The organism is Schlegelella aquatica (genome assembly GCF_026013905.1).
Taxonomy (GTDB): Bacteria; Pseudomonadota; Gammaproteobacteria; order Burkholderiales; family Burkholderiaceae_C; genus Caldimonas; species Caldimonas aquatica.
Genome location: NZ_CP110257.1, coordinates 1973625 through 2086143, shown reverse-complemented (window position 1 = coordinate 2086143; position 112519 = coordinate 1973625). Strand labels below are relative to the sequence as shown.

Below are 112519 nucleotides of genomic sequence, written 5' to 3'. Positions count from 1 at the left end.
AGGAAAAGCCGGACCTGGTGATCCTGGGCAAGCAGGCGATCGACGACGATTGCAACCAGACGGGCCAGATGCTCGCGGCACTGCTCGACTGGCCGCAGGCGACGTTCGCCTCCAAAGTCGAGGTGGCCGACGGCCACGCCACCGTTACCCGTGAGGTCGACGGCGGCCTGGAGACCGTCAAGCTCAAGCTGCCGGCCGTCATCACGACCGATCTGCGCCTGAACGAGCCGCGCTACGTGACGCTGCCCAACATCATGAAGGCCAAGAAGAAGCCGCTGGACACCGTCAAGCCGGCCGATCTCGGCGTGGACGTCACGCCGCGTATCAAGACGCTCAAGGTCAGCGAGCCGCCCAAGCGCAGCGCCGGCATCAAGGTGGCGGACGTGGCCACGCTGGTCGACAAGCTGAAGAACGAAGCCAAGGTGATCTGAGCCCGCAGCCACCCGGAGAATCGAGATGCCCATTCTTGTCATTGCTGAACACGACAACGCCTCCATCAAGGGCGCCACGCTCAACACCGTGACTGCGGCCGCGAAGTGCGGCGGCGACGTGCACGTGCTGGTGGCCGGTCACAACGCCCAGGGCGCGGCCCAGCAGGCCGCGCAAATCGCGGGCGTTGCCAAGGTGCTGCTGGCCGACGCGCCCCACCTGGCCGAGGCTCTGGCCGAGAACGTCGCTGCGCAGGTGCTGGCGGTGGCGGGCGGCTACAGCCACATCCTCTTTCCCGCCACGGCGGCCGGCAAGAACGTCGCCCCGCGCGTGGCGGCCAAGCTGGACGTGGCGCAGATCTCCGACATCACCAAGGTCGAAAGCGCCGACACCTTCGAGCGCCCGATCTACGCCGGCAATGCCATCGCGACGGTGCAAAGCGCCGACGCGGTGAAGGTCATCACGGTGCGCACGACGGCCTTCGACGCGGCCCCGGCCACCGGCGGCTCGGCGGCGGTCGAGACGGTGAGCCCGGTGGGCGATGCCGGCACGTCGAGCTTCGTCGGCCGCGAGACGACCAAGAGCGACCGCCCGGAGCTGACGGCTGCCAAGATCATCGTCTCGGGCGGCCGCGCGCTCGGCTCGGCCGAGAAGTTCACCGAGCTGCTCACGCCGCTGGCCGACAAGCTCGGTGCCGCGCTCGGCGCGAGCCGTGCGGCGGTGGATGCCGGCTATGCGCCCAACGACTGGCAGGTGGGGCAGACGGGCAAGATCGTCGCGCCGCAGCTCTACATCGCCTGCGGCATCTCGGGGGCCATTCAGCACCTGGCGGGCATGAAGGATTCGAAGGTGATCGTCGCGATCAACAAGGACCCGGAAGCCCCGATCTTCAGCGTGGCGGACTACGGCCTCGAGGCCGACATCTTCACCGCCGTGCCGGAGCTCGTGAAGGCGCTGTGATGCCGTCGGCGGGCGCCGCCCGTTCCGGCGCCCGCCGCCCACCCGTCGCACACGACCCGGCGCCCGAACGAGGTCCCGGGTCTTTTTTCTGCCCCGAAAGAGGGATGTGACAACCGAGGAGTCGCCGTGAGTTACCAAGCCCCCGTCAAGGACATGCTGTTTTGCATGAAGGAGCTGGCCGCGCTGGAGCAAGTCGCCCAGATGCCCGGCTTCGAGGAAGCCGGTCTGGAGACCGCCCAGGCCGTGCTGGAGGAGTGCGCGCGCTTCAACGAAGGCGTGCTGGCGCCGCTGAACTGGGAGGGCGACAAGAACCCCGGCAGCTGGGAGCGCGGCGAGGTCAAGACGGCCCCGGGCTTCAAGGAAGCCTTCCGGCAGTTCGCCGAAGGGGGCTGGCAGGGGCTGCAGCATCCGGCGGAGTTCGGGGGGCAGGGGCTGCCGAAGACGATCGGCGCCGCGTGCGGCGAGATCCTCAACAGCGCGAACCTCAGCTTCGCGCTGTGCCCGCTGCTGACGGACGGGGCCATCGAGGCGCTGCTGACCGCCGGCACGCCGGAGCAGCAGCAGACCTACATCCCGCGCATGATCACCGGCGAGTGGACCGGCACGATGAACCTGACCGAGCCCCAGGCCGGCTCGGACCTGGCGCTCGTGCGCACCAAGGCCGTGCCGCAGGGTGACGGCACCTATCGCATCAGCGGGCAGAAGATCTTCATCACCTACGGCGAGCACGACATGGCGAAGAACATCGTCCATCTCGTGCTGGCGCGCACGCCCGACGCTCCGGAGGGCGTCAAGGGCATTTCGCTGTTCATCGTGCCCAAGTTCCTGGTGAACCCGGACGGCTCGCTGGGCAAGCGCAACGATGTCTACTGCGCCTCGATCGAGCACAAGCTCGGCATCAAGGCCAGCCCCACGGCCGTGCTGGTGTACGGCGACGACAAGGGCGAGGTCGGACCGGGGGCGATCGGCTATCTCGTGGGCCAGGAGAACCGCGGCCTCGAGTACATGTTCATCATGATGAACGCCGCCCGCTTCGCCGTGGGCGTGCAGGGCATCGCGGTGTCCGAGCGCGCCTACCAGAAGGCGGTGCAGTACGCCAAGGAGCGCATCCAGTCGCGCCCGGTGGATGGTTCCGCGAACAAGGCCGTGCCGATCATTCACCACCCCGACGTGCGCCGCATGCTGATGACGATGCGCGCGACGACCGAGGGCTGCCGGGCGATGGCGCTGGTGGCCGCGGCCGCGTACGACGCCGCTCACCACCACCCGGACGAGCAGGTGCGCAAGCAGAACCAGGCCTTCTACGAGTTCATGGTGCCGCTGGTCAAGGGCTACAGCACCGAGATGAGCCTGGAGGTGACGAGCCTGGGCGTGCAGGTGCACGGCGGCATGGGCTTCATCGAGGAGACGGGCGCGGCCCAGTACTACCGCGACGCGAAGATCCTCACGATCTACGAAGGCACGACCGCCATCCAGGCCAACGATCTGGTGGGTCGCAAGACGGCACGCGATGGCGGTCAGACGGCCCGTGCGATCGCCGCGCAGATCGAGGCGACCGAGGCCGAGCTTGCGCGCCGCGACAGCCCGGCCGCACGCGCCATGCTGACGCGCCTGAAAGCCGCGCGCGAGGCCTTCCTGCAGGTCGTGGGTTTCGTCTGCGAGCAGGTCAAGGGCCATCCGAACGCCGTGTTCGCCGGGAGCGTCCCGTACCTGATGCTTGCCGGCAACCTGATGGCCGGCTGGCAGATGGCGCGCGGGCTGATCGCTGCCGAGGAGCGGCTCGCGCAAGGGCAGGACGAGGCCTTCATGCGCGCCAAGATCGCCACCGCCCGCTTCTACGCCGAGCACCTGCTGGCCCGGGTGCCTGGCCTGCGTGATGCGATCGTCGAAGGCGGCGAGAGCGTCACGGCCTTGCCGGTCGAGGCTTTCTGAGGCGAGCACCGCACATCAACGAAGGAGACAAGCACGTGTCCGTACCCGCGATCCTCAAGCAACTGTCGATGCCGGTGATCGGCTCGCCACTGTTCATCATCAGCAACCCCAAGCTGGTGATCGAGCAGTGCAAAGCCGGCATCGTCGGATCGATGCCGGCGCTCAATGCCCGCCCGGCCTCGCAACTCGACGAGTGGCTGGCCGAGATCACCGAAACGCTCGCGGCGTACAACCGCGCGCACCCCGAGCGGCCGGCCGCGCCGTTCGCGATCAACCAGATCGTGCACAAGTCCAACGACCGGCTGGAGCACGACCTGGAGCTGTGCGTCAAGTACAAGGTGCCTGTCATCATCACGTCGTTGGGTGCGCGCCCGGAGGTGAATCAGGCCGTCCACTCCTACGGTGGGGTCGTGCTGCACGACGTGATCAACAACACGTTCGCACGCAAGGCGATCGAGAAGGGCGCCGACGGCCTCATCGCCGTGGCGGCCGGCGCGGGCGGCCACGCCGGCACGACCAGCCCCTTTGCGCTGGTGCAGGAGATCCGCGAGTGGTTCGACGGTCCGCTGGCCTTGTCCGGCGCCATCGCCACCGGCCGCGCGATCCTGGCAGCGCGCGCGATGGGAGCCGACTTCGCCTACATCGGCTCGGCCTTCATCGCGACCGAGGAGGCGCGGGCAGTGGAGGGGTACAAGCAGATGATCGTCGAGAGTACGAGCCAGGACATCGTGTACTCGAACCTCTTCACCGGCGTGCACGGCAACTACCTGCGGGGCTCCATCGTCAACGCCGGCCTGGACCCGGACAACCTCCCGCAAAGCGATCCGAGCAAGATGGACTTCGGCGGTGGCGAAGGGGCCAAGAAGGCCTGGAAGGACATCTGGGGCTGCGGCCAGGGCATCGCTGCGGTCAAGGAAGTCGTGCCCGCCCGGGTGCTGATCGAGCGGCTGCGCAGCGAGTACGAGGCGGCCCGGCAGGAGTTGTGCGCGCCCTGACCGGCGTCGCGCGCTGACGCGACCGGGGCAGGCGGACGCCGGCCGGGAGGCGGCGCTGCGGCTTTCGCGGCGCCCGCCGAGTGCGTATACTGTATGGGTATACAGCACTGATGGCCCGTGACTGCTCGCTTGCCGCCCTGTCTGCCGTCGCCGCCCGGCCTCAAGGGCCGCGGCACGCCGGTGCGCATCGCTCACCGCTTCGAGCGCGAGAGCCGGGAGCCTTTCGATGACGGGTGGGGCACGCTGGACCAGCAGGCGGCGCTCGAAACCCTGCCGGCGGCCACGCAGGTGATCGAGGAGCGGGCCAAGTCCCTCCTCGCGCGCAACGACTCCCCCGACGTCCCCTTCGAGCTGTCGATCAACCCGTACCGCGGCTGCGAGCACGGTTGCATCTACTGCTACGCGCGGCCGACGCACAGCTACCTCAACCTTTCTCCGGGCCTGGACTTCGAGACGCGGATCGTCGCCAAGGTCAATGCGGCCGAGCGGCTGGAGGAGGAGCTGGCGAAGCCCTCGTACCGGCCCTCGCCGGTCAACATCGGCTCCGCAACCGACGCCTACCAGCCGGTGGAGCGGCGGCTGGGGATCACCCGCCAGGTGCTCGAGGTGCTCGAGCGTTGCCGGCACCCCTACACCATCGTGACCAAGTCCTCGGGGATCGAGCGGGACCTCGATCTGCTGGCCTCGGCGGCCGCGCGGCAGCAGGCCTGGGTGTCGGTGAGCATCACGACGCTCGACCCCGCGCTCGCCCGCAAGCTCGAACCGCGTGCGGCAGCGCCCCATCGGCGGCTGCAAACGGTGCGGCGGCTGCGGGAGGCCGGTGTGCCGGTGGGCGTGAACGTCGCACCCATCATCCCGTTCATCAACGAGCCGGAGATCGAGCGCATCATCGAGGCGGCGGCCGACGCCGGCGCCGCCTCGATCCACTACACGGTGCTGCGACTGCCTTGGGAGGTGGACCCGCTGTTTCAGGACTGGCTGGCGCGTCACTTCCCCGAGCGCGCCGCACGGGTGATGGCTCATGTGCGCGAGATGCACGGGGGGCGTGACTATCGCGCGGAGTTCGGCAAGCGCATGAAGGGCGACGGCTTGTGGGCGCAACTGGTGCGACAGCGCGTGCGCCAGGCCGCGAAGCGCTGCGGCATCGAGGGCGCGGCGCCGGCCCTGGACACCTCGGCCTTCGTGCCTCCCCGTCGGGGAAGGCAGCAGGAGCTCTTCTGAGCCACGAGCGGGAGACGCGGCAGGGGAAGCGCCCGTGGACGAGGGGGACGAGGGGGACGAGGGGGACGAGGGGGACGAGGGGGACGAGGGGGACGAGGGGGACGAGGGGGACGAGGGGGACGAGGGGGACGAGGGGGGCGAGGGGGGCGAGGGGGGCGAGGGGGAGCGAGGGGGAGCGAGGCTTTCGGGGGCGCAGCGTTCCCGCGCTCGCGTTCAGAGCCGGGAGGCGTCAGCGCGGCGGATGAGATGGTGGGCCAGATGGAAGGTGGAGGCGCACAGGCTCCAGCAGATCCAGGCCGTATAGAGCGTGTGGCTGGGGTAGTGGGCGCCGCGCAGCGTCTGCGCCGCACCGAACAGCAGCCCCGAGGAGACCACTCCCGCGAGCCAGGCCCGCGCTCGGCGCCCGTCCGCCTCGCGCAGGGCGAAGTAGCCCGCCAGGAACGCGAAGGCCCCCGAGGCGTGCCCCGAAGGAAAGCAGTGCCCCGGGCCTCCATCGGTTTGTCCCAGTGCCCAGTGGCTGAGGTACGCCGCCCGGCCGCCGAACTCGGCCAAGTCCCAGGGGCAACTGGTCAGGCTCGCCTTCTTCAGCAGTGGAATGGCCAGGAGGCACAGCACGACGGCTGCGAGCTGCCAGCGTCTGGTCGCGGCCGGCACGCGGCTCCACCATCCCATGGGCCGCCAGGCCAGAAGCGCAAACCCCGAGAGCGCCAGGCCGCTCAACCACCGTCCGCCTTCGTGCAGGAGGGTGGAGGTGAGCGGATGGTCGCGCCACGGAAAGCCGCCGGGGCCCCCGATCCAGCGCATCACCGCGAGATCGCGGGCCGCGGCATCCCACAGGACGAGGGTGACGAGCCCGAAGGCCGCGACGGCGAGGTCGAAGCGCCAGAAGGCGAGGGTGGGCCGGGCCGGGTGCGGCCCACCCGCGTTCACTTGAAGAGGTCCTTCACGCGGTCGGCCCAGCTGCGGGCATTGGGCGAGTGGCGATCGCCGCCTTTCTTGAGCGACTCGTCCAGTTCTCGCATCAGCTTGCGCTGGTGTTCGGTGAGCTTGACCGGGATCTCGACGGCGATGTGGCAATACAGATCGCCCGGGTAGGCGGAGCGCACGCCCTTGATCCCTTTGCCGCGCAGGCGGAAGGTCTTGCCGTGCTGGGTGCCTTCGGGCAGCTCGATCTCGGCCCGTCCGCCCAGGGTGGGCACTTCGATGGTGCCGCCCAACGCGGCGGTCGTGATGCTCACCGGCACGGTGCAGTGCAGGTCGTCGCCATCGCGCTCGAAGATGTCGTGCTTCTTCAGGCGGATCTCGATGTACAGATCGCCCGGCGGACCGCCGTTGAGGCCGGGTTCGCCGTTGCCGGCGGAGCGGATGCGCATGCCGTCGTCGATGCCGGCCGGAATCTTGACCTCGAGCGTCTTGGTGCGCTTGACGCGCCCCTGACCCTCGCAGGTGGGGCAGGGGTGGGGGATGATGCGGCCCGCGCCGTGACAGTGCGGACACGTTTGCTGGATGCTGAAGAAGCCCTGTCGCAGGTGCACCGTGCCGGAGCCCGCGCAGGTGGGGCAGGTCTTGGGCGAGGTGCCGGGTTTGGCGCCGGTGCCGTGGCAGGTTTCGCAGTCGTCCCAGGTCGGCACGCGGATCTGTGCCTCCTTGCCGGCGGCAGCCTCCTCGAGGGTGATTTCCATCGCGTACGACAGGTCGTTGCCGCGATAGACCTGGGGGCCGCCGCGGCGACCGCCGCCCGCCCCGAAGATGTCGCCGAAGATGTCGCCGAAGGCTTCGGCGAATCCGCCGAAGCCTTCCGGGCCCCCGCGAAAGCCGCCCGCGCCCAGAGACGGGTCGACCCCGGCGTGACCGTACTGGTCGTAGGCCGCACGCTTCTTGGGGTCGGAGAGGATCTCGTAGGCCTCTTTGGCCTCCTTGAACTTCTCTTCCGCCTCCTTGGCCTTGTCACCCTGGTTGCGGTCCGGGTGGTACTTCATGGCCAGCTTGCGGTAGGCCTTCTTGATCTCGTCGTCGTCGGCGTTCTTGGCCACGCCGAGGACTTCGTAATAGTCACGCTTTGCCATGGTGTCGTAGTGGGGCGGTCAAACGCAAAGCCCCCGTGAGCGGGACGGCCCACGGGGGTGTGCACGCGGGTCGGCCCGCCGCCCGGGTTACTTCTTGTCCTTGACCTCGGTGAATTCGGCGTCGACCACATTGTCGTCGGCCGGTTTGCCGCCCGCAGACTGACCGGCGCTGGCCTGCGCGGCCTCGGCCCCCGCCGGGGTGGCTTCGGCCTGCGCGTTGGCGTACATCTTCTCGCCGAGCTTCTGCGACGCGGCCACCAGGGCTTCGGTCTTGGCGTCGATGGTCGCCTTGTCGTCGCCCTTGAGCGCTTCCTCGACGTCCTTGATCGCGGCCTCGATTTTCTCCTTCTCGCCGGCCTCGAGTTTGTCGCCGTATTCCGAGAGCGACTTGCGCACGCTGTGAACCAGGGCGTCGGCCTGGTTCTTGGCCTGCACGAGTTCGAGCTTCTTCTTGTCCTCGGCGGCGTTGAGCTCGGCGTCCTTCACCATCTTCTGGATTTCCTCCTCGGTCAGGCCCGAGTTGGCCTTGATGGTGATCTTGTTCTCCTTGCCGGTGCCTTTGTCCTTGGCCGAGACGTGCAGGATGCCGTTGGCGTCGATGTCGAAGGTGACTTCGATCTGCGGCACGCCGCGGGGCGCCGGCGGGATGCCCTCGAGGTTGAACTCGCCCAGCAGCTTGTTGCCGGCGGCCATCTCGCGCTCGCCCTGATAGACCTTGATCGTCACGGCCGGTTGGTTGTCGTCGGCGGTGGAGAACACCTGCGAGAACTTGGTCGGGATGGTGGTGTTCTTCTTGATCATCTTGGTCATCACGCCGCCCAGGGTCTCGATGCCCAGCGACAGCGGGGTGACGTCGAGCAGCAGCACGTCGGTGCGCTCACCCGACAGCACGGCACCCTGGATCGCGGCGCCGATCGCCACCGCTTCGTCGGGGTTGACGTCCTTGCGCGGGTCCTTGCCGAAGAACTCCTTGACCTTCTCCTGCACCTTGGGCATGCGCGTCATGCCGCCCACCAGGATCACGTCGTCGATCTCGCTGACCTTGACGCCAGCGTCCTTGATCGCGATGCGGCACGGCTCGATGGTGCGCTCGATCAGGTCCTCGACCAGGGCCTCGAGCTTGGCCCGGGTGAGCTTGATGTTCAGGTGCTTCGGGCCCGAGGCGTCGGCCGTGATGTAGGGCAGGTTGATCTCGGTCTGCTGGCTGGACGACAGTTCGATCTTGGCTTTCTCGGCGGCTTCCTTCAGGCGCTGCAGGGCGAGCACGTCCTTGGTCAGGTCCACGCCCTGTTCCTTCTTGAACTCGCCGATGATGTAGTCGATGATGCGCTGGTCGAAGTCCTCGCCGCCCAGGAACGTGTCGCCGTTGGTGGACAGCACCTCGAACTGCTTCTCGCCATCGACGTCGGCGATCTCGATGATCGAGATGTCGAACGTGCCGCCGCCCAGGTCATAGACGGCGATCTTGCGGTCGCCCTTGCCGGCCTTGTCCAGACCGAACGCGAGCGCCGCGGCGGTCGGCTCGTTGATGATGCGCTTGACCTCCAGCCCCGCGATGCGGCCGGCGTCCTTGGTGGCTTGGCGCTGCGCGTCGTTGAAGTAGGCCGGCACCGTGATGACGGCTTCGGTGACCGGCTCGCCGAGGTAGTCCTCGGCGGTCTTCTTCATCTTGCGCAGCACTTCGGCACTGACCTGCGGGGGCGCGAGCTTCTTGCCGCGCACCTCGACCCACGCGTCGCCGTTGTCGGCCGGCACGATGGTGTAGGGCATCAGGTCGATGTCCTTCTGGACTTCCTTCTCGGTGAACTTGCGGCCGATCAGTCGCTTGACCGCGTACAGGGTGTTCTTCGGGTTGGTGACGGCCTGGCGCTTGGCCGGCGCGCCGACCAGGATTTCGCCGTCTTCCATGTAGGCGACGATCGAGGGCGTCGTACGGGCGCCTTCGCTGTTTTCGATCACCTTCGGCGTTTGGCCTTCCATGATGGCCACGCACGAGTTCGTGGTGCCCAGGTCGATGCCGATGATCTTTGCCATGATGCGGTTCTCCTTGGTATTCCGGGATTCGGTTGTCGCTTCAGTTGTGGTTTCGCAGCGGCTTTTCAAGCGCCGCTGCGCCGGAAATGCGCTTTGGCCGGGCCATGCGGGGTGCATGCCGCCGGGCGGGCCTGCCGCTGGGCGGGGCCGAGGCCGAGGCGGCAGGGCGCCGGCTCACTTCGGGCCTGCGACGGTGACCAGCGCGGGCCGCAGGACGCGCTCGGCGATGACGTAGCCCTTTTGCAGCACGGCGACGATGGTGTTGGGCTCTTGGTCCGACGGCACCATGCTGATGGCCTGGTGCTGGTGGGGGTCGAAACGGCTGCCCGCGCCGGGGTTGATCTCCTGGACCTTGTTGCGCTCCAGCGCTTGGCTGAGTTGCCGCAGGGTGGCGTGCACGCCTTCGCGCAGCTGCTCGAGGCTGGCGTTCTCCACCGCAAGGGCGGCCTCGAGGCTGTCTTTGACGGGCAGCAGGCTCTCGGCGAAGGACTCGATGGCGAACTTGCGGGCCTTGGCCATTTCCTCTTCTGCCCGGCGCCGGGTGTTTTCCGCCTCCGCCTTGGCACGGAGGTAGGCGTCGGCCATCTCGGCATGCTTGGCCTGCAGCTCTGCCAGTTGCTGCTCGAGCGTCTGGCGGGGCGTTGCGGTCTCGTTCTGCGCGGCGGCGCCGTTCGGTTGGCTTTCGGTCTCGGCGTTCGCCGGGTTCGGTGTCTCGAGGTTCGATTGCTGTGGTTCTGTCATGGCGGGTTCCCGATGAAGCCGTGGATATGGGGGCGTGATGGGATGATTCAAGAGCGGCGGGCACCGGGCCCCCCCGAACGGCCTGGCCGGCGGCGTGCAGCAAGGATTTACAGCCCCGGCAGGCGCGCCGGTTGCTGCGCCGCCGCATCGTTCATTCCAAGAGTAACAACACTCGCGTTCGCACCAGGCGTGTGGCTACCATCCCGTCTACGTGGGAAAACTTCGCCGTTCGGCCACTCCAGGGCCCCGTCCGGCGCCCGCGAGTCGGCGGCTCGCCGCCCGTTCACGACAATCCCGCGATTGTCCCGCGTTTGCGCTCACGGTCGATGCACACACCCTCCGGCACCGGCACCGACAAAGCCGAACCCCAGCCGCTGCGTTCTCCGATGGCCGTCGCGCCCAGCGACGAGCACGCCGATGTGGCCTTGCGGGCCAGTCTGATCGTCATGGCGCCGATCGCACGGTGGCTGATCCGCAGCGGCGTGCAGTACGGCGCCTTCGCCTCGGCGCTCAAGTCCGTCTTCGTCCAGGTCGCGCGGGAGGAGATCCAGTCCTCCGGGCGCAAGGCCACGGATTCGGCGCTGAGCGTGCTGTCCGGTGTGCACCGCAAGGACATCCGGCAGCTCTCCCAGCACAAGGGCCGGGACTTCAAGCCGAAGTCGGTGTCGCTCGTCTCGCAGGTGTTCACCCGCTGGGTGACCGACCCCCGGTATCGCGACGAGCAGGGCAGGCCACGCAAGCTGCCCCGGCTCGGCGCCCAGGATTCGTTCGAGGCTTTGTCGCGGGAGCTGTCCACGGACGTGCATCCGCGCACCGTGCTGGAGGAACTGGTGCGGCTGAGGCTCGTCAGGCTGGACGGCGACGAAGTGGAGCTGCTGACCGAGGCGTTCGTCCCGGCAGAAGACCACGCCGAGCTGGCTGCACTGCTGTCGGCCAATGGCGCCGATCACCTGGCGGCCGCCGTGCACAACCTGACGACCAATCATCCCCGCTTCCTGGAACAAGCCGTCTTTGCCGACGGGCTGAGCGAGCGCTCGGCCCTGGAGCTCTCGAGGCTGGCGCGGGAACTGTGGGCAGAGGTGTTCCAGAAGATGGTGACCCAGGCGTCCGCTCGGTGTGCGGCGGACCGCGACGAGCCCCGGCCGCACCGGATGCGCTTCGGCGTGTACTACTACAGCGAGCCCGAGCGGCGCGAGGACGGCCCGTCGGCGCGGGCTGCCGACCAGGCGTGAGTTCCATGCGAGTTCGTTGGCCATCCGCGGTCCTGGCTGCCGCTCTCGTCGTCGGCCTCCTGCTGACGTCGTGCGGCGGCAGCGTGGGCTCGGGAGGCACGGGGGCTCCCCTTGCTTCGGCGCAGGGCACCGTCACGGGCTTTGGCAGCGTGGTGGTGGACGGGGTCGTCTACGACGACGACGGGGTGGCGGGCCGCGAGGAGATCGCGCCGGGGCAGTTCCGCACCCGCAGCGTCGCGCTGGGCCAGCAGGTCGAACTCGCCTACGAGCAGCAGGTCGATCGGGCCGTGCTGCGATCGATCAGCGTGGCGGCCTCGCTCGTCGGCCCGGTGCAACGGGTGGGCGAGGCCCGGCAGGTGATGGGTCAGACGATCGAGGCCATCGACGATCCGGTGCAAGGGCCGTTGACCGTGCTGGAGGGGATGGGCTCCCTCGATGACCTGGCCGAAGGAGACTGGGTGGAGGTGCATGCCGCGCCGTGGCGCTCGGGGGGCGGGTACCGCTGGCGTGCGACGCGCGTCGAGAAGCTGGCCGGGCCGGCGCAGGCGAGGGTGGCGGGCACCGTCACCCAGGTGGGCCCGGGCCGCCAGGCGAGGGTCGGCACGCTGACGATCGACTACGGCCAGGCGAGCGTGGTGCCGGCCGACCACGTGCTGCGGCCTGGAGACCGCCTCATTGCCTGGGGAGCGGCACAGCTCGACGGGTTGCGAGCCTCCGCGGTGCGGGTGCTGGCGCGGGAGTCGGCGAACGCTGCGCGGCCCGCCCGCCTGTCCGGCGTCGTGGGGGCGCTGGATGCCACCTCCGCTCGCTTCGAGTTGGCAGGGGTGACGGTGGACTATGGCGGCGCGCGCATCCTGCCTCCCGGCGAGGCGCTGATCGAAGGCCGTTACGCGCAGGTCGAAGGGCACCAGCGTGCGGACGGCGTCTTCGTGGCCCGTGAAGTGAAGCTGCGCAAGCCGGAGGCCGGCGGCAAGAGGGAACGGGTCCATCTGCGTGGCCGCATCGAGCGTTACGCGTCCGATGCCTCGTTCGAGGTGCGTGGTACGGCTGTGGATGCGTCGGGCGCGCAGCTTCGCCAGTGCGAAGCCGGCCTGAGCGAAGGTCTGGAGGTGAGGGTGCAGGGCTGGCGCGAAGCGGGCACGCCGGTGCGGGCCGAATGGGTCGACTGCCGGGACTGAAGGCTTGAAGCGGCCCGGTGGACGGGCCGCGTATGTTTGCCCCCGGGGCGTGCGCCCCACCCCCCACGGGGGTGTCGGCCCGGCTTCGGGCGGCCGAGCGCCGGGCCGTGTATGTTTGCCCCCGGGGCGTGCGCCCCACCCCCCAGGGGGGTGTCGGCCCGGCTTCGGGCGGCCGAGCGCCGGGCCTTAGTCGTCCTCCAGGCTCGCGCTCCAGCGCTGCCACTCGGCCAGCTGACGGCGGTCCCGCTTGGTGGGACGGCCGTGCTCGATCGCGACGGAGGGATCGGCCCAGTAGCGCCGTTGCCGGGCGTGTTCTTCCCGGGCGCGCAGGCTCTCGGCCGTTTCCTCGTAGAGTTGCTGGGCGACGGGGGCGGGGCCGCGCACCTGCGACAGGCCCTTCACGACGACCGTACGCACGACAGCCCCTTGGCGCAGTTCCACCCGATCGCCCGCGCGCACTTCGCGCGAGGGCTTGGCCGCCTGGTCGTTGACTTTCACGCGGCCCTTGTCGATTTCGTCCGTGGCAAGGGTGCGGGTCTTGTAGAACCGGGCGGCCCACAGCCATTTGTCGAGTCGAACACTGTCCATGCAGGGATTGTCCGGCGAAACACGCGAGGTTTCCGCCCCGCGGACCCGGGGGCCGGACCCGTACGCGTTCACGACCGGCCGTCGGGGTGCTCGCCCGCCCCCGTGGCCGCCCCGGGGCCCTGCGCCGGCGGCGGGAAGCGCACCGCCGCTTCGACCCCGGCCACGCGCCCGTCTTCCATGCGATCGGCCAGCCGGAGTTCGGCCCCCAGCGAGGCGCAGATTTCCTTGCAAATGGTGAGCCCGAGGCCGCTGCCCGTGTTGGGGTGAGTGGTGTGAAACGGCTCGAACAGGTGGGCGCGAACGGCCGCAGAGATGCCGGGGCCGCTGTCGCGCACGATGAACCGCGGCCCTTCCTCGGCCGGCTCCACGATCACTCGCAGCGAGCCGCCCATGGGGCTTTCCCGGACTGCATTGTGGAGAAGGTTGCGGGCCAGTTCGCGCAGCATCCAGGGGTGGGCCAGCACCGTCGCGCGGCGCGCGTCGAGTTCGAAATCGAGGTTCTTCTCGGCGATCAGCGGCGCGAGTTCCAGGGCCACCTCGCGCACGCTCTCGGCCAAGTCCAGGTGCTCCATGGGCCCCTCGCCTTGCACCTGTTCCACCTTGGCCAGCGCGAGCATCTGGTTGGCCAGGGCCACGGCCCGATCGACGGTCCGCTCCATCTCGACCAGGGGCTCCCTCGCGCTTGGCGATCCGCGCAAGGCGTTTTGCACCTGCGTCTTCAGCACGGCCAGAGGCGTGCGCAGTTGATGGGACGCGTCGCGCACGAAGCGCCGCTGATGCTCGACCGAGCGGCGCACCCGCCGCATCAGCTCATTGAGCGCCTGCACCAGGGGCTGCAACTCCTGGGGCAGACCGGGCACGGCCACCGGTTCCAGCCCGTGCGGGCCGCGTTCGAGCAGGGCGCCCCGCAGAGACTCGAGGGGCCGCAACGCTCGCGTGACGACCGTCCAGGTGACCAGCGTCACCACCAGAAGGAGCAGGGCCTGGCGCACGAGCGTGTCGACGAGGATCTCGCGCGCGAGACGCTCGCGCACCTCCAGCGTTTCCGCCACCTGGACGCGCGCCACACCCCGGGCTTCGGCGCTGGCGACCGGCTGGTACAGCGCGGCCATCCGAACCCGCTCACCGCGGAACTCCGCGTCGTAGAAGTCCACCAGAGCGGCGTAGACCGGGAGCTGGGGGATCCGGCCGCGGTAAGGGGGCAGGTCCTCGTAGCCCGAGACGAACTCGCCGCCGAAGCCGTCGATGCGGTAGTACATCCGCGAGGCGGTCGAGGCCTCGAAGATCTCGAGCGCCGCGTAGGGGACATCCGCCTGCAGGCGACCTTGGCGCACTTGCAGCAGTTCCCCGATGGAGCGCGCGGAAGCGAGCAGCGAGCGGTCGTAAGCGAGGTGGATGGACTTCAACGCGCTGCGGTACAAGCTCACCGTGTCGACCACGACGAAGAGGGCGATCGGCGCGATGATCCATGCGAGCAGGTAGCGGCGCAGCGAATGCGCCCGGACCACGGCGGGGCTCACGGCTGCTCGCCTGTTTCGGCCCGCAAGAGGTAGCCCAGGCCGCGCAAGGTCACCAGCGACACGCCCGAGCCGGCCAGCTTTTTGCGCAGCCGGTAGGCGACCACCTCGATGGCCTCGAACTGGACGTTGGCCTCCATCGGGAACACCAGACGGAAGAGCCGCTCCTTCGCCACCGCGTGGCCCGGCCGCGCGATGAGGGCCTTGAGCAGGGCATGTTCGCGGGGGGTGAGTTCCAGCACCTCGTCGCCGAGATAGAACGCGCCCGAGTCGCGCTCCAAGCGCAGCCTGCCGCACTGGTGTGTGACCTCGCCGTCCCCTTTGGCGCGCCGAAGGAGGGCGCGGATGCGCGCCTCGAGTTCGTCGAGGTCGAAGGGCTTGGCCAGGTAATCATCGGCTCCGGCGTTCAACCCCTGGATGCGGTCGCCGACCGCACCGCGTGCGGTGAGCACCAGGATGGGCGTGGACACCCCCTGCGTGCGGGCCTTCTGCAGGACCGCCAGGCCGTCGATGCCGGGAATGGTGAGGTCGAGCAGCGCCAGATCGGGCGGGGTGTGCTTGAGCGCGCGTAGCGCGTCGAGGCCGTTGCTGCAACACGTGACTTCGAAGCCCCGGCGCTCCAGGGCCAGTTGCAGCGCTCGGCGCATGGAGTCGTCGTCTTCCACGAGCAGCAGTCGGGCGTGCAAGGCGGTCATCGGGCAAGGGCGGGGGCTATCACGACAACCTCGAGTGTGCACCGTCCCCGTTCAGCGGCCGGGAGGGGCTTTCCACCGGGGACGGGGCCCTGACAGGCATTTGACAGCCTGCACGCGCAAGGGTGACAGGCGGCTGACAGCGGGGGAGGAGGTCTTGAGGAGTAACCCTCGTGCCGGGCCGCCGGGACGCAGTGCACCATCGGCTTGCAGCATGCAGCCGGCTCCCGGCCGGCGATACAGCCTGACCGAAAGGAGACATCCCATGCGTCGCATTTTCCTTCGCCATCTGATGGGGGCCGCCGTGGCCTTGACGGGGGCGTTCGCGCTGACCGTGCCTGCCGCACAGGCCCAGGAGAACTTCAAGATCATGATCGGTGCCAACCCCGGTGGCGGCTACGATCAAACGGGCCGGGGCATCGGTCGCGCGCTGCAGGAGGCCGGCGTGGCGGGCTCGATCACGTACGAGAACAAGGGTGGGGCCGGGGGCACCATCGGCCTGGCCCAGTTCGTCAATGCCAGCAAAGGCGACCCCAATGCTCTGGTGGTCGTGGGCGCCGTGATGGTGGGCGCCATCGTGCAGAACAAGCCCCCGATCACGCTCGCGCAAGCCACGCCCATCGCCCGCTTGCTGGCGGAATACAACGTCTTCGTCGTGCCGGCCAGTTCCCCCTTCAAGACGATGAAGGACGTGGTCGAGCAGATGAAGAAGGACCCGGCGAGCGTGAAATGGGGCGGCGGCTCCAAGGGCTCGGTGGACCATGTGAGCGTGGCCATGATCGCGCGCGAGGTGGGTGTGGACGTCGCCAAGATCAACTACGTGCCCTTCAAGGGAGGTGGTGAGGCGACGGCGGCCATCCTCGGCGGCCACGTGACGGTGGGCACGAGCGGCTATGCCGAGATGGAGGAATTCATCAAGACGGGCAAGCTGCGCGCGTTGGCGGTGACCGCACCGAACCGGCTGCGCGGCAGTCAGGTGCCCACGCTCATCGAGCAGGGCCTCAACGTCTCGATCGGCAATTGGCGGGGCGTGTACGGTGCCCCCGGCATCACGCCGGAACAGCAACGCAAGCTCACCGACGCGGTGGTAAAGGCGACGAAGACCAAGGCCTGGAGCGAGACCCTGGTGGCCAACAACTGGACGCCGGCGCTGCTGACGGGTGACGAGTTCGCCAAGTTCGTCGACGAAGAGCACGCGCGCCTGCGCGCCCTGATGGTCAAGCTCGGAATGCTGTGACCGCGTGCCGCCCCGCACCGACGCGGGGCGCTGCCTGCCCCTGGCCGCGTGGCTGAGGGGGCCTGCAATCGACAAGAGATTCGCAATGAAGGATCGCCGCCAGTGGGGTGTGGGCGCCGGGGTGCTGGTGCTTGCCGCCGTGCTTGCGCTCGGAGCCCTCGACATCCCCTCGGCCGCCGGCTATGCCGGGGTGGGGCCGAACTTTCTGCCCTGGGTGGTCGCGGGCGGCCTCGCCGTGTGCGGGGTCCTCCTTCTGCGGGAGGCCTTCGCCGCCGCACGTGCAGGAGCGCAGGCCCCGACCCCGCCCGGGCCCGTGTGCTGGCGCGGACTGGGCTGGGTGTCAGCCGGGCTGCTGCTCAACGCCTTGCTGGTGACGCGGCTGGGCTTCGTGCTGGGCTGCACGGTGCTGTTCGTGTGCGCCGCGCGGGGCTTTCGGTTGGCCCGAGGCGGCGGGGCCCCCGCACGCACCGTGGCGCTCGACACCCTCGTGGGCGTGTCGCTTTCGGCTCCCGCTTATTGGATCTTCACGAAGGCCCTGGGCCTCACCCTGCCGGGGCTCACCGCCACCGGCTGGATCTGAAAGCTCCCATGGAACTCTGGCAACAACTGCTGCATGGCTTCGCCACGGCGGCCACGCCGATCAATCTGGTCTGGGCCTTCGTGGGCTGCCTGATCGGCACCGCCGTGGGGGTGCTGCCTGGCATCGGACCGGCCTTGGCGGTGGCGATGCTGCTGCCCATCACGACCCATGTGGAGGCCACCGCCTCCATGATCATGTTCGCCGGCATCTACTACGGTGCCATGTACGGGGGCTCGACCACCTCGATCCTGCTCAACACCCCCGGAGAGACCGGCACGATGGTGACCGCGATGGAGGGCAACCTGATGGCCAAGCACGGTCGCGCAGGGGCCGCATTGGCCACCGCGGCCCTGGGCTCCTTCGTCGCGGGTACCGTCGCCACCGCCCTGGTGACGCTGTTTGCGCCAGGTATCGCCGAGTACGCGCTGCGGTTCGGCCCTCCCGAGTACTTCGCGCTGATGATGTTGGCTTTCGTGACCGTCTCTGCGGTGCTGGGGCAAAGCACGCTCCGGGGTTTGACGAGCCTCTTTCTCGGGCTGGCCCTCGGGCTCGTGGGCATCGACCAGATCACGGGCAGTGCGCGCTATACGCTGGGTGTGCCGGAACTGGTGGACGGCATCGAGGTCGTGCTCGTGGCCGTCGGCCTGTTCGCCGTGGGCGAGGCCATGTACGGCGTGCTCTACGAGGGGCGCCCGAGCGAGACGCGCAACCGCATGTCCAGCATCTGGATGACCCGCAGCGACTGGCGCCGTTCGATCCCGGCGTGGTTGCGCGGTACCGGGCTCGGGTTTCCCTTCGGGACCATCCCCGCGGGCGGCACGGAGATCCCCACCTTCCTGTCCTACGCCTTGGAGAAGCGGCTGTCGCGCCACAAGGAGGAGTTCGGCACGGTGGGGGCGATCGAGGGCGTGGCGGGCCCCGAGGCGGCGAACAACGCGACCGTCACGGCGGCGATGGTGCCTCTGCTCACGCTCGGCATTCCGACGTCCACGACCGCTGCGATCATCCTGTCGGCCTTCCAGAATTACGGCATCCAGCCCGGGCCGACGCTGTTCCAGACGTCCGCCACGCTCGTGTGGGCGCTGATCGCCTCGCTCTACATCGGCAATGTCATGCTGCTCGTGCTCAACCTGCCGTTGGTCGGCCTGTGGGTGAAGCTGCTGAACATTCCGCGGCCCCAGTTGTACGCGGGCATCCTGGTCTTTGCCGCGCTCGGGGTGTACGGGATGCGGCAGTCGGCGTTCGATCTGTTCTTGCTCTTCGCCATAGGGCTCCTGGGCCTGGCCATGCGGCGCTTCGACTTTCCCACGGCGCCCGTGATCGTGGGGATGATCCTGGGCCCCATGGCGGAAGCGCAGATGCGCAACGCGCTGTCCATCGGCGAAGGGCGCTGGTCCGTGTTCTTCGAGCGTCCGCTGGCGGCGACCATCCTCGTCGTGTGCCTCGTGGTGCTGGTGCTGCCGCGCGTGCTGCGCGGACGCGCCCGCTCCGCGCTGCAGGCGGCGGGCTGAGGGCGGCGAGGGCGCCTTTGGATGCTGCGGCCCCGGGGGCTCGCGCCCTGCATGGCCGACGCTCCGCGGTTCCTAGTCGGTCGCTCCCAGCGCCCGTGCGCGTTCGCGCCGGCGCGCGCATTGCTCGTCGTCATCGGTCTGGCGCGTGGGCCATCCCGCCAGGTGCTGCTCCACGATGGCGGTGAGAGCGACGAGCCATTCGTGCTGGTCGTTCAGGCAGGGGATGTAATGGAACTCCCGGCCGCCGGACTCGAGGAAGGCGTCGCGCGCCTCGATGGCGATCTCCTCGAGGGTCTCGATGCAGTCGCTGACGAAGCCCGGACACATGACGTCGACCCGCGCCACGCCCCGGCGGGCCAGCTCGCGCAGCGTGGGCTCGGTGTAGGGTTGCAGCCATTCGGCTCGGCCGAACCGGCTTTGGAAGGTGACGATGCAGCGGTCCGGCCCGATGCCGAGCCGCTCGGCGAGCAAGCGGGCCGTCTTGTGGCACTCGCAGTGGTAGGGGTCGCCCAGGGTCAGCGTCCGCTTGGGCACGCCGTGGAAGCTGAGCAGCAGCTTGTCCGGGCGTCCGCGCGTCGCCCAGTGTGCCAGGACGCGCCGGGCGAGGGCTTCGATGTAGAGCGGGTGGTCGTGGAATCGCATCACGAAGCGCAGCTCGGGCAGACGGCGCACGCCACGGCTCCAGGCGGCGACCGCGTCGACGACGCTGGCGGTGGTGGTGCCGGAGTACTGCGGGTAGAGCGGCAGCACGAGCACACGCGTCGCGCCTTGCGCTTTGAGTGCATCGAGCCCCTGCGCGAGCGATGGCTGGCCATAGCGCATCGCATGGTGCACCAGCACCTGGTGACCGCGCTCGCCGAGATAGCCTTGCAGCATCTTGGCCTGCTTCTGCGTCCAGACGCGAAGGGGTGAACCTTCGGGGGTCCAGATGCTGGCGTACTTCGCGGCCGAGCGGGCCGGCCGCGTGCGCAGGATGATCCCGTGCAGGATCGGCCACCACACCGCACGCGGGATCTCCACGACCCGGGGATCGCCGAGGAACTCCGCCAGATAGCGGCGCAACGCGGGCGCCGTGGGCGCGTCGGGCGTGCCGAGGTTGCACAGCAGCACCCCGGTGCGTGCGGGGTCTGCGTGGCGGTACGGCGGTTCGGGGCGGAAGCTCATCGAGGAAGAAGCGGCGGTTCGTGGAGGTAGCGCGATTGTCGGGCAGGCCGTGGCCCGGCGCTGCGGCGGGGCCGCCCCGCCGGGTCGCCTCACAGGGGCTCCCGGGGGGACGGCGATTCCGTGCTCAAAGAGAGGATTGCGGCAGCGAGCTGCGCGCGGCGATGCGGCGCACTTCGGCCAGCACGCGCGAGACTTCGATCGGCTTCGTCCAATAGCCCTGGAAGCCGGCATCGAGGGCTCGCTGGATGTCTTCGGGCATGGCGTCGGCCGAGCACATGAACGCCGGTGCCTCGGCCAGACCCTCGTGGTTGCGCAAGGCCTTGAGCACCTGGATGCCATCCATGCCCGGCAAGTGCGCGTCGAGCACCAGGATGTCGGGCAACCACTCGCGCACGATCTCGAGGGCGCGCGGCCCGTCCTCGGCGATGCGCAGTTCCACGTGGCCGGCCAGCTTCATCGCCTCCTCGAAGAGCAGGGCGTTGATCGGGTTGTCCTCCACGTACAACATCCTCAGGGGCCGGGGAGCGCCGAGCTCGGCCACGACCTCGCCGCTCGGCCGGGCGGGAGGCTCGAGCTGGGTCTGGGCGCTGGCTGCCGGCAATTCGATGCGCACTTGCGTGCCCTGTCCGGGCGTGCTGGTCACGGCAATAGATCCTTCCATTTCCTGGAGCAGGCGCTTGGCGATGACGAGTCCGAGGCCGGTGCCCTCGATCGAGGACGTCTCGCGGCCGAGCCGCTCGAACGGCTGGAACAGCCGTGCGAGCTGCCCCGCGTCGAGTCCCTCGCCGTTGTCCTCCACGCGCAGCACCACGCGCTCGCCGCGAGCCGGGTCCTCGCGAGGCCGCTCGAGCGTGAGCGTCACATCGCCGCCCGGCCGGTTGTACTTCACGGCGTTGGACACGATGTTGATCAGCACCTGCCGCAGCCGCTGTGCATCGGCCCAAACGTGAACCGCGGCCGGCACCTCCAGGCGGAAATGCACCAGGGCCGACTCTGCGGCGGGCTTGAGCAGGTCGATGACCTGCGTCAGCGAGTGACGCAGACTCACGGCCCCGGGCGTCATCGGCAATTGCCCCGCCTCCACGCGCTGCAGGTCCAGCACATCGTTGATGAGCGCGAGCAGGTGCTGGCCGGCTTGCAGCATGTGGTCGGCGTAGTCGCGCACCTGCTCGGCGCCGGGGCCACGCGCACCGAGCTTGAGCAACTGAGAAAAGCCGATCATCGCATTGAGCGGCGTGCGCATCTCGTGGCTCATCCGCGAGAGGAACTCGGTCTTCGACCGGCTCGCGAGCTCCGCGGCCTGCTTGTCCCGCAGCGCCTGCTCGGCTTCCTTCTGCGGGGTGATGTCGGCCAGAGTGCCGACGATGCGCAAGGCACGTCCGTCGGTGTCGCGCAGCACGGCCTTGCCGCGCTCGGACACCCAGAGATGGTGGCCCTCCCGGTGACGGATGCGGTGCTCGGACTGGTAGACCGCCGATTCCCCACGCAGGTGGGCCTGCAGACGCTCGAGCACCGCCGCCCGGTCGTCGGGGTGGACGCGGGAGGACCACACCTCCACGGAGCTGCCCAGTTCATGATCCAGGTAGCCGAGGATCTCCTTCCAGCGGGTCGAGTAGAAGACGCGATCGGACGCGACGTCCCAGTCCCACACCCCGTTGCCGCTGCCCTCCAGCGCGAACTTCCAGCGCTGCTCGCTCACGGCAAGAGCCTGTTCGGCCTCGCGCTGCCGGGTGATGTCGCGGAAGGTCACCACGGCCGACAGCGGCCTGTCGTGCGGCGCGATGCGCAGCGGTTGCACGCCCAGGTGCAGCCACCGCACGCGTCCGTCGGACAGCTTCACGCCATAGACCCGCTCGGTCGTCGGCTCGCCGCTTTCCAACGTGCGGGTCACCGGATGGTCCTCGGCCGGCAACGGCTCCAGCGATTCGTCCAACAACTCCAGGCCGGGCGACATGACGAGATCTTCCATCGCCATGTCGAGGATGCGGCAGGCCGCCGGGTTCACGGCGACCACGTACGAACCGGTGGTGACGACCATGAGTCCGTCGCTGATCGACAGCGCCACCGAGCGGTACAGCTCCTCGCTCAGCCGCAGGCGATCGGCCGCCACGCTGCGCTCGGTGATGTCCGTCTGCACGCCGATGAAGTGCGTGATGCGACCGTCGGCCGCATGGACCGGCGCGACGTGCACCTCGTTGATGAAGCGGGTGCCGTCCTTGCGGTAGTTTCGCAGCACCACGGTGGTGGATCGCCCCTCCCGCAAGGCAGCCCGCAAGGGTTCCAGGGCGCCCTGATCGCGGTCCAGTCCCTGCAGAATGCGGCAGTTGCGGCCCAGCACCTCTTCGCGGCTGTAGCCGGTCAGGCGCTCGAAGGCGGGATTGACGTAGACGACCGGCTGATCGGGCGCCTCGGCGTCCACCACCGAGATGGGCAACGAGGCTTCCGCCTCGATCGCACGCAGCATGATGTGCAGGTCGCGCTCCATGCTGCGCAGCTCGGTCAGGTCGCGCACGATGAGCAGCACCTGGTCGTGGGTCATGCGCACGAACCGGCCTTCGAACGTGCGCACGCGCTCCGAGCCCATCGGCGTGAGTTCGTACTCGACGCGCTGCACGGCGCCGGTGTCCAGCGCCGCGCGCAACGCAGCCTCGATGCGCTGCGCCGTGTCCGAGGGAAGGACTTCGTGCACCGAGCGGCCCATCACCTGCTCGAACGGTGCGGCAAGCAGGTGCCGCGCCGTGTCGCCGCCACGCAGGTACCGGCCCTGCGCATCCATCACGAACCACAGGTCGGGCAAGGCTTGCAAGACGGCGGCCATGCGCGCCTCGGAGGCACGCAACTCCGCCTGCCGGTACGCGAGTTCGAGCTCGGACTGCTTGCGGGCCGTGATGTCGACGCCCACATGGATCGCCCCGCCATGCTCGAGGCGTTGCGAGGTGACCAGCAGCCATTGGTCGCGTCGGCGGACTTCGCGCGGCGTCGCCTGGTGCTCGGCGGCGGCCCACTGGGCGAGAAACTCCGCTTCGCGTCCCACCGCGTCGGGGAACTCGCCGGCCTCCACCATGCGGCGCAGCGCGGCTTCCCAGGAGGGGTTTGCCGGATCCAGGTAGCGGCCGTTGCGATCCCGCCAGGTGCGGTTCGCATGGACGACCAGGCCCCGCTCATCGGTGATCGCCACCGACGCGCTCATGCTCTCGATCGCGTGCTGCAGCAGTTGCTGCGCATGACGCGCACGCGCCTGGGCCTCCAGTTCGTGCGTGATGATGCGCGTGGCGCCCCGATAGCCCCGGAAGCGGCCTGCGGAGTCGAAGACCGGGATGCCGCTGATCGACACCGTCACCCGTCCGCGAGGCGTGATGCGGTCGGCGACGAGGTTGTGAAAAGGTTCGCGTCGGGCCCTCGCGGCCAGGTAGGCCTGCCAAGACGCATCGTGCTCGGGGTCTTCGCGGCGCAGGAGAATCTCGGAGGGCTTGCGGCCGATTTCCTCCTGGGGCCGCAGACCGATGTGGGTTTCGATCGTCTCCGACGCCCACGTGACGCGGCCTTCGGCGTCGGTCTCCCACAGCCAGTCGCTGCCTGCACGGCTGGCCGTGCGCACGCGCGCTTCCTGCAGCCGAGAACGCTGTGCCTTGAGCCGGCCTTCCAACAGCTCGCCGACCAGTCGGGCCACGTGCTCGAGGCCGGCCAGTGCGGCCGCGGGCGCCAGCCGGGGCACATGATCGGCGACGGCGAGGAGGCCGAGGGCCCGTCCCTCCACGCGGATCGGTACCGCGGCGTAGCCGTCCACCCCTTCGGCTTCCCAGATCACGGCGGTGTGCGGCGTGACGTCGTACGCCCGCAGCGACTCCACGGCGAGCGGGCCCGGGGATGCGAGCACCGGCGTGCACCAGCCACCCGCGCACGGCAGCTCCTGCCGACGCAACCCGACGCTGGCCTTCAACCACATGCGCTCGCCGTCGACGAGGGCGAGCCACGCGAGCGGGAAGCCCGTGAGCTGCTGCGCCAGTGCCACGGCCGAGTCGAAGCAAGGCTCGGGGGACGTGTCCAGGATGCGCAACTCGCGCAACAGATCCGTGCGTTTGGCGACTGCGTCAGGGGCGGCGGTGGACATGACGGAGGTCAAGGATGCGGCGCCGCAGACCGTCTGACCGAAGCCGGACGCCCGACTGTCGAGGGGCGCTGGCATGGCTGCCGAGGGCCGACACGCGTGCGGCGCCGGTAAGACGCGCACTATAAGGCCAGGTCATTCCCCGCAGCTCTCGGGGCTTGTCAGCATGCGGGAATAATGGGTGGATGGATCATCCTCAGGCCCTGACCCTCGATCTGGACGACACGCTGTGGCCGGTGTGGCCGGCGATCGTCCGCGCCGAAGCGCGGCTGCACGAATGGCTGCTCGTGCATGCTCCGGCGACCGCCGCGCGCTTCGACGCGGCGGCGCTGCGGCGGTTGCGCGACGAGGTGGCCGCGCGCCACCCGCAGTGGGGCCACGATCTCAGCCGCATTCGCATCGAGAGCCTCCGGTTGGCCTTGCAGCAATCCGGGGAGGATGCGGCTTTGGCCGAGCGCGGCTTCGAGGTGTTCTTCGCGGCGCGCCAGGAGGTGGACTTGTTCTCGGACGTGGCCGATGCCCTGGCCCGGCTCGCCACGCGGTTTCCGCTCGTGGCGGTCACCAACGGCAATGCGCAGCTCGAGCGCATCGGCCTGGCGCGCTGGTTCCGCGGCAGCGTGACCGCCCGGGGATTCGGCGTCGGCAAGCCCGATCCGCGGATCTTCCACGAGGCCTGCCGGCGCCTGGGCGTGCCGCCGGCGCAGACGCTGCACGTGGGCGACGATCTCGTGCTCGACGTCGAGGGTGCGTTGAACGCCGGCTTGCGAGCCGCTTGGGTCGCGCGGCCCGAGATCCATCCCGAGCCGGCGCGGCCGCCTGCCGGCACCCATCATGTGGTGCGCTCGCTGGCCGAGCTGGCCGACGCCCTGGGGGTTTGACCGGCGCACCCCTGAATTCGGCCGGGCGGGCAGGGGCCTCCTCCTGTGGCCCGCTCCATCGCCTCTATTGGGATGCGATGATCTCGAAGTGGAGCAGGGCCGAGCGGGGGTCGGCGGGGGCGCCCCCCAAACCGATCAGGCCGCTGCCGTGCAGCGTGCAAGTCGCCCGCCGCAGCACCACGGTTTCCGGGTTGCCCGTGAAGCGCACGAAGGTGCCGTTGCTGCTCTGATCGGTCAGGTGGAAGTGGCCCGAGTGCCACTCGATGCGCGCGTGCGAGCGCGAGACCCTCGAATTGTCGACGCAGAAGGCACATTCCGGGCTGCGGCCGATCAGCACGGGCATGCTGTGGCTGCCGAACACCGTGCCCGGCGTCTCGTCCAGGGCGAGGCGGATGCCCTCGGAGACGGGGGGATCGGCGAAGTCGGTGAACAGGGTGGACGGAGCCGCATCGTCGCGGCCAAGCTCCAGGCGGTACACCCGGCACGGCTCGACGCGACCCCGCAGGTGCAGCTTCTCCAGGCTCTTGAAGCGCCGGCGGTCGTCGGCGCGCAGGCGCTCGTACACCGATTCGGTGATGAGCACCTCGTTGTCGCCCGCATGGTCGAGAAGGCGGGCTGCGACGTTCACCGCGTCCCCGAAGCAGTCGCCGTCCACCTCGACGATCTCGCCGTGTGCCGCAGTGATGTACAGGCACAGCGCCGTCGCCCCCGAGGGCGAGCCGGTGACGATGCGCCGCAACGACTCCTGCATCTCATAGGCGGCATTCACGGCGCGCCAGGGCTTGGCGAACACGGCCATGAGACCGTCCCCGAGGGTCTTGACGACCGCGCCCTCGTGCTTGGCGACCACCTGCGACAGCAGTCCCACGGTGCGCGTGACGACCTCGGCCGCCTGCGTGTTCCCCAGCGAACCATAGAGGCCGGTACTGCCGCGCAGGTCGGCAAACATCACCGTACGGTCGCGTGCAAGGGGCATCGTCGGAGCGGGGGAACGAAACGATCGAGCGGAGTCGGACGCGACGAGTGTAGCTTGCAGCCCCCGAAAGAGAAACGGCCCGCACCCCTTGGGATGCGGGCCGCCTGCGGGTCCCTCAGGGGCACTTCTCGAAACCTCCCTCCCCCTTGCAGCCCGTGAGCCGGCATGATGTCGCCCATGATCACCCCGCGCATCAAGCCCTCGTCTTTGTGGCGTCACCAGCCTGGCGCTGACCTGTTCGTGCAGGACCAGCGCCAAGCCAAGCTCGGCGGCTTCATCGCCAACCTGGCAGCAATGGACGAACTGATCGACTTCGCGGCCATTGCCGCCCGGGTCGACACCGCCTGCCCTCGCGCTGACCGTAGCAAAGGCGGGCGCCCGCCGTACCCCACCGAGGTGATGGTGCGGCTGCTGTTCATCCAGTCGCTGTACAACCTCAGCGACGAGGACTGCGAGTACCAGGTGCTGGACCGCATGAGCTTCCAGCACTTCTGCCGCCTGGACGGAGCACTGCACATCCCCGATGCGCGCACGCTGTGGAGTTTCAAGCAGCGCTTGGCCCAAGGCGGTCTGGGCGGCCGCGCTATCTTCGAGGCGGTGAGCCTGCAGTTGCAGCAGCACGGCTACATCCCGCGCGGCGGGCAGATCGTGGATGCCAGCATCGTGCAGGCACCGCTCACCCAGGCGAACAAGGACGAGCGCGAAGCGCTCAACGAAGGCCGCAGGCCCGAGGGCTGGAATGCCAAGCGGCTGCAGCACACCGACCGCGACGCGCGCTGGACCAAGAAGCACGGCAAGAGCTTCTACGGCTACAAGGTGCACGCCAACGCGGACGCGCGCTACAAGCTGATCCGCCGGGCGAAGGTCACGCCGGCCAACGCCGACGACGGCCAGACGCTCAAGGAGGTGCTGGACCGCGCCAACACCGGCGCGCGGCTGCTGGCCGACCGAGGCTACGACGCGCAGACCAACCGCCAGTTGCTGCAGGCCCACGGGCTGCGCGACGGCATCGCGCGGCGTGCCAAGCCCGGGCAGGAGCGGCGCGTGCGACTGGACGCGCGCAACAAGGCGATCAACCGCGTCCGCGCCAGAGGCGAACATGTGTTCGCCGGCCTCGAGCAGTTGGGCGGCAAGTGCGTGCGGGCGATGACGCTGGCGAGAAACGAACTGGCGATCCTGCTGAAGTGCGCGGCGTACAACGCCAAGCGGCTGGTCTGGCTGGTGCGCCATGACCCGTGCGGGTGTGCGCGATGAAGGGAGAGGTGCGCCCGCAGAGCCTGCAAACGCAGTTTTGCAGGGCCTCGGGCGCCCGCCAAGGCTGCGATGACGGGGCCTGAGCGGCACCGAGAACCCCGAACTGAACGACGCGAGCGCCCTCATGCCGGTTCAGCCTTCGGAAATGGGGTTATGCGAAGTGCCCTCAGGTCAGAGGTCGTCCAGATACGTGCGCAATTTGTGGCTGCGCCGCAAATCGCGTCGCCGCACGGCGGCTGCCCGCTGTCGCGAGCCCCGTATCCGGCCAACCTCAAAGGTTGTCCAGATGCGTGCGCAATTTGTGGCTGCGCCGCAAATCGCGTCGCCGCACGGCGGCTGCTCGCTGTCGCGAGCCCCGTATCCGGCCAACCTCAAAGGTTGTCCAGATGCGTGCGCAATTTGTGGCTGCGCCGCAAATCGCGTCGCCGCACGGCGGCTGCTCGCTGTCGCGAGCCCCGTATCCGGCCAACCTCAGAGGTTGTCCAGATACGTGCGCAATTTGTGGCTGCGCCGCAAATCGCGTCGCCGCACGGCGGCTGCTCGCTGTCGCGAGCCCCGTATCCGGCCAACCTCAAAGGTTGTCCAGATACGTGCGCAATTTGTGGCTGCGCCGCAAATCGCGTCGCCGCACGGCGGCTGCTCGCTGTCGCGAGCCCCGTATCCGGCCAACCTCAAAGGTTGTCCAGATACGTGCGCAATTTGTCCGAGCGGCTGGGGTGCTTGAGTTTGCGGATGGCCTTGGCTTCGATCTGGCGAATCCGCTCGCGCGTCACGTCGAACTGCTTGCCGACTTCCTCCAGGGTGTGGTCGGTGCTCATCTCGATGCCGAAGCGCATACGCAGCACCTTCGCTTCGCGGGGGGTCAGGGAGTCGAGGATCTCCTTCACCACCTCGCGCAAACCGGCCTGCATGGCGGCGTCGACCGGTGCCACGCTGTTGGTGTCCTCGATGAAATCGCCCAGGTGCGAATCGTCGTCGTCGCCGATCGGGGTCTCCATGGAGATCGGCTCCTTGGCGATCTTCATGATCTTGCGGACCTTGTCCTCGGGCATGTCCATCTTCTCGGCCAGCGTCGGCGCGTCCGGCTCGTAGCCGAACTCCTGCAAGTGCTGGCGCGAGATGCGGTTCATCTTGTTGATCGTCTCGATCATGTGAACCGGGATGCGGATCGTGCGGGCCTGGTCGGCGATCGAGCGCGTGATGGCCTGGCGGATCCACCACGTTGCATACGTCGAGAACTTGTAGCCGCGGCGGTACTCGAACTTGTCCACCGCCTTCATCAGGCCGATGTTGCCTTCCTGGATGAGGTCGAGGAACTGCAGGCCGCGGTTGGTGTACTTCTTCGCGATCGAGATCACCAGGCGCAGGTTGGCCTCGATCATCTCGCGCTTGGCCTCGCGCGACGCCGCCTCGCCCTCGTTCATGCGCTTGTTGATCTGCTTGAGATCCTCGAGCGGCACCACGGCGCGCGCCTGGATGTCGACCAGCTTTTGCTGCAGCTCCTGGATGGCGGGCAGGTTGCGGCGCAGCACCTCGCTGTAGGGCTTGCCGGCCGCGGCCTCCTTTTCGGCCCATTGCAGGTTCAGAGCGTTGGGCGGGAAGGCCTTGATGAAGTGCTCCTGCGGCATGCCGCACTTGTCCACGACGATCTTGCGGATCTCGCGCTCGTAGCGGCGCACGTCGTCGACCTGCGAGCGCAGGATGTCGCACAGCTTCTCGATCGTCTTGACCGTGAAGCGGATGGTCATGAGCTCCTGCGAGATCGCTTCCTGCGCCTTGTTGTAGGCCGGCGACCTGTAGCCGTCCTTCTCGTAGGCGCGGCGCATCTTGTCGAAGTGGACGGCGAGCTGGTCGAACTTCTGCAGCGCCTGGTTCTTCAGCTCCTCGAGCTTCTTGGTCAGGGCCTTGCTGCCGCCGTTGCCGTCGTCGTCCTCTTCCTCGTCGAACTCGTCGAAGTCCTCCTCGGCCACGTAGTCGTCGGCCTCGTCCTCGGAGACGAAGCCGTCCACCACCTCGGAGATCTGCAACTCACCGGAGCGGATGCGCTCGGCCATCTGCAGGATCTCGGCAATGGTGGTGGGCGAGGCCGAGATGGCCAGCATCATGTCCTGCAGGCCCTTCTCGATGCGCTTGGCGATCTCGATCTCGCCCTCGCGGGTCAGCAGCTCGACCGAGCCCATCTCCCGCATGTACATGCGCACCGGGTCGGTCGTGCGGCCGAACTCGGAATCGACGGTGGACAGTGCGGCTTCGGCTTCCTCCTCGGCCTCTTCCTCGGTCGCGGTGGTCGTCGTGCCGCCGGAGATCAGCAGCGTGGCCGCGTCGGGCGCCTGCTCGTAGACGGCGATGCCCATGTCGTTGAGCATGGACACGATGGCGTCCATGATCTCGGCCTCGGCCAGCTTCTCGGGCAGGTGGTCGTTGATCTCCGCGTGGGTGAGGAAGCCCCGCGTCTTGCCCATCTTGATGAGGGTCTTGAGCTCCTGGCGGCGCTTGTTGACCTCATCTTCGGTGAGGGTGGTCTCGTCCAGGCCGAACTCGCGCATCAGCGCGCGCTCCTTCGCGCGGCTGACCTTCATTCGCAGGGGCTTGGCCTTGGGCTTGTCTTCCTCGGCGGCCTCGTCGACTTCGACCTCGGGCTCGGCTTCCTCGAGATCGGCCTCGATGTCCGCGAAATCCTCGTCCTCGAAGTCGGCTTCGCCCGCGGCCTTCTTGTTGGTGGTCGCGGCTTTCGGCTTGCGCCCACGCTTGGCCTTGGCCTTGCCCTCGTCGGCGTCGGCCTTGGCGGCACGGGCCGGCTTCGCCGCCTTGTCGACGGCCTTGTCGGCGGCGGCCTTGGCAGCGGGCTTGGTCCTGTCTTCCTTGGCCGCCACGGCCTTGGTCGTCTTCTTCTCTTCGGTCTCGACGGCCTTGTTCGCCTTGGCGGTCTTGGCAGGGGCGCTCTTCTTCGCGGTCATGCGGTTCCTCGGATGGTCTGGGCTCTGGCGGCCGGCACGACCGGCGGGCGACCCCCGGACAAAGCGGGTCGCCGGCAGGCGTCGGGCAGGCAAGAACGAGCCGCGCTCGCTCGTATGCCAGATGGGGCCGAATGGCCCCGGCTCAAGCGGCGGCTATGGTGGGCAAGCTGCGTGGACATCGTTCGAGGTCAGCCCTGGCGGGGTCGGTGGCCAAGTGTCGTATCCCTCGTCGAAGGGTGGCCGGGGTCCGCAGGCGCTGGTGTCACTCTTGCCGCGTGCAATAAACATTCCATTATCCGCGTAACGGCTTGTCCAGTCAAGAAATTCTTGTGTCACGGCGCCGGCGCGGCGTCACCCATGGCCCGGCGTCACCGTGGCCCGGCCCCCGGCAGGCCCTGGGCAGGGGGCGGTCTCCTACCGGCCGGCCGACAGCGACCGTTGCATGCCCTCCAGGTGAGCCTTGCGCGTGCGGATGCGTTCCATCACTTCGGCATAGGCCCCGATCCGGGCGGGGTCCGTGGCGAGCCGCTGGGCGAGTTCCTGGTCCGCCGCGAGGTGCATCTTGTCGAGCAGGACGCGCAGTTCCAGGCGCTGCAACTCCTCGGTCGGCTGCTCGGAGGCCAGGGTGTCCTCGACCAGCCGGCGCGCCAGGGGCTCGAACGGCTGGTCGGCCAGCGCCTCGCGCACGGCGGACCACGGTTGCGGCCCGTGCTCCATCACTTGCTGCTCGATCCAGCGGAACAAGGGGCCGTGCGGGGCGGGCAGTTCGCCGAGCAGGCGGTGATCCTCCGCGGTCAGGAGTTCCCACCAGCCGGTGTGCTCGAGCAGCATCCGGCCGGCCCAGTCGGCCGGGGTGGCGGGCGAGCGCTTGGGGCGGCCGCCCGCCGGGGGGGTGGGCACGCGCCGCGGCTGGGGCGTCTGCGCGGCCCAGGCCTCGTGCTCGGCCGGTGCCCGAGCGGCAGGGCGCCGGGGGGCAGCGGGGGATGCGTCCCACAGGGCGAGGACGTCCGCGGCCTGCATGTCGGCGCGCGCCGCGATGGCCGAGACCAGCTGGCGCTTGAGCGCGCCCTCGGGCAATTGGCTCCACAGTGGGCGGGCGGCCGCCAGCATGTGCGAGCGGCCTTCCAGCGTGGAAAGGTCGCAATCGGAGGCGGCCTGTTCGATCAGCTGGACGGACAAGGGGACCGCCTGTTGGACCTGGGACTCGAAGGCGGCCGCGCCGTGCGCACGGATGAAGGAGTCGGGGTCGTGCTCGGGCGGCAGGAAGAGGAAGCGCACCGAGCGCGTGTCCTGTGCATGGGGGAGCGCGGCCTCCAGCGCCCGGGCCGCCGCCTTGCGGCCCGCCGCATCGCCGTCGAAGCTGAAGACGATCGCGTCGGTGAAGCGGAACAGCTTTTGCACGTGCTCGGCGGTGCAGGCGGTGCCCAGCGTGGCCACGGCGTTCTCGAATCCGTGCTGCGCCAGCGCAACGACGTCCATGTAGCCCTCGACCACCAGCGCGTAGCCCTTCGTGCGCAGGGCGCCGCGCGCCTCGTACAGCCCGTAGAGCTCGCGCCCCTTGACGAATACCGGCGTCTCGGGCGAGTTGAGGTACTTGGGCTCGCCTTGGTCCAGCACGCGGCCGCCGAAGCCGATCACCTCGCCCTTGACGTTGCGGATCGGGAACATGATGCGGTCGCGGAAGCGGTCATAGCGCCGCGGCGGCTCCTCTTCGGCGTGGACGATGACGAGCCCGGCTTCTTCCAGCACCGGGTCGTCGTAGCGGGGGAAAACGGCGGACAAACCGTGCCAGCCGGCCGGGGCGTACCCCAGGGCGAAGCGGGCGGCGATCTCTCCCGTCAGGCCCCGGCCCTTGAGGTAGTCGATTGCGCGGGAGGTGGCCTTGAGTTGCCGGCGGTAGTGCCGGGCAGCACGGTCGAGCGCCTCGGTCAGCGTGGTGTGCCGCTCGCGCGCCTGCGCGGCTTCGGCGCGCTGCTGCGGCGTGCGCTCGTCCTGCGGCACTTGCAGCCCGTGCTGATGCGCCAGTTCCTCGACCGCCTCGACGAAACCGAGCCCGCCATGCTCCATCAGGAAGTCGATGGCATTGCCGTGGGCTCCGCAGCCGAAGCAGTGGTACGTTTGCCGGGTGGGGCTGACGATGAAGCTCGGTGTCTTCTCGCCGTGGAAGGGGCACAGGCCCTTGTAGTTGATGCCGGCCTTCTTGAGCGTGACGTAGCGCCCGACGAGTTCGACGATGTCGGTGCGGGCGAGCAGGTCTTGCTTGAAGGCGGGTGGGATCACGGGTGAAGTCTACCGTCGGGCCGCCGTGAGCTCGTGGCTGCGGCAGGCACGCGGCCGGCTGTCCTCGGGGCACGGGCTCGCCCCGCCCGCCCGAAACCACTGCGCGCGCCGGCCGGCGTGCGCAGGGCCCACGCGGGCTCAGTCCCCCATCACGATGCCCTCGCGGCGCGGGTCGGCGCCACCGAACCAGCCCGTGGGCGTGCGCTGGATGGCTTGCAGGCCGCTGGTCATGTCCATCTCGCGGATCTCGTGGCCGCGGGCCTTGAGGGCCTCCAACGTCTCGGCGGGGAAACGCTTGTTCTCCAGCAGCGTCGGGCCGTTGGTGGAGCCGAAGTTGGGCAGGCTGATGGCCTGCTGGGCGTTGAGCCCCCACTCCAGCGTGCCGAGCAGCGTCTTGGCGGTGTAGTGGATGATGAGCGCGCCGCCCGGCGAGCCGGCACTCATCACCAGCCGCCCCGAGGCCTTGTCGAAGACGAGCGTGGGGCTCATGCTGGAGCGGGGTCGCTTGCCCGCCTGCACCCGGTTGGCGATGGGCCGGCCTTGGGCGTCGGCCGGCGCCAGCGAGAAGTCGGTGAGTTCGTTGTTCAGCAGGAAGCCGCGCACCATCTGGCGGGAGCCGAACTGGTCCTCGATGGTGGTGGTCATCGCCACCGCCTGGCCGTGGGCATCGACGATGGAGATGTGCGAGGTGCCGTACTCGGGCTGCTCGGCCTGCGGCGCATGGGCGGCGGGCGCCATGCCCGGCCGGCCGGGCTGGGCTTGCTTCATGGACTGCGCGCCGATGAGCGAGGCGCGCTGGCGCAGGTAGGCCGGATCGAGCAGGCTGTACCAGCTGCCCGCTGGCGGGGCGACGAAATCCGGGTCCGCGACGTACTGGGCGCGGTCGGCGAAGGCCAGGCGGGCGGCCTCGGTGTAGTAATGCAGGAAGTCGGCGCTCGGCAGACCGTCCTTCAGCGGCGCGACGGGGGGCGTGTGCTGCAGGATGCCCAGCATCTGCGCGATGGCGATGTGGCCCGACGACGGCGGAGGAAAGCCGCACAGCCGGTACTGCTTCCAGTCCGAGCACATGGGCTCGCGCTTCTTGGCTTGGTAGCGCGCCAGGTCCTCCTCGGTCATCGTGCCCGGGTTGGTGGGATGGTTGCGCACCTTGGCGACGATGTCGCGCGCGATGGGGCCGCGATAGAACGCGTCGGCGCCCTGCGTGGCGATCTGGCGGAAGACCTCGGCCAGCGCGGGATTCCGCACCACCATGCCCACATCGCGCGGGTCGCCGTCGGGCTTGTAGAAATAGCGCGCCGCGGCCTCGTCCTTGCGCAGGTGCTGCTCGTTGCGCAGCAGCCCGTACAGCCTCGGGCTCACCTTGAAGCCGCCTTCTGCGAGTTGGATGGCCGGCTCGAAGAGCTTGGCCCAGGGCAGGCGACCGTGCTCGCGGTGGGCCGACTCGAGCATGCGCAGCGTGCCGGGCACGCCCACCGAGCGGCCGCCCACCACGGCGTCGTAGAAGGCCATGGGTGTGCCGTCGGGCTTGAGGAAGAGCTTCTCGTCGGCGGCGGCCGGGGCCGTCTCGCGGCCGTCGTAGGCCTGCACGCGCCGGCCGTCCCAGTGCAGCAGGAAGGCGCCCCCGCCGATGCCGCTCGATTGCGGCTCCACGAGCGTGAGCACCATTTGCACGGCAACGGCCGCATCGACGGCGGAGCCGCCCGCCTTGAGCACCTGGTAGCCGGCATCGGTGGCCAGCGGGTTGGCCGCCGCGACGGCGAAGCTGCGCGCGGACCAGCCGGGCTTGTCGACGTAGCCGGTGGTGGCCTCGGGCTGCTCGGGGGCCTTGTACGCGAAGTCGCGCGGCGCGGTAGAGGCGCAAGCGGCGAGCAGGGCCGCCAGCGCGGCGGCGGCGATCCAGGGCGAGGGGGTGCGGCGCGTCCTGCGCGGCGCTAGGCGGCTGGTGTCGGACACAGGGGCTCCTCCAGGTGCGGTGCACCCGCCGGGGCAGGCCGCCGGCGAGGCGCGAATGCGGGCACTTTAGCGAGGAGCCCCGGTCGCCTCAATGGGGATTCGAAACAAGCCGTGGGCGCGGGCCGCGTGGCCGACTGGATCCATCCGGCACACCCGGCCCGCCCGGCTCGTTACTTGGGCTGCATGCGGATGGCGCCGTCCAGGCGGATCACTTCGCCGTTGAGCATCTCGTTGGTGATGATCTGGTGCACCAGCTTGGCGTAGTCCTCCGGGCGGCCCAGGCGCGAGGGGAAGGGCACGCTGGCGGCCAGCGCGTCTTGCACCTCCTTGGGCATGGAAAAGAGCATCGGCGTGCCGAAGATGCCCGGGGCGATGGTCATGTTGCGGATGCCGTTGCGGGCGAGGTCGCGCGCGATGGGCAAGGTCATGCCCACCACGCCGCCCTTGGAGGCCGAGTAGGCGGCTTGGCCGATCTGGCCGTCGAACGCGGCGACCGACGCGGTGGAGATCAGCACGCCGCGCTCGCCGGTGGGCTCGGGCTCGTTCTTGCACATGGCCTCGGCGGCCAGCCGGATCATGTTGAAGGTGCCGATGAGGTTGACGGTGATGACCTTGGTGTAGAGGTCCAGCGGGTGCGCGCCGTCCTTGCCGACCGTCTTGGCCGCGGGGGCGATGCCGGCGCAGTTGACCAGGCCCACCAACTTGCCCAGCTCCAGCGCCTTGGCCACGGCAGCCCGGCCGTCGGCTTCGCTGGCCACGTCGCACTTGACGAACGCCCCTCCGATCTCGCGGGCGACCGCTTCGCCACGCTCGACCTGCAGGTCGGCCACCACGACCTTGCCGCCTTCGCGCGCGAGCATGCGGGCCGTGCCTTCGCCCAGACCGGAGGCGCCGCCCGTGACGATGAAAACCTTGCCCTGGATGTCCATGCCTGCTCCTTCTTGGAAAGGGGGAAAAGGGGCGGCGTCCGCAGAGGCCTGCTGCGCACGCCGCCGTTTGACGTTGACGTAAACGTCAAATTGTCGCCCAAACGCGGGCCTCGCGGCGCAAGCGAGGGCGGCCCGAAACCCTCGGGAAAACCATGACTCCTCCCCCCAGAAAAGTCTTTGACCTCCAAATACTTGAGGTCTAAAGTATCACCATGCATGGAGGCTTGACGCCATGAAGATCGTTTGCATCGGTGGAGGCCCGGCGGGCCTGTACTTCGCGCTGCTGATGAAGAAAGCCGACCCGGCGCACGACATCACGGTGATCGAGCGCAACCGCCCGTATGACACCTTCGGCTGGGGTGTGGTGTTCTCGGATCAGACGCTGGGCAACCTGCGGGCGGCGGACGAGCCGACGGCCACCGCGATCCTCGATGCCTTCAACCACTGGGACGACATCGAGGTCAACATCCGCGGCCACAAGATCCGCTCCGGGGGGCACGGCTTCTGCGGCATCGGCCGCAAGCGGCTGCTCAACATCCTGCAAGCCCGCTGCGAGGAGCTGGGCGTCGAGCTGGTGTTCGAGACGGAGGTGGCCAGCGACGAGGAGTTCCCCGACGCCGACCTCATCATCGCCTCCGACGGCCTGAACAGCCGCATCCGGCAGAAGTACGCGGCGGTGTATCAACCCGACATCGACGTGCGCCGGTGCCGCTTCGTCTGGCTGGGCACGCACAAGCTCTTCGAGGCCTTCACCTTCGCCTTCGAGGAGACCGAGTGGGGCTGGTTCCAGGCCCATGCCTACCGCTTCGACGCCGACACCTCCACCTTCATCGTCGAAACGCCCGAGGAGGTCTGGCTGAAGGCGGGGCTCGACCAAATGACCAAGGAAGAGTCGATCGCGTTCTGCGAGCAGCTCTTCGCCAAGTACCTCGACGGCCACGCCTTGATGTCGAACGCGGCGCACCTGCGCGGGTCGGCGCAGTGGATCAAGTTCCCGCGCGTGATCTGCAAGACCTGGGTGCACCACAACGGCCGTGCGCCGGTCGTGCTGATGGGCGACGCGGCGCACACGGCTCACTTTTCCATCGGCTCGGGCACCAAGCTGGCCTTCGAAGACGCGATCGAGCTGGCGCGATGCATGGAGCGGCAACGCGGCGACCTGAACGCCGCGCTGCGCGAGTACGAGGCGGTGCGCAGCGTCGAGGTGCTCAAGATCCAGAACGCCGCGCGCAACTCGACGGAGTGGTTCGAGAACGTGCGCCGCTATGTCGACCTGCCTCCGCAGCAGTTCGCCTACTCGCTGCTCACGCGCAGTCAGCGCATCAGCCACGAGAACCTGCGGCTGCGCGATCGCGGTTATGTGGAACGCTACGAGGACTGGTGGGCCGAGCGCAGCGGTGCGCAGCGGCGGCCCGGGGCGCGCCCGATCCCGCCGATGTTCACGCCCTACCAGGTGCGCGGCACGCGGCTCAAGAACCGCGTGGTCGTCTCGCCGATGGCGCAGTACTCGGCCACCGACGGCATTCCGGGCGACTTCCATCTGGTGCACCTGGGCGCGCGGGCCATGGGCGGCGCGGGCCTGGTCTTCGCCGAGATGACCTGCGTCTCGCCCGATGCGCGCATCACCCCTGGCTGCCCCGGGCTGTGGAACGACCTTCAGCGCGACGCGTGGAAGCGCATCGTCGACTTCGTGCACACCCACACCGACGCCAAGATCGGGATGCAGTTGGGCCACGCGGGCGCCAAGGGCTCGACCAACGCGCCCTGGGACGGCGACGGGGCCGACCGGCCGCTGCCGGCAGGCAACTGGCCCTTGCTCTCGGCCTCGGCCGTGCCTTACCTCGACGACGGCCCCGTGCCTCGGCCGATGACGCGGCAGGACATGGATCGCGTGAAGGCCGACTTCGTCGCCGCGGCGCGCCGGGCCGCCGAAGCGGGCTTCGACTGGCTCGAGTTGCACTGCGCTCACGGCTACCTGCTGTCGGCCTTCATCTCGCCGCTCACCAACCGGCGCACCGACGAGTACGGGGGCTCGCTGGAGAACCGGCTGCGCTACCCGCTGGAGGTCTTCCGTGCCATCCGGGCCGTGTGGCCCGAGCACCTGCCGATGTCGGTGCGCGTGTCGGCACACGACTGGGTCGAAGGCGGCATCACGCCGGACGACGCCGTCGAGATCGCTCGCGCGTTCAAGGCCGCGGGCGCCGACATGATCGATTGCTCCTCGGGCCAGGTGAGTGCCCACCAGAAGCCGGTCTACGGCCGCATGTACCAGACGCCGTTCGCCGATCGCATCCGCAACGAGGCCGGCATCCCGACGATCGCGGTGGGTGCCATCTCCGAGGCCGACCACGTCAACAGCATCATCGCGGCGGGGCGGGCGGATCTTTGCGCGATCGCACGGCCGCACCTGGCCAACCCGGCGTGGACCTTGATGGAGGCGGCCAAGATCGGCTACTTCGATCTCGATTGGCCCAAGCAGTACCGCTCCGGCAAGACGCAGCTCGAGCGCAACCTCGAGCGCGAGAAGGCCGCGGCCGCCCAAACGGCGGGGCTGTCGGCCTTGCAGCAGGCCAACCTGGCGCTGGGAGTGTGAGCGGTGGCAGCACAGGGCGCATCACTCGAGGGATTGCACGTCGTGGTGACCGGTGCCTCGCGCGGCATCGGCGCCGAGATCGCGCAGGCCCTGGCGGGCGAGGGGGCACGCGTGACGGTGATGGGGCGGTCGCTCGACGCCTTGCAAACCCTCGCGGCCGGCCTGCCCGGTGCGGGCCACGCGGCCGTCGCCTGCGACGTCACGGATGCCGACTCGGTGGCCGGCGCCTTCGAGGCCGCCCGCCGGCAGGGCGGCCCGGTGGCCGTCCTCGTCAACAACGCCGGGCAGGCGCAAAGCGCGCCGCTGGCCAAGACGTCGCTCGCGCTGTGGCAGCAGATGCTGGCCGTCAACCTGACGGGGGCCTTTCTGTGCAGCCAGGCGGCGGCACCGGACATGCTCGCCGCCCGCTGGGGGCGCATCATCAACATCGCGAGCACGGCCGGGCTCAAGGGCTATGCCTACGTGTCGGCCTACACGGCGGCCAAGCACGGCGTGGTGGGCCTGACGCGCTCGCTCGCGCTCGAGTTCGCCCGCAAGGGCGTCACCGTCAATGCCGTGTGCCCCGGCTACACCGAGACCGACATCGTGCGTGCGAGCATCGAGCGCATCGTCGCCACCACGGGGCGCACTGCCGAACAGGCGCGCGCCGAGCTGGAGGCGAGCAATCCGCAGGGGCGCCTCGTCCAGCCGCAGGAAGTGGCCGATGCGGTGCGGTGGCTGTGCCGCCGCGAGGCCCAGTCCGTCACCGGCCAAGCCATCGCGGTGTGCGGCGGGGAGGTGATGTGAGATGAGCAGCACCAAGCGCGCCTCGTCCTCGCGGCCTTCTTCCTCGCGGGCTTCTTCGGTGCGGGCGTCGCCGAGCCTGCGCGCCGTGCCAATGCTGGACGACCACAGCATCGGCCACGAAGCCCGCGCCGCCTCCGACGACCACATGGCGCTCAAGCTGTGGCTGCGCATGCTCGCATGCACACAGCAGATCGAGACCGAGATCCGCCGCCGGCTGCGTGCGCGCTTCGGCATCTCGCTCGCACGCTTCGACTACCTGGCGCAACTGCACCGGCACCCCGAGGGGCTGCGCATGAACGCGCTGTCGCGCTACTTGATGGTCACCGGCGGCAGCATCACCGGGCTCACCGACGAGCTGGAAAAAGAAGGGCTCGTCGTGCGCGAAGCGGTGCCCGACGACCGGCGCGCGTTCCTGCTCAAGCTCACGCCGCGCGGGCGCCAGACGTTCGAGGCGATGGCCGAGGAGCACGAGTCCTGGGTCATCGAGTTCTTCTCGGACTTGCGGCTGGCCGATCGCAAGACGCTGTACGAGCTCCTGGGGCATCTCAGAGCACACATGGCCGCCCGACTGCTGCCCGAAGGCGGCAGCCGCGCGGCCCCTGGAGGTTGATCGATGAACGCACACACCGCCGACACCCCGCGTGTCGATCCGGCCCTTGCGGCGGGCAACACCACCACCTGCGCGGGCTACGCCGCACGGCACTTCGGCTGGCGCGTCGAGGACCGCGTCGGCGTCGTGACGCTCGACCGGCCCGAGCGCAAGAACCCCTTGACCTTCGACTCCTATGCGGAGCTGCGCGACCTGTTCGGGCGGCTCAAGTACGCGCAGGACGTGAAGGCCGTGGTGCTCACCGGCGCCGGCGGCAACTTCTGCTCGGGCGGCGACGTGCACGAGATCATCGGCCCCCTGATCCGCCTGGAGGCGCCGGAGCTGCTCATGTTCACGCGCATGACGGGCGATCTCGTCAAAACCATGCGAGCCTGTCCGCAACCCATCGTCGCCGCGGTGGACGGCGTGTGCGCCGGGGCCGGGGCGATCCTCGCGATGGCGAGCGACCTGCGTCTGGGCACGGCCCGCAGCAAGACGGCCTTCCTCTTCAACCGCGTCGGCCTGGCCGGTTGCGACATGGGGGCCTGCGCGATCCTGCCTCGCTTGATCGGCCACGGTCGCGCCAGCGAGCTGCTCTACACCGGCCGCTCCATGAACGGGGAGGAGGGCGAGCGCTGGGGCTTTTTCAACCGCCTGTGCGAGCCCGACCGCCTGCTGGGCGAGGCACTCGCCCTGGCCGGCGAGATCGCACGGGGGCCGACCTTCGCCAACGGCATCACCAAGACCATGCTGCACCAGGAGTGGAACATGGGGATCGACCAGGCCATCGAAGCCGAGGCGCAGGCGCAGGCCATCTGCATGATGACCGAGGACTTCTCGCGCGCCTACCACGCCTTCGTCGAGAAGCGCCGCCCCGTCTTCGAAGGCAACTGAGGAGCCCGCCATGGCCTTTGCGCCCGACCGGCCGTCTGCCCGAGTGCACGATCACCTGGGCTGGCCCTTCTTCGAGGACCGCCACCGCCAACTGGCGCGCGAGCTGGACGCCTGGGCCGCGCAACACGTGCCGGCCGACCATCCGCACGACGTGGACGCCGCCTGCCGCTCGCTGGTCCGCGCGCTGGGCGACGCCGGCTGGCTCACCCATGCCGTGGGCGGGCGGGCGTACGGGGGGGCGGTCGACGTGATCGACACCCGTGCGATCTGCCTGATCCGCGAGACGCTGGCGCGCTACTCGGGCTTGGCCGACTTCGCGTTCGCGATGCAGGGGCTGGGCTCGGGCGCGATCACACTCGCAGGCACCGACGCCCAGAAGGCCCGCTGGCTGCCCCGCGTCGCGCGCGGCGAGGCGATCGCCGCGTTCGCGCTGTCCGAGCCCGACGCCGGCTCGGACGTGGCGGCGCTGGCGTGCGAGGCGCGCGAGGAGGGCGACCACGTCGTGCTCGAGGGCGAGAAGACCTGGATCTCCAACGGCGGCATCGCCGATGTCTACGTCGTGTTCGCCCGCAGCGAACCGGCCGAGGCCAAGGGCTCCAAAGGCATCTCGGCCTACGTGGTCGAGGCGGGCACACCGGGGTTCGAGATCGCCGAGCGCATCGACGTCATCGCGCCGCACCCGCTCGCCCGACTGCGCTTTCGCCACTGCCGCATTCCTGCGGCGCAGCGGCTCGGGCAGCGCGGCGAAGGCTTCAAGATCGCCATGCGCACGCTGGACGTCTTCCGCACCTCGGTCGCGGCAGCGGCCCTCGGCTTCGCCCGGCGCGCGTTGGAGGAGGCCCTGCAACGCGCGACGACACGCCGGATGTTCGGCCAGACGCTCGCGGATTTCCAGCTCACCCAGGCCCGGCTGGCCCAGATGGCCACCACCGTCGACAGCGCTGCGCTGCTCACCTATCGCGCCGCGTGGCAGCGCGACCAGGGCCGCGCTGTCACGCGCGAAGCAGCCATGGCCAAGATGGTCGCCACCGAGGGAGCGCAGCAGGTCATCGACGCGGCCGTGCAGATCTGGGGTGGCCTGGGCGTCGTCAGTGGAATTCCCGTCGAGAGCCTGTACCGCGAGATCCGTGCGCTGCGGATCTACGAGGGGGCGACCGAAGTGCAGCAGCTCATCATCGCGCGCGAGCTGCTGAAGGACGTGCGCGCGTGATCGGAGGACGGCCATGAGTCTGAGTGCCCATGTCGACACCTTTGCCCGGGACCGGCTGCCGCCGCCCGAGTTGCAGCCCGAGTTCCTCTTCGAGCTGCCGGAGCTTCAGTTTCCCGAGCGGCTCAATTGCGCCACCGAGTTGCTGGACCGGCGCGTCGAGCGCGGCGAGGGCGAACGCCTGTGCATCCAGGCTCCGGGTGGCGTGCGCTGGACGTACCGTGACCTGCAGGCCCATGCCAACCGCATCGCGCGGGTGCTGGTGGAGGACATGGGCCTCGTGCCCGGCAATCGCGTCTTGCTGCGGTCGCCCAACAACCCCATGCTCGCCGCCTGCTGGTTCGCGGTGATGAAGGCCGGCGGCATCGCCGTGGCCACGATGCCCCTGCTGCGCGCGAAGGAGCTGGTGCACATCATCGACAAGGCCGAGATCTCTCACGCGCTGGCAGACCGGACACTGGCCGACGAACTGCAGGCGGCGGCCGCGCAGTGCAAGACGCTGCGCGAGGTGCGCTACTTCAACGACCCCTCGCCCGAGGGCCTGGAGGCCGCGATGGAGCGGCACCCGGCCGCCTTCGACAACGTGGACACGGCCGCCACCGACACCTGCATGCTGGCCTTCACCTCCGGCACCACCGGCACGCCCAAGGCCACGATGCACTTCCACCGGGACGTGATGGCCGTGTGTGCCTGCTGGCCGCGCCACGTGCTCAGGGCCTCGCCGGACGACGTCTTCATCGGCAGCCCGCCGCTCGCGTTCACCTTCGGCCTGGGCGGCCTGCTCTTGTTCCCCATGAGCATCGGCGCCTCGACCGTGCTGCTGGAGAAGGCCACGCCGCCCAACCTGGTGCAGGCCATCCCCGAGTTTCGGGCGACGGTGCTCTTCACCGCGCCCACCTCGTACCGGGCCATGGCCGCGCAGGCCGCCGAGCTGCGTATCGGCGCGCCGCACGGGGGCAGCCTGCGCAAGTGCGTGTCGGCCGGGGAGGCCTTGCCCGCCGCCACCCGCCAGCTGTGGAAGCAAGCCACCGGCATCGAGATGATCGACGGCATCGGCTCGACCGAGATGCTGCACATCTTCATCTCGGCCGACGAGGCGCACGCCCGCCCGGGCGCGACCGGCACCGTGGTGCCCGGCTACCGCGCCTGCGTGATGGACGAGGAGGGCCGCCCCGTGCCGCCCGGCACGGTCGGGCGCCTGGCCGTCAAGGGCCCCACCGGGTGCCGCTACCTCGCCGACGAACGGCAGCGCCAGTACGTGAAGGACGGCTGGAACTACACCGGCGACGCCTACTACATGGACGAGGACGGGTACTTCCATTACCAGTCGCGCACCGACGACCTGATCGTCTCGGCCGGCTACAACATCGGCGCGCCGGAGGTGGAGGACGCGCTGTTGCAGCACCCTGCGGTGGCCGAATGCGGTGTCATCGGCGTGCCCGACGAGGAGCGCGGGCAGATCGTCAAGGCCTTCGTCGTGCTGCGGGCCGGCCACGAGCCCTCCGACGCGCTGGTGCGCGAGCTGCAGGACTTCGTCAAGCAGACGATCGCGCCCTACAAGTACCCCCGAGCGATCGAGTTCCGCGCGAGCCTGCCGCGGACCGAGACCGGCAAGCTGCAGCGATTCAGGCTGCGCCAGGAACAACAGGCCCGCGCCTGAAGGCAGCGGGCAGCCCGGAGGACGTCCCATGACCCTGACCGTACTTCAACCCCCTGCCTGGCCCCGTCCCAAGGGCTATGCCAACGGTGTCGCCGCGCGCGGCCGCATGATCTTCGTCGCCGGCATGATCGGCTGGGACGCCGAGGGCCGCTTTCCCTCCGACGACCTGGCGGACCAGGTGCGCCAGGCGCTGTCCAACGTGATGGAAGTGCTCGAGGAAGGCGGCGCCTCGGGCGAGCACATCGTGCGCATGACCTGGTATCTCACCGACAAGCGCGAGTACCTGGCGCGTCAGAAGGAGATCGGTCGCATCTTCCGCGATCTGGTGGGCAGCTACAACGCGGCCATGACGGCGGTCGAGGTCTCGGCGCTGATCGAAGACCGCGCGAAGGTCGAGATCGAAGTCACTGCCGTGGTGCCCGACTGACCGGGTGGCCGCCCGCGCAGGATGAGCGCCCCCGCCGCAGGGGCCAACGACAAGGCCGCCCGAGGGCGGCCTTGCTTCGAGATCGGGCGAGGCGGCTTCAGCGCAGCGCCTCGAGCGCGCGCGCGGTGATCTCGTCCACGCTGCCCAGCCCGCTGATCTTGCGGTACTTGGGTGCACTCGGGTCGCCGCTGGCCGCCCACTGAGAGTAGTAGTCCACCAAGGGGCGCGTCTGGCTGTGATAGACGGCCAGGCGCTTGCGCACCGTCTCTTCCTTGTCGTCGTCGCGCTGGATCAGCTCCTCACCCGTCACGTCGTCCTTGCCGTCGACCTTGGGCGGATTGAACTTCACGTGGTAGGTGCGACCCGAGGCGGCATGCACGCGACGGCCGCTCATGCGCTCGATGATGGCCTCGTCCGGCACATCGATCTCCAGCACGTAGTCGATCTTGACGCCGGCGGTCTTCATCGCCTCGGCCTGCGGGATGGTGCGCGGAAACCCGTCGAACAGGAACCCCTGAGCGCAGTCGGGCTGGGCAATGCGCTCCTTGACCAGACCGATGATGATGTCGTCGCTCACCAGCCCGCCTGCGTCCATGACCTTCTTGGCTTCCAGCCCGAGCGGCGTGCCGGCCTTGACCGCGGCGCGCAGCATGTCGCCCGTCGAGATCTGCGGAATCCCGAACTTCTGGCAGATGAATGCGGCCTGCGTCCCCTTACCCGCGCCCGGCGCGCCCAACAAGATCAATCGCATGGGTTCCTCTGGAAGATTGAAAGGCTGGCGGCAGGGTCGGCCGAACGTGAAGTGCGGCACGCCCCGCGTCTGGTCGACGCGAGGATAACATGCGGTCCCCGGCGCGAGGCTTACGCGCTGCGGCGCTGGCTGCCGGGCGCAGGGCGAGCCTGCAGGAGCTCTCGCACGCGCACCAGGTCCTCCGGGGTGTCGACGCCCGGACCGGGGCGCAAGTTGGTCACGTGGACCGCGATGCGCTCCCCATGCCAGAGCACGCGCAACTGCTCCAGCGACTCCGTCGCCTCCAGCGGGCTCCGGGCCAGGCTCGGGAAGCGGCGCAGGAAGCCCGCGTGGTAGCCGTAGATGCCGATGTGCCGCAGCGGGGCCGGCTGCGGCAGGCCGGTGATGCCGCCCGCGTTGCCGTCGCGCCACCACGGGATCGGCGCACGAGAGAAGTACAGCGCCCGCCCGGCCTGGTCGCACACGACCTTGACGACGTTGGGGCTGATGAATTCGGCCACGTCGTCGATGGGATGGGCGGCGGTGCTCATCACGCAGCCCAAGCACCGGTTGAGCACGTCGGCGCAGGCGTCGATGAGCGCCGGCTCGATCAGCGGCTCGTCGCCTTGCACGTTGACGACGATGTCCCCGCCGTCCAGCCCCAGTTGCTCGCACGCCTCGGCGAGCCGGTCGCTGCCGGTGGGGTGATCCCGGCGCGTCAGCAGCGCTTCGACGCCGTGGGCCCGGCAGGCGTCCACGATGCTCGCGTCGTCGGCCGCGACCACCACACGCCGCGCGCGGCTCTTGCGGGCCTGCTCGGCCACGCGCACCACCATGGGCACGCCGGCGAGGTCCGCCAGCGGCTTGTTGGGCAGTCGGGTCGAGGCGAGCCGCGCAGGGATGAGCACGGTGAAGGTCACTGGACGACCCTCCCGTCACTGCATGAGCCCCATCCGAAGGCAGGGCGGGCGCCGCCTGCGGGCCGACGGGCGGCCGCGCTCATGCGCCACCTTCCTGCGTCGCCGCGGGGCGATCGGCGCTCGCCGGGGGCGGCGCATTCAGGTCGCGCGCCTCCGACTCCAGCATCACCGGGATGCCGTCGCGCACTGGAAAGGCGAGGTGATCGGCCCGGCAGATCAGTTCGTGCGCTTCGCGGTCGTGCTCCAGCGGGCCCTTGCACACTGGGCAAACGAGCAATTCGAGCAGGCGGGTGTCCATCAATCGTGTCCTTGTCGCTTGGGGCGCGCAGCCAGGCCCTTGTCTCGCAGCAGGTCGTCCAGCGCGGCGAAGAACCGGGGGTCGGGGCGCAAGTCTAGCGCCACCACGTGCACGCGCGGGTCGGCGCAGCGGTCGAGCTTGACGGCGTCCTTTTCCGTCACGAGCACGACGTCGCCGCGCCAGTCCTGCCACGGCCAGCCGTGCGCGTAGTCGTGATGATCGGGCAGAGGCAGCTGCTCGAAGGTAAGCCCTTGTGCCTGCAACATCGAGAAGAAGCGCTGCGGGTGCGCGACGCCGGCGGCGGCCAGCACGCGCGCGCCGTGCAGCGCGGCCCAATCGACTTGGCCCTCGGGCGAGCCGCGGCGCCAGCTCGCCAGAGGCACGGGGCGTGCGAGCGTGCGCGTGGTCGGATACCCGGGGCGGGCGGTGGAAGGGGCCGGGGCGTTGTAGAGGACGAGATCGGCCTCGCGACGGGGGCTGTCGCGCAAAGGGCCGGCGGGCAGGTACCAGCCGTTGCCCGTGCCCCGCTCGTCGAAGACGAGGATCTCCACGTCGCGCGCCAGTCGCAGGTGCTGCAGTCCGTCGTCGCACACCAGCACGTCCAACTGGGGGTGCGCGGCGAGCAGGGCCCGAGCGGCCGCCACCCGATCCGCGCCCACCGCGACCGGCGCGCGGCAACGGCGCGCCATCAGCAGCGGCTCGTCGCCCACCTGGGCCGCGGGCTGGCCCGGTTCCACCAGGAGCACGCTGTCGCCCTTGCGCCCGTAGCCCCGCGAGACGATGCCCGGCGACCACCCGCGCGCTTGCAGGTGGTGGACCAGCGCGAGGGTGGTGGGGGTCTTGCCGGCGCCGCCGGCCACGACGTTGCCGACCACCAGCACCGGCACCGGCAGCCGCCGGGGGCGACGCCAGCCTGCGCGATAAGCGAGCCGCCGGGCGCCGGCAAGCGCCGCGTAGAGCGCGGCCAGCGGCAGCAGGGCGCACGCGAGCAGCCCGCGCTTTGCCCAGGCTTGCTGAAGGCGCAACTCGAGGGCCGAGCGGGCGTTCACGACGCGGGTCCGCGCGTCATGGGGCGGCGCTTCACTCGCGCGCGCCGCCCGACGTCTGCGTGGCGAACGTCAGCTGCGCCAGCCCCGCGCGGCGAGCCGCGTCCATCACGTTGATGACGCTCTGGTGCGCGGCCATCGCGTCGGCGGAGACCACCACCACCGGGTCGCGCCGTTCGGCGGCCGCCGAACGCAGCGCGGCCTGCAGCGCTTCGACGCTGCGGCCGTCCACCGGGCGCTTGTCCACCGCGTAGCGCCCGTCCGCCGACACGGCCACGACGATCTCGCGCGGGTAGTCGCGGGCGCGCTCGGCGTCGGCCACCGGCAGGTTCACCTGCAGCTCGGTGAACTTCGAGTAGGTCGTCGAAAGCATCAGGAAGATGAGGATCACCAGCAGCACATCGATGAACGGGATCAGGTTGATCTCCGGTTCCTCGGTGCGGCGGTGCTTGAATTGGAGGGCCATCGTGCGGCTCTTCAAGGCGTGGACGGCGCGGCTCTCAGCGCGCGGCAGTGAAGCGCATCAGGTGGGGCACCAGCCGCTCCGCGGCTTGTTCGATGTCGAGGATGTACTCGTCGACCTTGCCCCGGAAGTAGCGGTAGAAGATGAGCGCGGGGATCGCGACGATGAGACCGAAGGCCGTGTTGTAGAGCGCCACCGAGATCCCGTGGGCCAACTGTTGCGGATTGCCGCCGGTGGCGCCGCCTTGCGAGCCGAAGATCTCGATCATGCCGATCACGGTGCCCAGCAGGCCGAGCAACGGAGCCGCCGCCGCGATCGTGCCCAGTGCGTTCAGGTAGCGCTCCAGGTGATGCACGGCGACGCGGCCGGCCGTCTCGAGCGCGTTGCGCAGGTTCTCTTCGGTGATGCGCGGCTCGTTGATGACCGCGCGCAGCCCGCTGGCCAGCACCCGCCCCAGGACCGAATTGTCGGCGAGCTTGTTGACCACGTCGGGCGCGGGCAAGCTGCTGCGGGTCACGGAGATCACCTCGTCGAGCAGCTTCGGTGGTGCCACCCGCAACTCCCGCAGGCTCGAAAAGCGCTCGATGATCAGCGCCAGGGCCAGGATGGAACACAGGATCAGCGGCCAGATGGGCCAGCCGGCGGCTTGTATGATCGACAGCACTCGCTCCCCTCTCACTGGAACGCAGAAGTGGCCGCGATTATGTCCCCGAAGCTTCGGCATGGCCGCGTCCGGCGCGGCCTTGTGCCGTGCGATCGCCCGATGGCGTGACCGAATCCCCAGACGACATCCACGGTTGCTGTGGATAACTTTGTGGGAAAGCTGCGGTCGAGGGGCCGCAAGCCGCGACAACTCGGGGCTTTGAACAATTTGCTGCATTCCTGAGCACCGAAAAACCGTTACAGATCAACAACTTGAACGAATCTGACAGGCTTGTGACAGACGATCCTGCCGATCTGCGTGCTGGCGCCGCAGTTGTGGAGTTCTGCACCGCGCAACGAGAGGGCCGAGCGCATGGATGAGGCGCCGACCCCGGGATGGCGCGCCCCCGCCGTCGGCTTGCGCGGCTCAGCCTCCGGGCCCGTGTGGACGGTGGCGGCGCTGCTGCACGCCGTGGGCGATGCGTTGCAGGCCCGGTTCGCGAACGTCGTCGTGCAAGGGGAGCTGTCCTCCTTCAGCCGCGCGCCGAGCGGGCACTGCTACTTCGCCCTGAAGGACGACCGTGCGGTGGAGCCCGCGCTGTTGCGGGGCGCGATGTTCCGCCGCGCCGCAGCCCTGCTCGACTTCGTCCCGCGCGAGGGGCTGCTGGTGGAGGTGCGCGGGCGGTTGTCGGTGTACGACGCCCGCGGCGACCTGCAACTCGTCGCGGAGTCGATGAAGCCTGCGGGCCAGGGCGCGCTGTTCGAGCAATTCCTGCGCCTGAAGGCGCGCCTCGAGGCCGAGGGCCTGTTCGACCCTGCGCGCAAGCGGCCGATCCCTCGCTTCCCGCGGGCGGTGGGCGTCGTGACCTCGCTGCGCGCGGCGGCGCTGCGCGATGTGCTGACGGCGCTGCGCCGTCGGGCTCCCCACGTCTCGGTGGTGCTCTACCCGACCGCAGTGCAGGGGGCGCAAGCGCCGTCGGAGATCGAGGCCGCTTTGCGGCGCGCGGCCGAGCGGCGCGAGGTGGACACGCTCATCCTCTGCCGCGGTGGCGGGTCGCTGGAGGACCTCTGGGCCTTCAACGACGAACGCGTCGCCCGCGCCGTGGTCGCCTCCGCGATCCCCGTGATCTGCGGCGTGGGGCACGAGACGGACTTCACCATCGCCGACTTCGCGGCCGACCTGCGTGCTCCTACTCCGACGGCCGCGGCGGAGCTCGCCGCACCCCAATGCGCCGACTGCGAGGAGGCGCTCGCCGTCTTCGCGCGGCGGATGCACCGCGCCGTGCAGCGGCGGCTGGAGTCGCAAGCGCAAAGCCTCGACCATGCCGCCTTGCGGCTCGCGCGCCCGGCGCAGGTCGTGGGGCGGATGCGCCGCAGCCTCGAGGTGCTCGAGCATCGTCTGACGGCGGCGCCCAGGCAGCGGCTCGCGAGTGCCGGCGAGCGGCAGCGGCACCTGGCGGTGCGGCTCTCACGGGGCGTGCAGGTGCGGCAGCAGGCGCACCTCGCGCGGCTCGAAAGCCTCGCAGCTCGGCTGGAAAGCGCCAATCCGCGCGCCATCCTCCAGCGGGGCTATGCCTATCTGACCGACGCCTCGGGGCGGACCGTGGTCAGCGTGCGGCAGGTCGAGGCGGGAGACAGGGTGCGGGCCGAACTGGCCGATGGGGCGCTCGACGCCAGCGTCCTCGCCCGCCGGGAGACCGGCGAGGGCGGTGCGGCTCGCGGCCCCGGGGCCCACGCATCATGGGACGACGCATCCCGGGGCGACGCGCCGTGACGGCGTTCACGACTGTCGGCAGGGTCTTCGGCGCTGTGCCTACAATCGCCCGGTTCGGATCCTCATGATCCCCTCAGCGAAGAAAGGAACCAGGAGATGGAACACACGCTGCCGCCGCTGCCGTATCCCCACGATGCGCTGCAGCCCCACATGAGCCGCGAGACGCTCGAGTACCACCACGACAAGCACCACAATGCTTACGTCGTGAACCTGAACAACCTGATCAAGGGCACCGAGTTCGAGAACATGGGCCTGGAGGACATCATCAAGAAGTCCTCCGGCGGGATCTACAACAACGCCGCCCAGGTCTGGAACCACACCTTCTTCTGGAACTGCATGAAGCCGGGCGGTGGCGGCGAGCCCAAGGGCGCGCTGGCCGAGGCCATCAACAAGAAGTGGGGCTCCTACGCCGCCTTCAAGGAGGCCTTCACCAAGAGCGCCGTCGGCAACTTCGGCTCGGGCTGGACCTGGCTGGTCAAGAAGGCGGATGGCTCCGTGGACGTCGTCAACATGGGCGCTGCCGGCACCCCGCTGACCACCGGCGACACGCCGCTGATGACGATCGACGTGTGGGAGCACGCCTACTACATCGACTACCGCAACCTGCGTCCCAAGTTCGTCGAGACCTTCCTCGACAACCTGGTCAACTGGGACTTCGCCGAGAAGAATTTCGCGGCCTGATCCCGGTGGCGCTCCCACCCGCCGCGTGCTCGGGAGCCCCTGCCAAAGCCGGCCTTCGTGCCGGCTTTTTCCTTGTGGCGACTACGGACCCGGCCCCACGCGCATCCCGGCACAATACGTGTTTCACGCTATCCCTACGGTGGGCACCGCATGCGCATCCTGTTGGTGGAAGACGACCCCGCGCTCAGCTTCGGCATCGCCCGGGCCCTGCAGCGCGAAGGCTGGCTCGTCGATACGCTGTCCGACGGCGCCGCTGCCACGGTCGAAGGCTTGATCGACCAGTACGATCTGGCGGTGCTGGACCTGGGGCTGCCGCGCCGCGACGGCATGGAGGTGCTGCGCACCTGGCGCAGCCGCGGCGCGAAGCTGCCCGTGCTGATCCTCACCGCGCGCGACGAGCTCAGCGACCGGGTGCAGGGCCTGGACAACGGGGCCGACGACTACGTGGTCAAGCCCTTCGACTTGCCCGAACTGGTGGCGCGCCTGCGGGCCCTCCAGCGCCGCGCGGCCGGGCGCGCCGACGAGCGCATCGTGCTCGGCGACCTGGAGCTCGACACCCGCCATCGGGAACTGCGCTGGCGTGGCGAGCGCGTGCACTTGAGCCCGCGTGAGCAGGCGCTGACCGAACTGCTCATGGCCCGTGCCGGGCGGGTGGTGCCCAAGGACCACATCGTCTCGACGCTTTCGAGCTGGGAGACCGACTTCAGCGAGAACTCGGTGGAGGTCTACGTCCACCGGCTGCGCAAGCGCTTCGCCGACCTGGGCGTGACGATCAAGACGGTGCGCGGGTTCGGCTACTTGATGGAACTGGCCGAACCGCCGTCGAAGTGACCCCGAGCCTTCGCTCGCAGCTGCTCGGCCCGCTCATGTGGGCCTGGCTGCTGGGAGCCGTGCTTGCCGTGGTGGGGGCCTTCGAGCTGGCCCGCTACGCCGGCAACGCCGCCTACGACCGCACCTTGCAGGACGAAGCCGGCGCGATCGCGACCCAGATCAACTGGACCGACCGGGGCCCGCTGCTCGAGCTCAGCACGCAGGCCCAACAGCTCCTGGCCCGCCACAGCTCGGACCGCAATGCCTACATGGTCGCAGACGGCGAGGGGCGCATCCTCTCGGGCGTGGGAGACCTGCCGCTGCCCGGGCCCCGGGACATCGACGAGAGCTTCGAGCGCCCGGTCGTGTTCGATGCGACCTATCTCGGCGAGCCGGTGCGCGGGGCGATGTACTCCATCCGCTCGCCCATGCTCGACCAGCATGTCAGCATCGTCGTGGTGGAGACGCGCCGCAAGCGCGGCGAACTGATCCAGGACGTCCTGCTGGCGATCCTGGTGCCCACGCTGGTCCTGGGCGTGGCCACCTTCTTGCTGCTGGCGTGGGGCATACGCCGGGGCTTGGCGCCGCTGCACCGGGTGGCGGCCGAGGTGGAGCGCCGCGATGCGCAGGACCTGCGCCCGCTGCCGCTCGAAGGCGTGCCGGCCGAGGTCGTGCCGCTGATCGAGCGCATCAATGCCCTGCTGGCAAAGGTCTCGCGCTCGGTCGATGTGCAGCGCCGTTTCGTGGCCGACGCCGCTCACCAGCTGCGCACCCCGGTGGCAGGCATCCGGGTGCTCGCGCAGCAACTCCAGCAGGAACTGCCGTCCGACCCGGCGGCGGTGCAATCACTGCTGCACGTGATGGTGGGCTCGACCGAGCGGATGTCCCGACTGGTCGCGCAACTGCTCAATCTCGTGCGCTCCGAGGCGGCCCGCCAGGGAGCCGAAGGTCGGATGCTCGAGCCGGTGGACGTGCTGCCGATCATCCGCGAATCGGCCGAGCCCCTCGTGCTGCAAGCCACCCGCGAAGGCAAGCAGGTCGAACTCGACGCGCCGGCGGGCCCCTGCTGGGCGCGTGCTCACCCCGTGTGGCTCGGCGAGGTCGTCTCCAACCTGCTCGACAATGCGCTGCGCCACGGCGGGCCCCACATCGAGGTGAAGGTCATCCCGCAGGGCGATTGCCTCGAGATCCAGGTCTGGGACGACGGCGCCGGCATCTCGCCCGCTCACCGCGCGGCCGTCTTCGAGCCGTTCGCCCGCGGCGATCGGGCTGACACTCGCTCCAGCGAAGGCAGCGGCCTCGGGCTGGCGATCGTCAAGGAGGCGGTGCAAGGGATGGGGGGCCAGGTCCGGTTGGCGAGCCGCCCCGAAGTGGCCGGCACCTGCTTCACCGTGGTGTTGCAGACTTGAGCGCCGCCGCGCCCGCCTTCAGCGATTGCCGAAGGGCTCGCCCTTGATCTTGGCACCCGGCTTGAGACCGCGCTTGGCGAACCACCCCTGGTTCATCTCGAGCGCGAACCGCACGGGCTCGGCCGAGCAGTGCGAGTCCAGCGTCTGCGGCTTCATGTCGGCGATGTTCACGATGGTGCCGTCGTCGCGCAGGAAGGCGATCGACAAGGGAATCAGCGTGTTCTTCATCCAGAAGCACTGCTGTGCGGGCAACTCGAACACGAACAACATTGCGTCGTTGGGTGCCAGCTCTTTGCGAAACATCAAGCCGGTCTGCCGTTGCTCGGGTGTGCGAGCCACCTCGGCCCGGATCACGTGGATGCCCGCCTGCAGCGCAACGCTGGGCAACTGCTGCGGCTGCCCCTGAGCCAAGGAGGTCGCAGGGAAGAACAGTGCGAAGGACGCTGCGATCAGCCCCCCGAACCCCGGTACGGCCGAGCGGCGCAAGGCACCGAAAGCGGTCCGTGAACTTGTGCACGAAAAGCGCAGAGGGCGATGTGAGGCGGTCTTGATGTGCGTCATATCGGGATGAGAGGTCGGCACGTACAGTGGGTCGTCCTGCACCGATGGCCGCACGAGCGGCGCCGGCCCCTGCAGGCCCGCACCGCATGGCCTCGCTCTCGAACGACCTCCGTCCATTGTCGCCCATCGCGTCCGCGCCTGCCGTGGCGGGCGCACCGGGTGCCTGCGCCTGGGACGACGAGGAGGAACTGGCCCGCTACACGCGCTTCTTCGATCGCGAGGGCGAGCGCGTGGCCGAATCGTCATTCGTGATCGAAGGGATGTACTGCGCCGCCTGCTCCGTGACGATCGAGCAGGCTTTGCGCGCGCTGCCCGGGGTGGACGACGCCGACGTGAACCCGGCCACGCGCCGTGCTCGTGTGCGGTGGCGCCCCGCGCGGGTCAAGGCCTCGGCCCTCGTCCATGCGGTCGACAGGGCCGGATACCGCGCCTACCCCGCATACGCGCTGCAGGCCGAGCAGGGCCGAGACCTCGAGCGCCGCCTGTCGCTGTGGCGCGTGTTCGTCGCGGGCTTCTGCATGATGCAGGTGATGATGTACGCGGTGCCGGTCTACGTGGCCGGCCCCGGTGACATGACCGAGGACGTGCGGCGCCTGCTCAACTGGGCGAGCTGGATTCTCAGCATCCCGGTCGTGCTTTTCGCTGCCGGCCCCTTCCTCAAGGCGGCCTGGGTCGATCTGCGTCATCGGCGCATCGGCATGGACGTGCCGGTCGCGCTCGGCATCCTGGTCGCCTTCGTCGCGAGCACGGGGGCCGCGTTCGACCCCGGCGGGATCTTCGGCGAGGACGTGTATTTCGACTCGCTGACGATGTTCGTCTTCTTCCTGCTGTGCGGGCGGCACCTGGAACTGCGAGCCCGCGAGGCCACGGCCGGGGCGCTCGAAGCCCTGATGCACCGCCTGCCGCAGACCGTGGAGCGTCTGCGCGAGGACGGAAGCGGCGAGGAGGTGCCCGTGCACCGGCTGCGCACCGGGGACCGCGTGCGCGTGCGGGCGGGTCAGGCCTTCCCGGGCGATGGCACGGTGATCGAAGGCACCGCCCAGGTGGACGAGGCGCTGCTGACCGGCGAGTCGCACCCGGTGTTGCGCCGCCCGGGCGACCCGGTGGTCGCGGGCAGCATCAGCTTGTCCAGCGCCGTCGTCATGCGTGTCGAACGCACCGGCGAGGCGACCCGCTACGCGCAGATCGTGCAGCTGATGGAGAAGGCGGCCGCCGAACGTCCCTCGCTCGCACGCCTGGCCGATCGCATCGCCGCGCCGTTCCTGTGGGCCGTGCTCGCCATCGCCTTCGGCGGCGCCTTGGCGTGGGGCTTCATCGACCCCAGCCGCAGCGTTTGGGTGGCGGTGGCGGTGCTCATCGTCACCTGCCCGTGCGCGCTGTCGCTGGCCACGCCGGCCGCGGTGCTCGCGGCTGCCGCGGCGCTGGCCCGCCGTGGCGTGCTGGTGCAGCGCCTGGGCGCGCTGGAGACGTTGGCTGCCGGGGACGTCTTCGTCTTCGACAAGACCGGCACACTGACGCAGGACCGGCTGACGCTGCGCGAGGTGACCACGTTCACACCCATCGCCCAGCACGAAGTGCTCGCCCATGCGGCCGCGCTCGCGCAGGTTTCGCTGCATCCCGTGTCGCGGGCTCTTGCCGCGAGCGCCCCGTCCTCACCGGTGTCGATGACCGAGGTGCACGAGCACGTGGGGCAGGGCGTCGAAGGGCGCGATGCCCAGGGCCGACGTTGGCGCCTCGGGTCCGCCTCGTTCGCAGGGGCCGAGGCTTGGCCCCAGGGAGAAGGGCCGCGAGCCTGGATCAGCGTCGAGGGCCGCGTCCTGGCGCGTCTGGACTTCGAGGAGACGCTGCGCGAGGAAGGCGCGGCCGTGGTCTCGCAGCTGCGTCGCGCCGGAGTCGAGGTGTGGCTGCTCTCGGGCGATCGCGCCGAGGCGGCGCGCCGTGTCGCGGCATCGCTCGGGGTGGATCGGATCGAAGCGCAAGCCACGCCCCAGAGCAAGCTGCAGTTCGTCGAGCGGCTGCAGGCGCAGGGCCATCGCGTCGTGATGGTCGGCGACGGGCTCAACGACGCGCCGGTGCTGGCGCGGGCGGACGTCTCGGTGGCCATGGGGCAGGGGGCCGACCTGGCCCGCATGCAAGGCGATCTCGTCCTGCTCGGCAACCGTTTGGCGGCGGTGGTCGAGGCGCGCGTGCTGGCGCGGCGCATGGTCTCGGTGATCCGACAGAACCTGGCCTGGGCCGCCGGCTACAACGCGGTGAGCATCCCGCTCGCGCTGGTGGGGTGGCTGCCTCCGTGGGTGGCCGGCCTCGGGATGGCCGCGAGTTCGTTGCTCGTCGTCCTCAACGCCTGGCGACTCAATCGTCAGGCATCCCCTGCATCTGCACGAGCCCTTCCGCATGCGGCGGTGGCCGTGGAGGCGTAAGCCATGGACGTGCTGTTCCTCCTCGTGCCGCTGTCGGTGGTGCTGGTGCTGCTGATCATCGCGCTTTTCGCATGGGCCTTGTTCGGCGGCCAATTCGACAACGTCGAACGAGAGGGGGAGCGCATTCTCTGGGACGAAGACGGCCCAGACAGGGGATCGGTTGACGCCGATCAAGGTCGCGGGAAACCCTCTCGCGAACAATGACTTCAGACTTTTCCAAGAGAGGTTCCATGAGCGCTACTCCGTCGATTGCGACCGCGCCGAGCGTGAACTACAACGACAAGGTCGTGCGTCAGTTCGCCGTGATGGCGGTGGTCTGGGGTGTGGTCGGGATGCTGGTGGGGGTGTGGATTGCGGCACAACTCACCTGGCCCGAACTCAATTTCGGCATTCCGTGGCTGAGCTATGGACGCTTGCGACCGCTGCACACCAACGCCGTCATCTTCGCCTTCGGCGGCTGCGCGCTGTTCGCTACCAGCTACTACGTCGTGCAGCGCACCTGCCAGGTGCGGCTGATCTCCGACAAGCTCGCCGCGTTCACTTTCTGGGGCTGGCAAGCCGTCATCGTCGCGGCCGCCGTCTCGCTGCCCCTGGGCTACACCAGCGGCAAGGAGTACGCCGAGCTCGAGTGGCCGATCGACATCCTGATCGCGCTCGTGTGGGTGGCGTATGCCATCGTGTTCTTCGGCACGGTCGGTATCCGCAAGGTCCGGCACATCTACGTGGCCAATTGGTTCTACGGCGGCTTCATCCTCGCCGTGGCCTTGCTGCACATCGTCAACAGCGCGGCGATGCCGGTGGGCTTCATGAAGAGCTACTCGGCCTATGCGGGCGTGCAGGACGCGATGGTGCAGTGGTGGTACGGCCACAACGCGGTCGGCTTCTTCCTGACCGCGGGGTTCCTGGGGATGATGTACTACTTCATCCCCAAGCAGGCCGAGCGCCCGGTGTATTCGTATCGCCTGTCGATCGTGCACTTCTGGGCGCTGATCTTCACCTACATGTGGGCCGGTCCGCACCACCTGCACTACACGGCGCTGCCCGACTGGGCCCAGTCGATCGGCATGCTGTTCTCGCTGATCCTGCTGGCACCCTCCTGGGGCGGCATGATCAACGGCATCATGACCCTCTCCGGGGCTTGGTACAAGCTGCGTGAAGACCCGATCCTCAAGTTCCTGATCGTCTCGCTGTCGTTCTACGGCATGTCGACCTTCGAAGGTCCGATGATGTCGATCAAGACGGTCAACGCGCTGTCCCACTACACCGACTGGACGATCGGCCACGTGCACTCGGGTGCGCTGGGCTGGGTGGGCCTCATCTCGATGGGCTCCCTGTACTACCTCATCCCGCGCCTGTTCGGCCAGAAGAAGATGTACAGCGTGCGTGCGATCGAGTTGCACTTCTGGGTGGCCACCATCGGCATCGTGCTCTACATCGCTGCGATGTGGATCGCCGGCGTGATGCAGGGCCTGATGTGGCGGTCGATCAACGCCGACGGCACGCTGACCTACAGCTTCGTCGAAAGCGTGAAAGCGACCTACCCCTTCTACATGATCCGTCTGGCCGGTGGCCTGCTGTATCTGGGGGGCATGTGCATCATGGCTTGGAACACGGTGATGACCGCGCTGGCTGGCCGTTCGGCCGCCGGACAAGTGCCGGCCGTCCCCGCCCGCGCCTGAGACCGCGAAGGAACGTCAAATGGCTGACCAACAGAAGATTCCGACCTTCTCGCACGAGAAGATCGAGACCAACAACTTCCTCATGATCTTGCTTATCGTGCTCGTCGTCTCGGTCGGCGGGCTCGTGGAGATCGTGCCCCTGTTCTTCCAGCGATCCACCACCGAGCCGGTGGCCGGGCTCAAGCCCTATACGGCGCTGCAACTCGCCGGGCGCGACGTGTACATCCGCGAGGGTTGCTACAACTGCCATTCGCAGATGGTGCGTCCGTTCCGCGCCGAGACGCTGCGCTACGGCCACTACTCGGTGGCCGGTGAGTTCGTCTACGACCACCCGTTCCAGTGGGGGTCCAAGCGCACCGGCCCGGACCTGCATCGCGTCGGCGGCCGCTACAGCGACGAGTGGCACCGCGTGCACCTGATCAATCCGCGCGACGTGGTGCCCGAGTCCAACATGCCCGCGTACCCGTGGCTGGCGACCAGCCCGCTCAACCCGGCCGAGATGGCCCCCAAGATGAAGGCGCTGCGCACCCTGGGCGTGCCCTACACCGACGAGGACATCGCCGGCGCGGCCGAGGCCGTCAAGGGCAAGACCGAGCTCGACGCCGTGGTGGCGTACTTGCAGTCGCTCGGCACCCACGTCAAGTAAGGAGGCCGCCATGCACCTGGACATCAACGATCTTCGTTCCATCGTGACGGTCGTCTCGTTGCTGGTCTTCCTCGGCATCTGCGGCTGGGCATATGCCCGACGCAACCGCAGCCGCTTCGAGGAAGCGGCCCAATTGCCGTTCCAGTCCGAGTGACCGGCCCGAGGAGAACTTCATGAGCGACTTCTTCAGCAACGGCTGGTCGGTCTTCATCGCCGTCACCACTGTCGTCAGCATCGCAGCGTGCCTGCTGCTCCTCATCGTGGCAAGCAAGCGCAAGGTGATGGCAGGCGACAACACCACCGGCCACGTGTGGGACGGAGATCTGCGCGAACTCAACAACCCGCTGCCGCGGTGGTGGATGGGCTTGTTCGTGCTGACCATCGTCTTTGCCGCCGCCTACCTCGTGTTCTATCCGGGCCTGGGCAGCTACCAGGGCAAGCTCGGATGGAGCCAAGCCACCCAGTACCAGGCCGAGATGGAGAAGGCCCGTGCACAGATTGAGCCGCTGTATGCGCGTTTCGAGGGCATGAACGCCGAACAGCTCGTGCAGGACCCGCAGGCCATGGCCATCGGCGAGCGGATCTTCGTCAACAACTGCGCGCAGTGCCACGGCTCGGATGCGCGTGGCAGCAAGGGTTTCCCCAACCTGACCGACACGGACTGGCTCTATGGCGGCAATCACGAGACGATCATGGAGTCCATCGCGAAGGGGCGTCATGGCGTCATGCCGCCGATGGCCGCCGCCGTGGGCGGCGCGCAGGACGTGCGCAACGTGGCGCACTATGTCCTGAGCCTGTCCGGCAGCCCCCACAACGCGATCGCGGCCCAGCTCGGCAAGGCCAAGTTCGGCGCGTGTGCCGCCTGCCACGGGGCCGATGGCAAGGGCAACCAGGCTCTCGGTGCGCCCAACCTCACCGACAAGGTCTGGCTGCACGGTTGGGGCGAACAGGCGATCATCAACATTATCACCAACGGCAAGGACAACCAGATGCCCGCTCACGCCGACAAGCTGACGCCGGCGCAGATTCGAGTCCTCGCCGCCTACGTCTGGGGCTTCTCCAACGGCCCTGCGGCCAGCACACGCACTGTCAACGCGCAATGAACGGATGCCCGCTGGCGATCAGCAGTTCCTGCCGGGGCCGTGTGCCCCGGCCGCGAGTTCCCAAGTGAAACGCAACCCTCACACCATCCCCATCCAGCCGGTTCCCGCCCACGGCGAGACGTCCGAACAGGTCGTCTCGCTGTATGCCAAGCAAAAAAAGATCTACGCGCGCTCGGTGAGCGGGTGGTTCGCGGGGTGGCGGTGGGCGCTGGTGTGGTTCACGCAGCTCATCTTCTACGGCCTGCCGTGGCTCGAATGGAACGGCCGGCAGGCCGTGCTATTTGACCTGCTGTCGCGCAGGTTCTACATCTTCAACCTCGTCTTGTACCCGCAGGACTTCATCTACCTCACCGCGTTGCTCGTCATCTCGGCGCTCGGGCTGTTTTTCTTCACGGCCGTGGCAGGGCGCCTGTGGTGCGGTTACGCATGCCCGCAGACCGTCTACACCGAGATCTTCATGTGGGTCGAGCGCCGCATCGAAGGCGACCGGATCGCGAGAATGCGGCTTGACGAAGGCCCCTGGACCTTCGAGAAGATCTGGCGCAAGACGGCCAAGCAGGCGGCGTGGATCGCGATCGCGTTGTGGACCGGTTTCACCTTCGTCGGCTACTTCACCCCCGTGCGCGAGTTGATAGCGGCTGCCGCGAGCTTCGCCCTCGGCCCCTGGGAGACCTTCTGGGTGTTCTTCTACGGCTTCGCAACGTACGGCAATGCCGGCTACATGCGCGAGCAGGTCTGCAAGTACATGTGTCCTTACGCGCGCTTCCAGAGCGCGATGTTCGACAAGGACACGATGATCATCACCTACGACACGCAACGCGGCGAGCCCCGTGGCTCGCGCTCGCGCAAGATCGATCCAAAGGCGGCGGGGTTGGGCGACTGCATCGACTGCACGCTGTGTGTGCAAGTCTGCCCCACCGGCATCGACATCCGTGACGGCCTGCAGTACGAATGCATCGGCTGCGCCGCATGCATCGACGTCTGCAACGGCGTGATGGACAAGATGGGCTACGAGCGCGGGCTCATCCGCTACTCCACCGAGAACGGCATGGAGCACGGGTGGACACGCGCCCAGATGTTTCGCCGGGTACTGCGCCCGCGGGTGCTGATCTACGGCGCGATCTTGCTCGGCATCAGCCTCGCCTTCGTCGCGAGCATCGCGCTGCGCAGCCCGTTCAAGGTCGACGTCATCCGAGACCGGGGTGCCCTTGCCCGCATCGTGGAGGACGGCCGCGTCGAGAACGTGTACCGGCTGCAGATCATGAACAGCACCGAGCGCGAGCAGCGCTACCGGATCTCGGTGGAAGGCATCGCCGGCATCTCGGTCGCCTCGCACTCGCAGGTCGACATCGCACCGGCCGAATCCCGCTGGGTGGCCGTTCGTGTGCAGGTCCCCCCGGAGTCTGCCGCCGAGCTGGCCGGGCGCTCCAGCCCCATCCAGTTCGCTATCGAGCGGTTGCCGGACGGCGAGGAGGCCGCTCGCACGGTGCACGAGAAGTCCACCTTCCTGGTGCCGCGCTGAACGCAGGAGCCCCCATGAAAACCCTCGAACCCTCCAAAACCCAGCCCCGCGCATGGTGGCGCGAACCTATGATGTGGCTCGTGGTGGGCGGACCTGCGGCCGTCATCCTGGCCGGCGTGGCGACCCTCGTCTTGGCGGTGTCGCGTCCTGATCCGGTGGTCGATCCCGACTACTACCGTCGTGGACTGGAGATCAACAAGACCATGGCCGAGCGCCAGGCCGCGGCGTCGGAAGCCCCGGCCGTCCGCCCCGCGCTCGAGGTCCGCAACCACGCGGCCACGGGTGGAACGCCCGGGCGATGAGCCCTCAAAGGATCAGGCGGCGCGACGATGCGCCGCCGAAGGAGTGCATGGATGGCGCAGCGGTGGATGTGGATCGCCTGGCCCGCGTTTCTGGTGGCGGGCCTGATCGAGATGTTGGTGTTCGCCTTCGTCGACCCGCGTGACCTGCACTGGCTCGGTGGCGGCGCGATCGAGTTGTCGCCGATGGCGATCTACACCCTGGCCTTCTTCCTTTTCTGGGCGGCCACGATGCTGTCCAGCATGCTGACGACCTTGCTGGCGCGCTCGCCCTTCGAGGTCAACCGCTGTCCTCTGACGGCGGATCAGCGCCCTCCTGCTTGCCCGCGCCCGCAGCACCGGTCCGCGTCCTGAAGAGCCGCGGGTCAGCGAGAAGGCGGGCCCGCCGCCAGCGGCGGCAGCGCATCGCACCCGAGGGCTAGGCTCAGCAGTTGTTGGCCGAGTTGACCAGCTTCTGCAGGCCTTCTTGGTCCAAGATGCGAATCTGGCGCTGCTTGACTTCCAGGAGCCCCTCGTCCTGGAACTTCGAGAAGGTGCGGCTCACCGTCTCCAGCTTGAGGCCGAGATAGCTGCCGATCTCCTCGCGCGTCATGCGCAGCACCAGCGAAGACGGAGAGAAGCCCCGCGCATGCAGGCGCTGCGTCAGGTTGAGCAGGAAGGCGGCAAGCCGTTCTTCTGCGCGCATGCTGCCCAGGAGCAACATCACTCCGTGGTCGCGCACGATCTCCCGACTCATGATCTTGTGGAACGAGTGCTGCAGTTCGGTGAACTCACGCGAAAGCGACTCCAGCTGCGAGTAGGGGATGACGCAGACCTGCGAGTCTTCCAGGGCCACCGCATCGCAGGTGTGGCGATCCTGGCTGATCGCGTCCAGCCCCAGCAGCTCGCCGGCCATCTGGAAGCCGGTCACCTGATCCCGCCCGTCCTCGGAGGAGATGCAGGTCTTGAAGAAGCCGGTGCGCACGGCGTAGAGGGACTGGAACGGATCGCCCGCGTGGAACAACGCCTCACCGCGCTTGACCGCCCTGCGGGTGGCAACCAGCGTGTCGAGCTTTTCCAGCTCTGGGCGCGACAGGCCCACCGGCAAGCACAGCTCCCGCAAATTGCAGCTGGAGCAGGCCACCTTCAGTTCGTTGAGTTTGATCATCTTCTTCGCAGTTCCGGTGGAACCCATTATCGGATGGCCGTGGCTTTCCCGAGGTGACCCCGCGTCCCATACGGACTCCTGCCTCGCGGACCGGATCACAGTGGAGCGGGAGCGGGCACGGTGGAGCAGCATGATCATCCTCAAGTACGGGTGGGATTCTTTCGCGTCGCAGCGACCGTGACCTTGAGACAGATCAAGCGCCCCGGAGTTCTGCCTTGGCACAGTGGAGCCACCATGGAGACCGTCCTTCCTCCTCTCGATCGCGAGTTGCTGGCCCGCTTCGATGTGCCCGGCCCTCGCTATACGTCGTATCCCACGGCCGACAGGTTCGTGGAGGCCTTCACGGAGTCGCACTACCGTCAGGCACTGGAGCAACGCGCCAGCGGGGTGGGGGGGCTGCACGCTCCGTTGTCGATCTACGTCCACATCCCGTTCTGCGAGTCGGTGTGCTACTACTGCGCCTGCAACAAGGTGATCACGAAGCACCACGAGCGCGCCGGCGAGTACCTGGACGCGCTCGACCGCGAAATCGCGATGCACCGCGAGGTGCTCGGCTCCGCGCAGGCCGTATCCCAGCTACATTTCGGAGGCGGCACGCCCACCTTCCTATCCGATGCGGAACTGGAGCGCGTGATGGGCAGCCTGCGCCGGGCTTTCCGGCTCGTTCCCGGCGGCGAGTACTCTATCGAGGTCGATCCTCGCACCGTCACTCCCGATCGTCTTGCACATCTCGCGCGGCTCGGCTTCAACCGGCTGAGCTTCGGTGTGCAGGACTTCGACCCCCAGGTTCAGAAGGCGGTCCACAGGGCCCAGTCTCGCGAGAGCGTCGCCGAGCTGATGGCAGCCGCCCGCCAGCTGAGCTTCGAGTCACTCAACGTGGATCTGATCTACGGACTGCCGCGACAGACCCCGGCGTCGTTCGCCCGCACGCTCGAGCAGGTCGGCGAGCTGCGTCCCGACCGCATCGCGCTGTACGCCTATGCGCATCTGCCCGAGCGCTTCAAGCCTCAGCGCCGCATCGATGCCAGCGAGCTGCCGAGCGCTGAGGACCGGATCTCGATGCTGTCGGGGGCCATCGCCAGCTTCCTAGGCCGGGGCTATGCGTACATCGGCATGGACCACTTCGCCTTGCATGACGACGCGCTGGCCGTGGCCAAGCGCCAGGGCCGGCTGCATCGCAACTTCCAGGGCTACAGCACGCAGCCCGACTGCGATCTGATCGGGCTGGGGGTGTCGGCCATCGGCCGCATCGGCGCCACCTACAGCCAAAATGCCAAGACGCTGCCCGAGTACTATGATGCACTCGCGCAGGGGCGTTTCCCGGTGGTGCGCGGTCTCGCGCTCGACAGGGACGACCTCGTGCGCCGTGCGGTCATCATGGCGCTGATGTGCCAGGGGCACGTGGTGTTCGAGTCGATCGAGGTCTCGTATCTCATCGACTTCCGCCGCTACTTCGCCGCCGAACTGGAACGGCTGGCGGCGCTGGCCGAGGAGGGGTTGGTCACGATCGAGCCCGACGGCGTGTGCGTCACGCCCATGGGGTGGTATTTCGTGCGTGGCATCGCGATGGTGTTCGACCGCTACCTCCAGGCCGACCGCAGCCGCCAGCGCTTCTCCAAGATCATCTGATGGTCTCGGGACTCGTCTTCACCGCGTTGTTGATGGGGCTCGCCGGCAGTCCTCACTGCGTGGCCATGTGCGGCGCTGCGACCGCCGGGGTGGGGTGCACCCGGCCGCGCCTGCTGTCGTTCCAGCTCGGCCGTTTGGCCGGCTATGCCACGCTGGGCGCCGTGGTGGCCACCTCGGCTGGCGCCCTTCAGTGGGGGGCCGAGCACAGCGCCTGGCTGCGCCCCTTCTGGGCGCTGTTTCACGTGGCCGTGCTCGCGCTCGGGATCGCCCTGGTCTGGCGCGGTCGTCAGCCGGCTTGGCTCGAAGGTCTGGCTCACCGCGTCTGGCAGGAGATGCGCCACCGCACGCTCGGCTGGTCCAGCCTGCAGGTGCCCTTCGCGGCGGGGCTGCTGTGGGTGCTGCTGCCGTGCGGGCTTCTGTACTCCGCCCTGATGGTGGCGGCACTCGCCCCAGGAGCCGGGCAGGGGGCCCTGGTGATGGCGGCCTTCGCCTTCGGTTCGGCGCTCGGCCTCCAGGTCGGGCCCATGCTGTGGCAGCGCTTCGGCGCCCGGGCGGGCGGGGGCACCCTCGCCGTGCGGCTGGCGGGGGGCTTCCTGCTCGCCTCGTCCGCGTGGGCCCTCGGCCATGGCGTGTGGTCCAAGGTGGCCGCCGGGGTGTGCTGAGCGGGCTCGGGTGGCGCCCCTGGGCGCGCCACCGCCTCCAGGTACGTGGGGCAAAGGCGGGCGCCGCCTCACGGTTGACCCCCCGAGGGGCCGGCCCAGCCCCGTCTCCCGCAGGGGTGGTGAAAGTCGTCTGAAAGCCGCCCTGACTTAGAATCTTTCGTTCGCGCAAGAACCCGATACCAACCACGTTCCGCGGAGCTTTCTCACATGTACCAGCACATCAAGGTGCCCGAGGGTGGCCAGAAGATCACGGTCAACCCGGACTTCTCGCTCAACGTTCCCGACAATCCCATCATTCCGTACATCGAGGGGGACGGCACCGGCTTCGACATCACGCCCGTGATGATCAAGGTGGTCGACGCTGCGGTGGCCAAGTCCTACGGTGGCAAGCGCAAGATCCACTGGATGGAGGTCTACGCCGGCGAGAAGTCGACCAAGGTGTACGGCCCGGACGTGTGGCTGCCCGAGGAGACGCTGCATGCCGTGCGCGAATACGTGGTCTCGATCAAGGGCCCGCTGACCACCCCGGTCGGTGGCGGCATCCGCTCGCTGAACGTCGCGCTGCGCCAGGAGCTGGACCTGTACGTCTGCCTGCGCCCGGTGCGCTACTTCAAGGGCGTGCCCTCGCCGGTCAAGGAGCCCGAGAAGGTCGACATGGTGATCTTCCGCGAGAACTCGGAAGACATCTACGCCGGCATCGAGTTCGACTACCAGAGCGACAAGGCCAAGAAGCTGATCAAGTTCCTGCAGGACGAGTTCGGCGTCAAGAAGATCCGCTTCCCGGAAACCTCGGGCATCGGCATCAAGCCGGTCTCCAAGGAAGGCACCGAGCGCCTGGTGCGCAAGGCCATCCAGTACGCCATCGACAACGACAAGCCGTCGGTGACGCTGGTGCACAAGGGCAACATCATGAAGTTCACCGAAGGCGCGTTCCGCGACTGGGGCTATGCCCTGGCGCAGCGCGAGTTCGGCGCCGAGCTGATCGACGGCGGCCCGTGGTGCAAGTTCACCAACCCGAAGACCGGCAAGGACATCGTCATCAAGGACGCCATCGCTGACGCGTTCCTGCAGCAGATCCTGCTGCGTCCGGCCGAGTACTCGGTGATCGCGACGCTGAACCTGAACGGCGACTACATCTCCGACGCGCTGGCCGCGCAGGTCGGCGGCATCGGCATCGCCCCGGGCGCCAACCTGTCCGACTCGGTCGCGATGTTCGAGGCCACCCACGGCACGGCGCCGAAGTACGCCGGCAAGGACTACGTGAACCCCGGTTCCGAGATCCTGTCGGCCGAGATGATGCTGCGCCACATGGGCTGGAAGGAAGCCGCCGACCTGATCATCAGCTCGATGGAAAAGGCCATCCAGAGCAAGAAGGTGACCTACGACTTCGCCCGCCTGATGGACGGCGCGACCCAGGTCAGCTGCTCGGGCTTCGGCCAGGTGATGATCGACAACATGTGATCCGCCGCGGCCCGGCACGGCCGGGCCGGCCGGTCCAGATGGAAACCCCGCTTCGCGAGAAGCGGGGTTTTTTCTTGGCTGGCGCATGGCGCCGAGCTGGGGCCTTGCGGCGTGTGCCCGGCTCAGTGAGCCAGCACGAAGTGGGCAATGATGCCGGTCGCAGCGGCCACCAGCACGAAATCCGAGCCCACGCGCACCCAGTGGTGGCCACGTGGCGGGGCGCTCAGGCGGTGGGCGCGCCAGTCATGCACCACGTGGTGGCGGTAGGCGACGGGCAGCCGGGCACCGCGGTGGAAGTGATGGCGCGGCGCCGCGACGCGGACGGGCTGGACCACGACGACCGGGGGGTGGGCCGGGCGGGCAGCGGGATGGCCGTGCACGGGGCCATGGCGATGCTCGACGCGGGGGGCAGGGGCGTGGCGGTCACGCGGCTGGGCGTGGGCCAGGCCGGCCTGCAGGCCGAGGGCCAGGGTGGCCAGGGCGATCAGGGTGCGTGCTTGCATGAGGCTGCTCCTTGGTGAACGGGACAGCTTCAGTGTGCAGCGCCACCCTTTGCGTCTTGCGTGCGGCGGCAAACGGCGGGTAAGGCTGTGTAAAGACGCGTGAAGCGGGAGCGACAGGCGCTCCCGTGCCAGGCTAGCGGCCGAGTTCCTTGGCCGTGACGCCGGCGATGCCCCAGTTCTCCTTGGGCACCTCGGTGATCCAGACACGCACGTTCGCCACCGGGGCGCCGACGGCCTCGACCAGTGCCTGGGTGACCTTCTCGATGACGGCCTTTTTCTGTTCTTCGGTGCGGCCTTCGATCAGGTAGATCTGTGCAAATGGCATGGGGTTGTCCTCTGTCGGAAAAGGTGAAAGGGGCGTCACAGCGGGACGGTGGCGAACTTCGCGGTGACGGGGATGAACGGCGAGCGGGTGTTGTCCACCACCTGCAGCACCCAGCGCCCCCGCTCGTCCTTCAGCCACTGGCCGCCCACGGCCGGCGTGGAGCACACGTTGAGCGCGGGCATGCGCCCCGCGAAGCTGAGCGGGCCCACCACGGTACGGGCCTGGATGCGGCGCAGGGCCTGGCCCAGCGAGGGCCGGGTCGGCTCGGCCGCCTGCTGGATCACCTGTGCTGCCAGGTCCACCAGCGCGTGGGAGAAGCCCAGCGTCTGGATCCATTGCCGTCCGGTGCGCTGCTCGTATTCGCGCACGATCTGGGCCGAAGTCTCGCCGGTGAGGCCGGAGCGGAACGGCCAGGCCGGCGACCACCAGACCTCGTTGCACAGCGCCAGCCCCGGCAGGCTCCTGCGGTCCACCGTGTCCGGGAAGGGGAAGGCCTTCGCGATCGTGGCCATGCGCGGCTGGTAGCCCACCTGGCGCGCCGCCTCGAAGAAGGCCTGCGCCACCGGGGGGGGCAGCACGCCGGTGACCATGTTCACGCGGGCGTCGCGCAGGCGGGTGGCGATGCCGGTGTAGTCCGGCGCGGCCAGGCGCACGCGGCCGGGGTCCATCAGCGTCAGGCCGCGCTGCGCGAAGGCACGCGGCATCACTTCGAGGAAGGCCCCGCCGTCAATGTCGTCCGGCCAGAGGCCGCCGACCACCGTGCCCAGGCCGGCACGGGCGAGCAGGCTGGAGTAGATGTCGGTGAAGTCCTCCAGGCCGACGAAGAAGTGGTAGGTCCACTGGAAGCCCTTGTCCGGATGGCCCTTGCGGCCGTGGAACCAGGCCTGCCACGGGGCCACCGTGGTGACGCAGGGCACGCCCGCGGCCTCGCAGACGTCCGAGACCGGATTGCAGGTCTCCGGCGTGCCGGAGGCCAGCACCATGTGCACGCCGCTGGCCACGAGCGAGGCGGCCAGCTCGCCGGCGCGGGCCGGCGACGAGGCGGCGTCGTGCAGCTCCAGCCGGACGATGCGCCGGCCGCGCCCGGGGCTCTCCAGCCCCGCGGCCAGGCGCGGGGCCAGCAGTTCGTGCACGTAGGTGTTGGTCAACCCGAAGGCGGCCAGGGCCCCTGTGGTGGGTGAGATCAGGGCCACCCGCAGCGTGGCGTCCTCGCCGGCCGGCTGGGCCGATGCCGCCGGCAGGGCTGCCCAGGCCGCGGCGGCGGTGAGCAGGTGCCGGCGCTTCATGCGGCGTGGCGTCGTTCGGCGCGCTGGCGCGCCAGCGTCAGCGCGGTGTCCTCGATCATGTCTTCCTGGCCGCCGACCATGCCGCGGCGGCCCATCTCGACCAGGATGTCGCGCGCGGACACGCCGTACTTCTGCTCGGCGCGCTTGGCGAACAGCAGGAAGGACCCGTAGACGCCGGCATAGCCCAGCGTCAGCGCGTCGCGGTCGATGCGGATCGGAAAGTCCATGATGGGCACGACCAGGTCCTCGGCCACGTCCTGGATCTTGAACACGTCCACGCCGGTCTCGATGCCCATCAGCGAGCACACCGCGACCAGCACTTCCATCGGCGTGTTGCCCGCGCCCGCGCCCAGGCCTGCGGCCGCCGCGTCGATGCGGCTGGCGCCGACCTCGATCGCGGCGATCGAGTTGGCCACGCCCATGGCCAGGTTGTGGTGGCCGTGGAAGCCCACCTCGGTCTCGGGCCTGAGCGCCTCGCGCACCGCGCCGACCCGGGCCTTGACGGTGTCGGGCAGCAGGTGGCCGGCCGAGTCGGTCACGTAGACGCAGTTGGCGCCGTAGCTTTCCATCAGCTTCGCCTGCTCGACCAGCTTCTCGGGGTTGGCCATGTGGGCCATCATCAGGAAGCCGACCGTGTCCATGTCCATCTTGCGCGCCAGCGTGATGTGCTGCTCGGAGACGTCGGCCTCGGTGCAGTGGGTCGCCACGCGGATCGTGGACACGCCCAGCTCGTGCGCCATCTTGAGGTGGTCCACGGTGCCGATGCCGGGCAGCAGCAGGGCGCTGACCCTGGCGCGCTTCATCAGCGGGATCACCGCGCCGAGGTACTCCTCGTCGCGGTGCCGGGGGAAGCCGTAGTTGACCGAGGCGCCGCCCAGGCCGTCGCCGTGCGTGACCTCGATCAGCGGGATGCCGGCCTCGTCCAGGCCCTGGGCGATGGACTTCATCTGCTCCAGCGTCATCTGGTGGCGCTTGGGGTGCATCCCGTCGCGCAGCGTCATGTCGTGGAGGGTGATGCTCCGGTTCGTCAGTGTCATGGGATGCTCCTCGTCAGGCGGCCACGGGTTCGAGCACCAGTTCGCCCTTGAGGATCTCCTCGGCGAACATCTCGGCGGTGCGGGCGGCGGCCGCGGTCATGATGTCCAGGTTGCCGGCGTACTTCGGCAGGTAGTCGCCCAGGCCCTCGACCTCGAGGAAGACGCTGACGCGCTTGCCGTCGAAGACCGGGCCGTTGACCAGCCGGTAGCCCGGCACGTAGCGCTGCACCTCGCGGATCATCTCGTGGATCGAGCGCGTGATGGCTTCCTGGTCCGGCTCGTCCTCGGTCAGGCAGTGCACCGTGTCGCGCATGATCAGCGGTGGCTCGGCCGGGTTGATGATGATGATGGCCTTGCCCTGCTTCGCGCCGCCGACCTGCTCGACCGCGCCGGCGGTGGTGCGGGTGAACTCGTCGATGTTCTTGCGCGTGCCCGGCCCCACCGAGCGGCTGGAGACCGTGGCGACGATCTCGCCGTAGGCCACCGGCTGCACGCGGCTGACCGCCGCGACGATGGGGATCGTGGCCTGGCCGCCGCAGGTGACCATGTTGACGTTCATCTCGCGCTTGCCCAGGTGCTCGCGCAGGTTCACGGGCGGCACGCAGTACGGGCCGATCGCCGCGGGCGTGAGGTCGATCATCAGCGCGCCCAGCGCGTTGACTTTGCGCGAGTTCTCGGCGTGCACGTAGGCGCTGGTGGCGTCGAAGACGATCTGCACGCGGTCGTCGCGCAGGTGGGGCACCAGGCCGTCGACGCCGTCGGCCGTGGTCTTGAGGCCCAGCTCGCGGGCGCGCTTCAGGCCGTCGGAAGCCGGGTCGATGCCGACCATCCACACCGGCTCCAGCACCGGGCTGCGCTGCAGCTTGGCGAGCAGGTCGGTGCCGATGTTGCCGGGGCCGATGACGGCGCATCTGATCTTCTCGGTCATGGGAACAACTCCTCAGTGGCGCGGGCTCAGCGGCCCGCATGCAGCCAGTGCGCGAGCCAGCGGGTCAGGCGCGGCGCGACCAGCCAGGTCATGATCACCACCACCAGCACGGTGATGACGAAGACGCGCGGCACCAGCGGCCAGTGCTCCAGCCACGGCGCCACGGTCAGGAACAGGAACAGCACGGTCGGGAAGATGCCCAGCCACGTGACCACGGCCACGCGCCAGCGTGGCGGCGCCTGCGGGGCGCCGCCGGGCGGCTGGAACCAGTACTCGACGCCGCTGACGCGGTCGCGCTGCTCGCCCACCGTGTGCGCCTGCACCTGGGCCAGCCAGTGCGCGCGCTCGGGGGAGGACTCCCAGGCCGCGAGGTGGGCCTCGTCGTCGAAGGCGAACACCACGTGGTAGAGCATGGGTTCGTCGCCGCTGCCGGGGTCGCCGGGGCGCACCACCTGGCCGCCGAGGTGGCCGGGAAAGCGGGCGGCGGCCTCCAGCATGCCGGCCATGGCTGCCTCGAACGCGGCGGCCTGCGAAGGCGGCACGCGCCGCGTGATCAGCACGGTCACGGCACGCGGCGGGGTGGGGGCGGGGCTGGACATGGCGCCGGTCGGGTGCAGGTGACGGTTCAGGCGAAGCGCATGCTCACCGAACCCAGGTCCTGGAAGCGCACGTTCACTTGGTCGCCGGCCTGCACCGCGATCGCCTCGGTCACGCCGCCGGTCATGATGAAGGTGCCGGCCGGGATGCTCTGGCCGCGCGCGCCCAGGTGGTTGGCCAGGGCCGCGACGGCGGCGGCCGGGTGGCCCATCACCGCGGCGCCGGCGGCCATCGCGACGATCTCGCCGTTCTTCTCCAGCACCACGCCCAGCGTGCGCAGGTCCAGGTCATCGGGGCGGCGGGCGCGGCCGCCGGTGACGAAGCGCGAGGCCGAGGTGTTGTCCGCGATCACGCTCTTGAGGTCGAACTTGAAGTCGCGGTAGCGGCTGTCGATGATCTCGACGCCGGGGATCACGAAGTCGATCGCGGCCAGCACCGCGCCGACGTGGCAGCCCGGACCGGTCAACGGGGCCTTGGTGACGATGCAGATCTCGGCTTCCACCTTGGGATGGATCAGGCCGGCCATCGGGATGGTGCTGCCTTCGGGGCAGGCCATGTAGTCGCTGACGAAGCCGAACACGGGCGAGTCCACGCCCATCTGCTTCATCTTGGCGTAGGAGGTCAGGCCGCACTTGAGGCCCACGGTGCGGTGGCCGCGGGCTTCCTTGCGGGCGCGGATCGCCTCCTGGATGGCGTAGGCGTCGGCCCAGTCCATTTCGGGGTGGTCGTCGGTGATCTTGGTGACGTCGCGCGCCTGCAGCTCTGCGGTTTCCAGGTGCTCGGCAAGCCGGGCGATGGTGTGTTGGTCGAGTGCCATGTGAGGGGTGTCCTTGGAAATCAGGCGACGAAGCGCACCGAGGCGCTGCCCAGGCCGCCGACGCTGCAATGCAGGCTGTCGCCGGCGACCACCGGCACCAGCGGCGATTGCGAGCCGGAGAGGATCACGTCGCCGGCCTTGAGGGCGATGCCGAGCCGGCCCAGGGTGTTGGCCAGCCACGCCACCGCGTTGACCGGCGAGCCCTGCACCGAGGCGCCGGTGGAGGTGCTGATGACCTCGCCGTTCTTCTCCAGCACCATGCCGGCCAGCGCCAGGTCCAGGTCGCGCGGGCTGCGTCGCACGCCGCCCAGCGTGAACACGCCGCAGGAGGCGTTGTCGGCCACGGTGTCCTGGATGCGGATCTTCCAGTCGCGGATGCGCGAGTCGACGATCTCGAAGCAGGGCATCACGCAGTCGGTGGCGCGCAGCACGTCGGCCGCGGTCACGCCCGGGCCTTCGAGGTTGCGCGCCAGGATGAAGGCCACCTCGGCCTCGGCGCGCGGGGCGATCAGGCTGCCGACGGAGATCGGCTGGCCTTCGTCGTACGCCATGCCCGACAGCAGGTGGCCGAAGTCCGGCTGGTTCACGCCCAGCATGTCCATCACGACCTTGCTGGTCACGCCGATCTTCTTGCCCACGACCCGCTCGCCGGCGTCGAGCCGGTGCTGGATCATGCGCAGCTGGATCTGGTAGGCGTCGTCGATGGTGATGCCGGGTTCTCGCTCGGTCAGCGGGGCCACCGGTTCGCGGTGGACCAGGGCCTGGTACAGCTCGTCGCCGTAGCGTTGGAGGGTGGAAGCGTCCATGGTCGTCTCGGGTGGGGCCTCAGGCCGCGTCGGCCTCGGTGAGGAAGTTCGACACCAGCTGCGTGAAGCGCGCCGCGTGCTCGATCTGGGTCCAGTGGCCGCAGTGGCCGAACACGTGCAGCTGGCTGCGCGGGATCCAGCTCGACAGCGTCAGCGAGGTCTGCAGGGGGATGACCTGGTCCTCGCGGCCGTGCAGGATCAGCGTCTCGTGGGGCAGGGCGCGGATGTCCGACTCGCGGCTGGCCATCGCGTCGACCCAGCGCTGGCGCGGCGCGGGGAACATCGCGGCATAGGACTCCTGCACGCCCGGGCGGATGCTGGCGCGATAGCGCATCTCGGCCAGCTCGTCGGTCAGCAGGTCGCGGTTGTACGCGAACACGTCCATGATGCGCTTCATGTTCTCCACCGAGGGCTGGTAGCCCCACACCGCGTCCAGGCCCGGCGTGATGGGGAAGGACACGCCCACCGAGCCCATCAGCACCAGGCGGCGCACCCGGTGCGGGGCGCGGATCGCTAGCGCCAGCGACAGCCCGCCGCCGAAGCTGTTGCCCACCACGTCGGCCTGGGGGAGGTCCAGCGCGTCCAGCAGGTCCAGCGCCTGCTGCACCCAGGTGTCCATCGTGTACGCGATGCCGGCGGGCCGCTCGGTGTAGCCGAATCCGACCATGTCGGGCGCGAGCACGCGCCGTTCCTTCGCCAGCACGGGGATCGCGAGGCGCCAGTTCGCCCAGGCGCTGACGCCGGGCCCGGAGCCGTGGATGAACAGCACCGGCGGCTGGCCCGGGCGCGAGGCGCCCAGGTCGTGCACGTTGGTGTCGAAGCCGCCGGTGCGCACGCGGCGGCCGATCTCGGGGTTGGCAGGGTTCGTCACAGCTTCACCATCACGTTGCGCAGCTCGGTGTAGAACTCGAGCGAATGCACGCCGCCCTCGCGGCCGATGCCGCTGGCCTTGGCGCCGCCGAAGGCGGTGCGCAGGTCGCGCAGGAACCAGGAGTTGATCCAGCACAGGCCGACGTCGATCCGCGCGGCCACGCGGTGCGCGGTCTCCAGGTTGCTCGTCCACACGGTGGTGGCGAGGCCGTAGTCCGTGTCGTTGGCCAGCGCGATCGCTTCCTCCTCGGTGTCGAAGGGGGCGATGTGGCAGCACGGGCCGAAGATCTCCTCGCGGATCACGGCGGAGGTCTCGGGCAGGCCGGTCCAGATGGTCGGCTGCACGAAGTGGCCGTGCGCCAGCTCGCCGCCCAGCTGCGGCTCGCCGCCGCCGGTCACGATGGTCGCGCCCTCGGCGCGGGCGCGCTCGTAGTAGCCCAGCACCTTCTTCTTGTGCTCGGCGGAGATCAGCGGGCCGATGCCCACCCCCGGGGTGTCCGGGCCGCCGATCTTCAGGCCCTCGGCCTTCTCCTTCAGCGCGGCGACGAACTTCTCGAAGATCGGCCGCTGCACGTACACGCGCTCGGTGCCCAGGCAGACCTGGCCGCAGTTCTCGAACGCGCTGCGGGTGATGCCGGCCACGGCCTTCTCGAAGTCGGCGTCGGCGAACACGATGCCCGCGTTCTTGCCGCCCAGCTCGAAGCTGACCGGGCGCACCCCCTTGGCCGCGGCGGCCATGATGGCCTCGCCGGTGCGGGTCTCGCCGGTGAAGGTGATGCCGTTGATGCCGGGGTGCCGGGTGATGAACTCGCCGGCGGAGCCGGGGCCGAAGCCGTGCAGCACCTGGTACACGCCCTTGGGCACGCCGACCGCGTTCATCACCTCGCCCAGCAGCGTCGCGGTGGCCGGCGTTTCCTCGGAGGGCTTGACGATCACGGTGTTGCCGCAGGCCAGCGCCGGGCCGACCTTCCAGGTCATCAGCAGCAGCGGCAGGTTCCAGGGGCAGATCACGCCGACCACGCCCAGCGGCGTGCGCAGCGCGTAGCTCAGGGCCGTGCCGCCGTCGGGCGTGGCCATCTGGAAGCTCTCGGTCGGGACGTTCTTGACGATGTCGGCAAAGATCTTGAAGTTGGCAGCGCCGCGCGGGATGTCCACGTGGCTGGCCAGCGAGCGCGGCTTGCCGGTGTCGGCGATCTCGGCCTCGAGGAAGTCGTCGAAGCGGCGGTTGATCTCGTCGGCCACGGCGTGCAGCAGCTCGGCACGGCGCACCACGCTCATGCGGCCCCATTCGCCCTTGAGCGCCGCGCGGGCGGCGGCCACGGCGGCGTCGACCTCGGCCTGGCCGGCCTCGTGCACCAGCCCGATCACCTGGTTGGTGGCCGGGTTGCGGTTCTCGAAGGTCTTGCCGGTGGCGACGAACTCGCCGTTGATGAAGTTCAGGAACTGTTTCATGGTGGGTCCATGGGTTGGGATCTCAGGCCTGCAGCCCGAGGGCCTGCAGGCCGGCGCGGGCGATTTCTTCGTCCTGCGCTTCGCTGCCGCCGGAGACGCCGATGCCGCCGATGCGCACGCCGTGCTCCACGATGGGCAGCCCGCCGCCGAACGCGACGAAGCGCGGCCGCAGCACCAGCCCCTGGCGCACGGCCTCCGAGTGGTGCTGCAGCTCGGCGTGCCAGGCGCTGGTCGGCAGGCCGAAGCTCGCCGCCGTGTAGGCCTTGTCGACGGCGATCTCCACCGAGTGCAGCGGCGCGCCGGCCTGGCGGGCGAAGGCGACCGGCACGCCGGCCGCATCGACCACCGAGACGTTGACGCGCACGCCCAGCGCGTCGGCATGGCGCACGGCGGCCTGGATGGCGCGCAGTGCGGCAGGGGCGTCGATGACGCGCTGCGCGGCGCTCAGCGCGTCATCCGGGGCCTGGTGCGGTGCCTGCATGGTGCGGTCCTTCCGTTCAGGTGTAGACCTCGGTGAACGAGGGCACCAGGTCGCCGGTGTGGTAGAAGATGCCGCTGCCGAGGCGGTCTTCGCTCCAGGTGGTCACCGGACGGTCCGGCTGCGCGAGGTAGCCCAGGCCTGCGAAGGTCTCGTTGCGGTTGCCGCTCGGGTCGAAGAAGTAGATGGTCTCGCCACGCGTGATGCCGTGGCGGGTCGGCGCGACGTCGATGCGCACCTTGTTCTTGGCCATCACGTCGGCGGCCTTCAGCACGTCGTGCCACGAGTCGAGGAAGAACGCGATGTGGTGCAGGCCGCTGCGCGGGCCGCCGACGAAGGCGATGTCGTGCGGCGTGGTGGTGCACGCCATCCAGGTGGCGGCCTGGACGTTCTTCTCCGGGCCCACCAGCACCTGCTCGGTCAGGAAGAAGCCGAGGCACTCCTTCATGAAGCGCGTGTTCTGCTCGACCGTGTTGATGCCGGCCTCGGGATTGAGCTCGCACATCAGCAGCAGGTGGTCCAGCCAGTGCGCGCCCGCGCCGCGGATGCCGTCCGGCCAGGGGTCGGGGTTGTCGGTGCCGACGTCGGTGCCCACGTACTCCTTGAACGCGTACAGCCGCATGTCGTGGCCGCTGGGCAGGTGGAACTGCAGCATGCGGCCCACCGACGGCAGCGTGCCCTCGGGCAGCATCTGGGTCTTGATGCCCCAGGCCTCGACGCGCTGCTGGATCTCGTCCAGGTCGGCGTCGTCCTTGACCTTGTAGGCCACGTGGTTCAGGCCGGCCTGGTCGGAGGGTGTGAGGATCAGCGAGAACTTGTCCCACTCGTCCCAGCACTTGAGGTACACGTTGCCGGCACGGTCCTTCATCACCGTGCGCATGCCCAGCACCTTCTCGTAGTGCGTCACGGCGGCATCGATGTCCATCACTCGCAGGCTGGCGTGGCCAATACGCAGAACGCCCATGTCATGTCTCCTTCGTGGTTGCTGTGGGTCGGTGGGGAACGGCCGAGGCTGCCGGGGCCGCAGCTCGGGTAAACGGTTTGGCCAGCCGTGCGCACACTTCCAGGCGCACGGCGGTGACGGGGGCGGCGCGGCAGGCCAGGGTGTAGCCCCGGGCCTCCTCCTCGACGCTGACGTGGGCGCGGCTGACCGGGCCGAGCGCCCGCACCTCGCCCTCGACGATCTGCACCTTGCAGACGCCGCAGCCGCCGTTGACGCAGCCGGCGGGGATGCCGCGGCGGCCGAGCCGCAGCATGCCGCGCAGCAGGCTCTCGTCGGTCGCGCAGGGGTAGGACTCGCCGGTCTGGACGACGTGCACGTCCACGCGGGTCCGGGTGTCGAACAGCATGCTCTTCTCCTCCGTCCTAGACCTGCTTGAACAGCGGACTGCGCGGCCCCTGCGCGTCCGCTGCCGAGATGAACTTCTCGGTGTAGATGTCGCGCTCGAACAGGCGTCCCTGCATCAGCGTCGCGATGCAGGCCTCGATCATCGGCGGTGGTCCGCACAGGTAGGCCTTGTGGCCGGCGAACTGGCCGCCGAAGTGGGCCTTGGCTGCCTCGTGCACGTAGCCACGCGCGCCGTCCCAGCCGGAGCCCTCGGGCTCGTCCGACAGGGCCGGCACGTAGGTGAAGTTCGGGTGCTGCTGAGCGAGCGCCCGGAACTCGGCGTCGTAGTACAGCTCCTCGCGGCTGCGCTGGCCGTAGACCAGCGTGATCGGCTCGGTGCAACCCTCGGCCAGCAGGCTCAGGATCATCGAGCGCGGGCTGGACAGGCCCGAGCCGCCGGCCAGGAAGATCATCGGCATGCGTGCCGAGCGGCGCACGAAGAAGCGGCCGTACGGGCCGGACAGGCGCAGCCGCGTGCCCTCGCGGGCCTGCTCGTGCAGCCAGGTGGTGCCGGCGCCGCCGGGCACCAGGCGCACGTTGAGCTCGATGCGGTCGGCCTGGCCGTCCGCGGCCGGCGGGTTGGCGATCGAGAACGCACGGCTTTGGCCGAGGCCCGGGATTTCCAGCTGCACGTACTGCCCGGGCTGGAAGCGGATCGGCTTGTCCAGCTTCAGGTGGATGGCCTTGATGGTCGGCGTGAGCGGCTCGATGCGCTCGATGTCGGCCGCGAAGTCGCGCACCGGGATGACCTCGGCGTCGGGATCCTCGTCGATGTCGGCCTCGATGGTCGCGTCCGAGCACAGCGTCGCGCAGCAGGCCAGGGTCTTGCCGTCGTCGCGCTCGAAGTCCATCAGCGCGAACGGGTTGGCCGCGCCGTGGTCGATCTCGCCATCGCAGACCTGCACCTTGCAGCTGCCGCACAGCCCGTGCCCGCAGGCGTGCGGCAGGTAGATGCCCTGGCGCAGCGCCGCGTCGAGCAAGGTCTGGCCTTCCTCGACGTCGATCGTCACGCCGAGGGGCTCGATGGTCAGTTGGTAGCTCATGGCCGCACGCTCAGGAGCTCGATCCCCGGATGCCGGTCAGGCCGGGCGTGCGGAAGCGGATCGCGTCCTTGTGCCCCAGGCCGTTCTCGGCCAGCGTCTTGCCGAAGTCGGGCTGCCAGGGCTGGCCGGACTTGAACCACTGCACCTGGCTCCAGTCGATGCGCTCGAAGTCCGGGTGGTCGCCGAACGCGCCGGGCAGCACGTTCTCCACCATCGCGCCGAACGGCATCTCCGCCGGCAGCGGCAGGCAGAAGGGCGCGCAGAACATCATGTGGTCTTCCCAGCCGATGTACAGCAACGGCGCCGGGAAGTTCTCGCGCACGTCCCGGGCGGGGAAATCGTAGGTGCCGATCGCGGTGACGCTCATGCCGATGCTCCTTTCTCGGTGGTGTCGTCCTTGGCCTCGCCGCGCCAGGCGGCGAAGTTTTTCTGGTCTTCCGAGCCCTCGAAGTCGAGGTTGTCGCGGCCGAAGTTCAGGCCGTACCAGTCGAGCACCGCGCCCAGCGGATCGAAGCCGGGCTGGCTCGGGTCGACGTCGGGCTTGAAGCAGTTGCCCTGGTAGATCTGGTGCACCGGCAGCCAGGACTGCACGTACTTCTCCGGTTCGTGGTCGAAGATCCGCTTGCAGCCGTCACTGCAGAAGTGGTACTTGTTGCCGAAGTAGTTGCTCTCGCGGTAGCAGATCCTGGTCGGGTCGCCGGGCTCGGTGAAGAACATCGGGATCTGGCAGGTCGTGCACAGCATCGGCAGCGTCTTGTTGTAGAAGCGCTTGCCCTGCTGCTGGCGCTCCCGGTAGTACTCCAGGCGCGGGCGGTACAGGCGGTCGAAGGACTCGGGGTACTTCTCCGACAGCCAGTCCATTTCCTCGTCGCTGGGTACCCAGGTGTGCAAGGGCGCGGCGGCGGTGTAGTTGTAGAAGGCGTTCCAGGCCTGGTGACTGATGTGGTCCTTGCCCTCGCAGGCTTCCTTCCAGCCGGCCGGCTCCCGGATGCCGTAGCGGGCGAGGTCGCGGAACAGGGCTCCGCCGTTCTGCTCGGCGTACATCTCCCAGCCTTCCTTCCAGCTCATCACGCGCTTGGGCAGCATGTAGTCCTGCATCATCGCCACCAGCGTCAGCACGCGGTAGCCGCGCCAGAACCACTTGTCGATCCAGCGCTGCACGATGGGCACGTTGTCCGGGTCCTGCTCGAGCATGAACTTGATGCACTCGATGCCCAGCGTCATGTGGCGCGATTCGTCGCTCTGGGCCGAGAAGCCGAAGGTGACGGTGGACATGTCGCCGTTGTGCGCAGCACCGGACATGAACGGCACGAACAGCAGGTTGGTCAGCACGTACTCGAACGAGAAGCTCACCGCGGTGAGGAACTCGAACGGGCCGGCGGTCAGCGCGTCCTCGAAGAACGACTTGGGCACGGACAGGTACCACACACGGTCGTACCAGTGCGCGGCGTTGTGCATGCCGTTGAAGTACTTGTTGTAGGTGCTGATGGCATGCGTCTCGGTCTGGTAGTGGCGCAGCTCGTCGATGGACTGCATCTGCGCCGCCACGCGCGCGCCCACGCCGGTGAAGTGCCGGCCCACCTGCGCGAAGCCGCGATGCGCGTAGTACTCCAGCGGCGTGACGCCCTGGATGAACAGCTTGAGCGCGTTGACGTAGCGCGCGTCGCTGATGCCGAGAAAGCCGTTGTTCTGCGCGAAGGCGTCGATGACGGCGTAGAGCTTGCGTTCCTTCTCGCCTTGGTACTTCCAGTAGGCGTCCATGGTCAGGCGGAAGGGGTCCTCCCACTTGTCCCAGTCGTGGATCTTGATGCCCTCGTAGCGGTCGTACGGGAAGACTTTCTCCATCGGCTGGTACGTGGTCTCCCAGCCGAGGCCACGCGTCATCGCGGCGTAGCGTTCCTTGAGGCTGAGCTTCTTGCGGGTGACTCGGGTGTCCATGCTTGTCTCCTGTGGATGGGGTGAGGCCGTTCAGTGGTTCCAGCGCAGCGTGAACTCGTCGTCGTCCTCGTCGATGTGGCCGGACAGGGTGACGAGGTTCACGTGGATCTGCTGCAGGTCGAACGGGCGGCCGGTGTGTTCCTCGACCGTGGCGCGGCGGATGACCAGGCGCCCCGGGGCGTCGATCTTCACGAGCCCGGGCGAATGGACGGTCACGGCCTCGGGGTTGTCGGCCTGGATGGCCTCGATCACCGGACGGGCTTCCTCGTTGTCCTGGAACGCGATGAACACCTTGGAGGTGGCTGCGGTCGTCATGGGATGTCTCCTCGGGATTGGCTTGTCGGTCAGACGTCCAGGCCGGCCTTGCGTGCGCGGGCGTCCAGTGCCTCGCGCACCTCCTGCATCGCCGTGGCCCCCACCTCGCCCAAGGCCAGCTCGGCGACCGGCGTCAGTGCGGCGCGCGCCTTCCAGGCGTAGGTGACGTACCAGTCGGTGAGCAGGCGGCGGTTGCCTTCGGATTCGGCCGCGGCGACCTTGACGACCGCGTCGATCCAGCGCGCGCTCTCGTCGTGCCATTCGGGGATGAAGGCGGTGAGCATCGCGACGGCCGTGCCGCCCTGCAGGGCCAGGTGCTCGTCGACGAAGTGGCCCAGCATCAGCGGATACAGCAGGCCGTCGAGGGCGAGGTTCTGCGCGATGAACAGCTCGAACGGGTCCTGCAGCACCAGAGTGTCTTCCACGTAGCGGCGCAGCACCTGCCAGTGGGCGTCGTGCAGCCAGGCGTTGCGACCGGCGTCGAGCACGCCGGGCTCGTCCATCGCGAGCCCCAGCCGCGTGAGGTACTGCGCCGCGCCCAGCTGGTCCATCGCATGCAGCATGGCCGGCGCGGTGAAGGCGGTGCCGTAGCCGCGCGCGCAGATGGTGCAGTTGTTCATGTTGCCGCCCCAGGCCACGTGGCGCAGCGGCATCAGCACGTCACAGGCGTGGGAGCGCACGGCATCGGGCATCTTGTCGAGCAGGCCGCGCGATTCGACGAACTGGTAGTTCGCCTCCATCGCGTCCTGCTGGCGTGCGCGCGCCATGGTCCAGGTCGCGTAGTAGAACTGGCGCGGGTCCCGCAGGCTGTCCCAGTCCTTCATCTTCACCGCGGTGCGCCGGGTGTCGAAAAGCTCGAATTCCGGCTCCCAGGTGGGGCGGTAGTGGAAGTTGGCGCTCGGCTGCGCGCCGAGTGTGGCTTCGAGGTAGCGCGAAGCCGGCTTGTCGCCCGTGTAGGCTGCCACGCGGGCGAAGGTGTGGCGCAAGCGCTGGATCTCGCGCGCCTGCAGGTCGATGTTCATGGGGGCTTGTCTCCTTGGTGGTGTGGCGTGGGAGCGGTGGCGGATGTCAGTCGTCGGGCAGGTAGCGCACGCGGTGCTCCGCGCAGAAGGCTTCGAAGGCCGGCGTCGGCAGCAGCAGTTCGACCGACAGTTCCGGCCAGCCGACCGAGAAGCTGAACTCGACGAGGTCGTCCTTGCGGCCGAGGACGCGCACGAACTTCTGGGTCAGGTCGCACGCCGGCATGGCAGGCTCGGCGGCAGGGGGCGGGGCGGTTCGCGTCATGGCAGGGGCCTGTGCTGTGTTGGCCGCCTCCATCGCAGGACGCATGCCAATCCGGCGGGAACCGCCCAAAAATATCGATAAATTAAGGGTTAATCCGGAGCATTCGGCCCCGATCGGCCGCGACTGCGGCGACGTCTCGGCCACGCGATGGGGTGCTTGTGACCAGCAGTGACCCGATTGCTGCAGGGCAGCATGATCATTTGGTGAGGTGCCGGCGCGCCCGATTGCTGAAATGATGAAATGGGTGGGGCGGGTGAACCCTATGGACGGTGTTCAGCGGTTTATCGATACTTTGTCCACCATGTCCACCCTCCTGCCACCGCTGCCGTCCGACGCCGACCTGCGTCGCCTGGTCCATTTCTCCACGGTGGACGGGCGCATCTGGCTGGCGGACCAGCGCATGCTGCTGCTCCACGCGGCGAGCCTGCAGGCGTTGCGGCGCGAGCTGATGTCCAGCCTGGGGCCGGAGCACACCCGGCGCCTGCTCATGCGCGCGGGTTACACAGCAGGCACGCGCGACGCGATGCTGGCGCGCAAGGTGCGCCCCGACGCGTCGCTGTTCGACGCCTTTGCCGTCGGGCCCCAGCTGCACATGCTCGAAGGCGCGGTGCGAGTCACGCCGCAGGTGCTCGAGGTCGACGAGGCGCAAGGTCACTTCCGCGGCGTGTTCCGCTGGGACCACAGCTGGGAGGCCGAGATGCACCAGCGCAGCTGCGGGCCGTCGGACGAGCCCGTGTGCTGGATGCTGCTGGGCTATGCCTCGGGCTACACGAGCGGCTTCTTCGGCCGCCCGGCGCTGTTCAAGGAGGTCCAGTGCTCGGCCAGCGGCCATGACTGTTGCCTGATCGAAGGCCGTTTCGCGCACGAATGGCCCGACGGCGAGCAGCTGGCGCGCGACTACGACCCGGATTCGATGCTGGTGCGCATCGACGAGCTGCGCTCGCAGGTCGAGGCGCTGCGCACGCAGCTGCAGCCGGCCGACGACCAGGGGCCGCTGATCGGGCATTCCCCGGCGTTCCGGCAGACCGTCGAGCTGCTGCGCAAGGCCGCCCCGACCGAGGTCACGGTGCTGCTGACCGGCGAAACCGGCGTCGGCAAGGAGCGCTTCGCGCGCGCGCTGCATGCGATGGGGCCCCGTGCGGACAAGCCCTTCGTCGCGGTCAACTGCGCGGCGCTGCCGGCCGAGCTGATCGAAAGCGAGTTGTTCGGTGCGGAAAAGGGCGCCTATACCGGTGCCAACGCGACGCGCATCGGCCGCTTCGAGCGCGCCCACGGCGGCACCCTGCTGCTGGACGAACTGGGCGAGCTGCCGCTGCCGGCGCAGGCCAAGCTGCTGCGCGTGCTCCAGCAGGGCGAGGTGGAGCGGCTGGGGTCGACCCAGGCCCGCAAGGTCGATGTGCGGGTGGTCGCCGCCACCAACGTCGACCTGGAGAAGGCGGTGGAGGAGGGGCGCTTCCGGCGCGACCTGCTGTACCGGCTGAACGTCTACCCGATCCGCATCCCGCCGCTGCGCGAACGGGCCGAGGACATCGAGCTGCTGGCCATGCACCTGCTGCAGAAGTACGCCGCGCGGCACGGCAAGCGCGTCGAGGGCTTCACCGACCTGGCGCTGGCCGCGATGCGCGCCCATCCCTGGCCGGGCAACGTGCGCGAGCTCGAGAACCTGGTCGAGCGTGGCGTGATCCTTGCGTCCTCGGGCGGCATGGTCGATGCCCCGATGCTGTTCCCCCAGCTGACTTCCGCCGACATGCTGACGGTCAATGCTTCCGGCGGCCTGGAGAGCAACGCCGCCTGCGCCCAGCAGGCCGACTTCTACGACATGCTGCAGCGCAGCGGCCTGACGCTGGATGCGATGGAGGACGCGCTGATCCGCGAGGCGGTCCAGCGCGCCGGCGGCAACCTGTCGGCGGCGGCTCGGGCGCTGGGGATCACCCGTCCCCAGCTGAGCTACCGCCTCTCGCGCATCCAGGACGACGCGCGCCGCGCCACCTGAGCGGCAGGGCCCGAGCATGGCCAAGCGTTCCTTCCAGCCGCCCAGCACCCTCCCCGTCGACCCGGCCGACGGCGCGGCCACGCGCACCCTGATCGAACAGACCTACACCACGCTGCGCGACGACATCATCGAGGGCCGGCTGGCGCCGGACAGCCGCCTGCGCATCGAGCACCTGCGGCAGCAGTACCAGGTCGGTGCCGGCACGCTGCGCGAGGCCCTGACCCGGCTGGTCAGCGACGCGCTGGTGGTGGCCGAGGGGCAGCGGGGCTTTCGCGTGGCGCCGATCGCGATCGAGGACCTGGAAGACATCACGCGCCTGCGGGTGCACATCGAGACCGACGCCCTGCGCCAGTCGATCCGCTGCGGCGACGACGCCTGGCGCGCGCGCGTGACGGCGGCCTACGAGGCCCTGTCGGCGGAGGAGCAGCCGGTGCGGCCCGAGCGCCGCCGCCAGTGGGAGGCGCTCAACCTGCGCTTCCATGAAGCGCTGCTGTCCGGCCACGCCTCGCCCTGGACGCAGCGAGTGCTGCGCCTGCTGGCGCGCCACAGCGAGCGCTACCGCAGCTATGCGATCGGCCTGCCCGACAGCGGGCGTGACGTCCATGCCGAGCACACCGAGATCTACCAGCTGGCGATCAGCGGCCAGGAGGCGCGCGCCGCCTTGGCGCTCGAAGCGCACATCAGCGCGACGCCTTACATGCTGATCCGTGCCCTGCGCGAGGGGCGCATTGTCCTGCCGGGCGCGCGCCCGCCGGCCGCGGCGCACGCACGCGCGACGCCCGCCGGGGCCGGTGCCGCGCCGCAACAGCGGCCGTGGACGCAGCCCGCGGGTGAACCGCTTGCCACGTGAAGGGGACCGTCGGGAAGCGCCGGAGGGCGCGGTGCCCCATCCCCGCATCCGGGGGGAATGCGTCCGTCGCGTTCCGGGTCTTCAATAGGCAGGGGCCGCCGCAGGGCCCATGCGGCGCAGCCTTGCGAGACCCTGCCGAAGTGAAGGTTTTTCATCGCATTCGCCGTATGGACGCAAGGAGGCTGCCTTCATGCGAATGGATGTATATGAATATATCCGGCTTTCGCGGTGGTGCCTGAAAGCGCATGCTTTCCCAGGTGCGTGGGCAATAAACCCGCGCAAGTGGGCTCCGTTATTTCTGGCGAGTGCACAAAAACACGCGATCCTTCATGCACCCTTGAAATGCGGCAGCCCAAGCCCGATCTGAGGCTTGGGCGCCTGCGGGTGGCCCGGACGAGCGAAACAGGACGTGCCTGGTGCCAGGCCCTTGCGAAAAAGAGCTCAGTCGGCCAGGGAAGCGGACTGGCTGGTGCCGGCCGGCGGCCGGACGGCAGCCGGCACGACCCGGGGTTCGAGCAACTGGATGTTTTGCGCCAGCTTGCCTTTCGGACCCTGGACCAGGTCGAAGGTGACCTTCGAGCCCTGCTTCAGCGTCCGGAAACCATCCATCAGGATGGCCGAAAAGTGGGCGAAGACGTCTTCGCCGCCTTCGTCCGGCTCAATGAACCCGAAGCCCTTGGCGTCATTGAACCATTTGACCGTTCCTGCATGCGTACCCATTGCTTCCTGCCCGGGTAAATACTCCTGATTCGCGAAAAATTCTCTGCGGCAGGTTCCACGGTGTCAAGAACGGATCAAGCCCGGGTTCGTGAGCGTTGGTGACGGTTCCTGTGCATATTCTCAGGTTGACCTTGACGAGTGCAGAGCAAATGGCGCGAACCCGCTCCCTGTCCAGCCCAACTCGATAGAATCGTTTCATGCCCAGCGACACGCCCAAGCTCCCAGCAACGCCCGCCCAGCCCGCGCTGCCGGACGGCGGGGAAGGAACTGTCGTTGTCGAAAGACAGTCATCGAAGGTGGAGCCGCCCCGTCTGTACCAGGTGGTCATGCTGAACGACGACTACACCCCGATGGAGTTCGTGGTGATGGTGCTTCAGCAGTACTTCCACCGGGACCTGGAGACGGCGACCCACATCATGCTGAAGATCCACCACGAAGGCCGCGGCGTCTGTGGCGTCTACACCAAGGACATAGCCGCCACGAAAGTCGAATTGGTGCTTGCCGCCGCGCGCCGCGCGGGGCATCCTTTGCAGTGCATTATGGAGGCCGCATGATTGCCCAGGAACTTGAAGTCAGCCTGCACATGGCGTTCGTCGAGGCGCGCCAGCAGCGCCACGAGTTCATCACGGTGGAGCACCTGCTGCTGGCACTGCTCGACAACCCGTCGGCGGCCGAGGTGCTGCGGGCGTGCTCGGCCAGCATCGATGACCTGCGCAAGAGCCTGACGCAGTTCATCAAGGAAAACACGCCGACCGTCGGCGGCACCGACGAGGTCGACACGCAGCCGACGCTGGGCTTCCAGCGCGTGATCCAGCGCGCGATCATGCACGTGCAGTCCACCGGCAGCGGCAAGAAGGAAGTGACCGGCGCGAACGTGCTGGTGGCGATCTTCGGCGAGAAGGATTCGCATGCGGTCTATTACCTGCACCAGCAGGGCGTGACCCGCCTGGACGTGGTCAACTACATCGCCCACGGCATCCGCAAGTCCGATCCGCCCGAGCCGGCCAAGCCCGCCGAGGGCAGCGGCCAGGAGGTCGAGAAGGAAGAGGGCGAGGGCAAGGGGTCGCCGCTGGAGCAGTTCACCCAGAACCTCAACCAGCTGGCGCGCGAGGGCAAGATCGACCCGCTGATCGGCCGCGAGCAGGAAGTCGAGCGCGTGATCCAGGTGCTGTGCCGCCGGCGCAAGAACAACCCGCTGCTGGTCGGCGAGGCGGGCGTGGGCAAGACCGCGATCGCCGAGGGGCTGGCCTGGCGCATCACCGAAGGCGACGTGCCCGAGGTGCTGTCCGATTCCGTGGTCTACGCGCTGGACATGGGCGCGCTGCTGGCCGGCACCAAGTACCGCGGCGACTTCGAGCAGCGCCTCAAGGGCGTGCTCAAGGCGCTGAAGGACCAGCCCAACGCGATCCTGTTCATCGACGAGATCCACACGCTGATCGGGGCGGGGGCGGCCTCGGGCGGCACGCTCGATGCGAGCAACCTGCTCAAGCCGGCGCTGAGCTCGGGCACGCTCAAGTGCATCGGCGCGACCACCTTCAACGAGTACCGCGGCATCTTCGAGAAGGACGCGGCGCTGTCGCGGCGCTTCCAGAAGATCGACGTGGTCGAGCCGTCGGTCGAGCAGACCGTGGAGATCCTCAAGGGCCTGAAGTCGCGCTTCGAGGACCACCACAACGTCAAGTACGCGCTCAACGCGCTGCAGGCGGCTGCCGAGCTGTCGGCCAAGTACATCAATGACCGCCACCTGCCCGACAAGGCGATCGACGTGATCGACGAGGCGGGCGCGGCGCAGCGCATCCTGCCCAAGAGCAAGCAGAAGAAGACCATCACCCGCGCCGAGGTCGAGGAGATCGTCGCGAAGATCGCGCGCATCCCGCCGGCGAGCGTCAGCAACGACGACCGCTCCAAGCTCAAGAACCTCGACCGCGACCTCAAGAGCGTGGTGTTCGGCCAGGACGAGGCGATCGACGCGCTGGCCGCGGCGATCAAGATGGCCCGCTCAGGCCTGGGCAAGCCGGACAAGCCGATCGGCTCGTTCCTGTTCTCCGGGCCCACCGGCGTCGGCAAGACCGAGGTCGCCAAACAGCTGGCCTACATCCTGGGGATCGAACTGATCCGCTTCGACATGTCCGAGTACATGGAGCGCCATGCGGTCAGCCGCCTGATCGGCGCGCCCCCGGGCTACGTGGGCTTCGACCAGGGCGGCCTGCTGACCGAGGCGGTCACCAAGAAGCCGCACGCGGTGCTGCTGCTCGACGAGATCGAGAAGGCGCATCCGGACGTCTTCAACGTGCTGCTGCAGGTGATGGACCACGGCACGCTGACAGACAACAACGGCCGCAAGGCCGACTTCCGCAACGTGATCATCATCATGACCACGAACGCGGGTGCCGAGACCATGCAGAAGTCGACGATCGGCTTCACGAGCAAGCGCGAGCAAGGTGACGAGATGGCCGACATCAAGCGGCTGTTCACGCCCGAGTTCCGCAACCGGCTCGATGCCATCGTCAACTTCCGCGCGCTGGACGAGGAGGTCATCCTCCGGGTGGTCGACAAGTTCCTGCTGCAACTCGAGAGCCAGCTGGCCGAAAAGCGCGTCGAGGTCACGTTCACGGACGCCCTGCGCAAGTACCTGGCGAAGAAGGGCTTCGATCCGCTCATGGGCGCGCGGCCGATGCAGCGCCTCATCCAGGACACCATCCGGCGGGCGCTGGCCGATGAGCTGCTCTTCGGCCGTCTGGTCGACGGAGGCCGCCTCTCGGTGGACCTGGACGACAAGGAGCAGGTCGTGCTGGACATCCAGCCCAACAAGCGCAGCGACCGGCCGAAGGAAGCAGCGACGACCGAGTGACCGTGCGGCACATGCCGCGAGGAGGGCGGTGCGGCAGGCGCCGCTCCTGGTTCTAGAGTAGGCCCTCCGCGGAGGGCCTACTTCTTGGTCGCGCCAGTCGGCCGTTCGCGGCGGGTGCTCTTGGGCCCCGATCGTCGGCATTCGTCGTGCGCTGGACACTCCACGAGGACGCGCGGCAGGAAGGGCCGCGCTGCGAGGCCGGGGAAGAACGCGGGCGATGGAAGGAAGGTGGACGCCGTCTTGGTGCGCTGCCCACGTGGCGGGGGACGGTGCCGTGCCCCCGGAAACGAAAAACCCCGCGGGCGGGGGCCACGCGGGGTCTGGGGGGAAAGGATGGGACGGTTATTCGCGCTCGCCGCCGAAGACGCCCAGCAGGGTCAGCAGCGACTGGAACACGTTGTAGACGTCCAGGTAGATCGCCAGGGTGGCAGTGACGTAGTTCGTCTCGCCGCCGTCGATGACGCGCTTGATGTCGTAGAGCATGAAGGCCGAGAAGATGACGACGGCCAGCGCCGAAATGGTCAGCGTGAGCGCAGGCATCTGCAGCCAGATGTTCGCGACGATGGCGACGATCAGCATGATGGCGCCCACCATCAGGAACTTGCCCATGCCCGACAGGTCACGCTTGATCGTGGTCGCGAGCGTGGCCATGCCGAAGAAGACCAGGGCGGTGCCCCCGAAGGCCATCATGATCAGCTGGGCGCCGTTCGTGAAGTTGCCGAGCACCGCGCCGATCAGTCGTGACAGCATCAGGCCCATGAAGAACGTGAAGCCGAGCAGCAGCGCCACGCCGATGCCCGAGTTCTTGAACTTGTCGATCGCGAAGAAGAAGCCGAAGGCCACCCCCATGAACACGACAAAGCCGATGAAGGGGCTCCCGGCGAAGAAGCTGAAACCGGACGCCACGCCGATCCAGGCACCCAGGACGGTCGGCACGAGCGACAGGGCGAGCAGCCAGTAGGTGTTGCGCAACACCCGGTTGCGCTGCTCCACCAGGACGGAAGAACCGGCGGTGTACGCGCGCAAGCTTTCGTTCATCAGACTCTCCTCACAGACAAAGTGGTCGTTCGACCACGACGCGGCGATTCTAGTTCCCCGGAGCACGTGCCCAACGGACATGGGGCCCCGGGCAGGGTTATCCAGGGGGCAGGCGCGGCTCGCACGATCCGTGCCAGGTTGACGACAGCGGCGCGGCCCCGCCGGCCGTGGCACCATGTCGCCCGGCGGTGCGCCAGGCGCGGCCGCCTCGCATAGAAAGGAAGTCAAATGAAGCAAAAGATGCAGTTGGAGTTGCAGGACGTCAAGCGGATCGCGCAGGCCGCGGAGGCCGAGGCGCAGGCGAACGGATGGGCCGTGAGCATCGCGATCGTGGACGACGGCGGGCACCTCCTGTGGCTGCAACGACTGGACGGCGCGGCTCCGGTGTCCGCGCACATCGCGCCGGCCAAGGCCAAGACGGCGGCCCTGGGTCGCCGCGAGAGCAAGGTCTACGAGGACGTGATCAACCAGGGGCGCGTGTCGTTCCTGAGCGCGCCGGAGATCGAGGGGCTGCTGGAGGGGGGCGTGCCCATCATCGTCGACGGCCAGTGCATCGGGGCCGTCGGGGTCAGCGGCGTGAAATCGGTCGAGGACGCCCAGATCGCCAAGGCGGGCATCGCCGCGCTGCACGGCTGAGGTTTCGTTCCAACGGGGGCCAGGGCGTGGCGCTGCGTGGGTCGTCGGTCCGGGGCGAAGAGCCCCTGCCGGCGGCTTCGCCGTACGCGCCAGCCGTCGGGCCCATGCCACCGCCGGGCAGCGAGGTGCGACGCGACGCGGGGGCGGGCACGGCGAAGATGCGGGGAAAAAGCGCGTGGCTGGCGTCCCGCAGGACGTGGCTGTGCAGAAACTACGACCGGTCGCCTTTTCCAGGCGGCGGTCGCCCCACGATGAACTATTTGGTCAGGATGAGCTTGCCGTACTTGGTCGCCCGCAGCTGGTAGAGCGACCCGTTGTGCTCGATCTGTACCGTTTTGCGACCGCGCAACAACACGCTGCTGGGCAGGGTGGGCGTGTGTTCGTCCGGCGGGGAATCGGAGTGCGTCGCGGTCGCCACTTGGTCGGCCATCGGATCCCGGGCCAGGGCCGCGCGGCGCGGCAGGACAGCGGTGTGTTCCATGAGGCTTTCTCTTGGTCTTCGGTGCGTGATCAAGGACGGCTCAGCGCCCACCAGGCACCGGCCACGACGACGGCCAGGCTCAGGGTCAAGAGCAGGGTTTCCATGTCAGGCAGCCTCCAGGACGAGTGACACCACGTGGACTTCCCGGACCTGATGCCGCGCGGCTTCGTGCACCTGCCGTGCGCAAGACTCGCATCGGCCGCAGCAGGTGGCGGCGCCCGACTCCATCTGGATTTCCTCGAAGCTGTACCCTGCCCGGGCGAGGCGCTCGATCTCTCTGTCGGAGACGCGATTGCAGACACACACGATCATGCAGGTTCCTCTCGGCTCGCCCCGCGGGGCTCTCTATCGACGCGATGGTGAGAGTCTAAATGAGAATGAGTCGCAATTGAAGCCCCAGCTCGTATCAGGGGTTCTTGGGGCCAGAAGAGGCCGCTGATGGAGGGGCCCGGCCCCGCCGGCGGCGGCTTCCCTCTTTTTGGGGAATGCGGTGGCGGCGAGGCGGGCTCGATACTGACCGGACAACAACGACGACAAGGAGACCCACATGCCCGCATCGCCCATCGTCCCGGAAGCTCTGCGGTTCGTCCGCCAGCCGAGGCCGTGGTGAAGCGGCTGCACCTGGCTGCCGCCCCCGGCCGTCCCAATGCCACTGCGGGTGTCTACGGTTCGCGGCTGCGGGCGTGGGTGCCTGTCGTCCTGTTTGCCATCGTGATCGCCGCCCATGTCTGGCAAAGGGGCGGGGCGGTGCGCTGGCCCGAGCTGGTGTGGGCCGCGGCCTCGTTGCTGCAGACCCTCATCCGCTGGCCGCATGTGGAGGCCGGCCGTCGCAATCGCCCGGTGCGCAGCCACGTGGACCGCCGGGAGCAGTGGCTGATGTTCGTCGTCTTCATGACCTTGATGGCGCTGCCGCTGCTCCACGTGGCCCTGCCTTGGTTCGCCCGGTGGAACTATGCACTGCCTGCGGCGGCGCCCGTGGCAGGAACGCTGATGATGGCGCTGTCCCTGTGGGTCTTCCATCGTTCGCACGCGGACCTGGGGCGGAACTGGTCCCCTTCGCTGGAAGTGCACGCCGAGCACCGGTTGGTGACCGAAGGCGTGTACCGCTGGGCGCGTCACCCGATGTACGCGTCGATCTGGCTGTTCGCGCTGGCGCAGCCCCTGCTCATCCAGAACTGGGTCGCGGGCGCTTGCTCGGTGCCGGGTTTCGCGCTCCTGTACTTCCTGCGGGTGGGCAGGGAGGAGCGGCTGATGCGGGAGACGTTCGGTCGGGAGTACGAGGCCTATGCCGAACGGGTGGGGCGGCTGATGCCCCGGTGGGGCGGCCGGTGAAACGCGCCGCCGGGCCCGAGCCCGGGGCGCCATCCCGAACGCGTCAGGACACTTCGCCCATCTGCGACTGCAGGTAGTTCTGAAGGCCCACCTGGTCGACCAGGCCCAGCTGGGTCTCCAGGAAGTCGATGTGCTCCTCGGTGTCGTCGAGGATGTCTTGCAGCAGGTCACGCGAGACATAGTCGCGCACCGACTCGCAATAGGCGATGCCTTCCTTGATGGTCGCCTGCGCCGCCTGTTCGAGCTGCAGGTCACACTTGAGCGCCTCGACCACGTCCTCCCCAACGAGCAGCTTGCCCAGGTCCTGCAGGTTGGGCAGGCCGTCGAGCATCAGGATGCGGTCCATCAGGCGGTCGGCATGCTTCATCTCGCCGATCGACTCCTCGTATTCCTTTTTGGCGAGCTTGTCGAAGCCCCAGTGCTTCAGCATCCGGTAGTGCAGGAAGTACTGATTGATGGCAGTCAGCTCGTTCTTGAGTTGTGCGTTGAGGTACTCGATGACCTTGGGGTCGCCCTTCATCGTGGACTCCTGTTGTTCTCCCTCGCATTCTCGTCGGCCGCAGGGGTTTCGCCAAGGCGCACCGGACCAAAGCCCGCCCGTTGGCGCTCGAGTGCATTCTGCGATTCAGACGTGTTCTCGTTCTCGCCACCAGCCTGTCGGTCGCAGGCGTCTCAGGCTATAATTTTCAGGTTTACCCGCAACCACCCGCCTAGCGCAACTCCCTGGCCTTTGCACACCCGAATGCTTTGCGAGCAGAGCTGGGCGCGGACATCCTTCCCCGGAGATTCCCGTGCTGCCGCAACTGCCCCAAGCGCTCCTCGCACTCGCAGACGGCACGGTCTTTCGTGGCACCTCGATCGGCGCTGCCGGTCACACGGTCGGTGAAGTCGTCTTCAATACGTCGCTCACCGGCTACCAGGAAATCCTCACCGACCCCAGCTATGCCCAGCAGATCGTCACGCTGACGTATCCGCACATCGGCAACGTGGGTGTCAACGAAGAGGATGTCGAGGCGTCCAAAGTCCATGCCGCCGGCCTCATCATCAAGGACCTGCCGGTTCTCGAGTCGAACTTCCGCAAGACCCGCACGCTGACGCAGTACCTGCGGGACGAGGGCGTCGTCGCGATCGCGGACGTCGACACGCGGCGCCTGACCCGCATCCTGCGCAACGGCGGAGCGCAAAACGGCTGCATCCTGGCCTTGCCCGGGGGCCAGGCCATCACGGACGCGCACGTGGCCGACGCAGTGGGCAAGGCCAGGGCCGCCCCGGACATGGCCGGCCTGGACCTTGCCAAGGTCGTCAGCACGCGCGCGCCCTACGAGTGGACCGAGACCGAATGGCGTCTGGGCACCGGCTACGGGCGGCAGACGGCCCCGCGCTTCCACGTCGTCGCCTATGACTACGGCGTCAAGCGCAACATCCTGCGCATGCTGGCCGAGCGCGGTTGCCGCATCACCGTGCTGCCGGCGCAAACCCCTGTGGCCGAAGTACTCGAGCTCGATCCGGATGGCGTCTTCCTGGCCAACGGCCCCGGTGATCCGGCCGCATGCGACTATGCGATCGAGGCCTCGCGCGAATTGATCGAGACCGGAATTCCGACCTTCGGCATCTGCCTGGGCCACCAGATCATGGCGCTGGCCTCGGGCGCCAAGACCTTCAAGATGAAGTTCGGACACCACGGCGCCAACCATCCGGTCAAGGACCTCGACACCGGCCGCGTCAGCATCACCAGCCAGAACCATGGCTTCGCGGTGGACGAAAAGACGCTGCCGGCCAACCTGCGCCCGACCCATGTAAGCCTCTTCGACGGCACGCTGCAGGGTCTGGCGCGCACCGACAGACCGGCGTTCTGCTTCCAAGGGCATCCGGAAGCCTCGCCCGGACCGCATGACATCGGCTACCTGTTCGACCGTTTCGTTGCGCTGATGGAGAAACACACAAATGCCTAAGCGCACAGACATCAAGAGCATTCTCATCATCGGGGCGGGCCCGATCATCATCGGGCAGGCCTGCGAGTTCGACTATTCCGGCGCGCAGGCGTGCAAGGCGCTGCGCCAGGAGGGCTACAAGGTCATCCTGGTCAACAGCAACCCCGCCACCATCATGACCGACCCGGAGATGGCCGATGTGACCTACATCGAGCCCATCACCTGGCAGGTGGTCGAGCGCATCATCGCCAAGGAGCGTCCCGACGCGATCCTGCCGACCATGGGCGGCCAGACGGCGCTCAACTGCGCGCTGGACCTGCACCGCAACGGCGTGCTGGCCAAGTACGGCGTCGAGATGATCGGCGCCAACGAGAAGGCGATCGAGAAGGCCGAGGACCGCCTCAAGTTCAAGGAGGCGATGACCAAGATCGGTCTGGACTCGGCCAAGTCGGGTATCGCGCACTCGATGGAAGAGGCCTGGGGCGTGCAAAAGCGCATCGCCGCGGAGCTCGGCACCAACGGGTTCCCGGTGGTGATCCGCCCGAGCTTCACCCTCGGTGGCACGGGCGGCGGCATCGCCTACAACCCGGAGGAGTTCGAGGAGATCTGCAAGCGCGGCCTCGACCTGTCGCCGACCAACGAGCTGCTGATCGAGGAATCGCTGATCGGGTGGAAGGAGTTCGAGATGGAGGTCGTCCGCGACAAGGCGGACAACTGCATCATCGTCTGCTCCATCGAGAACCTCGATCCGATGGGCATCCACACGGGCGATTCGATCACGGTCGCTCCGGCGCAGACGCTGACCGACAAGGAATACCAGCTGATGCGCAATGCATCGGTCGCGATCCTGCGCGAGATCGGCGTGGACACGGGCGGCTCGAACGTGCAGTTCTCGATCAACCCCGAGAACGGCCGCATGATCGTGATCGAGATGAACCCGCGCGTTTCGCGCTCGTCGGCGCTGGCTTCCAAGGCCACCGGCTTTCCGATCGCTAAGGTTGCGGCCAAGCTGGCGGTGGGCTACACGCTCGACGAGTTGCGCAACGAGATCACGGGCGGCGCGACCCCGGCGAGCTTCGAGCCGTCGATCGACTACGTCGTCACCAAGATCCCGCGCTTCGCGTTCGAGAAGTTCCGCGAGGCCGATCCGCACCTCACCACCCAGATGAAGTCGGTGGGCGAGGTGATGGCGATGGGACGCACCTTCCAGGAGAGTTTCCAGAAGGCGCTGCGCGGCCTGGAGACTGGCATCGATGGCCTGACCGAGCGCAGCAACGACCGCGAGGAGATCGTCCAGGAGATCGGAGAGCCTGGTCCCGAGCGCATCCTCTTCGTCGGTGACGCCTTCCGCATCGGCATGAGCCTGCAGGAGGTGTACGAGGAGACGGCGATCGACCCGTGGTTCCTCGCGCAGATCGAGGAACTCGTGAAGATCGAGCAGCAGGTCGCCAGCCGCACGCTGCAGAGCCTGTCGGCCGGGGAACTGCGCTTCCTCAAGCGCAAGGGCTTCTCCGACAAGCGCCTGGCCAAGCTGCTGGGCACCGACCAGCACGCCGTGCGCGCCGCACGCCACGCGATGGGCATCCGCCCCGTCTACAAGCGCGTCGACACCTGTGCGGCCGAGTTCGCGACGCAGACGGCGTACATGTACTCCACGTACGACGAGGAGTGCGAGGCGGACCCGAGCGACCGCAAGAAGATCATGGTGCTGGGCGGTGGGCCGAACCGCATCGGCCAGGGCATCGAGTTCGACTACTGCTGCGTCCATGCCGCCCTCGCGATGCGCGAAGACGGCTACGAGACGATCATGGTCAACTGCAACCCCGAGACCGTCTCCACGGACTACGATACGTCCGACCGCCTGTACTTCGAGCCGGTCACGCTGGAGGACGTGCTCGAGATCGTCGCGAAGGAAAAGCCGGTGGGCGTCATCGTCCAGTACGGTGGCCAGACCCCGCTGAAGCTGGCGCTGGACCTGGAGGCCAACGGCGTGCCGATCATCGGCACATCGCCTGACAGCATCGACATCGCCGAGGACCGCGAGCGTTTCCAGAAGCTGCTGCACGACCTGGGTCTGAAGCAGCCGCCCAACCGCACCGCTCGGACCGAGGAGCAGGCGCTGCAGATGGCGCAGGAGATCGGCTACCCGTTGGTGGTGCGCCCGAGCTATGTGCTCGGCGGCCGCGCGATGGAGATCGTGCACGGCGACAAGGACCTCGAGCGCTACATGCGCGAGGCGGTCAAGGTCAGCGAGAAGTCACCGGTGCTGCTGGACCGCTTCCTCGACGATGCCATCGAGGTCGACGTCGACTGCATCTGCGACGGCCAGGACGTGCTGATCGGCGGCATCATGGAGCACATCGAGCAGGCCGGGGTGCACTCCGGCGACTCGGCCTGCTCGCTGCCGCCGTACACGCTGTCGCCACAGCTGCAGGACGAGCTGCGCCGGCAGACCGCGCTGATGGCCAGGGCGCTGAAGGTCGTGGGCCTGATGAACGTGCAGTTCGCGATCCAGGGCGAGGGCGACCGCGCCACGGTCTACGTGTTGGAGGTCAACCCGCGCGCCTCGCGCACGGTGCCCTACGTCTCCAAGGCGACGGGCCAGCCGCTGGCGAAGATCGCGGCGCGCTGCATGGCAGGGCGCAGGTTGGCCGAGCAGGGCGTCAAGGGCGAGGTGATCCCGCCATACTTCAGCGTCAAGGAAGCCGTCTTCCCCTTCAACAAGTTCCCGGGGGTCGACCCGATCCTGGGACCGGAGATGCGCTCGACCGGCGAGGTCATGGGCGTGGGCCGGACCTTCGGCGAGGCCATGCTCAAGAGCCAGCTGGCCGCGGGCTCGCGGCTGCCGGCCAAGGGTACGGTCTGCATCACGGTGAAGAACAGCGACAAGCCCCGGGCGATCGAGGTGGCGCGCCAATTGCATGAACTGGGCTTCCAGCTCGTCGCCACGCGCGGAACCGCCCAGGCCATCAGCCAGGCCGGCATCCCGGTGCGCACGGTCAACAAGGTCAAGGACGGCCGGCCCCACATCGCCGACATGATCAAGGCTGGCGAGATCCAACTGGTCTTCACGACCGTGGATGAAACCCGCACGGCGATCGCGGATTCGCGCTACATCCGCACCGCCGCGCTGGCCAACCGCGTGACGTACTACACGACGATGGCGGGGTGCGAGGCTGCCGTGGAGGCGATGAAGCACCAGCAGGATCTCGTGGTCTATTCGCTGCAGGAACTGCACAAGGCGCTAAACTAGTCCGCACTGTTGAACCCGCGGCCGCCGCCGCCCTCCTGCAAGGGAGTGTGGCGGCGGCCGACTTTTTGCTGCCGAAAGAGAAGAGAAGGACATGCCGACGATTCCCCTCACCAAGCGTGGCGCGGAGAAGCTGAAGGAAGAACTGCACCGCCTCAAGACGGTCGAACGGCCCGCGGTGATCAATGCGATCGCCGAGGCGCGGGCGCAGGGCGACCTGTCGGAGAACGCCGAATACGACGCCGCCAAGGACAAGCAGGGCTTCATCGAAGGGCGTATCCAGGAGATCGAAGGCAAGCTCGCGGCCGCCCAGGTGATAGATCCGGCCAGTCTGGACGCCGGTGGCCGGGTTGTGTTCGGCGCGACGGTGGATCTGGAGGAAGAGGAGACCGGCGAGGCGGTCACGTACCAGATCGTCGGTGACGACGAGGCCGACCTGAAGCACGGCCTGATCTCGATCAGCTCGCCCATCGCGCGTGCGCTGATCGGCAAGGAGGCCGGCGACGTGGCCGAGGTGCAGGCGCCCGGGGGCGTGAAGCGCTACGAGATCGTCGAAGTCCGCTACGTCTGAGGCGATGGCATCGGACCGCTTCTGGCTCCGTCTTCGGGCCTGGCTGAGCGGCCTGGCCGCCGGGATGGTCGTCACGATCGGGGTGGTGGCCGCGCCGTCGCTGTTCGCGCTGCTGGAACGTGCGCAGGCGGGCCTCGTCGCCGGCCGGCTGTTCCAGATCGAAGCGCATGCCAGCCTCGTGGCCGCCGTGGTGCTTTTGCTCGTCGAGCGCCGCATCGCGGCGCGACGCGCGGCCCAAGGGCGGGGGTCCTTGTTCTCGCCGGAGATGGCGCTGGTCCTGGGCGCGCTGTTCTGCACGGTGGCGGGCTACTTCGCCCTGCAGCCCATGATGGCCGAGGCGCGGCTGGGTCAGGGGCGGTTCGGTTTCGGCCAGTTGCACGCCGTCTCGAGCGCGTTCTTCCTGCTCAAGGGCGTGCTGTGGCTGGCCCTCGCCTGGCGCAGCGCGGCACCCGAGGCGGGCCCATCGGCCCAAACCGGCGCCGCCGCCTGATGGCGGCCGGCGTACACAGGCGAAGTCTCGTCTGCCGTCCTGGCGTCACTCCGACAGGAGTTTCTTTTTGGCGCTGGTCATGCGCGGTTTGGCGCGCTTGATGCTGCCGCCGGCCGTGACCCGCTGGTTGCCGAGCACCGTGACTTTCTTCACCTCCGGCCGCTGACCGCCGCGTTTCGAGTACTTGATGATCTTGACCACCCGGGGGCCGGGTTTGCGGTCGTCCTCGGCAGCCTTCTCCTTCGGGGGAACCGGGCGCCACAGCACCAGCAGCTTGCCGATATGCTGGACCGGCGCGGCGTCGAGTTCGTCGGCCAGGCGGGCGAACAGGGCTTCCCGTTCCTGGCGGTCGTCGGAGAACACGCGGATCTTGATCAGGCCGTGGGCTTTCAGGGCGGAGTCGGCCTCCCTGAGCACGGCGGGGGTCAGGCCGTCGGCGCCGATCAGCACCACCGGGTCCAGGTGATGCGCCTCGGCGCGCTTTTCCTTGCGTTGTGCAGGAGTCAGTTGTAGGGCGGGCATCGGCGTATTATCCCCGCCCCGGCAGATGCCGGCGTGATCTCCCGCCAAGAATCGCCGTCACACCCTCGCCTCACCGGTGTTCCCAGATGAAGATCAAGACCAAGAGCAAGAAGGTCAACAAGGCGTGGCTTCACGACCACATGACCGACCCGTATGTCAAGCTGGCCCAGAAGGAGGGCTATCGCTCCCGCGCCGCTTACAAGCTGAAGGAAATCGACGAGGAACTGGGGCTGCTCAAGCCGGGTCAGCTGGTGGTGGACCTGGGCGCCGCGCCGGGCGCATGGAGCCAGTATGTGCGGCGGAAGTTTGCGCCCAAGGACGCGGGCGCGGGTGGGGCTGCGCCGGGCGAACTCCACGGCGCGATCATCGCGCTGGACCTGCTGGACTTCGAGCCGATCGAGGGTGTGACCTTCATCCAGGGCGACTTCCGTGAGGAGGGCATACTCAGGCAGTTGGACGAGGCGGTCGGCGGCCGGGCAGTGGATGTCGTGATCTCCGACATGGCGCCCAACCTGTCCGGCATCGAGGTCTCCGACGCCGCTCGCATCGCCCATCTGGTCGAACTGGCGATGGAATTCGCCACCACCCACCTCAAACCCGACGGTGCACTCGTGTGCAAGGTATTCCACGGCAGCGGCTACAGCCAGCTGGTGGAACTGTTCAAGCGGAATTTCCGGGTCGTCAAGGCGATCAAGCCCAAGGCCTCGCGGGACCGATCCGCCGAAACCTTTCTCGCCGGACGGGGTCTGAAAAATGCTGGGTGACCAGGGCCGGTCCTTCGCGCCGTGCCCTGATAGCAATCACCTGTCACAACCATGGGAAACCGCAAAGGGGCGGGGGGCTTGGCTGAACTAGAATCAGGCCCCAAATCCCGGGTATTTGGGAATGCTTCTCGAGAGAGTCAGGAAAAGGAGCCGCGGTGAACAATCAATGGTTCTCTAAGGTGGCCGTGTGGCTGGTGATCGCCTTGGTGCTGTTCACCGTCTTCAAGCAGTTCGATCGCGGCGCCACCGCGGCGGGCCAGATCGCGTATTCGGACTTCCTGGAGGAAGTGCGCAACAAGCGCATCAAGAGCGTCACCCTCCAGGAGGGCGGCGGCGGCACCGAAATCGTGGCGATCACCAACGATGACAGGCGCCTGCGCACGACCGCGACCTACCTCGACCGCGGCCTGGTCGGCGACCTCATCAACAACGGCGTCAAGTTCGACGTCAAGCCGCGCGAGGAGCCGTCGCTGCTGATGAGCATCCTCATCAGCTGGGGTCCCATGCTGCTGCTGATCGGGGTCTGGATCTACTTCATGAGGCAGATGCAAGGTGGCGGCAAAGGCGGAGCCTTCAGCTTCGGCAAGAGCCGCGCACGCATGCTGGACGAGACGAACAACTCGATCACCTTCGCCGACGTCGCCGGTTGCGACGAAGCCAAGGAAGAGGTGCGCGAGCTGGTCGACTTCCTCAAGGATCCGCAGAAGTTCCAGAAGCTGGGCGGGCGCATTCCGCGCGGCGTGCTGATGGTCGGCCCTCCGGGCACCGGCAAGACGCTGCTGGCCAAGGCAATCGCCGGTGAGGCCAAGGTGCCGTTCTTCTCGATCTCGGGCTCCGACTTCGTCGAGATGTTCGTCGGCGTCGGCGCGGCCCGGGTGCGCGACATGTTCGAGCAGGCGAAGAAGAACGCGCCTTGCATCATCTTCATCGACGAGATCGACGCGGTCGGCCGCCACCGCGGGGCCGGCCTGGGCGGCGGCAACGACGAGCGCGAGCAGACCCTCAACCAGATGCTGGTCGAGATGGACGGCTTCGAGACCAATCTCGGGGTCATCGTGATCGCGGCGACCAACCGTCCGGACATCCTCGACCCGGCGCTGCTGCGTCCCGGCCGTTTCGACCGGCAGGTGTACGTGACGCTGCCGGACGTGCGTGGTCGGGAGCAGATCCTGAACGTGCACATGCGCAAGGTGCCCATCGGCACGGACGTGCGGCCGGACATCCTGGCCCGCGGCACACCGGGCTTCTCGGGGGCGGACCTGGCAAACCTGGTGAACGAGGCCGCGCTCTTCGCCGCCCGCCGCAATGCGCGGGTGGTGGAGATGGTCGACTTCGAGAAGGCCAAGGACAAGATCCTGATGGGTCCCGAGCGCAAGTCCATGGTCATGCCCGAGGAGGAGCGGCGCAACACGGCCTACCACGAGGCCGGCCATGCGTTGGTGGCCAAGTTGCTGCCCAAGACCGACCCGGTGCACAAGGTGACGATCATCCCGCGCGGCCGGGCGCTCGGCGTGACCATGCAGTTGCCCGAGGGTGACCGCTACAGCATGGACAAGGAACGCATGCTCAACACCATCTCGGTGCTGTTCGGCGGCCGGATCGCGGAGGAGGTCTTCATGAACCAGATGACCACCGGCGCCTCGAACGACTTCGAGCGGGCGACCCAGATCGCGCGCGACATGGTCACGCGTTACGGCATGACCGACGAGCTGGGCCCCATGGTGTATGCCGAGAACGAGGGTGAGGTGTTCCTCGGCCGCTCCATCACCAAGCAGGTCAACGTCTCCGAAGAGACGATGCAGAAGGTCGACAAGGAGATCCGCAAGATCATCGACCAGCAGTACGCGATCGCACGCAAGCTGATCGAGGACAACAAGGACAAGATGCACGCGATGGCGCAGGCCCTGCTCGAGTGGGAGACCATCGACGCCGAGCAGATCGACGACATTATGGCCGGCCGCCCCCCGCGGCCGCCGAAGGATTGGACGCCTTCGAGCAGCAAGCCGGGCGGCGGCAGCACCCCGCCGGTCAATGCCGACGGCGCGCCCGCGGCCGCCTGACCATCGAGGCCGGTTCTTCTCCTGCAACGGGGCTTCGGCCCCGTTTTGCGTTGTACCCCTTGCAGCATTGCATTCATGAGCTACTGGCAGACCACCCGGTTCCGCATCGATCTGTCACGCCCCCGCGTGATGGGGATCGTGAACGCCACGCCTGATTCGTTCTCGGATGGAGGCGCTCATGCGGACGAGCGCTCGGCCCTGCGTCATGCCGAGCAACTCTTGCGGCAGGGTGCGGACATCCTCGACATCGGTGGCGAGTCCACGCGCCCGGGAGCTCCACCCGTCCCGCTCGAGGAGGAATTGCGGCGGGTGCTGCCGGTGGTGCGCGAGGCGGTGAAATGGGGTGTGCCCCTCTCGGTCGACACCTACAAGCCCGAGGTGATGCGGCAGGTGCTCGCCCTGGGCGCCGACATCGTGAACGACGTGCAGGCGCTGCGTGCCCCAGGCGCGCTGGATGTGGTGGGCGAGCACCCGTCCTGCGGGATCTGCCTGATGCACATGCGGGGGGACCCGACCTCGATGCAGAGCCAGACGCAGTATGACGACGTGGTGGCGGAGGTGGCGGACTTCCTCGCGGGCCGGGTGCAGGCCCTGTCCTGGCGGGGCGTGGCACGCGAGCGCATGGTGCTCGACCCCGGTGTCGGCTTCGGCAAGACGGTGGAGCAGAACTTCCAACTGCTGCGCGAGCAGCCGCGGCTGCTCGCGCTGGGCTTGCCATTGCTGGTGGGGTGGTCGCGCAAGTCGTCGATCGGGGCGGTGACGGGCAAACCGGTGAGCGAGCGCGGGCCGGGCAGCTTGGCGGCGGCGCTGGCGGCCGCGCTGCTGGGCGCGCGCGTGCTGCGTGTACACGATGTGGCGGCCACTGTCGATGCCCTGAAGGTGTGGCAGGCGGCCGGCCTGCCGGCGGTGGCGGACGGGCACAATCACGCCCATTGACACATCATCCTGCCTGGTAGACGAGACGATGAGCAGAAGGTATTTTGGGACCGACGGCATCCGAGGAACGGTCGGGCAGCCGCCCATCACGCCGGATTTCGTGCTGCGCCTGGGCCATGCCGTGGGGCGCGTGCTCAAGCAGCAGGTCAAGCGGCCGGTCGTGCTGATCGGCAAGGACACGCGCATCTCCGGCTACATGCTGGAATCGGCCCTGGAGGCTGGCTTTGCCTCGGCCGGGGTGGACGTCCTGCTCAGCGGCCCGCTGCCCACGCCCGGCGTGGCTTACCTCACCCGCGCGCTGCGGCTCGACCTCGGCGTCGTCATCAGCGCCTCGCACAACCCGTATCCCGACAACGGCATCAAGTTCTTCTCGGCCACCGGCGAGAAGCTGCCGGACGACTGGGAGCAGGCGGTCGAGGCCGCTCTCGACGAGCCGGCCCAGTGGGTCGATTCGTCCGGGCTGGGCCGGGCCCGGCGCCTGGACGACGCGCAGGGCCGGTACATCGAGTTCTGCAAGAGCACCTTCGGCAACGACCTGTCGCTCAAGGGCCTGAAGGTGGTGGTGGACGCCGCACACGGGGCCGCGTATCAGGTGGCGCCCAGCGTCTTCCATGAGCTCGGGGCCGAGGTCGTCTCGATCGGTTGCGCGCCGGATGGCTTCAACATCAACGCCGGGCTGGGGGCCACGTCGCCGTCGGCCTTGCAGGCGGCGGTGCGGGAGCACGGTGCCGACTACGGCATCGCGCTGGATGGCGACGCCGACCGGCTCCAACTGGTCGACGCCGAGGGGCGCCTCTACAACGGGGACGAACTGCTCTACGTGATGGTGGCCGATCGCTTGGCGCACGGCCAGCCGGTGGCGGGCGCCGTCGGCACGCTGATGACCAACATGGCCGTGGAGCTCGCCCTGGCCGCGCGGGGCGTGCCGTTCGTGCGTGCCAAAGTCGGCGACCGCTATGTGCTGGAGGAACTCCAATCGCGCGGCTGGCTGCTGGGCGGCGAGGGCTCCGGTCACCTGTTGGCGCTGGACAAGCACACGACCGGCGACGGCATCGTCAGCGCCTTGCAGGTGCTGCAAGCGGTGATGCGCAGCGGTCGCACGCTGGCCGACCTGCTCGAGGGCGTGGCCCTGTTCCCGCAGACGCTCATCAACGTGCGGCTGCGCGCGGGGCAGGACTGGCGCTCCAACCCCGCTTTGGCGGCGGCGCAGGAGGAGGTCCAGGCCCGCCTGGGGCAGCGGGGGCGGGTGCTGATCCGACCCTCGGGCACGGAACCCTTGCTGCGGGTGATGGTGGAGGCCGACGACGCGCAGCTGGCACGTGCCTGCGCGCAGAAGCTCGCGGACGCAGTCGCCGCGTCCTGAGGGCGGCGGCTGGACGCCTGCCCGCGGCGAGCGCCCGGTCAAGCGATCAGCCGGCCATCCACGCTGAGCAGTGTCTGCGTCACGTAGCGGCTGCCTCGCGCACGGCCCGACGGGAACTCCAAGCGAAATCCGTCGAGCTCGACCGTGGAGCGCCGACGCACCTCCTGCGCGACCGCGGTGCGCGTCGGTTCGCCGGCTCTGCGAAGGACTTCCAGCGCGTAGCGGCCGGCCAGGTAGCCGGCCAGGCTGACCGGCGAGGGCGGCTCGTCGTACAGCTCTTTGAGCAGGTGCCGGAAGCGCCGCACGGCCGCGATCTGACCCTGGTGGACCGGCACGACCTGCGTGAGGATCACCGGCAGCGGGGGGCGGGTCCACAGCTGCTGCAAGGTGGGCAGGTCCACGTCGGCCAAGGCGATCAGGTAGCGCTGGCGTCGCCCCGGCGGCAGGGCCAGGGCGAAGCGCGCCAGCTCGAGCGTGGCACCCAGGAAAAGCATCACCGGCGGGGCGGTTGCGGGCAGGTCGCGGGCAAGGGCCGCGACGTCACTGCTTGCGGGGGGCACGAGCGCCACGGCGCGCAGGCCCAGTTCCCGAGCCAGGCTCTGCAACCCGGCGCCCAGGGTGCGGTGCATCTCGGCATCGGGATAGACCAGCGCGAGTTCCTGGATGCCCATGCCTTCGAGGCTGCGCAGCGCGTGGCGGATCTGTGCATCGCGCCCCGCGAACAGGCACGCGAGCTGGGGGAGGTCGTCGAAGGCGGTGTCTGCCAGCCACGGGCCCAGATGGGCGAGTTCGGGCGCGCGGCGGCCGAGGTCCTGCACGCACTGGGCGGCCAGACGTTCGCCCGCGGTGCCGACCACCGCGCAGACCGAGGGGTCGGTCGCCACGGCATCGAGCGCCGGTCGGGTGGAGGCGGGGGTTCCGTCCGTCTCCAAGGTCACGAGGCTGGGCAGGGCGGCCGCGCTGCGGCTGGCCTCGGCCCAGGCCAGGCGCAGGCCGGTGGCATAGTTGCGGGAGGACTCCTGCTGAGCCGCCGACATGTCGAGCAGTTGCACCACGCGGGCCTCTGGGTGCCGGCGCGGCGCGGCGGCAGCCGGGCTGCAAGCCCAGGCACCCGCCGAGGCCAGCGAGGCGGCCGTGTGTCTCAGCCAAGTGCGGCGATCGGGGCGAAGGGGTGTCATCGGCTCAGTCATGCGCAAGGGCGCAAGGGCGCAACGGCGCGCCGGTGTCGCCCCTGCCGCGTGCTCGGAGGTTCGGGGGATTCACTTCTTCGGCGGCAGCAAGACGCGGTCGATCACGTGGACCACGCCGTTGCTGGCCGGCAGGTTGGCCCGCGTGACGAGTGCGTCTTCGACCGTGACGAAGTCGCCCGCCTTGGAGGTGGCGATTTCGCCGCCCTGCAGGCTCTTCAACTTGCCGTTGCCGATGTCGGCCGCTGTCAGTTTGCCGGCCACCACGTGATAGGACAGCACGGCGCGCAGCTGGGCGCGGTCCTTGCGCAGCGCCTCCAGGGTGGCGGGCGGCAGGGCCTTGAACGCCGCGTCCGAGGGCGCAAACAGGGTGTAGGGGCCCTGAGCGGAGAGCGTCTCGGCCAGCCCGGCGTCCCGCATGAGCTGATCGAGGGTGGACAGGTCCGTCGAGACGACGGCGGCCCGAGCGATCGGCGCCGGCGTGGGGGAGGTGGCGCAGCCGGCGAGTGCGGCGAGGCACACCGCACCGCACATCAACCACCAGCGGGTTTTCTTCATGGAGGACTCCTTGGGTCGTCAAGCGCTGCGTGCTGCAGCGGGCGGCAGGTTAGGCGGCCCGTGTGACAGCGCGGTGAAAGATTCATGACGTCGGCGCGTCGGCCGCGGCGGCGCCGCTCCGCCGTGACGGGCCTGTCATCCACCTGTCACAAACCCGGCCTACAGTCCGCTTCGTCGGGATGCGAGTCCCGCTTCTTGACCCACTTCGAAGGTGTATTCATGACTCACACGCTGATCCGTTCCGGCCTCGTCGCACTCGCGATGGCCGGTGTCGCGGGCGTCGCGCACGCCCAGGACGTGACCGGCGCGGGCGCCTCCTTCCCGGCGCCCGTGTACGCCAAGTGGGCAGACGCCTACAACAAGGCCACCGGAGTCCGCATCAACTACCAATCGGTCGGCTCGGGGGCCGGAATCCGCCAGATCAAGGCCAAGACGGTGGACTTCGGCGCCTCGGACGCGCCGCTCAAGGACGAGGAGCTGGCCAAGGACGGTCTGATCCAGTTCCCGACGGTGATCGGCGGCGTGGTGCCGGTCGTCAACATCAAGGGCATCCAGCCGGGCCAGATCAAAATGACCGGTCAGGTGCTGGGCGACATCTACCTCGGCAAGATCACCAAGTGGAACGACCCGGCGCTCGCCTCGCTGAACCCCGGCGTGCCGCTGCCCGACGCGACGATCGCGGTCGTGCGGCGGGCGGACGGATCGGGCACGAGCTTCATCTTCACCAACTACCTCTCCAAGGTCAATGCCGATTGGAAGGCCAAGGTCGGCGAAGGCACGGCGGTGAACTGGCCCACCGGGGCGGGCGGCAAAGGCAACGAGGGCGTCTCCGCCTTCGTGCAGCGACTGCCGAACTCCATCGGCTACGTCGAGTACGCCTATGCCAAGCAGAACAAGCTGGCCCATGTGATGCTGCGCAACAAGGACGGCCAGTTCGTCGGGCCGGACGAAGTGAACTTCAAGGCCGCCGCCGCCGGGGCCGACTGGAACCGGTCGTTCTACCAGGTGTTGACGGACCAGCCGGGCAAGGACTCTTGGCCGATCACCGGCGCGACCTTCATCCTGATGCACAAGGCACAGGACAAGCCCCAACAGGCCGCCGCGGCGCTCAAGTTCTTCGACTGGGCTTACGGCAACGGCGACAAGATGGCGTCGGAACTGGACTACGTGCCGCTGCCCGACTCGGTCAAGGCGCTGGTGCGCAAGCAGTGGGGTGAGATCAAGGACGCGTCGGGCAAGCCGGTCGCGTACAAGTGATCACGCCCGACCGGAACAGCCAAGGCTGAGAGCACGGGGCGACGTCGTCGCCCCGTGCCTGCGACTCGAGAGGAGGGCAGAGGTGGCCGTTACACTCCCCGCATCCCGTTATCCGACCGAAGACATGCAACGTACGGACCCGTGGGGGGAGCCTCCCGTCGTGCGCCGCGCCTCGCCGTGGGGAGATCGGATCTTCTCCTTTCTCGCGCATGCGGCCGCGCTGGTGACCTTGCTGCTGCTGGCCGGCATCATCGCCTCGTTGGCGATGGGCGCGGCGCCCGCGATCGAGGAGTATGGCCTGGCCTTTCTCTGGCGCAGCGAGTGGGACCCAGTGCAGGATCGCTACGGCGGCCTGGTGATGATCTACGGCACGCTCGCCACCTCACTGATCGCGCTGGTGATCGCGGTGCCGGTGAGCTTCGGCATCGCGCTGTTCCTGACCGAGCTGTCGCCCGGCTGGCTGCGACGCCCGCTCGGCACGGCGATCGAGCTGCTCGCAGCCGTGCCGTCGATCGTCTACGGCATGTGGGGCTTGCTGGTGTTCGGCCCCATCCTCGCCACCTATGTACAGCAACCGCTGCAGGCGGCGTTCTCCGACGTGCCCTATCTGGGGGCGCTCGTGTCCGGGCCGCCGGTGGGCATCGGCATCCTCTCGGCGGGGATCATCCTCGCGATCATGATCATTCCGTTCATCGCCTCGGTGATGCGCGATGTCTTCGAGGTGACGCCGCCCATGCTCAAGGAGTCGGCGTACGGACTGGGCGCCACCACCTGGGAGGTGGTGTGGAAGGTGGTCCTGCCCTACACCAAGACGGGGGTGGTCGGCGGCATCATGCTCGGACTCGGGCGGGCGCTGGGCGAGACGATGGCGGTCACGTTCGTGATCGGCAACTTCAACCAGCTCAATTCGCTGTCGTTGTTCGAGCCGGCCAACAGCATCACTTCGGCCCTGGCCAACGAGTTCGCCGAGGCCGCAGCCGGCCTGCACCAGGCGTCGCTGATCTACCTGGGTCTCATCCTCTTTTTCATCACGTTCGTCGTGCTGGCGCTTTCGAAGCTGCTGCTGATGAAGCTGAAGAAGGCCGAAGGAGCGCGGGCATGAGGGCCTGGGGCGGCACCTGGGGAGGCGTGCGGTCGGCCGGTGGGCCCGCCCGTGCTCTGTGCGCACGCGGCCCATGGAGGAGCGTTCGATGAGTCTCGTGATGGATGACCGCCGCTTGGCGATGCATCGCAAGCGCAAGCGCACCAACGCCGTCGCGCTCACGCTGTCGCTTGCCGCGATGGGGTTCGGCGTGTTCTGGCTGCTGTGGATCTTGTTCGAGACCGTGCGCCTCGGCGTGGGTGGGATGAGCTGGTCGCTCTTCACCGAAATGACCCCGCCGCCGCAGGCGGAAACCGGCGGTTTGGCCAACGCGATCTTCGGCTCGCTCACGATGGTGGGCCTGGCCACCTTGCTCGGCACCCCGATCGGCATCCTGGCCGGCGTGTACCTGGCCGAGTACGGTCAGCGCAGCTGGCTGGGCGCTGTCACGCGCTTCATCAACGACATCCTGCTGTCGGCCCCATCCATCGTGATCGGCCTGTTCATCTATGCGGTGGTCGTGTCGCGGATGAAGACGTTCTCCGGCTGGGCCGGCATCCTCGCACTGTCGCTCATCGTCATTCCGGTGGTCGTCCGCACCACCGAGAACATGCTCGCGCTCATTCCCAACGCGCTGCGCGAGGCGGCCTACGCACTGGGCACACCGAAGTGGAAGGTGATCAGCTTCATCACCCTGAAGGCCGCGCGCGCTGGCGTGATCACCGGCGTGCTGCTAGCCCTGGCTCGCATCGCGGGCGAGACCGCGCCGCTGCTTTTCACGGCCTTGTCCAACCAATTCTGGACGTCCAACCTGGCCGAGCCGATGGCGAGCCTGCCGGTGACGATCTTCAAGTTCGCCATGAGCCCGTATGAGAACTGGCAGAAGCTCGCGTGGGCGGGCGTGTTCCTGATCACGATTGGCGTGCTGGCGCTCAACATCCTGGCACGCACGCTGTTCCGAAACAAGGATTGAGGCACCGATGGACGCCAAAGTCGAACTTCCCGTGACCGAGAAGGCCAAGCTCTCGGTGCGCAACCTGAACTTCTACTACGGCAGCTTCCACGCGCTGAAGAACATCAACCTCGACATCCCGGAGAAGAAGGTGACGGCCTTCATCGGGCCGTCCGGCTGCGGCAAGTCCACGCTCTTGCGCACCTTCAACCGGATGTTCGAGCTCTACCCCGAGCAGCGCGCCGAGGGCGAGATCCTGCTCGACGGCGAGAACATCCTGCGCTCCCGTCTGGACGTCTCGCTGATCCGCGCGAAGGTGGGGATGGTGTTCCAGAAGCCGACGCCGTTCCCGATGTCCATCTACGACAACATCGCTTTCGGCGTGCGGCTCTTCGAGAACCTGCCGCGAGCCGAGATGGACGAGCGTGTGGAGTGGGCGCTCAAGAAGGCGGCGCTGTGGACCGAGGTCAAGGACAAGCTGAACCAGAGCGGGGCAGGTCTGTCGGGCGGCCAGCAACAGCGGCTGTGCATCGCCCGAGGCATCGCCATCAAGCCGGAGGTGTTGCTGCTTGACGAACCGTGCTCCGCGCTGGACCCTATCTCGACGGGCAAGATCGAGGAGCTGATCCACGAGCTGAAGGCCGACTACACGGTGGTGATTGTCACCCACAACATGCAGCAGGCCGCCCGCGTGTCCGATTACACCGCCTACATGTATCTCGGCGATCTGATCGAATTCGGCGCCACCTCGGACCTCTTCATGAAGCCCAAGAGGAGGGAAACCGAGGATTACATCACCGGTCGGTTCGGCTGACCGGCTCACCGCGTAGGAAGGAGGCCTTATGAGCGACAAGCACTTGTCCACCCAGTTCGATGCCGAGCTGTCCGGCATCTCCACCCGCGTGCTCGAGATGGGGGGCCTGGTGGAGTCGCAGGTGGCGCAAGCGATCTATGCGCTGGCGAACTTCAGCGGCGAGACGGCCACGCAGGTGATCACGCAGGAAGAGCGCGTCAATCAGATGGAGGTCGAGATCGACCGCGATCTGTCGACCATCATTGCCCGGCGCCAGCCCACCGCGCGCGACCTTCGCCTGCTGATCGCCATTTCGAAGACCATCGGCAATCTCGAGCGCGTCGGCGACGAGGCCGCGCGTATCGCCCGGACCGTTCAACGGCTCATCAACACCGGGGTGCCGAGCCGGTTGCGCCTGCCGGTGTCGGATGTCGGCTTCGAGGCGCAACTCGCGACCGAGCAGCTGCGCAAGTCCCTGGACGCCTTCGCTCGGCTGGACGTCAATCGGGCCCTGGAGGTGCTCAAACAGGACAACCAGATCGACCAGGAGTTCGACGGCCTCATGCGCAAGCTCATCACGTACATGATGGAGGACCCGCGCACCATCTCGGCCAGCATCGACCTCGTGTTCGTCGCCAAGGCCATCGAGCGGGTCGGCGACCATGCCAAGAACTTGGCCGAACAGATCATCTACATCGTCAAGGGCACCGACGTGCGGCACATTCCGATGGAGAGTGTCGAGTCGGTGGTCAGCTGAGTTCGGGCGAGAGGAGACGGCATGAGCCGAGTGCTGGTGGTCGAGGACGAAGCCGCAATCGCCGAGCTGATCTCGCTCAACCTGCGTCATGCCGGGTACGAGGTCACGGTGGCACCCGATTCCGCGCGCGCCCTCGCCGAGGTGGACAAGGTGCTGCCCGATCTGGTGATCCTCGACTGGATGCTCCCGGGCCAGTCGGGCCTCGCCTTGGCGAAGCGGTGGCGCGCCGAGGTGCGCACCCGGGACTTGCCGATCATCATGCTCACCGCGCGTGCGGACGAGCCGGACAAGATCGCCGGGCTGGATGCCGGGGCGGATGACTACCTTACCAAGCCGTTCTCGACGAACGAGCTGATGGCGCGCATCCGTGCCGTCCTCAGGCGCAAGGCGCCGGAGGCATTGGATTCGGTGGTCCAGGTGGGGCCGCTGCGGCTCGATCCGGCCACCCGCCGCGTGAGCCGGGGTGAGCAGGAGGTGAAGGTGGGGCCCACGGAGTTCCGGCTGCTGCACTTCTTCATGGCCCACCCGGAGCGCGTGCACAGTCGGGCACAGCTGCTCGACCGCGTCTGGGGCGACCACGTCTTCATCGAGGAGCGCACCGTGGACGTCCATGTCAAGCGCTTGCGTGAAGCACTGGCTCCGGTCGGCTGCTCGTCGATGATCGAGACGGTGCGCGGTGCCGGCTATCGGTTGACGCAGCAGGTTCCCGCGGCTGCCTGAACGTCCACCTCCAAATGAGCTGGTTGTTGCCGCGATTGCTCGCGGGCCTTGCGCTGATGCTGGCGGGTTCGGCCCTCGGCTATGTCGCGGGGGCGGTCGTCGGCTGGCCCTTCCTGGGGGCCGCGCTCGGCACGATGACGGTCGTCTTGCTCGCCATGACCGTCGACGGGCTGCGCGCTTTGAGGCTGCTGGCCTGGCTGCGCGACCCGGAGGGCCGAGCCTCCCCCCGCGACGCAGGCGTGTGGGGCGAACTGGCCTACCGCGTCGAGCGCAACCTGAGGCAGCGCGATGCGGTCGTGGCGCAGGAGAAGGAGCGTCTGGCGCAGTTCCTGTCGGCCATCGAAGCCTCGCCGAACGGGGTGATGCTGCTCGATCGGGCCGGACAGATCGAGTGGTGCAATCGGATGGCGACCGAACATTTCGGCCTGGACCCGCAGCGCGACCTGCGCCAGCATGTGACCAATCTCGTACGCGCTCCGGCCTTCGTGCACCATCTGCAATCGGAGGCCTACGACCAGCCGGTGACCTTCCCGTCCTCGGGGGGGCGAGGCACCCTGTCGGTGCTGGTGCGCCCGTACGGCGAAGGAATGAAGCTCGTGCTCTCTCAGGACATCACCGAGCGCGAGCGGGCCGAGACGATGCGGCGTGATTTCGTCGCCAACGTCTCGCACGAGATCCGCACGCCGCTCACCGTGCTCGCCGGCTTCATCGAGACCTTGGCGAATCTGCCTCTCACCGAGGTGGAGCGCAAGCGGGTCCTCGCCCTCATGTCGCAGCAGACGCAGCGCATGCAGACACTGGTGAGCGACTTGCTCACGCTCGCCCAGCTCGAAGGCAGCCCCAGGCCACCCTCGGACCGCTGGGTGCCGGTCTCGCGCCTCATGCGGACGGTGGAAGGCGACGCCCTCACGCTTTCCCAAGGCCGCCACGAACTGCGCTTCCGCACGGAAGGCGAAGCGATGATCGCAGGTGCCGAGGCCGAGTTGCTCAGTGCGCTCGGCAACCTGGTGACGAACGCCGTCCGCTACACGCAGGAGGGCGGTTGCATCGACGTGCGCTGGACGGTGCGGCCGGACGGCAGCGGCGAGTTTTCGGTCAAGGACACTGGCATCGGCATCGCGAAAGAGCACTTGCCGAGGCTGACCGAACGCTTCTACCGCGTCGATGGCAGCCGGTCCCGGGAGACGGGAGGCACCGGCCTGGGCCTGTCGATCGTCAAGCACGTGGTCCAACGCCATGGCGGCGAACTCGACATCCACAGCGAGCCGGGCAAGGGCTCGGAGTTCCGCATCATCTTCCCGGCTCTCAGGGTCCAGCGGGTCGAACCGGTGGCCTCCAGCAGCGTGCCGCTCTCGGCGAGCTGAGAGGGTGCCGAAGGTCAGCGCTCCCGGCGATACACGTAGGTGAACTCGGTGCGGTCGGTGGGACGCCTTTCCCGCGCGACCAGTTTCCAGCCGGCGGGGGGCGGCACCGGGCGGTTGCCCCCCGCGACGAGCAACTGGTCGCACGCTCCGGCGCCCGGACGGTGCCACCACCGCACGGTGTAGCCTCCCAGCGCCTCCAGCGCGGCCACCTGCCCCTTGGACAGGCCCTCAGCCGCCACACAGCCGTCGCGAGACAGGTGCGGGGCGAGCCGTTCCACGATGGGGCGCTCGCTGCGAGCGTAGTCGAGCACGGGCAGACACAGCGTGAGCAACAGCAGCCAGCACCATGCCACGCCGCTGGCCGGCAAGACGAGGCTGCGCCACAGCACGACACGGTGACGCGTCGCACGCCAGCGCACCAGCCATACCCACGCCCCGGTGGCGAGGACGGCCGGCAGCAGGGCCCACCAGGAGAAGACGGGCTCGAAACCGGGCGCCAGACGCTGGATGTTCGCCAGCGGCTTGGACGGTATGCCGACCTGCATGGACAGGTAGATCACCCAGACGGCGAGCCCCGCGATGCTGAAGAAGAAGACGGAGAACCAGTCGATGGCCGATGCAACGCCTCGGCGCAGGGTGGGCAGCGAGAACGCCGCCAGCACGGCCAGCGCGGGCAGTCCCAGCATCAGGGCCCGGTCGGAACCGTTCATGGCCACGGACGTGAAGGCCGCGATGCCCCAGACCACGAGGGGCACCGCCAAGTGCGGCCGCACGAGGTGCGCGCGCCAGCGCCACACCGTCCAGGCCGCCAAAGGCCACGCCGGCCACAGGAACCAGATGAACAGCCGGACCACTTGGCCCGGCGAAGGTGAGGAGACGCGCCAGGCCCAGGTGCCGGTGACCACTCCGACGAGGGCGGCGACCGCGGCGGCAATCACCACCCAGCCCGCGAAGCGTCGCGCTTGCGGCTGGGAAGACCACAGGCACACCGCCGTGCCTCCCACGCCCAGCGCGAGGGCAGTCGAGGGGGCTCCGCTGCCGGCCATGAGGGGCAGCGCCAGCAGCATCGCCACCCGGGCCTTGGCCTCGCGCAGGTGCGCTGCGGCCAGGGCGTAGACGAACAACGCGGCCCCCGTGAGTTGCAGCAGTTCGGGCGTGGTCTCGTGCCCGAGTTGCAGCAGGCCCAGCGTCGCCACCAGGGCCAGCAAGGCTCCGTCGGCCATGGCGCGTGCGTAGTCCACCGGCTGCGCCTCGCCGCCGAAGGCGAAGGCCACGGGCTGGGCCGCTTCGGTGCGCGCAAGGTGGTACGTGGCATACCAGGTCAGCGCGAGCACGGCCACGAGCAGGAGTGCGAACGGCAGGCGAGCCGCGAACGCCGGGTCGAGCCAAGCTCCGAGAGCCTGGATGAAGAACGCCCCCAACCAGTAGGGGAAGAGGCCCCCCTCGGGCGGCACACCCCCGACCAGGGGATGCCACCAGTCGGTGCGGCCACTCGCAATGCTGTGCATGTAGCCGAAGGCGATGAG

The 112519-nt window shown here is 68.6% G+C and carries 105 protein-coding genes and 1 pseudogene (2 of these 106 only partly in view); 56 read left to right on the top strand and 50 right to left on the bottom strand.

The genetic code is table 11. The features are described from left to right. The 5 genes from OMP39_RS09430 to OMP39_RS09410 form a co-directional block, all read left to right on the top strand. Window positions 1–431: the 3' portion of an electron transfer flavoprotein subunit beta/FixA family protein gene (locus OMP39_RS09430; RefSeq protein WP_264891482.1), read on the top strand. Its footprint begins 319 nt before the window's first position; the window shows 431 of its 750 coding nt (coding positions 320–750); its start codon lies beyond the left edge, outside the window; it ends in the stop codon at window positions 429–431. Between the two features lie 25 nt (window positions 432–456). Beyond that, window positions 457–1389, top strand: coding sequence for an electron transfer flavoprotein subunit alpha/FixB family protein (locus OMP39_RS09425; protein WP_264891481.1), 933 nt, complete (start codon window positions 457–459; stop codon window positions 1387–1389). Between the two features lie 126 nt (window positions 1390–1515). After that, a complete protein-coding gene (locus OMP39_RS09420; RefSeq protein WP_264891480.1) occupies window positions 1516–3321 on the top strand; it encodes an acyl-CoA dehydrogenase in 1806 nt (601 codons plus the stop codon). Between the two features lie 68 nt (window positions 3322–3389). Then, entirely contained in the window at window positions 3390–4316 is a 927-nt protein-coding gene (locus tag OMP39_RS09415; protein ID WP_264894516.1) for an NAD(P)H-dependent flavin oxidoreductase, read from the top strand. 117 nt (window positions 4317–4433) lie between these two features. Then, window positions 4434–5537 (top strand): PA0069 family radical SAM protein, encoded by a 1104-nt coding sequence (locus tag OMP39_RS09410; protein WP_264891479.1) that lies wholly within the window; start codon window positions 4434–4436, stop codon window positions 5535–5537. A 213-nt stretch (window positions 5538–5750) separates the two neighbouring features. Here the strand turns inward: OMP39_RS09410 and OMP39_RS09405 are convergent, their stop codons facing one another. The 4 genes from OMP39_RS09405 to grpE form a co-directional block, all read right to left on the bottom strand. After that, window positions 5751–6467 carry a phosphatase PAP2 family protein gene (locus OMP39_RS09405; protein WP_264891478.1) on the bottom strand — a complete coding sequence of 239 codons (717 nt, stop codon included), beginning with the start codon at window positions 6465–6467 and terminating at the stop codon, window positions 5751–5753. After that, window positions 6464–7603 (bottom strand): molecular chaperone DnaJ, encoded by a 1140-nt coding sequence (gene dnaJ, locus OMP39_RS09400; protein ID WP_264891477.1) that lies wholly within the window; start codon window positions 7601–7603, stop codon window positions 6464–6466. Before dnaJ ends, OMP39_RS09405 begins: the two co-directional genes overlap by 4 nt. Window positions 7604–7690: 87 nt before the next feature. Then, window positions 7691–9637, bottom strand: a complete 1947-nt coding sequence (gene dnaK / locus OMP39_RS09395) for a molecular chaperone DnaK (RefSeq protein ID WP_264891476.1) — start codon at window positions 9635–9637, stop codon at window positions 7691–7693. Window positions 9638–9811: 174 nt separating this feature from the next. Next, window positions 9812–10378 (bottom strand): nucleotide exchange factor GrpE, encoded by a 567-nt coding sequence (gene grpE / locus OMP39_RS09390; RefSeq protein WP_264891475.1) that lies wholly within the window; start codon window positions 10376–10378, stop codon window positions 9812–9814. Window positions 10379–10704: 326 nt separating this feature from the next. Between grpE and OMP39_RS09385 the strand changes: the two genes are divergently transcribed. Continuing rightward, window positions 10705–11610, top strand: a complete 906-nt coding sequence (locus OMP39_RS09385) for a DUF6502 family protein (RefSeq protein ID WP_264891474.1) — start codon at window positions 10705–10707, stop codon at window positions 11608–11610. 5 nt (window positions 11611–11615) lie between these two features. Beyond that, window positions 11616–12788: a DUF5666 domain-containing protein gene (locus tag OMP39_RS09380; protein WP_264891473.1), complete on the top strand. Its 1173-nt coding sequence runs from the start codon at window positions 11616–11618 to the stop codon at window positions 12786–12788. Window positions 12789–12974: 186 nt separating this feature from the next. On the opposite strand, the gene OMP39_RS09375 is transcribed toward OMP39_RS09380, so the two are convergent. The 3 genes from OMP39_RS09375 to OMP39_RS09365 all read right to left on the bottom strand — a co-directional run bounded on the left by OMP39_RS09375 (window position 12975) and on the right by OMP39_RS09365 (window position 15588). Beyond that, a complete protein-coding gene (locus OMP39_RS09375; protein ID WP_264891472.1) occupies window positions 12975–13376 on the bottom strand; it encodes an RNA-binding S4 domain-containing protein in 402 nt (133 codons plus the stop codon). Window positions 13377–13444: 68 nt separating this feature from the next. Continuing rightward, a complete protein-coding gene (locus OMP39_RS09370) occupies window positions 13445–14896 on the bottom strand; it encodes a sensor histidine kinase (protein WP_264891471.1) in 1452 nt (483 codons plus the stop codon). Further along, window positions 14893–15588 (bottom strand): response regulator, encoded by a 696-nt coding sequence (locus OMP39_RS09365; protein WP_264891470.1) that lies wholly within the window; start codon window positions 15586–15588, stop codon window positions 14893–14895. Before OMP39_RS09365 ends, OMP39_RS09370 begins: the two co-directional genes overlap by 4 nt. Before the next feature lie 262 nt (window positions 15589–15850). On the opposite strand from OMP39_RS09365, the gene OMP39_RS09360 reads away from it, so the two are divergent. From OMP39_RS09360 to OMP39_RS09350, 3 genes are all read left to right on the top strand, one after another. Then, window positions 15851–16822 carry a Bug family tripartite tricarboxylate transporter substrate binding protein gene (locus OMP39_RS09360; RefSeq protein WP_264891469.1) on the top strand — a complete coding sequence of 324 codons (972 nt, stop codon included), beginning with the start codon at window positions 15851–15853 and terminating at the stop codon, window positions 16820–16822. Between the two features lie 85 nt (window positions 16823–16907). Beyond that, window positions 16908–17402, top strand: a complete 495-nt coding sequence (locus OMP39_RS09355) for a tripartite tricarboxylate transporter TctB family protein (protein ID WP_264891468.1) — start codon at window positions 16908–16910, stop codon at window positions 17400–17402. 8 nt (window positions 17403–17410) lie between these two features. Continuing rightward, window positions 17411–18913 (top strand): tripartite tricarboxylate transporter permease, encoded by a 1503-nt coding sequence (locus OMP39_RS09350; RefSeq protein WP_264891467.1) that lies wholly within the window; start codon window positions 17411–17413, stop codon window positions 18911–18913. 72 nt (window positions 18914–18985) lie between these two features. Here OMP39_RS09350 and hemH read toward each other — a convergent pair whose 3' ends face one another. After that, entirely contained in the window at window positions 18986–20077 is a 1092-nt protein-coding gene (hemH, locus tag OMP39_RS09345) for a ferrochelatase (protein WP_264891466.1), read from the bottom strand. 124 nt (window positions 20078–20201) lie between these two features. Continuing rightward, window positions 20202–24188, bottom strand: a complete 3987-nt coding sequence (locus OMP39_RS09340; protein ID WP_264891465.1) for a PAS domain S-box protein — start codon at window positions 24186–24188, stop codon at window positions 20202–20204. Between the two features lie 182 nt (window positions 24189–24370). On the opposite strand from OMP39_RS09340, the gene OMP39_RS09335 reads away from it, so the two are divergent. Further along, entirely contained in the window at window positions 24371–25063 is a 693-nt protein-coding gene (locus OMP39_RS09335) for an HAD family hydrolase (protein ID WP_264891464.1), read from the top strand. A 64-nt stretch (window positions 25064–25127) separates the two neighbouring features. On the opposite strand, the gene OMP39_RS09330 is transcribed toward OMP39_RS09335, so the two are convergent. Continuing rightward, on the bottom strand, window positions 25128–26039 hold the full coding sequence (locus OMP39_RS09330) for an adenylate/guanylate cyclase domain-containing protein (protein WP_264891463.1): 912 nt from the start codon (window positions 26037–26039) through the stop codon (window positions 25128–25130). Window positions 26040–26216: 177 nt separating this feature from the next. Here OMP39_RS09330 and OMP39_RS09325 point away from each other — a divergent pair, with 177 nt between their 5' ends. Further along, window positions 26217–27293: an IS5 family transposase gene (locus OMP39_RS09325; RefSeq protein ID WP_232301078.1), complete on the top strand. Its 1077-nt coding sequence runs from the start codon at window positions 26217–26219 to the stop codon at window positions 27291–27293. 671 nt (window positions 27294–27964) lie between these two features. Here the strand turns inward: OMP39_RS09325 and rpoD are convergent. From rpoD to OMP39_RS09305, 4 genes are all read right to left on the bottom strand, one after another. Continuing rightward, window positions 27965–30250, bottom strand: coding sequence for an RNA polymerase sigma factor RpoD (rpoD, locus tag OMP39_RS09320; protein WP_264891462.1), 2286 nt, complete (start codon window positions 30248–30250; stop codon window positions 27965–27967). Between the two features lie 414 nt (window positions 30251–30664). Next, complete coding sequence (gene dnaG, locus OMP39_RS09315; RefSeq protein ID WP_264891461.1) at window positions 30665–32530, bottom strand: DNA primase; 1866 nt, start codon at window positions 32528–32530, stop codon at window positions 30665–30667. Window positions 32531–32668: 138 nt separating this feature from the next. Next, window positions 32669–34483: a gamma-glutamyltransferase gene (gene ggt, locus OMP39_RS09310; protein ID WP_264891460.1), complete on the bottom strand. Its 1815-nt coding sequence runs from the start codon at window positions 34481–34483 to the stop codon at window positions 32669–32671. 170 nt (window positions 34484–34653) lie between these two features. Further along, on the bottom strand, window positions 34654–35412 hold the full coding sequence (locus tag OMP39_RS09305; protein ID WP_264891459.1) for a 3-hydroxyacyl-CoA dehydrogenase: 759 nt from the start codon (window positions 35410–35412) through the stop codon (window positions 34654–34656). 232 nt (window positions 35413–35644) lie between these two features. Between OMP39_RS09305 and OMP39_RS09300 the strand changes: the two genes are divergently transcribed. From OMP39_RS09300 to OMP39_RS09270, 7 genes are read left to right on the top strand one after another with little or no spacing between them, the layout of a single operon-like run. Next, the gene (locus OMP39_RS09300) at window positions 35645–38005 is read left to right on the top strand and encodes a bifunctional salicylyl-CoA 5-hydroxylase/oxidoreductase (protein WP_264891458.1); all 2361 of its coding nucleotides are present in this window, start codon (window positions 35645–35647) and stop codon (window positions 38003–38005) included. 3 nt (window positions 38006–38008) lie between these two features. Further along, window positions 38009–38791: an SDR family NAD(P)-dependent oxidoreductase gene (locus OMP39_RS09295; protein WP_264891457.1), complete on the top strand. Its 783-nt coding sequence runs from the start codon at window positions 38009–38011 to the stop codon at window positions 38789–38791. A 1-nt stretch (window position 38792) separates the two neighbouring features. Then, window positions 38793–39401 (top strand): MarR family winged helix-turn-helix transcriptional regulator, encoded by a 609-nt coding sequence (locus tag OMP39_RS09290; protein ID WP_425340620.1) that lies wholly within the window; start codon window positions 38793–38795, stop codon window positions 39399–39401. 3 nt (window positions 39402–39404) lie between these two features. Then, complete coding sequence (locus tag OMP39_RS09285) at window positions 39405–40274, top strand: enoyl-CoA hydratase family protein (RefSeq protein ID WP_264891456.1); 870 nt, start codon at window positions 39405–39407, stop codon at window positions 40272–40274. 10 nt (window positions 40275–40284) lie between these two features. Further along, window positions 40285–41484 carry an acyl-CoA dehydrogenase family protein gene (locus OMP39_RS09280; protein WP_264891455.1) on the top strand — a complete coding sequence of 400 codons (1200 nt, stop codon included), beginning with the start codon at window positions 40285–40287 and terminating at the stop codon, window positions 41482–41484. Between the two features lie 13 nt (window positions 41485–41497). Further along, window positions 41498–43141, top strand: a complete 1644-nt coding sequence (locus tag OMP39_RS09275) for an AMP-binding protein (RefSeq protein WP_264891454.1) — start codon at window positions 41498–41500, stop codon at window positions 43139–43141. Window positions 43142–43175: 34 nt separating this feature from the next. Next, a complete protein-coding gene (locus OMP39_RS09270; RefSeq protein WP_264894512.1) occupies window positions 43176–43568 on the top strand; it encodes a RidA family protein in 393 nt (130 codons plus the stop codon). A gap of 97 nt (window positions 43569–43665) precedes the next feature. Here the strand turns inward: OMP39_RS09270 and adk are convergent, their stop codons facing one another. The 6 genes from adk to OMP39_RS09240 all read right to left on the bottom strand — a co-directional run bounded on the left by adk (window position 43666) and on the right by OMP39_RS09240 (window position 47689). Further along, window positions 43666–44319, bottom strand: coding sequence for an adenylate kinase (gene adk / locus OMP39_RS09265; RefSeq protein ID WP_264891453.1), 654 nt, complete (start codon window positions 44317–44319; stop codon window positions 43666–43668). 110 nt (window positions 44320–44429) lie between these two features. Further along, a complete protein-coding gene (gene kdsB / locus OMP39_RS09260; protein WP_264891452.1) occupies window positions 44430–45218 on the bottom strand; it encodes a 3-deoxy-manno-octulosonate cytidylyltransferase in 789 nt (262 codons plus the stop codon). Window positions 45219–45297: 79 nt separating this feature from the next. Further along, the gene (locus OMP39_RS09255; RefSeq protein ID WP_264891451.1) at window positions 45298–45516 is read right to left on the bottom strand and encodes a Trm112 family protein; all 219 of its coding nucleotides are present in this window, start codon (window positions 45514–45516) and stop codon (window positions 45298–45300) included. Next, window positions 45516–46565, bottom strand: coding sequence for a tetraacyldisaccharide 4'-kinase (lpxK, locus tag OMP39_RS09250; protein ID WP_264891450.1), 1050 nt, complete (start codon window positions 46563–46565; stop codon window positions 45516–45518). The genes OMP39_RS09255 and lpxK overlap by 1 nt, the downstream gene beginning before the upstream one ends. A 31-nt stretch (window positions 46566–46596) precedes the next feature. Further along, window positions 46597–47028 carry an ExbD/TolR family protein gene (locus OMP39_RS09245; RefSeq protein WP_264891449.1) on the bottom strand — a complete coding sequence of 144 codons (432 nt, stop codon included), beginning with the start codon at window positions 47026–47028 and terminating at the stop codon, window positions 46597–46599. Window positions 47029–47062: 34 nt separating this feature from the next. Beyond that, complete coding sequence (locus tag OMP39_RS09240; protein WP_264891448.1) at window positions 47063–47689, bottom strand: MotA/TolQ/ExbB proton channel family protein; 627 nt, start codon at window positions 47687–47689, stop codon at window positions 47063–47065. A 351-nt stretch (window positions 47690–48040) separates the two neighbouring features. Between OMP39_RS09240 and xseA the strand changes: the two genes are divergently transcribed. The 4 genes from xseA (at window position 48041) to OMP39_RS09220 (ending at window position 52341) form a co-directional block, all read left to right on the top strand. Beyond that, complete coding sequence (gene xseA / locus OMP39_RS09235) at window positions 48041–49441, top strand: exodeoxyribonuclease VII large subunit (protein ID WP_264891447.1); 1401 nt, start codon at window positions 48041–48043, stop codon at window positions 49439–49441. Between the two features lie 96 nt (window positions 49442–49537). Further along, complete coding sequence (locus tag OMP39_RS09230) at window positions 49538–50122, top strand: superoxide dismutase (protein WP_264891446.1); 585 nt, start codon at window positions 49538–49540, stop codon at window positions 50120–50122. A 150-nt stretch (window positions 50123–50272) separates the two neighbouring features. Then, window positions 50273–50953: a response regulator gene (locus tag OMP39_RS09225; protein ID WP_264891445.1), complete on the top strand. Its 681-nt coding sequence runs from the start codon at window positions 50273–50275 to the stop codon at window positions 50951–50953. Then, window positions 50950–52341 (top strand): sensor histidine kinase, encoded by a 1392-nt coding sequence (locus OMP39_RS09220; RefSeq protein ID WP_264891444.1) that lies wholly within the window; start codon window positions 50950–50952, stop codon window positions 52339–52341. Before OMP39_RS09225 ends, OMP39_RS09220 begins: the two co-directional genes overlap by 4 nt. Window positions 52342–52359: 18 nt before the next feature. On the opposite strand, the gene OMP39_RS09215 is transcribed toward OMP39_RS09220, so the two are convergent. Continuing rightward, window positions 52360–52902 carry a DUF192 domain-containing protein gene (locus tag OMP39_RS09215; protein WP_425340619.1) on the bottom strand — a complete coding sequence of 181 codons (543 nt, stop codon included), beginning with the start codon at window positions 52900–52902 and terminating at the stop codon, window positions 52360–52362. Between the two features lie 86 nt (window positions 52903–52988). On the opposite strand from OMP39_RS09215, the gene OMP39_RS09210 reads away from it, so the two are divergent. From OMP39_RS09210 to OMP39_RS09170, 9 genes and pseudogenes are all read left to right on the top strand, one after another. Continuing rightward, on the top strand, window positions 52989–55322 hold the full coding sequence (locus OMP39_RS09210) for a heavy metal translocating P-type ATPase (RefSeq protein WP_264891443.1): 2334 nt from the start codon (window positions 52989–52991) through the stop codon (window positions 55320–55322). A gap of 3 nt (window positions 55323–55325) precedes the next feature. Beyond that, window positions 55326–55457, top strand: a pseudogene (gene ccoS, locus OMP39_RS09205) (cbb3-type cytochrome oxidase assembly protein CcoS); the annotation flags it as partial. A gap of 95 nt (window positions 55458–55552) precedes the next feature. Then, window positions 55553–57001: a cytochrome-c oxidase, cbb3-type subunit I gene (gene ccoN, locus OMP39_RS09200; protein WP_264891441.1), complete on the top strand. Its 1449-nt coding sequence runs from the start codon at window positions 55553–55555 to the stop codon at window positions 56999–57001. A gap of 19 nt (window positions 57002–57020) precedes the next feature. Next, complete coding sequence (gene ccoO / locus OMP39_RS09195; protein ID WP_264891440.1) at window positions 57021–57647, top strand: cytochrome-c oxidase, cbb3-type subunit II; 627 nt, start codon at window positions 57021–57023, stop codon at window positions 57645–57647. A 10-nt stretch (window positions 57648–57657) separates the two neighbouring features. Beyond that, entirely contained in the window at window positions 57658–57801 is a 144-nt protein-coding gene (locus OMP39_RS09190) for a cbb3-type cytochrome oxidase subunit 3 (RefSeq protein ID WP_264891439.1), read from the top strand. A gap of 19 nt (window positions 57802–57820) precedes the next feature. Next, window positions 57821–58750 (top strand): cytochrome-c oxidase, cbb3-type subunit III, encoded by a 930-nt coding sequence (ccoP, locus tag OMP39_RS09185; RefSeq protein WP_264891438.1) that lies wholly within the window; start codon window positions 57821–57823, stop codon window positions 58748–58750. Between the two features lie 4 nt (window positions 58751–58754). Continuing rightward, entirely contained in the window at window positions 58755–60272 is a 1518-nt protein-coding gene (ccoG, locus tag OMP39_RS09180; RefSeq protein WP_425340618.1) for a cytochrome c oxidase accessory protein CcoG, read from the top strand. Window positions 60273–60286: 14 nt separating this feature from the next. After that, the gene (locus OMP39_RS09175; RefSeq protein WP_264891436.1) at window positions 60287–60574 is read left to right on the top strand and encodes a FixH family protein; all 288 of its coding nucleotides are present in this window, start codon (window positions 60287–60289) and stop codon (window positions 60572–60574) included. A 51-nt stretch (window positions 60575–60625) separates the two neighbouring features. Next, window positions 60626–60925, top strand: coding sequence for a hypothetical protein (locus tag OMP39_RS09170; protein WP_264891435.1), 300 nt, complete (start codon window positions 60626–60628; stop codon window positions 60923–60925). Between the two features lie 70 nt (window positions 60926–60995). Here the strand turns inward: OMP39_RS09170 and fnr are convergent, their stop codons facing one another. Then, on the bottom strand, window positions 60996–61718 hold the full coding sequence (gene fnr, locus OMP39_RS09165) for a fumarate/nitrate reduction transcriptional regulator Fnr (protein ID WP_264891434.1): 723 nt from the start codon (window positions 61716–61718) through the stop codon (window positions 60996–60998). A gap of 234 nt (window positions 61719–61952) precedes the next feature. Between fnr and hemN the strand changes: the two genes are divergently transcribed. The 3 genes from hemN to icd all read left to right on the top strand — a co-directional run bounded on the left by hemN (window position 61953) and on the right by icd (window position 65470). Further along, on the top strand, window positions 61953–63347 hold the full coding sequence (gene hemN / locus OMP39_RS09160; protein WP_264891433.1) for an oxygen-independent coproporphyrinogen III oxidase: 1395 nt from the start codon (window positions 61953–61955) through the stop codon (window positions 63345–63347). Continuing rightward, window positions 63347–64009, top strand: a complete 663-nt coding sequence (locus OMP39_RS09155) for a sulfite exporter TauE/SafE family protein (protein WP_264891432.1) — start codon at window positions 63347–63349, stop codon at window positions 64007–64009. Before hemN ends, OMP39_RS09155 begins: the two co-directional genes overlap by 1 nt. A 207-nt stretch (window positions 64010–64216) precedes the next feature. Then, on the top strand, window positions 64217–65470 hold the full coding sequence (gene icd / locus OMP39_RS09150) for an NADP-dependent isocitrate dehydrogenase (protein ID WP_264891431.1): 1254 nt from the start codon (window positions 64217–64219) through the stop codon (window positions 65468–65470). Between the two features lie 122 nt (window positions 65471–65592). On the opposite strand, the gene OMP39_RS09145 is transcribed toward icd, so the two are convergent. The 19 genes from OMP39_RS09145 to OMP39_RS09055 form a co-directional block, all read right to left on the bottom strand. Next, window positions 65593–65973 carry an RcnB family protein gene (locus OMP39_RS09145; RefSeq protein ID WP_264891430.1) on the bottom strand — a complete coding sequence of 127 codons (381 nt, stop codon included), beginning with the start codon at window positions 65971–65973 and terminating at the stop codon, window positions 65593–65595. Between the two features lie 133 nt (window positions 65974–66106). Next, entirely contained in the window at window positions 66107–66298 is a 192-nt protein-coding gene (locus OMP39_RS09140) for a 2-hydroxymuconate tautomerase (RefSeq protein ID WP_264891429.1), read from the bottom strand. A gap of 35 nt (window positions 66299–66333) precedes the next feature. Continuing rightward, window positions 66334–67584, bottom strand: a complete 1251-nt coding sequence (locus OMP39_RS09135; protein ID WP_264891428.1) for an ABC transporter substrate-binding protein — start codon at window positions 67582–67584, stop codon at window positions 66334–66336. Next, a complete protein-coding gene (gene dmpG / locus OMP39_RS09130; protein ID WP_264891427.1) occupies window positions 67581–68621 on the bottom strand; it encodes a 4-hydroxy-2-oxovalerate aldolase in 1041 nt (346 codons plus the stop codon). The genes OMP39_RS09135 and dmpG overlap by 4 nt, the downstream gene beginning before the upstream one ends. A 13-nt stretch (window positions 68622–68634) precedes the next feature. After that, entirely contained in the window at window positions 68635–69549 is a 915-nt protein-coding gene (locus OMP39_RS09125) for an acetaldehyde dehydrogenase (acetylating) (RefSeq protein ID WP_104356884.1), read from the bottom strand. Window positions 69550–69575: 26 nt separating this feature from the next. Then, complete coding sequence (locus tag OMP39_RS09120) at window positions 69576–70148, bottom strand: antibiotic biosynthesis monooxygenase (RefSeq protein ID WP_132765093.1); 573 nt, start codon at window positions 70146–70148, stop codon at window positions 69576–69578. A gap of 26 nt (window positions 70149–70174) precedes the next feature. Further along, window positions 70175–70963 (bottom strand): 2-oxo-3-hexenedioate decarboxylase, encoded by a 789-nt coding sequence (gene dmpH, locus OMP39_RS09115; RefSeq protein WP_104356882.1) that lies wholly within the window; start codon window positions 70961–70963, stop codon window positions 70175–70177. A 20-nt stretch (window positions 70964–70983) separates the two neighbouring features. Next, window positions 70984–71769 (bottom strand): 2-oxopent-4-enoate hydratase, encoded by a 786-nt coding sequence (dmpE, locus tag OMP39_RS09110; RefSeq protein ID WP_132765095.1) that lies wholly within the window; start codon window positions 71767–71769, stop codon window positions 70984–70986. A 19-nt stretch (window positions 71770–71788) separates the two neighbouring features. Beyond that, entirely contained in the window at window positions 71789–72640 is an 852-nt protein-coding gene (locus tag OMP39_RS09105) for an alpha/beta fold hydrolase (RefSeq protein ID WP_132765112.1), read from the bottom strand. Next, window positions 72637–74091: a 2-hydroxymuconic semialdehyde dehydrogenase gene (locus tag OMP39_RS09100; protein ID WP_132765115.1), complete on the bottom strand. Its 1455-nt coding sequence runs from the start codon at window positions 74089–74091 to the stop codon at window positions 72637–72639. Before OMP39_RS09100 ends, OMP39_RS09105 begins: the two co-directional genes overlap by 4 nt. Before the next feature lie 22 nt (window positions 74092–74113). Continuing rightward, the gene (locus OMP39_RS09095) at window positions 74114–74572 is read right to left on the bottom strand and encodes a GlcG/HbpS family heme-binding protein (RefSeq protein WP_104356878.1); all 459 of its coding nucleotides are present in this window, start codon (window positions 74570–74572) and stop codon (window positions 74114–74116) included. 16 nt (window positions 74573–74588) lie between these two features. Further along, window positions 74589–75533, bottom strand: coding sequence for a catechol 2,3-dioxygenase (locus tag OMP39_RS09090; RefSeq protein ID WP_104356877.1), 945 nt, complete (start codon window positions 75531–75533; stop codon window positions 74589–74591). Between the two features lies 1 nt (window position 75534). After that, window positions 75535–75918 carry a 2Fe-2S iron-sulfur cluster-binding protein gene (locus OMP39_RS09085; protein ID WP_104356876.1) on the bottom strand — a complete coding sequence of 128 codons (384 nt, stop codon included), beginning with the start codon at window positions 75916–75918 and terminating at the stop codon, window positions 75535–75537. Window positions 75919–75934: 16 nt separating this feature from the next. Then, entirely contained in the window at window positions 75935–76999 is a 1065-nt protein-coding gene (locus tag OMP39_RS09080; RefSeq protein WP_264891426.1) for an NADH:ubiquinone reductase (Na(+)-transporting) subunit F, read from the bottom strand. A 10-nt stretch (window positions 77000–77009) separates the two neighbouring features. Next, complete coding sequence (locus OMP39_RS09075) at window positions 77010–77366, bottom strand: phenol hydroxylase subunit P4 (protein WP_132765125.1); 357 nt, start codon at window positions 77364–77366, stop codon at window positions 77010–77012. Further along, window positions 77363–78937: an aromatic/alkene/methane monooxygenase hydroxylase/oxygenase subunit alpha gene (locus tag OMP39_RS09070; RefSeq protein WP_264891425.1), complete on the bottom strand. Its 1575-nt coding sequence runs from the start codon at window positions 78935–78937 to the stop codon at window positions 77363–77365. Before OMP39_RS09070 ends, OMP39_RS09075 begins: the two co-directional genes overlap by 4 nt. A 30-nt stretch (window positions 78938–78967) precedes the next feature. Beyond that, entirely contained in the window at window positions 78968–79252 is a 285-nt protein-coding gene (locus OMP39_RS09065) for an MmoB/DmpM family protein (RefSeq protein WP_104356872.1), read from the bottom strand. Between the two features lie 29 nt (window positions 79253–79281). Continuing rightward, window positions 79282–80274 carry a ferritin family protein gene (locus OMP39_RS09060; RefSeq protein WP_264891424.1) on the bottom strand — a complete coding sequence of 331 codons (993 nt, stop codon included), beginning with the start codon at window positions 80272–80274 and terminating at the stop codon, window positions 79282–79284. A 46-nt stretch (window positions 80275–80320) separates the two neighbouring features. After that, entirely contained in the window at window positions 80321–80536 is a 216-nt protein-coding gene (locus OMP39_RS09055) for a phenol hydroxylase subunit (RefSeq protein WP_104356870.1), read from the bottom strand. 301 nt (window positions 80537–80837) lie between these two features. Between OMP39_RS09055 and OMP39_RS09050 the strand changes: the two genes are divergently transcribed. Continuing rightward, on the top strand, window positions 80838–82529 hold the full coding sequence (locus tag OMP39_RS09050; RefSeq protein WP_264891423.1) for a sigma-54-dependent Fis family transcriptional regulator: 1692 nt from the start codon (window positions 80838–80840) through the stop codon (window positions 82527–82529). Between the two features lie 16 nt (window positions 82530–82545). Then, window positions 82546–83379 (top strand): GntR family transcriptional regulator, encoded by an 834-nt coding sequence (locus tag OMP39_RS09045; protein WP_264891422.1) that lies wholly within the window; start codon window positions 82546–82548, stop codon window positions 83377–83379. Between the two features lie 441 nt (window positions 83380–83820). On the opposite strand, the gene OMP39_RS09040 is transcribed toward OMP39_RS09045, so the two are convergent. Beyond that, window positions 83821–84099, bottom strand: a complete 279-nt coding sequence (locus OMP39_RS09040; protein ID WP_264891421.1) for a cold-shock protein — start codon at window positions 84097–84099, stop codon at window positions 83821–83823. 197 nt (window positions 84100–84296) lie between these two features. Between OMP39_RS09040 and clpS the strand changes: the two genes are divergently transcribed. After that, window positions 84297–84653 carry an ATP-dependent Clp protease adapter ClpS gene (gene clpS, locus OMP39_RS09035; protein ID WP_132765136.1) on the top strand — a complete coding sequence of 119 codons (357 nt, stop codon included), beginning with the start codon at window positions 84297–84299 and terminating at the stop codon, window positions 84651–84653. Then, a complete protein-coding gene (gene clpA, locus OMP39_RS09030) occupies window positions 84650–86950 on the top strand; it encodes an ATP-dependent Clp protease ATP-binding subunit ClpA (RefSeq protein WP_264891420.1) in 2301 nt (766 codons plus the stop codon). Before clpS ends, clpA begins: the two co-directional genes overlap by 4 nt. Before the next feature lie 342 nt (window positions 86951–87292). On the opposite strand, the gene OMP39_RS09025 is transcribed toward clpA, so the two are convergent. Then, window positions 87293–87988, bottom strand: a complete 696-nt coding sequence (locus tag OMP39_RS09025) for a Bax inhibitor-1/YccA family protein (RefSeq protein WP_264891419.1) — start codon at window positions 87986–87988, stop codon at window positions 87293–87295. Between the two features lie 228 nt (window positions 87989–88216). On the opposite strand from OMP39_RS09025, the gene OMP39_RS09020 reads away from it, so the two are divergent. Beyond that, complete coding sequence (locus OMP39_RS09020; RefSeq protein ID WP_264891418.1) at window positions 88217–88624, top strand: GlcG/HbpS family heme-binding protein; 408 nt, start codon at window positions 88217–88219, stop codon at window positions 88622–88624. 256 nt (window positions 88625–88880) lie between these two features. Here the strand turns inward: OMP39_RS09020 and hemP are convergent, their stop codons facing one another. Together hemP and OMP39_RS09010 are read right to left on the bottom strand one after the other, a co-directional pair. Then, complete coding sequence (hemP, locus tag OMP39_RS09015) at window positions 88881–89105, bottom strand: hemin uptake protein HemP (protein ID WP_425340617.1); 225 nt, start codon at window positions 89103–89105, stop codon at window positions 88881–88883. Window positions 89106–89210: 105 nt separating this feature from the next. Continuing rightward, window positions 89211–89417 carry a (2Fe-2S)-binding protein gene (locus OMP39_RS09010; protein ID WP_264891417.1) on the bottom strand — a complete coding sequence of 69 codons (207 nt, stop codon included), beginning with the start codon at window positions 89415–89417 and terminating at the stop codon, window positions 89211–89213. A gap of 294 nt (window positions 89418–89711) precedes the next feature. Here OMP39_RS09010 and OMP39_RS09005 point away from each other — a divergent pair, with 294 nt between their 5' ends. Further along, a complete protein-coding gene (locus OMP39_RS09005; RefSeq protein ID WP_264891416.1) occupies window positions 89712–90437 on the top strand; it encodes a protein-S-isoprenylcysteine O-methyltransferase in 726 nt (241 codons plus the stop codon). Between the two features lie 43 nt (window positions 90438–90480). On the opposite strand, the gene bfr is transcribed toward OMP39_RS09005, so the two are convergent. Continuing rightward, a complete protein-coding gene (gene bfr, locus OMP39_RS09000) occupies window positions 90481–90957 on the bottom strand; it encodes a bacterioferritin (RefSeq protein WP_264891415.1) in 477 nt (158 codons plus the stop codon). 271 nt (window positions 90958–91228) lie between these two features. On the opposite strand from bfr, the gene carA reads away from it, so the two are divergent. From carA to OMP39_RS08980, 4 genes are all read left to right on the top strand, one after another. Further along, a complete protein-coding gene (carA, locus tag OMP39_RS08995) occupies window positions 91229–92389 on the top strand; it encodes a glutamine-hydrolyzing carbamoyl-phosphate synthase small subunit (protein WP_264891414.1) in 1161 nt (386 codons plus the stop codon). Next, window positions 92382–95621 carry a carbamoyl-phosphate synthase large subunit gene (gene carB, locus OMP39_RS08990; protein WP_264891413.1) on the top strand — a complete coding sequence of 1080 codons (3240 nt, stop codon included), beginning with the start codon at window positions 92382–92384 and terminating at the stop codon, window positions 95619–95621. The genes carA and carB overlap by 8 nt, the downstream gene beginning before the upstream one ends. A 91-nt stretch (window positions 95622–95712) precedes the next feature. Further along, on the top strand, window positions 95713–96189 hold the full coding sequence (gene greA, locus OMP39_RS08985; protein ID WP_264891412.1) for a transcription elongation factor GreA: 477 nt from the start codon (window positions 95713–95715) through the stop codon (window positions 96187–96189). Window positions 96190–96193: 4 nt separating this feature from the next. Then, entirely contained in the window at window positions 96194–96679 is a 486-nt protein-coding gene (locus OMP39_RS08980; RefSeq protein WP_264891411.1) for a DUF4149 domain-containing protein, read from the top strand. 45 nt (window positions 96680–96724) lie between these two features. On the opposite strand, the gene OMP39_RS08975 is transcribed toward OMP39_RS08980, so the two are convergent. After that, window positions 96725–97201 (bottom strand): YhbY family RNA-binding protein, encoded by a 477-nt coding sequence (locus OMP39_RS08975; protein WP_264891410.1) that lies wholly within the window; start codon window positions 97199–97201, stop codon window positions 96725–96727. Between the two features lie 86 nt (window positions 97202–97287). Here OMP39_RS08975 and OMP39_RS08970 point away from each other — a divergent pair, with 86 nt between their 5' ends. The 4 genes from OMP39_RS08970 (at window position 97288) to glmM (ending at window position 102324) form a co-directional block, all read left to right on the top strand. Continuing rightward, on the top strand, window positions 97288–97965 hold the full coding sequence (locus tag OMP39_RS08970) for an RlmE family RNA methyltransferase (protein ID WP_264891409.1): 678 nt from the start codon (window positions 97288–97290) through the stop codon (window positions 97963–97965). 155 nt (window positions 97966–98120) lie between these two features. Beyond that, window positions 98121–100025 (top strand): ATP-dependent zinc metalloprotease FtsH, encoded by a 1905-nt coding sequence (gene ftsH, locus OMP39_RS08965; RefSeq protein WP_264891408.1) that lies wholly within the window; start codon window positions 98121–98123, stop codon window positions 100023–100025. Between the two features lie 75 nt (window positions 100026–100100). Next, on the top strand, window positions 100101–100961 hold the full coding sequence (gene folP / locus OMP39_RS08960; protein ID WP_264891407.1) for a dihydropteroate synthase: 861 nt from the start codon (window positions 100101–100103) through the stop codon (window positions 100959–100961). A gap of 28 nt (window positions 100962–100989) precedes the next feature. After that, on the top strand, window positions 100990–102324 hold the full coding sequence (gene glmM, locus OMP39_RS08955; RefSeq protein ID WP_264891406.1) for a phosphoglucosamine mutase: 1335 nt from the start codon (window positions 100990–100992) through the stop codon (window positions 102322–102324). A 38-nt stretch (window positions 102325–102362) separates the two neighbouring features. On the opposite strand, the gene OMP39_RS08950 is transcribed toward glmM, so the two are convergent. Then, window positions 102363–103502, bottom strand: coding sequence for an ABC transporter substrate-binding protein (locus OMP39_RS08950; RefSeq protein ID WP_264891405.1), 1140 nt, complete (start codon window positions 103500–103502; stop codon window positions 102363–102365). 81 nt (window positions 103503–103583) lie between these two features. After that, window positions 103584–104069 (bottom strand): fasciclin domain-containing protein, encoded by a 486-nt coding sequence (locus OMP39_RS08945; RefSeq protein ID WP_264891404.1) that lies wholly within the window; start codon window positions 104067–104069, stop codon window positions 103584–103586. Between the two features lie 219 nt (window positions 104070–104288). Here OMP39_RS08945 and pstS point away from each other — a divergent pair, with 219 nt between their 5' ends. The 7 genes from pstS to phoR all read left to right on the top strand — a co-directional run bounded on the left by pstS (window position 104289) and on the right by phoR (window position 110993). Further along, window positions 104289–105326 (top strand): phosphate ABC transporter substrate-binding protein PstS, encoded by a 1038-nt coding sequence (gene pstS / locus OMP39_RS08940; protein WP_264891403.1) that lies wholly within the window; start codon window positions 104289–104291, stop codon window positions 105324–105326. A 124-nt stretch (window positions 105327–105450) separates the two neighbouring features. Continuing rightward, window positions 105451–106428: a phosphate ABC transporter permease PstC gene (gene pstC / locus OMP39_RS08935; RefSeq protein WP_264891402.1), complete on the top strand. Its 978-nt coding sequence runs from the start codon at window positions 105451–105453 to the stop codon at window positions 106426–106428. Window positions 106429–106516: 88 nt separating this feature from the next. Beyond that, window positions 106517–107380, top strand: a complete 864-nt coding sequence (gene pstA, locus OMP39_RS08930) for a phosphate ABC transporter permease PstA (RefSeq protein WP_264891401.1) — start codon at window positions 106517–106519, stop codon at window positions 107378–107380. A gap of 7 nt (window positions 107381–107387) precedes the next feature. Then, window positions 107388–108173, top strand: a complete 786-nt coding sequence (gene pstB, locus OMP39_RS08925; RefSeq protein WP_264891400.1) for a phosphate ABC transporter ATP-binding protein PstB — start codon at window positions 107388–107390, stop codon at window positions 108171–108173. Between the two features lie 28 nt (window positions 108174–108201). Then, window positions 108202–108909: a phosphate signaling complex protein PhoU gene (gene phoU, locus OMP39_RS08920; RefSeq protein WP_264891399.1), complete on the top strand. Its 708-nt coding sequence runs from the start codon at window positions 108202–108204 to the stop codon at window positions 108907–108909. Between the two features lie 21 nt (window positions 108910–108930). Continuing rightward, entirely contained in the window at window positions 108931–109629 is a 699-nt protein-coding gene (gene phoB, locus OMP39_RS08915; RefSeq protein ID WP_264891398.1) for a phosphate regulon transcriptional regulator PhoB, read from the top strand. Between the two features lie 14 nt (window positions 109630–109643). Further along, complete coding sequence (phoR, locus tag OMP39_RS08910) at window positions 109644–110993, top strand: phosphate regulon sensor histidine kinase PhoR (RefSeq protein WP_264891397.1); 1350 nt, start codon at window positions 109644–109646, stop codon at window positions 110991–110993. Window positions 110994–111007: 14 nt separating this feature from the next. Here phoR and OMP39_RS08905 read toward each other — a convergent pair whose 3' ends face one another. Further along, window positions 111008–112519, bottom strand: partial view of a hypothetical protein gene (locus OMP39_RS08905; RefSeq protein ID WP_264891396.1) — the 3' portion only. The gene runs 132 nt beyond the window's last position; the window shows 1512 of its 1644 coding nt (coding positions 133–1644); its start codon lies off the right edge, out of view; the stop codon is at window positions 111008–111010.

What these genes read in the sequence shown, in the direction of transcription:
- OMP39_RS09425 (WP_264891481.1), top strand. Translation starts at nt 457, where the DNA reads ATGCCCATTCTTGTCATTGCTGAACACGACAACGCCTCCATCAAGGGC.
- OMP39_RS09415 (WP_264894516.1), top strand. Translation starts at nt 3,390, where the DNA reads ATGCCGGTGATCGGCTCGCCACTGTTCATCATCAGCAACCCCAAGCTG.
- dnaJ (WP_264891477.1), bottom strand. Translation starts at nt 7,603, where the DNA reads ATGGCAAAGCGTGACTATTACGAAGTCCTCGGCGTGGCCAAGAACGCC.
- dnaK (WP_264891476.1), bottom strand. Translation starts at nt 9,637, where the DNA reads ATGGCAAAGATCATCGGCATCGACCTGGGCACCACGAACTCGTGCGTG.
- grpE (WP_264891475.1), bottom strand. Translation starts at nt 10,378, where the DNA reads ATGACAGAACCACAGCAATCGAACCTCGAGACACCGAACCCGGCGAAC.
- OMP39_RS09385 (WP_264891474.1), top strand. Translation starts at nt 10,705, where the DNA reads ATGCACACACCCTCCGGCACCGGCACCGACAAAGCCGAACCCCAGCCG.
- OMP39_RS09380 (WP_264891473.1), top strand. Translation starts at nt 11,616, where the DNA reads ATGCGAGTTCGTTGGCCATCCGCGGTCCTGGCTGCCGCTCTCGTCGTC.
- OMP39_RS09375 (WP_264891472.1), bottom strand. Translation starts at nt 13,376, where the DNA reads ATGGACAGTGTTCGACTCGACAAATGGCTGTGGGCCGCCCGGTTCTAC.
- OMP39_RS09365 (WP_264891470.1), bottom strand. Translation starts at nt 15,588, where the DNA reads ATGACCGCCTTGCACGCCCGACTGCTGCTCGTGGAAGACGACGACTCC.
- OMP39_RS09360 (WP_264891469.1), top strand. Translation starts at nt 15,851, where the DNA reads ATGCGTCGCATTTTCCTTCGCCATCTGATGGGGGCCGCCGTGGCCTTG.
- OMP39_RS09355 (WP_264891468.1), top strand. Translation starts at nt 16,908, where the DNA reads ATGAAGGATCGCCGCCAGTGGGGTGTGGGCGCCGGGGTGCTGGTGCTT.
- OMP39_RS09350 (WP_264891467.1), top strand. Translation starts at nt 17,411, where the DNA reads ATGGAACTCTGGCAACAACTGCTGCATGGCTTCGCCACGGCGGCCACG.
- hemH (WP_264891466.1), bottom strand. Translation starts at nt 20,077, where the DNA reads ATGAGCTTCCGCCCCGAACCGCCGTACCGCCACGCAGACCCCGCACGC.
- OMP39_RS09340 (WP_264891465.1), bottom strand. Translation starts at nt 24,188, where the DNA reads ATGTCCACCGCCGCCCCTGACGCAGTCGCCAAACGCACGGATCTGTTG.
- OMP39_RS09335 (WP_264891464.1), top strand. Translation starts at nt 24,371, where the DNA reads ATGGATCATCCTCAGGCCCTGACCCTCGATCTGGACGACACGCTGTGG.
- OMP39_RS09330 (WP_264891463.1), bottom strand. Translation starts at nt 26,039, where the DNA reads ATGCCCCTTGCACGCGACCGTACGGTGATGTTTGCCGACCTGCGCGGC.
- OMP39_RS09325 (WP_232301078.1), top strand. Translation starts at nt 26,217, where the DNA reads ATGATCACCCCGCGCATCAAGCCCTCGTCTTTGTGGCGTCACCAGCCT.
- rpoD (WP_264891462.1), bottom strand. Translation starts at nt 30,250, where the DNA reads ATGACCGCGAAGAAGAGCGCCCCTGCCAAGACCGCCAAGGCGAACAAG.
- OMP39_RS09305 (WP_264891459.1), bottom strand. Translation starts at nt 35,412, where the DNA reads ATGGACATCCAGGGCAAGGTTTTCATCGTCACGGGCGGCGCCTCCGGT.
- OMP39_RS09300 (WP_264891458.1), top strand. Translation starts at nt 35,645, where the DNA reads ATGAAGATCGTTTGCATCGGTGGAGGCCCGGCGGGCCTGTACTTCGCG.
- OMP39_RS09290 (WP_425340620.1), top strand. Translation starts at nt 38,793, where the DNA reads ATGAGCAGCACCAAGCGCGCCTCGTCCTCGCGGCCTTCTTCCTCGCGG.
- OMP39_RS09285 (WP_264891456.1), top strand. Translation starts at nt 39,405, where the DNA reads ATGAACGCACACACCGCCGACACCCCGCGTGTCGATCCGGCCCTTGCG.
- OMP39_RS09280 (WP_264891455.1), top strand. Translation starts at nt 40,285, where the DNA reads ATGGCCTTTGCGCCCGACCGGCCGTCTGCCCGAGTGCACGATCACCTG.
- OMP39_RS09275 (WP_264891454.1), top strand. Translation starts at nt 41,498, where the DNA reads ATGAGTCTGAGTGCCCATGTCGACACCTTTGCCCGGGACCGGCTGCCG.
- adk (WP_264891453.1), bottom strand. Translation starts at nt 44,319, where the DNA reads ATGCGATTGATCTTGTTGGGCGCGCCGGGCGCGGGTAAGGGGACGCAG.
- OMP39_RS09255 (WP_264891451.1), bottom strand. Translation starts at nt 45,516, where the DNA reads ATGGACACCCGCCTGCTCGAATTGCTCGTTTGCCCAGTGTGCAAGGGC.
- OMP39_RS09245 (WP_264891449.1), bottom strand. Translation starts at nt 47,028, where the DNA reads ATGGCCCTCCAATTCAAGCACCGCCGCACCGAGGAACCGGAGATCAAC.
- xseA (WP_264891447.1), top strand. Translation starts at nt 48,041, where the DNA reads ATGGATGAGGCGCCGACCCCGGGATGGCGCGCCCCCGCCGTCGGCTTG.
- OMP39_RS09230 (WP_264891446.1), top strand. Translation starts at nt 49,538, where the DNA reads ATGGAACACACGCTGCCGCCGCTGCCGTATCCCCACGATGCGCTGCAG.
- OMP39_RS09225 (WP_264891445.1), top strand. Translation starts at nt 50,273, where the DNA reads ATGCGCATCCTGTTGGTGGAAGACGACCCCGCGCTCAGCTTCGGCATC.
- OMP39_RS09215 (WP_425340619.1), bottom strand. Translation starts at nt 52,902, where the DNA reads ATGACGCACATCAAGACCGCCTCACATCGCCCTCTGCGCTTTTCGTGC.
- OMP39_RS09210 (WP_264891443.1), top strand. Translation starts at nt 52,989, where the DNA reads ATGGCCTCGCTCTCGAACGACCTCCGTCCATTGTCGCCCATCGCGTCC.
- ccoN (WP_264891441.1), top strand. Translation starts at nt 55,553, where the DNA reads ATGAGCGCTACTCCGTCGATTGCGACCGCGCCGAGCGTGAACTACAAC.
- ccoO (WP_264891440.1), top strand. Translation starts at nt 57,021, where the DNA reads ATGGCTGACCAACAGAAGATTCCGACCTTCTCGCACGAGAAGATCGAG.
- OMP39_RS09190 (WP_264891439.1), top strand. Translation starts at nt 57,658, where the DNA reads ATGCACCTGGACATCAACGATCTTCGTTCCATCGTGACGGTCGTCTCG.
- ccoP (WP_264891438.1), top strand. Translation starts at nt 57,821, where the DNA reads ATGAGCGACTTCTTCAGCAACGGCTGGTCGGTCTTCATCGCCGTCACC.
- ccoG (WP_425340618.1), top strand. Translation starts at nt 58,755, where the DNA reads ATGCCCGCTGGCGATCAGCAGTTCCTGCCGGGGCCGTGTGCCCCGGCC.
- OMP39_RS09175 (WP_264891436.1), top strand. Translation starts at nt 60,287, where the DNA reads ATGAAAACCCTCGAACCCTCCAAAACCCAGCCCCGCGCATGGTGGCGC.
- OMP39_RS09170 (WP_264891435.1), top strand. Translation starts at nt 60,626, where the DNA reads ATGGCGCAGCGGTGGATGTGGATCGCCTGGCCCGCGTTTCTGGTGGCG.
- fnr (WP_264891434.1), bottom strand. Translation starts at nt 61,718, where the DNA reads ATGATCAAACTCAACGAACTGAAGGTGGCCTGCTCCAGCTGCAATTTG.
- hemN (WP_264891433.1), top strand. Translation starts at nt 61,953, where the DNA reads ATGGAGACCGTCCTTCCTCCTCTCGATCGCGAGTTGCTGGCCCGCTTC.
- OMP39_RS09155 (WP_264891432.1), top strand. Translation starts at nt 63,347, where the DNA reads ATGGTCTCGGGACTCGTCTTCACCGCGTTGTTGATGGGGCTCGCCGGC.
- icd (WP_264891431.1), top strand. Translation starts at nt 64,217, where the DNA reads ATGTACCAGCACATCAAGGTGCCCGAGGGTGGCCAGAAGATCACGGTC.
- OMP39_RS09145 (WP_264891430.1), bottom strand. Translation starts at nt 65,973, where the DNA reads ATGCAAGCACGCACCCTGATCGCCCTGGCCACCCTGGCCCTCGGCCTG.
- OMP39_RS09140 (WP_264891429.1), bottom strand. Translation starts at nt 66,298, where the DNA reads ATGCCATTTGCACAGATCTACCTGATCGAAGGCCGCACCGAAGAACAG.
- OMP39_RS09135 (WP_264891428.1), bottom strand. Translation starts at nt 67,584, where the DNA reads ATGAAGCGCCGGCACCTGCTCACCGCCGCCGCGGCCTGGGCAGCCCTG.
- dmpG (WP_264891427.1), bottom strand. Translation starts at nt 68,621, where the DNA reads ATGACACTGACGAACCGGAGCATCACCCTCCACGACATGACGCTGCGC.
- OMP39_RS09125 (WP_104356884.1), bottom strand. Translation starts at nt 69,549, where the DNA reads ATGACCGAGAAGATCAGATGCGCCGTCATCGGCCCCGGCAACATCGGC.
- OMP39_RS09120 (WP_132765093.1), bottom strand. Translation starts at nt 70,148, where the DNA reads ATGTCCAGCCCCGCCCCCACCCCGCCGCGTGCCGTGACCGTGCTGATC.
- dmpH (WP_104356882.1), bottom strand. Translation starts at nt 70,963, where the DNA reads ATGGCACTCGACCAACACACCATCGCCCGGCTTGCCGAGCACCTGGAA.
- dmpE (WP_132765095.1), bottom strand. Translation starts at nt 71,769, where the DNA reads ATGGACGCTTCCACCCTCCAACGCTACGGCGACGAGCTGTACCAGGCC.
- OMP39_RS09100 (WP_132765115.1), bottom strand. Translation starts at nt 74,091, where the DNA reads ATGAAACAGTTCCTGAACTTCATCAACGGCGAGTTCGTCGCCACCGGC.
- OMP39_RS09095 (WP_104356878.1), bottom strand. Translation starts at nt 74,572, where the DNA reads ATGCAGGCACCGCACCAGGCCCCGGATGACGCGCTGAGCGCCGCGCAG.
- OMP39_RS09090 (WP_104356877.1), bottom strand. Translation starts at nt 75,533, where the DNA reads ATGGGCGTTCTGCGTATTGGCCACGCCAGCCTGCGAGTGATGGACATC.
- OMP39_RS09085 (WP_104356876.1), bottom strand. Translation starts at nt 75,918, where the DNA reads ATGCTGTTCGACACCCGGACCCGCGTGGACGTGCACGTCGTCCAGACC.
- OMP39_RS09080 (WP_264891426.1), bottom strand. Translation starts at nt 76,999, where the DNA reads ATGAGCTACCAACTGACCATCGAGCCCCTCGGCGTGACGATCGACGTC.
- OMP39_RS09075 (WP_132765125.1), bottom strand. Translation starts at nt 77,366, where the DNA reads ATGAGCGTCACCGCGATCGGCACCTACGATTTCCCCGCCCGGGACGTG.
- OMP39_RS09070 (WP_264891425.1), bottom strand. Translation starts at nt 78,937, where the DNA reads ATGGACACCCGAGTCACCCGCAAGAAGCTCAGCCTCAAGGAACGCTAC.
- OMP39_RS09065 (WP_104356872.1), bottom strand. Translation starts at nt 79,252, where the DNA reads ATGACGACCGCAGCCACCTCCAAGGTGTTCATCGCGTTCCAGGACAAC.
- OMP39_RS09060 (WP_264891424.1), bottom strand. Translation starts at nt 80,274, where the DNA reads ATGAACATCGACCTGCAGGCGCGCGAGATCCAGCGCTTGCGCCACACC.
- OMP39_RS09055 (WP_104356870.1), bottom strand. Translation starts at nt 80,536, where the DNA reads ATGACGCGAACCGCCCCGCCCCCTGCCGCCGAGCCTGCCATGCCGGCG.
- OMP39_RS09050 (WP_264891423.1), top strand. Translation starts at nt 80,838, where the DNA reads ATGTCCACCCTCCTGCCACCGCTGCCGTCCGACGCCGACCTGCGTCGC.
- OMP39_RS09045 (WP_264891422.1), top strand. Translation starts at nt 82,546, where the DNA reads ATGGCCAAGCGTTCCTTCCAGCCGCCCAGCACCCTCCCCGTCGACCCG.
- OMP39_RS09040 (WP_264891421.1), bottom strand. Translation starts at nt 84,099, where the DNA reads ATGGGTACGCATGCAGGAACGGTCAAATGGTTCAATGACGCCAAGGGC.
- clpS (WP_132765136.1), top strand. Translation starts at nt 84,297, where the DNA reads ATGCCCAGCGACACGCCCAAGCTCCCAGCAACGCCCGCCCAGCCCGCG.
- clpA (WP_264891420.1), top strand. Translation starts at nt 84,650, where the DNA reads ATGATTGCCCAGGAACTTGAAGTCAGCCTGCACATGGCGTTCGTCGAG.
- OMP39_RS09025 (WP_264891419.1), bottom strand. Translation starts at nt 87,988, where the DNA reads ATGAACGAAAGCTTGCGCGCGTACACCGCCGGTTCTTCCGTCCTGGTG.
- OMP39_RS09020 (WP_264891418.1), top strand. Translation starts at nt 88,217, where the DNA reads ATGAAGCAAAAGATGCAGTTGGAGTTGCAGGACGTCAAGCGGATCGCG.
- hemP (WP_425340617.1), bottom strand. Translation starts at nt 89,105, where the DNA reads ATGGAACACACCGCTGTCCTGCCGCGCCGCGCGGCCCTGGCCCGGGAT.
- OMP39_RS09010 (WP_264891417.1), bottom strand. Translation starts at nt 89,417, where the DNA reads ATGATCGTGTGTGTCTGCAATCGCGTCTCCGACAGAGAGATCGAGCGC.
- bfr (WP_264891415.1), bottom strand. Translation starts at nt 90,957, where the DNA reads ATGAAGGGCGACCCCAAGGTCATCGAGTACCTCAACGCACAACTCAAG.
- carB (WP_264891413.1), top strand. Translation starts at nt 92,382, where the DNA reads ATGCCTAAGCGCACAGACATCAAGAGCATTCTCATCATCGGGGCGGGC.
- greA (WP_264891412.1), top strand. Translation starts at nt 95,713, where the DNA reads ATGCCGACGATTCCCCTCACCAAGCGTGGCGCGGAGAAGCTGAAGGAA.
- OMP39_RS08980 (WP_264891411.1), top strand. Translation starts at nt 96,194, where the DNA reads ATGGCATCGGACCGCTTCTGGCTCCGTCTTCGGGCCTGGCTGAGCGGC.
- OMP39_RS08975 (WP_264891410.1), bottom strand. Translation starts at nt 97,201, where the DNA reads ATGCCCGCCCTACAACTGACTCCTGCACAACGCAAGGAAAAGCGCGCC.
- OMP39_RS08970 (WP_264891409.1), top strand. Translation starts at nt 97,288, where the DNA reads ATGAAGATCAAGACCAAGAGCAAGAAGGTCAACAAGGCGTGGCTTCAC.
- folP (WP_264891407.1), top strand. Translation starts at nt 100,101, where the DNA reads ATGAGCTACTGGCAGACCACCCGGTTCCGCATCGATCTGTCACGCCCC.
- glmM (WP_264891406.1), top strand. Translation starts at nt 100,990, where the DNA reads ATGAGCAGAAGGTATTTTGGGACCGACGGCATCCGAGGAACGGTCGGG.
- OMP39_RS08950 (WP_264891405.1), bottom strand. Translation starts at nt 103,502, where the DNA reads ATGACACCCCTTCGCCCCGATCGCCGCACTTGGCTGAGACACACGGCC.
- OMP39_RS08945 (WP_264891404.1), bottom strand. Translation starts at nt 104,069, where the DNA reads ATGAAGAAAACCCGCTGGTGGTTGATGTGCGGTGCGGTGTGCCTCGCC.
- pstS (WP_264891403.1), top strand. Translation starts at nt 104,289, where the DNA reads ATGACTCACACGCTGATCCGTTCCGGCCTCGTCGCACTCGCGATGGCC.
- pstC (WP_264891402.1), top strand. Translation starts at nt 105,451, where the DNA reads ATGCAACGTACGGACCCGTGGGGGGAGCCTCCCGTCGTGCGCCGCGCC.
- pstA (WP_264891401.1), top strand. Translation starts at nt 106,517, where the DNA reads ATGAGTCTCGTGATGGATGACCGCCGCTTGGCGATGCATCGCAAGCGC.
- pstB (WP_264891400.1), top strand. Translation starts at nt 107,388, where the DNA reads ATGGACGCCAAAGTCGAACTTCCCGTGACCGAGAAGGCCAAGCTCTCG.
- phoU (WP_264891399.1), top strand. Translation starts at nt 108,202, where the DNA reads ATGAGCGACAAGCACTTGTCCACCCAGTTCGATGCCGAGCTGTCCGGC.
- phoB (WP_264891398.1), top strand. Translation starts at nt 108,931, where the DNA reads ATGAGCCGAGTGCTGGTGGTCGAGGACGAAGCCGCAATCGCCGAGCTG.
- phoR (WP_264891397.1), top strand. Translation starts at nt 109,644, where the DNA reads ATGAGCTGGTTGTTGCCGCGATTGCTCGCGGGCCTTGCGCTGATGCTG.